Consider the following 115343-nt stretch of genomic DNA (forward strand, 5'->3'; position numbering starts at 1 on the left):
ATTGGACACGCCGCGCCGACAGAGGCCTCCCGCCCTCGCGGTCGCACCGCAAACCTGCCCGCGGCAGACAGGAAGAGTCAGCCGGACATCGTCCTCATCCTCGCGGGCGGCGTGGGGTACGCCGACCGCGCGTCTACGTCGACGACAATACGGATTTCGCCACGCATCAACGGCAACGAATCTGTTCGATGTGGCGACGGACCAGCGCGGGCGCGCCAACCCGGCACACCGTCATCCGGACGCGTTCAGCCGTCTGGAAAGGGAATGGGAAGCCTGGAGCGCGAGCATGCTGCCGATCACCCCGGACGTGCGCACGCACGGGGTCAACGGGAAGGTGCAAGCCGACCACTACCACGCGGACGGCACGGACTGAGGGAAGTCCGGCGCGCCGCGCTCACTCTTCCGGCGCGTCGTCCTTCTCGTCGCGGCCCAGCAGCTCGCTGGACCACTCCTGCCAGCTGCAGTTGGGGCAGCGGCGCCACAGCAGGATCAGGAAAAACGTCGCGCAGCCGCCCGCGAGCACGACGGCGTGCAAGGACAGATCCGGTTCGAGGCCGTAGAGGAAATCCAGCATGGGGCACCTACCTTCCCGGCGGCATCATTCATGGCGATACCGCATGATTCCACTGTAGACCAAGCCGGGGACGGTGTCCAGCGCACGGCCGGCACGTGTATCAGATCGGCTTTAGGAACAGCCCGACCGTCAACGCGATACCGATGCCGACGATCGCCACACGCAGCGCCTTCTCGTTGACGCGGTGCAGCGCCCACGCGCCCAGCAGCCCCCCGATAATGGCCCCGGCCGCCAGCACGGCGCATTGCAACCAGTGCAGCTGCGGCGACGTCAGGAACAGCACGACGGCCGACGCGTTCATCACGCCGGCCAGCACGTTTTTCGTCGCGCCCGCGTTGCGCGCGGCGAGACCGGCCATCGTCAGCGCGGCCAGCATCAGGATACCGATGCCACCGCCGAAATAGCCGCCATAGACGGCGATCAGGAATTGCGCGGCGCCCGTCGCGACAGGCCCCAGGTGCACGGCACCGGCCGCGCCGGGCTTGCGGAAGAAACTCCCCCACGTGAACACGGCCGTCGCGAACAGCACGAGCCACGGCACGAGCCGCGCGAACACGGCCGGCGACGTGTGCAGCAACAGCAGCCCGCCCGCCGCGCCGCCGGCGATGCTCAGCACGAACAACGCCCAGAACGGCAGCTCGCCTGCGCCGCTGACCAGCTTGCGCCCGGCGAACCCGGACGTGACCTGCGCGGGGAACAACGCGACGGTCGACGTGATGTTCGCGGCGAGCGGCGTCATGCCGGACAATATCAACGCGGGCAAGGTGACGAACGACCCCCCGCCCGCCAGCGCGTTCTGCACGCCGGCCCATAGCCCGGCCAGGAAGACGAGCAGCAGCATCATGGCGCTGCTCCGTATTGACGAACGATGGCGAAGACTGGGCGGTGGGGTGTCGGCATGGCGCGGCGGTGAGCAAGGGGATGCTCATCTTACACCGCCGCGCCGGGGGCCGGGTTCAGTGGCCGCCCGGCTCGCCGTGATTGTGGCCTTTATCGCCCCCCTTGTCCGCGCCGTGCGCCGGTGCCGGCGGGGCCGCATGCGGCTGCGGATGCGGCGGCTCGTGCGGTGCCGGAGGCGGTGGCGGATGCGGCGCGGGCGGAGGCGGTGCCTCGTGCGGCGCCGGTTGTGGATGCGGCGCGGGCGGGGGCGCGGCGTGCATCACCGGCTGCGGATGCGGCGCCTCGTGCGGCGCCATCTGCGGATGCGGCGCAGGCGGCGCGGCATGCATCACCGGCTGCGGATGGGGTGCCTCGTGCGGCGCCGGCTGCGGATGCGGTGCCTCGTGCGGCACCGGTTGCGGATGCGGTGCCGGCGGCGGCGCATTCATCGCTGGCTGCGGACGCGTTGCCTCGTGCATCGCCATCTGCGGACGCGGCGCAGGCGGCGGCGCGGCATGCATCGCCGGCTGCGGATGGAGTGCCTCGCGCGGCGCCGGTTGCGGATGCGGTACCGGCGGCGGCGCGGCATTCATCGCTGGCTGCGGACGCGTTGCCTCGTGCATCGCCATCTGCGGATGCGGCCCCGGCTGCGGCGCGGCGTGCACGCCCGGCTGCGGATGTGGCGCCGGCGCAGCCGGGTGCGGTTGCGGAAGCGGCGCGGGAGCGTGCGGCGCCGCGGCGGCGTTCCATTGCGGTGCCTGTGCGCGTACGGCGGCGTCATGCGCCAGCTGCGGTGCGGCGCTGGGATTGTCGCCCGGCCGCGGCGGCGCGCCCGATGCCTGCGCCTGCGTGTGCGCCATCCCGCCTTGCGCGGCGAAACGCGGACCTTGCTGGGGCTGGAATGCCGGCCCGCTCACGCCATGCGGCGCCGCGACGACGGGCGGCGACCCATGCTGCGCGAGGCTCTCCAGCTGACGGGCCGCCTGAGGACGCCCGCCCGGCTGCATCGCCATCGGCACGGCCGGTGCGCCCGGTTGCGACACGAGCGGCGCGGACATCTGCGGCGCGGAATGCGGTCCGCGCGCGCCCGGCGCCATCGCGGGCCCGGCGACTGCCTGCGGCGCCACAGCCGGAGGACCGGCCCGCAGGTCGCGCTGCCCGGGGAGCGGCATCGCACCGTGCACGGCACGCCCCGGCGGTGCAAGCGGCGGCATGACGGGCCGGCCAACTTGCACGACCTGGCGCCCGGCGGGATCGGCGCCCGGCATCGGTCCGCGCGCCGGTTGCGGCGTCACGGGTTTGCCGATGGCCGGCCGCAGCACGCGCAGCGGCGGCACCGGACCATGGGCGGCGAGTTGCGCACCGGGGCCCGCCGGCGCGGGCGTGCCGTGTAAGGCATGCGCGCCCGCGGCGGCACCCGCCAGCGCGAACGCGGCGGGTGGCAGCGCGCGCGTCACGGCCACGCGCTGCACGACGGGCGCCGGCGGCAGCCGGCCGGCGGGCGCCGTGCCGACACGGCTTTCCGGCAGCGGCCGGGCCTGCGGTGCGGCCAGCACGGGCACCGCGCGCGCCACGCCCGGCGGCAGCAACATCGCGGCGCGGCGCGTCGGCGCGGCTTGCGCGAACTGCTGCGCGGGCATCGCCACCATCGCGCCCGGCACGTTGCGGTTCACGTAGCGGATATTGGTGATGTTGTTGATGTTGTTGATGTTGTTGACGATGTTCGTCTGGTTGATCACCGTGTTGGTCACGTTGACCTTCGTGATGTACGTCGGGCTCGCCTGGTACGGCGGCCGGTAAGGCTCGTGCGGCGCGAGCGGGAACCATCCCACGCCCGGGTCCGACCGCCCGCCGAACGTCAGCACCGCGCCGACGAACGCCACCAGCGCGGGCGCGTAGACGGGCCGGGCCTCCACCGGCGCCGGCACCCAGGCCCAGGTGTCCGGCGTGCGCACCCAGCGTCCGTAGTGCGACACGGCGTAGCCGTACGGCTGGTCGTCGATCCAGGTCCAGCCCCACGGATCGACCCACGCCCAGTGTCCGTCGTGGTACGGCGCCCAGTCGCGCGGTGCGCGGTCGGGCACCCACACGGTGCCGTAGTCGGGCATGCTGCGCCAGCTGCCGTAATCGTCGAGGTCCTCCGCGCCGACGACGCCCTGCGGCACGTAGCGGCGCGCGACGGCGCGCTCGTAGCGCCGGTCGCGTCCCAGCGCCCAGCGGTCGAAGTCGTCCGGCGGCATCGGCTGCAACAGCACGTAATTGTTCAGGTCCTGGCCACCGAAGCGGTAGCCCTGCCCCGGCGCGAGCGCGAGCGACGTGCCGTCGCCATACACGTCGCCGGCGCCGCGCAGCACCGTGACATCCGTCGTGCCGCCGTCCGGCGCCACATTGATGCGGTAATCGCCCGGCTGGCGCGCGACGAAGGCGAGATTGGGCGTGTCCACCTCCACCGTTTCGCCGTCCGCGAGGCCGCGCACGTGGAGGTCGATGCGTCCCTGCGACACCTGCAGCTGGGTGGTGCGGTCGTCGGCGCCGAGCACCGTCAGCAAGGTGCCCGCATCCATGCGCGCGATGGCGGACCCGAACTGGGCCTCGTCGCGCGCGCCGGCGTCGGTCCAGAGGCGGTCGCCGGCGACGAGCGGACGGTTGAGCGGCGCCTGCGCCCAGTCGGCGGCGCCGGCGGGCGAAAAGCTGACGGGGCCCGCCAGATAGGCGATGCGGCCAACGCGCGCGGGCGGGTCCTGCGCGAGCGCGGGGAAACTGGCGACGGCCAGCGCGAGGCCGAGGCCCACCGGCCATGAGAAGGTGCGTGCGGTCATGATCGTCTATGAACCAGAAGATGATGACCGATCATAGTCCCGGCGCCTCGCGCGCACGGTACGGTGTCACACCGTGTTACAGAAGTTTCATGTCAGTGCGTCAGGGCCGGATAGGTGAACGCGATGAAGTGGGCCGCGTTCAGTGCGAAGTGGGTGAGGATCGCGCCCTCGATGCGTCCCGACCGCAGGTACGCCGCGGCATTCCCGAGGCCCGCCAAGGTGGCGAACACCACGAGCAGGGGTCCGCCGGGCCAGTGCACGAGGCCGAACAGCACGGTCGACACGACGACGGCGACGGCCGTGCCGTAGCGCCACCGTGCCATGCCGTGCGCCATCCCGCCGAGCAGGAAGCCGCGGAAGAACGCCTCCTCCGTCACGCACGTGATCAAGAGGTTGTTGGCGAGGAACCAGGGCGTCAGCGCCGTCCATTTGACATCCGGCCGCACGACGCCGAGCGCCATCCCCGCGCCGAGCACGACGACGAGCGTCGCCAGCAGCACCGGCAGCGCGCGGCGCAGCATGGGCAGCCAGTCGGCGCGCATGCGGATCGGCGCGCAGAACACGCCCATCAGCACGATGCCGGCGACGGCCTTGTCGAAGTTCGCGTACAGCGTGAACGGGATCGCGCCGGCCGACACCTGCACGTGGTCCGCCAGCACCGGGTTGTAAAAGCCGGGCAGACGGTGCAGCGCCAGCAGCAAGGCAAACACGCCCGTCAGCACGAGCAGCGGGATGCGCAGCCACGCCCGTTCGCTCGTCCCGGCGCCGAACGCCAGCGCGAGGTAGAAGAAGATGGCGGCGAGGCCGCGCCCGTCGAGCACATCGGACGCCTTGCCGACAGCGCAAGCGACGAGCAGCCCCGCCACCCATGCCCAGTCGCGGTTGCCGCGCACGGCCGGCGCGGGGCACCACAGCAGCAGGACGGCCAGCGCCAGCGCGCCGAACGCCGGCGCAACGTGCGGGTCGAGCAGCACGTTCAGTGTCCGCGCTTGTGCATCTGCTTGTGCATGCGGCGCAGGCCGAGCCACACGACGCCCGCCACCACGGGCACCAGCGCGCCCGTGAGCATGTCCGGATTGACCGGCAGGCCGATGCTTTTCAAGCCCTTGCCGGCATACCCGAGCAGGCCCACGACGTAGTACGAGATCGCCGCGACGGACAGGCCCTCCACGGCCTGCTGCAGCCGCAGCTGCTGGGCCGCGCGGCGGTCCATCGATTGCAGGATTTGCCGGTTCTGGTTTTCCTGGACGATGGAAACGCGCGTGCGCAGCAGGTCGTTGACGTTGGCGATGCGGCGCGCCAGCGCTTCCTGGCGCGCGGCCGTCGCGTCGCACGTGTTCATCGCGGGCGTGAGGCGGCGGTCCATGAATTCCTCGACGGTCGGCACGCCTTCGATGCGCGCCTCGCGCAATTCCTCGATGCGCGCCTTCACGAGGCGGTAATACGCTTTCGACGCGGAAAAGCGGTAGCCGTTGTCGAGCGAGAGCTTTTCCAGGCGCGCGGCCAGGCGCGTGATCTGCTCCAGCAGGTCCTGGTCGCCGGCCACCGCTTCGCCGTCGACCATGCGTTCGGCCAGCGTCGCCAGTTCGGCCTCGATGTCGTCCAGCGCGGCGGACACCGTGCGCGCGGCCGGCAGGCCGAGGAGCGCCATCATGCGGTACGTGTCGATCTCCAGCACCCGCTGCGCCAGGCGCCCCGCCTGCTGCGCGCGCATCTCGACGTCGCGCAGCACGAAGCGCGAGAAGCCGTCCGACTGGATCGCGAAATCCGTCCACACCTCCCCGCCCTGCATGACGCGCGAGCCGACCAGGTTGTTGCCTGTGAAGCTTTCCTGCAGCACGGCCGGGTCGGCGGCGCCACGCTCCAGCAGCACGTGGGCGGCGGACATCAGGCGGCCGTGCAGGCTCAGGATCCACGCCTGCGGCAGGTGCGCGAGCGGCATGCGCGCAAAAGCGTCCGCCAGCGACTGGCCGGGCGCGATCTTTTCCGTGAACGTGTAGGTCGCGAACTCCGTGTGGCACTCCCATTTGAGGCGGAAGCGGCCGAAGTCGTGGTAGAAGTGATTGGCCGTCACGTTGGGCGCGGCCACGCCGAAATGCCCGCACAGCGCGGCCAGCAGCGCGTGCTGGTTCGGACCGTGCGCGCTGCGCGAGCCGGACTCGCTGGCGCGGTACACGGCCAGATGGGTGATGGCTTCGGGCGCTTCCAGCCGGAGGAAGGGACGCGAATGGATTTCGGCGGCGAGCGGGATGCGCTGGGCATGGCTCAGGCTCGGATAGGCGGTCGTCATGGTTCGGTTCATCGGCTGTCGGGGTGGTGCCGCGCCCATAGTCGGCATGGCAATATTTCCATTGTACATGCGTATGCACGCGGGCGTGGGCATCGGGGGCCGACCTGGGCTGTTTTGCCACGACGCGATCAGCCCAAATGACCAATTTGGTCCGACCACTTGCAACAATATCGGGACCAAACTAAGATGCGACCTTGGCAATCGCCTCCACATTTTCCTGGACTGCACACAATGAGAAAAATGCCCGCGCCACCCGATGCGATTGCGACCGAACCGCGACTGTATCGCGTGGTGTCGAGCCGGATCGAAGCGCTGATCCGGGAAGAAAACATCAAGCCGGGCGAACGCCTGCCGGCGGAGCGCGACCTCGCGACGAAGCTGGGCGTGTCGCGCACGTCGCTGCGCGAAGCGCTGATCGCGCTCGAACTGGGCGGCGTCGTCGAAGTGCGCGGCGGGTCCGGCGTCTACGTCAGCGAACAGGCGGCGCCCAGATCGGCGCGGCCGGCGGCGGGCCCCGGCCCGTTCGAAGTACTGGCGGCGCGCCGGCTGATCGAGGTCGAAGTCGCGGCGCTGGCCGCGAAGAACGCGACGCCGGCGGCCGTGGACGCGATCCTCGTCGCGGTCGAACAGATGGAGCAGAACCAGGACAACCTGGGCGAGAACGAATCGGCCGACCGCAACTTCCACCTCGCGATCGCGCGCGCGGCCGGCAACAGCGCCCTCGAAGGCGTCATCGAATACCTGTGGAACCAGCGCGGCAGCCTGTGGCACAAGCTGACGGAGCACTTCCAGACCGAGGAACTGCGCCAGCTGACGCTCCTCGACCACCGCGCCATCCTGGCCGCCATCGCCTCGCACGACGTGGCCGGCGCGCGCCAGGCGATGCGCGCGCACCTGGACCGTGTCACGCGCACGTTCTCGCGCGGGTAACGTCATGGACATCTGGGTCGACGCCGACGCCTGCCCGGGCGTCATCAAGGACATCCTGTTCCGCGTGGCCGACCGCCTGCAGATCAACGTCACGTTGGTCGCCAACCAGTTGATCCGCGTGCCCGGCTCGCGCTTCATCCGCGCGCTGCAAGTGCCGGCCGGCGCGGACGCGGCCGACGCCGAAATCGTCGCGCGCGTGCAGGCCGGCGACATCGTCGTGACCGGCGACATTCCCCTCGCCGCCCTCGTGCTGGACAAAGGCGGATTGCCGCTCAATCCGCGCGGCGAGTGGTACACGAAGGACACCATCGCGCAGCAGCTCACGATGCGCGCGTTCATGGAAGAATTGCGCGGCAGCGGCGTCGATACGGGCGGGCCGGCGGCGTTCAGCCAGGCCGACCGGCAGCGGTTCGCGAATGCGCTGGATCGCGAACTGGCGCGCGCAAGGAATCGGCCTGGGCTTCGTTAGGGTCTCGTCAATTTGTTCGCCCTCCCCGCGCAGGCGGCGAGCCAGGTCAAGTTGCGCGCGCTGTCGCAGGGCCTGCCGAGATCGGGTTCCAGCCTTCGCGGGAACGATGGTCCGGAAACCGTCGCTCAAACCCGGCGCGACCGGTTGTAAGCCGTTGCCCGCAGAATGGGCCAGGCGAAAAGTGCGCGGATTTTCACCGGCGGGCATACCTGGGCGGCGTCGCGCGCAGGTTCGCGGTACGTCTCAGCACGGCTTTTCCGCTCACGCTACGACGTTTACCCCAACACTGTTACATTTCGATGCATTTCTTCTTGGAAATTAATTGCCGTACGGATATATTTAGGGTTCCCCGGCAGCGCGCTGCTGCCCAGCCACAGGAGAACCCATGAGCACCACCAACGATTCGACCGTCAACGCGTTTTACGTTGCCTTCTACGGCCGTCCGGCCGACCCTGCTGGCCTGGCGTACTGGTCGCAGCAGCTCGCCCAGGCGGGCGGCGACCTCAGCGCCATCAAGGAAGCGTTCGCCAACTCGCAGGAAGCCACCGTCCGCTTCAGCTCGACCACCGCGTCCGACCGCATTACCGAAATCTACCAGCAGCTGTTCAACCGCGCCCCGGATGCCGCCGGCCTGTCTTACTGGGTTGACGCCGTGAGCAAGGGCCACGCGAGCATGGCCGACGTGGCGATCAACGTACTGCAGGGTGCACTCGGCAGCGACGCGTCCCTGGTCGACCTGCGCCAGAAGGCGGCGGCGGAATTCACCGCGCATGTGGCCGCGACAGGCACCTCGTACGACGGCTATGAGGCCATCCAGGCCGGCCAGCTGCTGGTCAAGTCCGTCAACTCGACCACCACCGGCACGGACATCGACAACATGGTCGCCGCCGCCAGCAGCCTGGCAAGCACCGCCAAGGACGCGCCGAGCGTGATCGACTCGCTGGCCGGCAGCGGTACTTCGCTTGCCGACCTGGCCGACACGTCGCAGGGCAAGGCCGATCCGGTCACGCTGCTGCAGGCACTGGCCGAGGCGGCCAAGCACGGCGCAACCGACCCGGCCAGCATGGCGCAGCTGCTGCGTGGCGCCGGCATGGGCCAGGTGCTCAAGACCATGCCGCCGGGGACCAGCCTGCCTGACCTGATCAAGGCGCTGGACAGCGGCGGCATGCCGGCCGCCACCGACCTGGTTTACCGTGGCCATGCGCCGCAGGGTGGTGATACCACCGCGCCGACGGTCAAGTCGATTGCGTATGGCGACAACGACGGCAGCCTTGCCGTTGGCGACAAGGTGACCTTCAGCGTGAAGTTCAGCGAAGCGGTCCAGGTCAAGGGCGAGCCGCACCTGCTGTTGAATAACGAAGGCGTGGCGCATTACGTCAGCGGCAGCGGCACCGATACCCTGGTGTTCAGCTACACGGTGGGCGACGACGACCAGAACACCACCGACCTGGCAACCTCCGCCTCGCACGCGCTGGGCGGCTCGATCCGCGACCTGGCCGGCAACGCGCTGGTCGCCACCGGAGCCGATAACGTCAACCCGGACGGCAAGCTGGCCGTGGTGGCCCACCCGGCCACGACCGGCGGCAACACGTCGGGCAGCACGCTGACGATTGTCGCCGACGCTGCAGGTTTGCACATCTCCGGCGTGAACTCCGGCGACATCAGCCTGGTCGATCCGGTCACCAAGACCGCGACGCACGTCGGCACCATCAGCGCTGGTCAGGCGACGCTGGGCGAACAGGCCCAAGTGGTGAGCGGCACCGTGTCGGTGACCACCTCGGCCGCCTCGACCGGCACCGCCGGCACCACCGGCACCGGAACCACCGTGACCGACAGCAGCGGCACTGTCTACACGCTGGGCACGGCATCCGGCGATACCGTCAGCGGTACCCACGTCTGGGGCTTCGGCGGCAATGACACCATCACCGGCACCACCGGCGCCGACACGATCTCGGGCGGCGCGGGCGCGGACCACATCGACCTGGGCGTTGACAAAGTCGTCGACGTGCTCCTGTACGGCAAGGGCGACACGGATACGCATGTCTTCACCGACGGCGGTTCGATCTCGGCCATGGACGTGATCGTCAACGCGGGCCTGAACGACGTCATCCGGGTGGCCGCAGGCACCTTCACCGGCACCGCGGCCGGTCACACGACGTACCTCGCGAACGCGACCGCCAACAACTACGCCATCGTCCAGGGTTCGGACGCCGGCGGCGTGTTCAAGGCCGGCACGGCAACGACCAGCGACGACTACATGATCCAGTGGTCGGACGGCACCTCCGTCAACAGCATCGTGGTCGAGAATTTTGGCCCGACCGCCCCGACGCTGCATGTCGATCCGACCACCGGCACGATCACGCTGGCGGCGACCGCCGCCGTCGCCGTGGTGGGTACCGCTGCGCCGGTGCACGGTTAATCCTGAATGCGTGCCCGGCAGCCGCTGCCGGGTGACCCGAACCCCGGCGCCGCAATGGCCCGGGGCTTTGTTGCGCTCCAGCCTGCACAGCGCCAAGCATGACAGCAGCACGGCCTTGCGGATACCCGCGTAAGTCGCCCGCCACGTCTCGCCATGGTGGCCTGAGACGTTGACGTACAAGTATCGCGGCGTTCTGCTGAGACAAAAGCGGAGTTGAGCTGCTTGATAACGGCAGCAACTGATCTGTCGATATCGTCGTCCGAATATTTGAATTCCCGCAAATTGTCACAGCCGATGCCTGGGCCGGACGAGTGTGCCGCTTTCCCTGCCCGGAACGCGTAAAAACGACAAGACCGGCCACTTGCCCGCGTTTAACCTTGCGTGACGCTTGCAACGACAACAGCACACATGAAAAAGATCGCGATCATCGATTCCCATACAGGCGGCGAGCCGACCCGGCTCATCGTCGACGGTGGTCCGGACCTGGGCGACGGGCCCTTGTCCGGACGGCTGGCGCGCATGCGCGACGAGTACGACCACATCCGCACGGGCACCGTCTGCGAACCGCGCGGGTCAAGCGTCCTCGTGGGTGCGCTGCTGTGCGAACCCCATGCGCCAGGGTGCGTTGCGGGCGTTATCTTTTTCAACAACGTCGGCTATCTGGGCATGTGCGGACACGGCACCATCGGCCTGATCGTGTCGCTGGCCCATCTGGGACGCATCGCTGCCGGCCGGCACCGCATCGACACGCCCGTCGGCGTCGTGACGGCCGAACTGCATGCCGACGGTTCCGTCAGCATCGAGAACGTCGCGGCATACCGCGCGCACAAAGACGTCGCCGTCGCCGTCGACGGTTACGGCACCGTGCGGGGCGACGTCGCGTGGGGCGGCAACTGGTTCTTCCTCGTCGAGCGCCACGGCTTCGACGTCGACCCGTCCAATCTCCCCGCGCTGACGGCGTTCGCGGAAGCCGTCATGGCGGCCCTGCGCGCGCAGTGCATCACCGGGACGGGGGGCGCGGTCATCGATCACGTGGAGTTGTTTGCCGAGTCGGAGTCGGCGGACAGCCGGAACTTCGTGCTCTGCCCCGGCAAGGCGTACGACCGCTCGCCCTGCGGCACCGGAACCAGCGCGAAACTGGCTTGCCTCGCGGACGACGGCAAGCTGGCGGAAGGCGCCGTCTGGCGCCAGGAAAGCGTCATCGGCAGCGTGTTCGAAGGTAGCTACCGGCGCGACGGCGACGGCATCGTGCCCACGATCCGCGGCACCGCCTGGGTCAGCGGCGAGGCCACGCTGCTGTTCGACGACACCGATCCGTTCGCATGGGGCATCCCGGGCGGGGCCTAGCCTCATGCGCTTTTCTTGACGTGCAGGCCGTATTCGGTCGGGCTCATCCCCACGTACGATTTGAACTGGCGGCTGAAGGCGCTGTGGTCCGTGTAGCCGCATTCATACGCGATCTCCGCGATCTTCGCCGCCGGGTCCTGCTCGATGAGCGTGCGCGCGGCGGACAGCCGGCATTGCACGAGCAGCTGGCGCGGCGAGTGCTGGAACACTTTCTGGAACAGCCGCTCCACCCGCGACAATGACAAGCCCGCCTCGTCCGCCAGCGCCTTGAGCGAGATGTTTTCCCGATAATTCTCGCTGATGTGCTGCGCGATCCGCGCGATCTGGCGGTAGGCGGGATGCAGGTCGTCGAGCAGGCCGAGATCCTGCGACGTGCCGATCAGGCCGACCACCTCGCCGCCCTTGCCGAACAGCGGCATCTTCTTCGTGATGCACCACCCGCGGCTGCGGCCCGGATAGATGTGCAGTTCCAGCTGCTTGTCGATGGGCGTACCCTGGTCGATGACCAGCCGGTCCTGCGCCAGATAGGTTTCCGCCAGCGCGCGCGGGAAGAGTTCCAGCGCGGTTTTCCCCAGCACGTCCTTCTTGTGCCGAACTCCGCAGCGCCGCACCATCGTGCGATTGATGCTGAGATAGCGGCCGTCGCGGTCCTTGACGAAAAACGCGACGTCGTTCAGCGCGTCGAAGATCGCCTCGACGGCTTCCATGCCGATAGTGTCGAATGCCCGGACAGTTGATGCGTCAATCATGATTTCCTCCGGACGGAGAATATAGGCCTGTTCCGCCGGCATGGCAAACGGCGCCCCGGCATTGTGCCGATTTCGGCCTGCCGGCCGCCAGCTTCACGCAAGACCTCGTCCCCGATACGGCCTAGCATGGATGCTTTCAATCGCCGCGCGCAAAGGAGACAGACAATATGTGGCAAGGTGTTCTTCCCGCCGTCACCACCAAGTTCAAGGATGACGGTTCGCTGGACCATGACGAAATGCTCCGATGCTTCGAGCTCCAGATGGACGCCGGCGTCGACGGCCTCATCGCCTGCGGCTCGCTGGGCGAAGGCCCGATGTTGTCGCACGACGAACGCATCGAAGTCTTTAAACTGTGCAAGCAGGTGAGCGGCACCAAGCCGGCGCTGCTGACCGTGGCCGAAGCGGCGACGCGCGATGCGTGCGCGCTGGCCAAAAAGGCCGCGCAAGCCGGTGCCGACGGCCTGATGGTCGTGCCCAGCACGATCTATCACACGGACCCGCGCGAGACGGTGGCCACGCTGACAGCCATCGCGGAGGCGGCCGACCTGCCGATCATGATCTATTCGAACCGCCTCGCCTACCGTGTCGACGTGACGATCGAGATCATGGAAGAACTGGCCGGCGATGCGCGTTTCGTCGCCGTGAAGGAATCGTCGGACGACATCCGCCGCAGCATCGACATCATCAACCGTTTCGGCGACCGCTTCGACCTGCTGACGGGCGTGGACAACCTCGCGTTCGAAGCGCTCACCGTCGGCGCGGTCGGCTGGGTGGCCGGCGTGGGCCTCGCGTTCCCCAGGGAGACGGTCGCCATCTACCGCCTCGTGCAGGCCAAGCGCTACGACGAAGCACTGGCCATCTACCGCTGGTTCCGGCCGCTGCTCGATCTGGACGTGTCGACCTACCTGGTCCAGAACATCAAGCTGGCCGAGACGCTGGTCATCGGCTCGAACGAGCGCGTGCGCGCACCGCGCCTGCCGCTCGCCGGGGAGCGCCGCGCGGAAGTCGAACAGACGATCCGCACCGCCCTCGCCTGCCGTCCCGCGCTGCCCGCCCTCGCGTGAAACAGCCGGACGCGATCGTCGTCGGCGCCGGCATCGTCGGCGCCGCCTGTGCCGTGGAATTGCAGGCGCGCGGGCTGGCCGTGCTGCTCGTCGACGCGCGCCATCCCGGCGCGGGCGTCACGTCAGCCGGCATGGGGCACCTCGTCGCGCTCGACGAGACGGACGATGAACTCGACCTGTGCCTGCTGTCGCTCGGCCGCTGGGACCATTATCTGTCCACGCAGGCCGGCCTGGCGGAACACGTCCGCTGCGGCACGCTGTGGGTCGCGGAAGACGACGGGCAGATGGCCCACGCGCTGGCCCGCGCGGAACGCCTCAGCCGGCGCGGATGGCAGGCGGACGCGCTGTCCGGCGCGGACCTGGCCCGGGCGGAACCCGCGCTGCGCGCCGGGCTGGCGGGCGGCGTACGGGTCGCGCGGGACGGCGTGGTGTACCCGCCCGCCGTCGCGCGCGACCTGGCGGCACGCCTCGTCGGGCTCGGGGGGCAGGCGATGTTCGGCGCGGCGGTCGAGCGTATCGATGCCGGCACCGTCACGCTGGCATCCGGCGAGCGCCTCGCCGCCGGCGCCGTCGTCATCGCGGCGGGCAACGCCGTCCCGCATCTGCTGCCCGACGTCCCCGTGTTCCCGCGCAAGGGCCACCTCGCCATCACCGCCCGCTATCCGCGCCGCCTGTCGCACCAGGTGGTCAGCATGGGATACGGCCAGACGGAAGCGGGCAGCGATGCGCTGGCCGTGGCCGCGAACGTCCAGCCCCGCATCACGGGCCAATGGCTGATCGGGTCGTGTCGCCAGGACGGGATCCTTGATACGGACGTCGATCCGCGCGTGCTCGCGCACGTGCTGCGCTCGGCCATCGCGCTCTTGCCCTGCCTCGCCGACATGACGATCATCCGCAGCTGGACCGGCCTGCGTCCCGCCACGCGCGACGGACGTCCCGTCATCGGGCGCCATCCGGGGCTGGACCGCGTCTGGCTCGCCGCCGGCCACGAAGGCCTGGGCGTGACGACGGCGTTCGGCACCGCGCAACTGCTGGCCGACCTGATGCTGGAGCGCCCGCCCGCCATCGACGCCGGCCCTTATTCACCCTCGAGGTTCGCCTATGCTCACGCCTGACTCCATCCGCAATGTGACCGTCGACGGCGTCGCGGTCGCCGTTTCCGCAGGCAGCACGATGGTCGCGGCCATCGCGGCGTCCGGCTCGCTGTGCACGCGCCGGTCCGTCACGGGCCAGCGCCGGTTCGCGTTCTGCGGCATCGGCCAGTGCCAGGAATGCCGCGTGACGATCGACGGTGCCGTCCACCGGCTCGCCTGCCGGACCCTGTGCCGGGACGGCATGACCATCGTAACGGGAGACGAATCGTGAAGCCGGCCAAACTGCTGCACATCGTGGGAAGCGGCCCGGCTGGCCTGGCCGCCGCACAGACGGCGCTGGACGCCGGCGCCCGTGTCTGCCTCATCGACGACAACCCGGCGCCGGGCGGCCAGATCTGGCGCGGCGGGCCGGCCGCCTGGCTTGAGCCGCGCGCGGTCCGCATGTGGCGGACGCTGCACGGCCACCCGAATTTCACGCACATGCAGGGTGCCCAGGTCATCGGCTGCGTCGACGCGAACACGCTGTTGCTGGAGACCGGCTACCAGGGCAAGACCGTCGCCTTCGAGCGCCTCGTGATCTGCGCCGGCGCGCGCGAACTGAGTCTGCCGTTTCCCGGCTGGACGCTCCCCGGCGTCACGGGCGCGGGCGGCCTGCAGGCGCTGATCAAGGGCGGCATGCCGGTGCGGGACCGGGCCGTCGTCGTCGCCGGTACCGGCCCGCTGCTGCTGGCGGCGGCGCTGACGGCGCTGCAGGCGGGCGCGCACGTGTCCGCCATCGTCGAGTATCAGCGGTGGCCGCGGTTGTCGACATTCGGCCTCGGGCTGCTGGCGCGGCACAGGGCCAAGCTGTGGCAGGCCGTGTCGCTGTTCGCGGCGCTGCGCGCGATTCCCTACCGGACGGGCGCGCGGATCGTCGCCGCGCGGGGAGACGCGCAGGTGCACGCGCAGGGATACGCGCAGGGACACGATATACTGCGCGACGTCGTCGTCGCGACGTGCGCCGGCGAGACGACGTACCCCTGCGACTTCCTGGGCGCCGGTTTCGGCCTCGTCCCGAACACGGACCTCGCCCGCGCGCTGCGCTGCGAGACGGCCGACGGCGCGGTCGTCGTCGATGGCGCGCAAAGAACGAGCCGCGAGGACATCTGGGCCGCCGGCGAATGCACCGGCATCGGCGGCGTGGACAAGGCGGTGGCCGAGGGCAGGCTCGCGGCCCTCGCCGCGCTGGACCTGCGTCCGTCCGCGCGCGACCTGCCCAGGCTCCGCGCATCGCGGGCTTTCGCCGCGCTGCTCGACCGCACGTTCGCGCCCGACGACGCCCTGAAAGCGATGTGCCGGCCCGAGACGATCGTCTGCCGCTGCGAGGACGTCTCGGCGGCCAGCCTGCTGCCGCACCGCGACTGGCGCGAAGCGAAGCTGGCGACCCGCGTCGGCATGGGCGCCTGCCAGGGCAAGACCTGCGGCCCGGCGTGCGGCTTCCTGTTCGGCTGGACGCAGCCGGAGGCCCGGATACCGATTCAACCCGCCAGCGCGCGGGCCCTATCGCAGATCGAATGAACGAAGGAGAACCATGACTATCGGTGGAAAGACCAAACAGGCGGCGCTGGACGCGCTGTCCGACATGACGGCCGGCGCGCAGCCCATCCAGCTTCCCGAGCACCGCGCCCGCATCGAACGCGTCCGGGCCTTCATGGCGGAACAAGGCATCGCCGCCCTCTATCTGAATGCGGGCAGCAACCTGACGTACTTCACGGGCACGAAGTGGAACCCCAGCGAACGCATGGTGGGCGCCGTCCTGCCGGCGCGGGGCGACCTGGTGTACATCGCGCCCGCGTTCGAGGAAAACACGATCCGCAATTTCATGCTGGTCGAAGGCGACATCGCCTGCTGGGACGAGCACGAGCAGCCCGCCGTCCTGTTGCGCGCCGTGCTGGAGCGGCTCGGCGTCGACGCCGGCGCGACGCTCGCCATCGACGAGAGCACGCCGCTGTTCCTGTTCGACGCCATCCGCGCCGCGACGCCGGGCTATGTCTTGCAGAACGCGCATCCGGTTTGCTCCCATTGCCGCGCGCGCAAATCCGATGCGGAGATCGCGCTGATCCAGCGCGCGATGGACATGACGATGGCCGTGCACGTGGCGGCGGCGTCCATTCTGTACGAGGGCATCACGACGTCGGAGGTGGAGGAATTCATCCACCTCGCGCACCGCAAGGTCGGGGCGAGCGGCTCTTATTTCTGCATCGTGCTGTTCGGCGAGGCGTCGTCGTATCCGCATGGCGTCAACTACGTGCAGACGCTCAAACCGGGCGATACGGTGCTGATCGACACCGGCTGCAAGGTCCACAACTACATCTCGGACATCACCCGCACCTATGCGTTCGGCGAACTGTCCGAACGCCAGCGCGTCGTCTGGAACGCGGAAAAGGCGGCGCAGCGCGCGGCGTTCGAGGCCGCCCAGCTGGGCGTGCCGTGCGAAGACGTCGACAAGGCCGCGCGCCGTTCGCTCGAAGCCAACGGTTTCGGGCCGGGCTACAAGCTGCCCGGCCTCCCGCACCGGACGGGCCACGGCATCGGCCTCGACATCCACGAGGGCCCGTACCTGGTCGGTGGCGAACGCCGCCCGCTCGAACCGGGCATGTGCTTTTCGAACGAACCGATGATCGTCGTGCCGGGCGAATTCGGCATCCGCCTCGAAGACCATTTCTATATGACGACGACCGGGCCGAAGTGGTTCACGCAGCCGGCGGCGAGCCTGGAGAACCCGTTCGCGGCGGCATGACCGTCCGCAGGAAGGCGTCCGTAGCCTCCACCGTGGGGGCCAGCCACGGATCGAACAGCCAGAAGCTGTGCGGCGTGTCCGGCACGGGCACGACCCGGCTGGCCACGCCAAGGGCCCGCATCTTCGCGACCATCTCTTCCCGTCCCAGGCTGAAACGCCGCTGCGCGCTGACGATGAAAAGCGTCGGCGGCGTACTAGGCGCCACATGGAACAGCGGCGACGCGTCGCGCCACAGGGCGGGTTGCTGCGCATACCGGCCGCCGAACCAGGCGCCCGCCGCCGACGGCTGCTTGGCCGGGTCGTCCTCGTATTTGCGCGCCTCCTCCGACGTGAAATCGGACAGGCCGTCGATGTTCACGATCGCCTGCACCTTGGAGGGCACCGCGCCGGGCGCGCCGTCCGGATCGAAACGCGCCTCGTCGTTCGTCACACCCGTCAACGCCGCGATCTGGCCCCCGGCCGAGCCGCCCGCGATGGCGATGCGGTCCGGATCGATGCCGTAATCCGCCGCGTGCGCGCGCACCCAGCGCACGGCCGCCTTGGCGTCGTGGATGGCTGCCGGATACGGCGCTTCCGGCGACAGGCGGTAATCGATGGTGGCGGCCACATAATCCCTTTCGGCCATCCGGATGGCCATCGGCGCGAAATTGGCACGGACGCCCGTGCGCCAGCCACCGCCGTGCACGAACACGATGGCCGGGTGCGGCGGCGTACCGCGGTCCGCCGGCATATACAGATCGAGCTTGAGGTCATGCGCGCCGCGCCGTACGTACGCGATGTCCCTGACGGCGCGCACCGATGCGGGCACGGTGCTGCCGGCAATGCGGATGAACGGATACTTGGGCGCCAGCTTGGCATACGTGGTCGCCGCCGTGTAACTCTCGGGCGCCGGCCCCTTCGCCTGCTGCCCCGCGCATGCCGCGAGCGCCATCGCCGCGCCCGCCCACCACCACATCCTCGCCATCATCGCGCCCGCCTCCGTTTCGTCGGACCAGTATGGCACGGAACGCCACATCGCGGCTAGTCCACCTTGCAAAAGTGGCCAGACCAACCTAGAATGGTCCGACCAGATAAGAACGGCCCGGCCGCCAGGCACGTGGACCGTCCATCCGATAAGAACGACTGGAGACTACGTTGCAACCGCCAACCAGATTGCTTGCCATCCTGGCCGCCGTCGCGTGCCTGGCCGCGCCCGCGCACGCGGACGGGACCTACCGCAACCCCGACAACAAGAATCCCGGCGACCCCGGCGAGGGCACGTATCCGGTGCCGTACAAGAAGCCCGTCGCGGCGGAGATCGCGGCGTCGCTGCAGCGCATCCGCGGGTATATCGACAGCCAGACGCCGACCCGCATCGTGCACAAGGCCGGCGGCGCCCCCGTCGCCGACTTGCGCGAGCCGGTGGTCGACGCCGTGGTCGAGACGAAGGACGCGGACTTCGGCCTGCAGGCCTATGAGATGGGCGTCGTGCACGCGGGCCTGATCAAGGCCGCCGCCGTCACCGGTGACAAGAGCTACACCGCGCTCACCGAACGCCACTTCCGGTTCTTCGCCGACCGCCTGCCGTACTTCCGCGCCCAGGAGCAGCGCTTCCACCTGGAACGCGCCAACAGCTTCGCCCACTTCCTCGATCCGCGCGCGCTCGACGACGCCGGCGCCATGTGCGCCGCGATGATGCGCGCGCGCAGTCAAGGCATCGGTCCGGACCTCGCCGGCCCGATCCGCGTGTGTGGCGACTGGGTCGCCAGGCGCCAGTTCCGCCTGCCCGACGGCACCCTCGCGCGCCAGCGCCCGCAAGCCGTGTCTCTGTGGGCCGACGATATGTATATGGGGATTCCCGCGCTGGCGGAGCTGGGCCGCATGACGGGCAACCGTGCCTACTTCGACGACGCGGTGAGGAACGTCCTGCAGATGACCGGTTATCTGTTCGATCCGCAGACGAATCTGTACACACACGGCTGGAACGCGAACAACCCGGACGCGCCGCGCTTCTACTGGGCGCGCGCGAACGGGTGGGCGGTGCTGTCCATGTCCGACGTGCTCGACGTGCTGCCCAAGGACCATCCGGGCTATCCGAAAGTGCTGGCGCAATTGAAGAAGACCTTGCGCGGCATCGCCGAACGCCAGTCCGGCGCCGGCTTGTGGCACCAGATGATCGACCGCGACGATTCCTACCTCGAGACGTCCGCCAGCGCCATGTTCGTCTACGTGCTGGCGCACGCCGTCAACGAGGGGTGGATCAGCCCGACCACGTACGGCTCGATCGCGCAGGCCGGCTGGAACGCGCTGTCCGCCCGCATCGACGCGCAAGGCCGCGTGGAGGGCACCTGCGTGGGCACGACGTTCGCGAGCGACCAGGTCTATTACTACAACCGCCCCACGAGCACCGCCGCGCTGCACGGCTACGGTCCGATGCTGCTGGCCGGCGCCGAGATGATCCGCCTGTTGAACAACCCGGCGTTCGAGATCCAGTACCGCGTCCGCACCTACCACTACGTGCCCAAGGACGGCGGCCAGACCAGCTACCGCGAACATCCTTGAATCCTCCCACGATGGAAACGCCCACCATGCAAGCGAAAACCCTGTTATGCGCGGCTAGCGTCCTGCTGTGCGCGAACGCCGGCGCGTGCGACCGCCTCACCGTCACCGCGCGCCACGACCTCGACGCGGCGCGCCCGTCGGAAACGATCGCCGTCCCGTGGAAGGATGTCAACGCCGCGCTGCCCGGCGCGCTGATCCAGCATCTCGTCGTGAAGGACGCCGCCGGCCATGTGCTGCCCTACCAGGTGACGAACGTCGCGCCGCAGGCGAAGGATCCGGACGGGGTCGGCATCGCATACGGCGAACTGCTGTTCCAGCACGACTTCGCGCCCGGCGAAAAGACGGCGACGTTCGTCGTCGAAAAGAGCGACGCGCTCACGCCGCCGTTCGCGCCCAAGGCGTTCGCGCGCTACGTTCCCGAACGCCTCGACGATTTCGCGTGGGAGAACGACGTCATCGGCCACCGCACCTACGGCCCCGCCCTCGCCGCGCCGGCACCCGCGGGCAGCGGCAAGGAGGTGCTGGAGACGAGCGGCCTCGATATCTGGTTCAAGCGCGTGGATTATCCGATCGTCGACCGCTGGTACAACAAGGGCCACGACCACTACCACAAGGACGAGGGCGAAGGCATGGACATGTACAACGTCGGCCACTCGCGCGGGGCCGGCGGCACGGGCGTGTGGGATGGCGCGCGCCTGTACACGAGCGGGAATTACGCCGGCTGGAAGGTGCTGGCCAACGGCCCGGTGCGCGCCGTGTTCGAACTCACCTACGACGCCTGGGATGCCGCCGGCGTCAAAGTCACGGAAGTGAAGCGCTTCACCGTCGACGCCGGCCACCAGCTGGACCGGATCGACAGCACCTTCACCTTCGCCGGCCCGTCCGCGCTGACGGTGGCCGTGGGCCTGAACAAGACGCCGGCGGACAAGAAGCAGGAAGCGCGCATCGCGCTCGTGCGCGATGGCGCCGATCATGCGCTGCTGCAATGGGTCGAGCAGGCGACGAACGGCGCGTTCGGCGCGGCGATCATCGTGCCCACCGCCAGCGGCTATGCGGAGGACGCGCTGAACGACCTCGTCCTGGCCAAGGTGGAATCGGGCAAGCTGCTCCGCTACTGGGTCGGCGCCGCGTGGGACCGCGCGGGCCGCATCACGTCGAAATCGGCGTGGCAGGCCTATGTCGCGGCCGAAGCCCGGCGCATCGCACACCCGGTGCAGATCACCCTCGCCGCCGGCGCGAACTGATGCCCGTCCATCGGGCGTGTTGAATTCCCAACACATTATCCCGCAAATGTGGTCTGACCACATTGATATTGCGGTCAGACCACTTTAGAATGATCCCACCAACGGGCCCCACGCAAAGTACGTGCGGGTTCAACCTCGCCAGGCTTGGTTTTGCAAGAAGCACACATCGGCGCCACATCGCCCCGTGGATGCCGAAACGTCATCGATAAAAAACAGGAGACAGCTTCATGAAACACCCCCGCAGCATCCCGCCCCGTCCAACCTCCCGCCAATTCGTTCTGTCCTCGATCGCGCTCGCCGTGCTGAGCCTCGCCCAGCAGGCGCAGGCGCAGCAGGCGGACGCGCCGATGCAGCGCGTCGAGGTCACCGGCTCCAGCATCAAGCGCCTCGCCGCCGAGGAAGCCCTGCCCGTCACGACGATCAAGGCCGACGAACTGGTCAAGCAAGGCATGACCACGCTGGCCGACGTCATGATGGCGCTGCCCCAATCGGCATCGCTGCAGCCGTCGAACGCCGGCTCCGGCACGAACATCAACCTGCGCGGCCTCGGCGTGAACCGCACCCTCGTGCTGCTGAACGGCCGCCGCCTCGCCAACGAGGCCATCGCCGACGGCTACGCCAACCTCGACACCATCCCGATCAGCGCCCTGCAGCGCGTCGAGGTGCTGCGCGACGGCGCCTCGTCGATCTACGGCTCGGACGCCATCGGCGGCGTCGTCAACTTCATCACCAAGCGCGAAGTCGAGGGCGGCAACGTCACCGTGCAGCTGGTGCATCCGCAGCGCCGCGGCGGCGGCGACGAGCAGCGCATCCAGGCCACCTTCGGCAAGGGCAACCTGGAACGCGACAGCTGGAACGTCTACGGCACCGTCGACTTCCACCAGCGCAGCCGCCTGCTGCTGTCCGACCGCGCCGGCTTCGTCCCGGACGCGGCCGCGATGACGGCCATCGGCCTGCCGCCGGGCGCGGCCAGCGGCGGTTACGCGACGCCGGCCAACTTCACCAGCGCCGCCAACAAGAATGCCGCGAACCCGTACTATGCGAGCGGCTGCCTGAGCCCGTATTCGATCCAGGGCGCAAAGAACACCTGCGTGCTGAACAACGACACGTACGGCACGGCGCTGTACCCGAACAAGCAGCTGACGATGTACGCCAAGGTGACGAGGAAGATCGACGCCGACAACACGGTCACCGTGGAATACACGCGCGGCGACGAATCGATCTTCGCGTCCAAGACCCCGACGCAGGCGCTGGCCGTCGGCGCGCGCACCCCGATCCTGCCGTCGACCAGCAAGTGGTACCCGGGCAAGAGCGGCGGCGTGCCGGCCGTGCCGGGCATCACCAACCAGCCGCTGACCGTGAGCTGGGCCGTGGCCGACTTCGGCCCGGCCGTCACGCGCGACAACCAGATCAACCAGCGCCTGCTGCTGTCCGCGGACGGCCACCTGGGCAACTGGGATTACAAGGCCGGCATGAGCTATGGCCTGTCGCTGCGCAAGGGCTATTACAAGTCCGGCTATTTCTCGGGCATCGGCTTGATCAACGGCCTGGCGAACGGCGTGCTGAACCCGTTCGGCCTGCAGGACCAGGCCGGCCGCGACTACCTCGAATCGATCGCCGCCGACGGCATGCAGAACCGCAGTTCGAAGAGCGCCTACTACGGCTTCGACGGCACCGTCAGCCGCTCGCTCATGGCGCTGGCCGGCGGCGACCTCGCGTTCGCGCTCGGCGCCGACCTGCACCGCGACACCAACGAAGACACGAAGCTGGCGCAGGCCGCCGACATCACGTACGCCAAGAGCGTGCCCGCGCACGGCGAAAGCGCGCGCAACGTGGCCGGCATCTACACCGAGATCGACGCGCCCGTCACCAAGACCCTGGACCTGAACGGCGCCCTGCGCATCGACAAGTACAGCGACGTCGGCTCGACCGTCACGCCGAAGATCAGCTTCCGCTGGCAGCCGACCAAGACCATCATGTTCCGCGGCTCCGCCAACACCGGCTTCCGCGCGCCGACCTTGTTCGACCGCTACGGCTACCGCACCACCGTCGCCAACACGACGACGGCCGCGCGCTGGGACGACCCGGTCCTGTGCCCGGGGCCGACGCCGGCGATCCCCGGCACCGGCACGGCCGTCGCCGGCGCCAACGCGGCCGACGTCTGCAACGCGAAGCTGAACAAGCTGACGGGCTCCAACAACGCGCTGCAGCCGGAACGCTCGAAAGGCGGCACGCTGGGCGTCGTGTTCGAACCGAGCCGTTCGTTCACCGCGTCGTTCGACTACTGGCAGGTCAACATGAAGGACATGCTGGCCAACCCGCCGGAAAACGTCTACTTCACGAACTACGCCGACTACAAGAACCTGTTCGTGCGTAACCCCGACGGCTCGCTCGCCTACATCAACAACACGACGATGAACCTGGGCGGCCAGATCGCCGGCGGCGTCGACGTGTCGGCCAACTGGGAGATCGCGCGCAACACCTACGGCACGTTCGGCGCGGCCATCGACGGCACCTACCTGACGCACTTCGACAACCAGCTCGTGCCGAACGGCCCGTGGATGTCGAACGTCGGCCAGTTCGGCTGGGCCAGCAACGGCACCACGTCGAGCTTCCCGATCATCACCTTCCGCTGGAAGCACAACCTGCGCCTGACGTGGCAGAGCGGCGACTACTCGGCCCAGCTGACCAACAACTTCAACAGCCACTATCGCGACGCCAACACGGCCGTCACGTCGCAGTACTACCGCGATATCCCGTCGTACTCGACGTGGAACCTGACCGGGTCGGTCCGCGTGCAGAAGCAGGTCCGCATCACGGCCGGCGTGACGAACCTGTTCGACAAGGCCCCGCCGATCACCAACAACACGATCTACAGCAGCGGTTACCTGAGCAGCGTGGCGAATCCGACGGGCCGCACCTGGAACCTGCGCGTCAGCTACGATTTCGACTGATCGCCGCACGCGGCGCATCCGGTCCGCCGGATGCGCCCTTTCCAACGAGAGGAGAACGATGCTCATTCAACGTATCGCATTGGCCGCGCTCGTGCTGGCCGGCCACGCCAGCGCCGCCGAGGCGCCGATCCGCGTCATCCTCGTCGGCGATTCGACGATGGCCACGAAGAGCGGCTACGGCGACGCCCTGTGCGCGCGCTTCACACCCGACGTCACGTGCGTGAACCTCGCGCGCGGCGGCCGCAGCACCGGCAGCTTCCGGGCAGAGGGCCGCTGGGACGAGGTCGAGCGCATGCTCAAGAACGGCGCCGGTTTCAAGGCCACCTATGTCCTCGTGCAGTTCGGGCACAACGACCAGCCGGGCAAACCGGGACGCTCGACGGACCTCGTCACCCAGTTCCCCGCCAACATGGCGCGTTATGCGCAGGAGACGCGCGCACTCGGTGGTGTGCCGGTGCTGGTGACGCCGCTCGCGCGCCGCACGTTCAAGGGCACTTATCTCGCCAACGACCTCGCGCCCTGGGCCGAGGCCACGCGCCGCGCGGCCGCGCAGGAACACGCCGTGCTGCTCGACCTGAACAAGGACAGCGTGGCCGCCGTCCAGGCCATGGGCCAGGACGAAGCGGACACGCTGGCCGTCGTCCCGCGTCCGGCCGGCTACGGCCTCCCCGCCGATCCGAACAAGACCGAGCCGGCCGGCGCCGCCAGGTCGGCGTTCGACCGCACACACCTCGGCGCCAAGGGCGCCGAGTTCTTCGCGCGCATGGTCGAGCGGGAACTGGTGGCCGCGCGGCCCGAGACGGCGCCTTACTTCAAGGACGGGGGCAAGCCTTGAAGCGGATCGTCGTGCTCGCGTGCGCGCTCGCCGGCGCGGGCGCATACGCGCAGGACAGCCGCACCGTGCGCGAGCCCGTCGTGCCGCCCGCGTGCGCGGTGCTGATCGGAGACACCACCCTCGCCGGCCGCGACGACGCGGCGCGCATCCAGGCCGCCATCGACAAGTGCGCGCCCGGCCACGCCGTCGTCCTCGCGGCCAGCAACGACAGCCGCAGCTTCGTTTCCGGTCCGCTGCAGCTGCGCGACGGCGTGACCTTGCTCGTCGACCGCGGCGCGACACTCTACGCCAGCACCGACCCGCGCCTGTTCGACCGCGGCGCCGGCACCTGCGGCACGAACGACGCCTCGGGCCGGGGCTGCCGTCCGTTCATCGCGCTCGACCACGTGCGCGGCGCCGGCATCATGGGCTTTGGCACCATCGACGGCCAGGGCGGACAGCCCATCCTCGGCAAGAGCGAGACGTGGTGGCAGATCGCGCGCCGCGCGCAAAAGGAAAAGAGCCGGCAAAACGTGCCGCGCCTGATCCAGGCCGACCAGGCCCGTGACGTCACGCTGTACCGCATCCGGCTTACGAACTCGCCGAACTTCCACGTCACGCTGAACGACGTCGACGGTTTCACGGCGTGGGGCGTCGTCATCGACACACCGCACGACGCGCGCAACACGGACGGCATCGACCCGATTTCGTCGCGCAACGTGACCATTGCCCACAGCATCATCCGCACGGGTGACGACAACGTCGCCATCAAGGCCGGCAACCTCGGCCCGACGGAAAACGTGAGTATCCTGCACAACCGTTTCTACAGTGGCCACGGCATGTCGATCGGCAGCGAGACGAACGGCGGCGTGCACAAGGTACTCGTCGACGACCTCACGATGGACGGCACCACGTCGGGCTTGCGCATCAAGAGCAACGACATGCGCGGCGGCCGCGTCGACGGCATCGTCTACCGCGACGTCTGCCTGCGCGGCATCCGCTCGCCCATCGAGATCACGACGCACTACGAGCAACCCGCGCAGCCGGGCAAGCTCGTGCCCGACTATGCCGGCATCCGCATGGAACGGGTGCGCAGCACGACGCCGGGCCGGATCCTGCTGCAGGGCTACGACGACGCGCATCCGCTCGTGCTGGCATTGCAGGACGTGTCCGTCGCCGCCGGGTCGGACATCAGACAGGAATATGCACGCGTTGACGGTGCGTTCGGCACGGCCGCCGATTGCGCCGGCCGCTTCCCGCCGTTCCCCGAGCCGGCCATGCGCGATCCACGCCCGCGACTGACGGCCGAACAGGCCCGCGCGTACGATTACCGCGAGGTGCTCAAGTATGTGGGGCCGGTCGGCAATGAAAGGGTCGAGCCGTGGGATCCGCTGGCCGATCCGCTCGCGACGAAGGCCGACCTGCCAGCCGACTACACCGTCGCCACGGACGGCACGGCCACATTTGCCACCGTGCAGGCCGCCGTCGACCGTGCCGTGGCGGCGGGCGGCACGCGGCGCGTCGTCATCCGCATCGCGCCCGGCACCTACCGTGAACTGGTCTACGTGCTGCCCGGCGCGCCGCCGATCACGCTGGTCGGCGCCGGCAACGATCCGCAGGCCGTGCGCATCAGCGCGTCGCTGGACGCGTCGACGACGGGCGCCGCCTACCGCAGCCGCTACGCCGCCGAATTCGAGCACGCGGCGCCGGGCGTGCGCGCCATGTACGACGCGCTGAAGGACCTGCCCGCGCTGCAGACGACGGGTTCCGCGACCGTGTGGGTGCGTGCGGACGGCTTCCAGGCCCGCAACCTGACCATCGAGAACGCGTACAACCGCGACGGCGCCGTGACGCATCCCGAGTGCGGCGGCGACAACTGCCCCGACACGACAGGCGGCAGCCGCGTGCACCACCAGGCCGTCGCACTGCGCGTGGATGGCGCGGACAAGGTGCAATTCGAGCGCGTGCGGCTGCTCGGCCTGCAGGACACGCTGTTCCTCAGCTCGAAGGACGGCAGCGCGACGGTGCGGAGCTTCTTCCACGATACGCACATCGAGGGCGACGTCGACTTCATCTTCGGCGACACGATCGCCGTCTTCAAGGATTGCGACATCCACGCGGTCAAAGGGCGCTCGGCATCGTACGTGGCGGCGCCGGACACGAACCGCCGCGCGAAATATGGCTTCGTGTTCGACGGCTGCCGTTTCACGAGCGACGCGCCGGGCCAGGCACGCACCCGGTTCTACTTCGCCCGCCAATGGTTTCATAACGAGCGCTGCACGCCGTACGGTTTCATCCCGGTCGACGGCTACACGTGCAAACCGGGCGATGTCGATGTCTACAAGGCGCCGCAAGGCACGATCCGCAAGCGCACGCTGGAGACCGTCGGCAAGGCCGTGATCCTCCGTTCGCGCATCGGGCCCCATTTCGAGAAGACGACGCCGTGGTCGGAATGGAACCGCAACGGCACGCTGGCGCACCGCCCGGCGCAATTCAGTTCCGACGATTACTGGGACAACCTGGCCGGCACGGCCTTCGATCCGGCGACGACGCTGGGCGACGGTCCCCGCCCGGTCCCCGCCGACATCTATCTCGGCGAATACGACAACACCATTGAATGACGGAGTCACCATGAAGCAATCATCCGACCGCCGCGGCTTCTTGAAAACCGCTGCTGTCGCCGGCCTCGCGCTGTCCGGCCCCGCGCACGCGCTGGCCGCCGCCCGCCAAGCCGCGCGCGCCGGCGATCCGTGGCAGGAAGCCGCGCGCATCGCCCAGCGTCTCGCCAACCCCGTCACGTTCCGCAAGGCGGATTACCTCGTCGCGGACTTCGGTGCCGCGCCGTGCCGGCTCGTGCCGGTGCAAGCCTGGGTGTCGTTCGAGGACCAGGCCACGTTGCAGACGCCGGCGCCGGGGTCTCATGATTGCTACGCCGCGATCAAGGCCGCCATCGAGAAATGCCACGCCGAGGGCGGCGGCCGCGTCGTGATCCCGAAAGGCGACTGGTACTGCGCGGGACCCATCGTGCTGCTGTCGAACGTGAACGTGCACCTCGCGGGCGGCGCGCACGTCTACTTCAGCAACGACCCGGCCGACTACGCGAAATACGGCGACGTCGATTGCGGCCCGAACGGCAAGCTGGTCGTGTCGCGCTGGCAGAGCAACGACTGCCTGAATTTTTCGTCCATGATCTATGCCCGCAACCAGGACAATATCGCGCTGACCGGCGACGACTGGACCGCGATCCTCGACGGCCAGGGCGGCGTACCGTTCCCGGGGCGCCTTGACTGCTGGTGGACGTGGAAGGGCAAGAACGGGACGATCAATTCGGTCGCCCAGGACAAGTCGCCGAACTATGTGCCCGGCAAGCTGGCGCAGAACCAGGTCAACGCGCTGAATCCGAAGTCGCTGGCCGACGGCGCACCCAGCCTCTCCGAAGAGAAACGCCTGCTGATCCAGGGCGAAGGCGACAAGTGGCGCGCGGACGACGCGTACCTGCCGGCGCTGTCGGAAGCGGGCGTGCCGGTCGAGAAGCGCGTGTTCGGCCTGGGCCATTACCTGCGCCCGCCGATGATCCAGCTGATCGGGTGCACCAACGTGCTGCTGGAAGGCTACCAGGTGATGCACACCCCGTTCTGGCAGCATCACCCGGTCGCGTGCCGCAACCTCGCGATCCGCAGGGTGCATGCGAACAGCCTGGGGCCGAACAGCGACGGTTTCGATCCGGAAAGCTGTGACACGGTGCTCGTCGAAGGCTGCCAGTTCAACACGGGCGACGACTGCATCGCCATCAAGGCCGGCAAGAACCTCGACACGCAATACGGTCCGTCGCAGAACATCGTCATCCAGAAGTGCACGATGCAGAGCGGCCACGGCGCCGTCACCTTGGGCAGCGAGATGGCGGGCGGCATCCGGAACGTGTACGCGCAAGACCTCGTGTTCGAGAACATGAACTGGGCGACCAATCCGCTGAACACGGCGATCCGCCTGAAAACGAACATGAACCGCGGCGGCTACCTGCGCAATTTTTATGTGCGCAACGTGAGCATCCCGAATGGCGTGCAGACGAGTCCCTCGTTCTATGCGTCGCTGCCGGGGTCGCCGATCGCGTCGAAGACGGTCGCCACCGCCGCCGGCGCCGTCGTCACGTTCGACTGCGACTACACGCCGCGCGCGGACAATGTGCGCGTGCGCCTGCCGGAGGTGCGCAACGTGCACATTTCCAAGGTCAAGGTGGGCGATGTGAAGACGAAGAATGGCACGCAGGCGTCGTGCTTCCAGGCGTTCGTCATCCTGGGGCCCGTCGCTTCCGACTACAACGGCCCGGCCCCGGCGCCCGCCGTTTTGCCGGTGCGCGACGTGACGATCGCGGACTGCGACTTCGGCACGCCGGTCAACCGCGAGCAGCCGTGGTACACGTACAATGTGCGCGGGCTGAAGCTGGCCAATGTGACGATCGGCGGGAAGCGCTACGACACGACGTTGTCGGCGTAGGATGAACGTCGTTCCCGGCATTGCCGGGAACGGCTTCCCGCAAAGGCGGGAACCCATGCTGACTTTCCGAATTCGGATGCAGTGCGCCGAAAGCGCCGTGACAGGATTCCGAAGCGCAGTATGGATTCCCGCCTGCGCGGGGATGACGTAGCGAGCTTGCTCTACAATGCCGTCACCTCTGGTCTGCATGGGATGGATGATGGCGACACCGGCGTACAACTACGGCTCCGACGTCTCGGGGCTCGTCTGGGGCTTCATGATGGAAGGCGGTGCGCAAGCGGTGCCCGTCGATGCGCAGCTTGCCGCGGACTGGTTGCGCGCCCCCGTCCCCGGGCAGTTCCTCTGGCTGCACTTCAATCTCTCGAACGCGGCCAGCGAGCGCTGGCTGCGCGCCCACGCCGGCCTGCCCGACGAATTCTACGAGACCCTGCACCAGGGCTCGCGCTCCACCCGCATCGAGATCGCCGACGACGCCCTGATCGCCGTCGTCAACGACGTGCTGCATAATTTTTCCGTCGACGCGGCCGAGATCTCCACCTTGTGGGTCCACGCGACCCCGCGCGGCGTGATCACGGCCCGCCGCAAGCCGCTGGAATCCATCGAACGCCTGCGCCAGGACGTGTTGCAGGGTACGCCGCTGCGCTCCAGCGTCGAATTGCTCGTGCACCTGCTGCGCGACCAGGCCGACGTCCTCGTCAACATCGTACGCGACGCCGTGGCGCGGGTCGACGCCACCGAAGACCAGTTGCTGGCCGGCCGCCTGACGCGCCGGCGCGAAGACCTGGGCGCCCTGCGCCGCGTGCTCGTCCGCCTGCAACGGCTGCTGGCGCCGGAGCCGGCCGCCCTCTTCCGCCTGCTGCAACGGCCGCCGGCCTGGGTCGCCCCGGACGACCGCCAGGAGCTGCGCCAGTCGACCGAGGAATTCACGGTCGTCCTGTCCGACCTCGCCGCGGTGCAGGAGCGCATCAAGCTGCTGCAGGAAGAGATCGCGGCGCGGGTCAACGAGGACAACAACCGCAGCCTGTTCCTGTTGACCATCGTCACGGTGATGGCGCTCCCCATCAACCTGATCGCGGGCCTGCTGGGCATGAACGTGGGCGGCGTGCCCCTGTCCCAGCATCCGCACGGCTTCTGGGTCGTGCTGGGCTTTACCGCCCTCGTGACGGGCGCCATCGCCTGGTTGTTGCTGCGATTGCAACGCCCCCGCTGAGCCGTAACATGTCTTTACCATATGAAAACAAGATATATGCCCTTGCATTGGGCATAACTCGTTTTCCGGCGTCACGCTAAGCTTCTTGCCACAGGAAAAGTCCGCACGCCAGGCAGCCGTGCGCGGCGCCGCCGACGGTAGAATGGCCCCAAACACCGGCGCCAGCCTCTGCTTCCACCGGTACGCGCGCCGCGCCTCCCGCGGCTTTTCGTCCATCCGAATCGCAGAAGAAGACCATGTTCAATCCATCCGACCATCCGCACCGCCGTTACAACCCGCTTCAGGGAGACTGGGTCCTCGTGTCGCCGCACCGCGCCAAGCGTCCGTGGCAGGGGCAGCAGGAAGCCGTCGACCGCTCGGCCAAGCCCTCGCACGACCCGACCTGCTATCTGTGCCCGGGCAATACCCGCGTCAACGGCGAAAAAAACCCCGACTACACGGGCACGTACGTGTTCGAGAACGACTTCGCCGCGCTGATGCCGGACACCCCGGAAGCCGCGCCGGGCGCCGATCCGTTGTTCCAGACGATGAGCGCGCGCGGCACGAGCCGCGTGATCTGCTTCTCGCCCGACCATGCGAAATCCCTGCCGCAGCTGTCGGTGCCGGCCATCGAGGGCGTCATCGACACGTGGTGCGCGCAGGCCGCCGAACTGGGCGCCACATACCGCTGGGTGCAGGTATTCGAGAACAAGGGCGCCGTGATGGGCTGCTCGAACCCGCACCCGCACGGCCAGATCTGGGCCACGAGCTATGTCCCGAACCTGCCGGCCCTTGAACACCGCCAGCAGAACGCCTACCACGCGGAACACGGCCGCCGCCTGCTGCTGGACGTGGCCGAGCGCGAGATCGCCGCGGGCGAGCGCGTCGTCGTGCAAACCGAGCACTGGGTCGCCATCGTCCCGTACTGGGCCGCGTGGCCGTTCGAGACGCTGGTCCTGCCACGCTTCGCCGTGCGCCGCCTGGAAGACCTGCAGCCGGCGCAGCGCGCCGACCTGGCCGTGCTGCTGAAACGCCTCACGACCCGCTACGACAACCTGTTCCAGACGTCGTTCCCGTACTCGATGGGCTGGCACGGCGCGCCGTACCCGGTCCAGGGCGCGAGCACGGAAGACGGCGAAGGCTGGCAGCTGCACGCTCACTTCTACCCGCCGCTGCTGCGTTCCGCATCGGTGCGCAAGTTCATGGTCGGTTTCGAGATGCTGGCCGAAGCCCAGCGCGACCTGACCCCGGAACAGGCGGCCGACCGCCTGCGCGCGCAATCCGAAGTGCACTACCTCGAAACCGAATCTGATCAAACCACCTGACATGACCGACTCCCGTCTCTCCCGTACCGCCGCCGCGTTCGAAACCGCCTTCGGCGCCGCGCCCACGCTGTTCGTCCAGGCCCCGGGCCGCGTCAACCTGATCGGCGAGCACACCGATTACAACGACGGCCTCGTGCTCCCCTGCGCCATCGACTACCGCACCGCCATCGCGGCGAAACCGCGCAGCGACCGCAAGGTGCGCGTGGTGGCGGCCGATTACGCCGACGCGCTCGACGAGTACGACCTCGACGCCCCGATCGGCCGCGTGGACCAGCCGATGTGGGCCAACTACGTGCGCGGCGTCGTCGACCAGTTCGTGCAGCGCGGCCTGCCCGTGCAGGGCATGGACCTGGCCATCGCGGGCGACGTGCCGCAGGGCGCGGGCCTGTCGTCGTCGGCATCGCTGTCGGTGGCCGTCGGCCGCCTGTTCGCCACGCTGCCCGGCGTCGATGGGCTGTCGCCAGTCGACATCGCCCTGATCGCGCAGGCGTCGGAAAACGACTTCGTCGGCACCAAGTGCGGCAATATGGACCAGATCAGCTCCGCCTGCGGCGTCGCCGGCCACGCGCTGCTGATCGACTGCCGCTCGCTGGACGTCAAGCCGGTGCCGGTGCCGGACAACGCCGCCATCATGATCTTCAACTCCAACGTGACGCGCGGCCTCGTCGACAGCGCCTACAACGTGCGCCGCGAGCAGTGCGAGGCGGCCGCGCGCCACTTCGGCCTGCCCGCCCTGCGCGACCTCGACCTCGCCACGCTGGAAGAGCGCGCGGGTGAGCTCGACCCGGTCGTGCTGCGCCGCGCGCGCCACGTCGTGACGGAAGACGACCGCGTGCTGGCCGCCGCCGACGCGCTGGCGTCCGGCGACCTGGAACGCCTGGGCGGGCTGATGGCCGCGTCGCACGCGTCGATGCGCGACGATTTCGAAATCACCGTGCCCGCGATCGACAACCTCGTCGACATCGTCAAGGGCGTGATCGGGACGCAGGGCGGCGTGCGCATGACGGGCGGCGGTTTCGGCGGCTGCGTGGTGGCCGTCGTGCCGCACGCGCTGGTCGACGCGGCTAGAGCCGCCGTCGAGCGGGCGTACCGCTCGCCGGACGGCAAGACGGCCACCATTTACGTATGCAAGCCGGCGGCGGGCGCCGGGAAAGTGCATCCATGATGTGGGAGGCGGCGGCCGGACGCTATGGTTCGATGCCTTACCCGCATTGCGGCCGCAGCGGCCTGCGGCTGTCCGCCGTGTCGCTGGGGTTGTGGCACAACTTCGGCGGGCTGGATGACTTCGAACGCCAGCGCGAGATCGTGCACACGGCGTTCGACCACGGCATCACGTGCTTCGACCTCGCGAACAACTACGGCCCGCCGCCGGGGTCGGCCGAAACGAACTTCGGCCGCATCCTCGCGCACGACCTGAAACCGTACCGCGACGAGATCGTCGTGTGCACCAAGGCCGGCTACACGATGTGGCCCGGCCCCTACGGCGACTGGGGCAGCCGCAAATACCTCGTCGCGAGCCTGGACCAGAGCCTCAAGCGCATGGGGCTGGACTACGTCGACATCTTTTATCACCACCGCCCCGATCCCGACACGCCGCTCGAGGAAACGATGGCGGCGCTCGATTACATCGTGCGCAGCGGGCGCGCGCTGTATGCCGGCATCTCCAACTACGACGGCGAGCGCACCGCCGCCGCGGCGGCGGAACTGCGCCGCCTGGGCACGCCGTTCGTCATCCACCAGATGCGCTACAGCATGCTGGCGCGCCAGCCCGAGGCGGACCTGTTCCCGGTGCTCGAACGGGAAGGCATCGGCGGCATCGCGTTTTCTCCGCTGGCGCAGGGCCTGCTGACGGACCGCTATCTCGGCGGCGCGCTGCCGGCCGATTCGCGCGCGGCGGGCAAGGTCGGCTTCCTGAAGCCGGAGCACATCACGCCGGAGCGCCTCGCGATGATAGCGGCGCTGAACGAGGTCGCGCGCGCGGGCGGACGCACGCTCGCGCAGCTGGCGCTCGCGTGGGTGCGGCGGCAGCCGGCCATCGCGTCCGTGCTGATCGGCGCCAGCAGGCCGCAGCAGGTGCTGGATGCCGTGCAGGCCGTGCAGATGGCGCCGCTGGCGGGGGATGAGATCGCGGCGGTGGAGGCGATCCTGGCGGCGCAATAGCGCGTTTCAGCACCGGTCCTTGTCCGGCTTCATGTCGAGCCGGTGCGCCGCGTGCCGGCCGTGTCGTCCCTGCGCGCAAACCAGGTGGCCAGCGCGGAACCGGACAGGTTGTGCCACACGCTGAACAGCGCGCTCGGCACGGCCGCCAGCGGACTGAAATGCGCGGCGGCCAGCGCGGCGCCGAGTCCGGAATTCTGCATCCCCGTCTCGAACATCACCGCCTTGCGCTTGGCGAGGTTCATGCCGAACAGCCGCGCAAACACATAGCCCAGCGCGAAGCCGAGCAGGTTGTGGAGGATGACCGCGGCGAACATCAGCAGGCCGTTCGTCAGCAGTTTCGACTGGTTCAGCGCGACGATGATCGCGATGATCAGCACGATCGCCACCGTGGACACCAGCGGCAGCGCCTTGACGCTGGCCGCCGCCTGCTTGCGGAACAGCGTCTTGGCGACGATGCCGAGCGCGATCGGCAGGATCACGACCTGCACGATGTCCATGAACAGCGACGCCGTATTAATGTGCATCCACGCGCCCGCGAGCAGCGACACGAGGGCCGGCGTCGCGAACGGCGCGATCAGGGTCGACACCGATCCGATCGAGACCCCGAGCGCCACGTCGCCCCTGGACAGGAACGTCATGACGTTGGATGCGGTCCCGCTCGGGCAGCAGCCGACGAGGATCACGCCGACGGCGATCTCGGGCGGCAGGCGCAGCGCGACGGCCAGCACGTAGGCGATGCCGGGCATGATGAGGTAGTGCCCGACGACGCCGATGGCCACGTCCTTCGGCCGCCGGAAGACCTCGCGAAAATCCTCCGCCGACAGCGTGAGGCCCATGCCGAACATGACGATGCCGAGCAGCGGCGCGATCCAGGTCTTGTAGCCGGTGAACAGCGGCGGCGCGAAGAATCCCAGGGCGGCGAACAGGAGGACCCACACCGAAAAGGTTTTGCCGACGAAGGCGCTGGCTTTTTCTACTGCGTTCACGCGTGTGTTCTCCCTGGTCTCGATTTGCCTGCGTGCCACATTATAAGTCGGCAACCCCCAAGTTTTCGCGGATGCGGACCGGCGCAAACCGCGTTAGCATCTCGCCATCATGACCGATACCGTCTCCTCACCCGTCCGCCTGCCCATCGGCTCGATTGACGCCGTCGAGTTCGACGTCGTCGCCTGGGGCCCGGCCCACGCCGACGTCGACTTCAGCGTGGCCTGCATGTTCGAGCACGAGCTGGGCGCCGGCATGGCCGGCGGACTGCTGGCGCTGGACCAGGCGCTCGGCGGTGCATTGTCGCGCCTGCGCGCGGCGGGCGCGTTCCGCGCGCAGCCGATGGAAACGCTGCTCGTCACGACGCCGCCGCCGGGCGTGACGCCCCGTGCGGTGCTGGTGATCGGGATGGGCGATCCGGCGCTGCTCGACGGCGACGTGCTGCGGCGCGCGTGCCGCGTCGCGCTGCGCGAGGCGATCCGCTACGGCGCGGAATCGATGGCGTTCGCGCCCAGCGTGCTCGATGCCGGCCACACCGACAACGCGGCGCTGAACATGCAGGAGGTCATGCTGGACGGGATGATGGAAGCCTTGCGGGCCGAGCACATGGTGGCGGAGGCCGGCCTCGCGCGGGCGCCCGTGCTGCGGCATTGTACGTTCGATGTCGGGGCGCCGCGCCTGCAGGCGGCCGGGCGCGCGTTCGCGGAAGCGTTTGCGCGGCTCACGGCGGCGCAACAGGCGGCGTCTGGCGCCCGAGCATAAGCGTCAGCACCTGATCCGCGAGACGGCCGAACGGAGCATGCAACAGGCGCGGCAAGCTCCAGCGCCCCTGGACATACACGCCCTTGGCATGACTCATCGCCCGGAATCCCTCGATGCCGTGGTAGGCCCCCATCCCGCTCGGTCCGACGCCGCCGAACGGCAGGTCGTCCTGCGCCACGTGCATCAGCGTGTTATTGATGCCGACATTTCCCGATGTCGTACGCGCCAGCAGCAGCTCGCTGTCCGCGTCGCGCGGTCCGAAATAATAGAGCGCGAGCGGGCGGGGTCGCGCGTTCACGTACCCGATCACTTGCGCCATCGTGCGGTAGGTCCGGACCGGAAGGATCGGACCAAAAATCTCTTCCTGCATGATCGCCATCCCGTCGTCGACGTCGACCACCAGCGCCGGCGCGAGCGTGCGGACACGCCGCGTGGCGTTCGCGGGAGCATGTCCGACGTCGAGCACGCGCGCCCCTTTGCGCCTGGCATCGTCCAGCAGGCCGGTCAGCCGGTCGTAATGGCGCTCGCTGATGATGGACGCGTAGTCCGGATCGGTGGGACCGTTCGGATAGAACGCGCGGACGGTCTCCTGGTAGAGGGATATGAACTGCTCAAGGTCGTCTTCGTGCACCAATGCATAATCCGGCGCCACGCAGGTCTGGCCCGCATTGGACAGCTTGCCATACACGAGGCTTGTCATCGTGCGGGCATGGGCATGACCGCGCGCGACGATGGCCGGACTCTTGCCGCCGAGTTCCAGCGTGACCGGTACGAGGTTCTCGCTGGCGGCCTTCATCACCTTTCGTCCGACCTGGGTGCTGCCGATGAACAGGAGATGATCGAACGCCAGCGCACTGAATGCGGCACCGACGTCGGCCCCGCCCGTCACGACCGCGACTTCGTCCTCGGAGAACGCGCTCGCGAGCATGCGCTGGATCACCGCACTGGTGCGCGGCGTGAGCTCCGACGGCTTGATCATCGCCCGGTTGCCGGCGGCGAATGCCGTCGCCAGCGGGATCAGCGTCAGCGACAACGGGTAATTCCAGGGCGCCATGATGCCGATGACGCCCAGCGGCTGGTATTCCACGTACGCCCGTCCTGTGCGGTAAGCGAGACCGACGTGTCGCCGCTCGCGCCGCATGAAGCGGCGCAGTTTGCGGTCGAGATAGCCGATCGACTGGACGACGCCCATCAGTTCCATGAGATCTGTCTCGTACCGCGACCGGTTGCCGAAATCGGCGCAGACCGCGCCTTCCAGTTCCGTGCGATGGGCAAGTACCACCGTGCGCAGGCGCCGTAAGCGATTCCTGCGCACGCCCGCGGCCGGGAAACCGTCGTCGAGGAACGCCTGCCGCTGCCGGCGCAGCGTCGTACCCATCTGTTCTTCGTAAGGGATATCGAGCGAAACCGTCATCGGATACTCCTTGGTCAGGTTGCCTGCCGGCCCATCCAGCGCCGATAACGCCGCGTCTTGATCGTCGTGTCGAGCTGCTGCTCCAGGAACGCGCACAGCGGCGCGACGGCCGGATTCGGTCCCCTGCCCCGGCTCAGCCTCCGCAGCTGGTGCTTCACCATCGACATGTAGGCGATCGACGCCAGCACCTTGTTCTTCCACGTGATCGGACGCAGCATGGGCGCGCTCGCCGCACCCGCTTTCCACTCGCGCGGCAGATCGGGATTCAGCGCCAGGGCCGTGCCGATGCCGACCATGTCGATGCCGCTGCCCAGCACCTGCTCGGCGACCGGCAGGCGGCGGATGCCGCCGGTGACCATCATCGGCATCGCGGCGACGGACGCGATGTCCTGCGCGAATTCGAGAAAGTAGGCTTCGCGCGCCAGGGTCCGTCCGTCCCGCGCCTGTCCGTGCATCGCGGGCGCCTCGTAGCTGCCGCCGGACAGCTCAAGCAGGTCGATGTTCAACGGGTTCAGCATGGCCACCACCGCTTTCGCGTCGTCCGCGCTGAAGCCGCCGCGCTGGAAGTCGGCGGAGTTGAGCTTGACCGACACGCTGAACGTGGAACCGACGCGCGCCTGCACTTCTTTCACGACCTCGACCAGGAGGCGCGCCCGGTTTTCGATCGGACCGCCCCAGCGATCCGTCCGCTTGTTCGTCAGCGGCGACAGGAATTGGCTGATCAGGTAGCCGTGCGCGGCGTGGATCTGGACGCCGTTGAAACGGAAGGTTTCCGCCAGCACGGCGGTCTCGACGAAGCGGCGCTTGACCTCCAGGATCTCGGCCTCGGTCATTTCCTTCGGCGGCGTGAATTGCTTGGAAAACTTCCCCATGTCCATCGCCACGGCCGACGGCGCGATGGTTTCCTGGCCCAGCGCTGCGGGCATCTGGCGGCCGGGATGGTTAACCTGCATCCAGACCTGCGCCCCGCGGCTGCGGGCGGCCGCGGCCCATTGTTCGAAGCGCGCACGATGCTGTCCGGATTCGAGGACGACGCCGCCCGGCCCCGTCATCGCGCGGCGGTCGACCATGACGTTCCCCGTGATCATCAATCCGACGTCACCCTCCGCCCAGGTCCGGTACAGGCGGATCAGCTCGTCGGAGGGGGCATGGTCGGCATCCGCCAGGTTTTCTTCCATGGCGGCCTTGGCGAAGCGGTTGGGAAGCAGCGTGCCATTCGGCAGGGTCAGCGGGGTGAACGGGTTCATCTGGGACTCCTTGGTGTCGATGGATGGCATCGTAACCTTCAAGTCAACTTGAAGGTCAATAGGCTTTTTGCGATTTTTTCGCGCCGTTGACATTCAAGTTGACTTTAACGTTAGAGTAAGCATCCACGTTACCCGCGAGCGACATATGAAAATTGGCGAACTTGCAAAGCGCACCGGACTCACCGCGTCCGCCATCCGGTTTTATGAATCGAAAGGACTCCTGAAATCGGTCGACCGTCTAGCGAACGGTTACCGCGAATATCCGCCGGAAGCGGCCGCGATCCTGGCCATCATCATCAACGCGCAGCAGACCGGATTCACGCTCGACGAAATCAAAGGCGTCCTGCCCACCAATGCCGCCGGCTGGCACCATGCCGAATTGATGGCGACGCTGCGCAACAAGCTGGCCGACATCGAAGCGATGGAACGTCGGCTGGCGAACAACAAGGCGCATCTGTTGTCGCTGATCGAACTGATCGAGTCGAAGCCGGAAGGCATGGCCTGCGAGGACAACGCGGTCCGCGTGATGGACCAGGTGGGACTGCAGCCCGGGAAAAAAAACCGCGGATGAGTGCTTGACCTTCAAGCCGGCTTGAAACTTAGCATGCCATGCATTCATCACAATCCGGTATCAGAATCCATGGAAATCAAGAACATCACGGCAATGCTCCTGAGTGCGATGGCGCTGGACGCCACTGCCGCAACGACGATCGAGATCGCGGGCCATCCGGTGCCCGTCGTCGCCGGCGGCCTGTACGACCGCTACCGCTCCAATCCGCCCCTGGAGGTCATCCACGCCGAGGCGCCCGACGTCGACCTGAGCTGGTTCCGCACGCTGGGCAAAACGAAGACGGACATCGGCTTCGACACGTATTCGCCGAACTTCTATTACAAGAACAGCAGAATCACCGCCATCTTCACGGCCGACATCGGGACGCTCCGCGCACTGATTCCGCCGGAAGTCGCCAAGCAGGTGCAGCCGTTGCAGGTCTGGCCGGGCCGGGGCGTCGTCGCATTGACCGCGTACGCCTATCACTACTGCGACAACGACAGTTACAACGAGGTCTCGCTGTCCGTCGTGACCAATCAGCCGGGCGCGCCGTCTTTCGGTCCGCTGACCTTGTTCGGCCAGTCGCGCGCGAAGTCGTTCTGGGGTTATGTGCTGAAACTGCCGGTGAATACCGAGCTGGCCAGGGTCAGGGGCGTGGTCGGCTACAATCTGCCGAAATGGCTGACCGGTATCCGGTTCAAGGAAAACGGCGAGGCGGTCACCGTCGAAATCGACGACGAGGTAACCGGCAAGCCCGACGTCGTATTCGAAGGCAGGAAGCTGACCGGCCTTTCACATGACGTCGACCTCGTGACGAACAGTTTCACCAATGTCGATCGTGGCGGGCAGCTCACCTATGGCTACGCGGTCTCGCGCCAGCTCGGCCATGCGTCCAGCACGGACGGCGACGCGGTCAAACTGACGCTCGGGGACGGCAGCTTTGCCAGCTACATCAAGGCCCTGAAACTCGGAAAAATGCTGAAATACGAATACGTCCCGGACTTCCAGAGCGCCTTGTATGCGCCGCGGCCGTTGGCGTCGCTCGGCGGGCGCTAGCGCCGCAACGCCAGATCGGCCACCAGCGCCAGCACCAGAGCGAACGACATCGCCTTCCAGAACAGCAGCGGACTCCTTTCGATCAGCGGCGCCCGCGTCCGTTCGAGGAAGGCACTGTTCGGATGGTGCAGGTCGTACACGAATTCGGACACGTCCTCGTAGCGGCGGCGCGGATCGATCTGCAACGCCTTGCGCAGCGCACTGTCGACCCAGGCGGGTATCGCGGGATCGTGGTCGCGCGCCGGCGTGTACGCGAGCTTGCGCTGCGCCGCGCGCCCGCTGGCGCCGGGAATCCCGACGCCGTACGGCAGTTCGCCCGTCAGCATGAAGTACGTGAGCACGCCCAGCGCGAACACGTCCGAGCGCACCGTCCCTCGCTCGCCCAGGAAATATTCGGGCGCGGCGTACAGGGCGGCGCCCTGCAAGGTCCAGCCGGGCGCGTGCGACGTCATCTCGATCACGCCGGCCACGCTCACGGAACCCAGGTCGATGATCCGGGCCGTGCCGTCGGCGTCGATCATGACGTTTTCCGGACGGACGTCCTGGTGCAGCATGTCGAGCCGGTGCAAGGCGCGCAGGCCTTTCGCCACCTGGTCGACGATGCGCCGCACCGCGTCCAGCCCGGGACGCGGATGGTCGCGCAGCCATTGCGCGAGCGTGACGCCGTCGATGTATTCGGTGGCCAGGTAGACGCAGCTGCGCCGGCGCGCGGGCGCGGCCGGTTTCACGACGTGGGGGCTGCGCACGCGCCCCATGATCCACTCCTCCATCACGAAGCGTTCCATGTAGGCGCGGTCGCCGGCGAGGTCGATGGATGGGGTCTTGAGGATCACGTGCGCGCCGGTGTCCGGGTCGAGCGCCAGGTAGACGTGGCTGCGGCTGCTGCCGTGCACTTCGCGCACGATGCGGTAGCCGTCGATCTCCGCGCGCGGCTCCAGCAGCGGCGGCAGCGGCAGCCCCGCCATCTGGCGCAGCAGCTCGGACGCTTCGCGCGCCTGCAGCGACTCGATGCGGACGATCTGCACGGTGAGGTTGTCCGCGCTGCCGTTGTCGAGCGCGCGCGCCACGAGGCGCCGCGCCGCCTCGTCCAGATCGGACGCGCCCTGCAGCGCGGCGTGCACGTCGGCGCCGCTCACGTGCTCGTACACGCCGTCCGTCGCCAGCATGAACAGATCGCCCGCTTCCAGCGCCACGGCGCGGTAATCGATCTCGATCCTGCCCTCCACGCCCAGCGCGCGGCTCAGGTAGCTGCGCTCGGGCGACACCCAGACGCGGTGGTCGGTCGTGATCTGTTCCAGGCTGGCGCCCTGGCCGCCGAGGTGGATGCGGTAGATGCGCGCGTCGCCGACGTGGAACACGTGGGCCGTGTTCGACTTGATGACCATCGCGGAAAACGTGCAGACATGGCCGCGGTCCTGGTCGTACCGGTCCTGGCTTTGGCGCGTCTGGGCATACAGCCAGGCGTTGACGGCGCCCAGCACGCGTTCGGCGGACGTCCTGACCGACCAGGCGTCCGACGTCGCATAGTAATCCTCGAGAAAGGACGCGACGGCGGTGCTGCTCGCGACCTGGCTCACGGCGCTGCTGCTGATGCCGTCGGCCAGCGCGAGCGCCGCGCCCTTGGTCGAGCGCAGCGGTTCGCGCGGCACGACCATGCCGTGGCTGTCCTGGTTGATGCCCTTGCGGCCCCGGTCCGTATGCTGGCCGACGGACAGCGTCAATGGTGTCGACATGAAGACGCCGGGCCGCGCGTGGTGCCTGAGCCTTAGTTGAAGGAACGCTTCGGCGCGGTCTTCACGTGCGTGGAGTACAGCGTCAGTCCCGTGAACGCGAGGCCGCCGACGAGGTTGCCCAGCACGGTCGGGATCTCGTTCCAGAGCAGGTAGTCGATGAAGGTGAAGTGCGCGCCCGTCAGGATCCCGAACGGGAACAGGAACATATTGACCACGGAGTGCTCGAAGGCCATCGCGAAGATCAGCATCACGGGCATCCACATGGCGATGACCTTGCCGCCGACCGTCGTCGAGATCATGGCGCCGACGACGCCCGTCGACACCATCCAGTTGCACAGCATGCCGCGGATGAACAGCGTGACCATGCCGGCGAAGCCGTACTCCGCATAGCCCAGCGTGCGCTTTTCGCCGATCGTGCCGATGGTCTTGGCCAGCGCGCCGCCGTCGGTGTGGAAGCCGAACGTGAAGATATACGACATCAGCACGGCCACCGTGAACGCGCCGAGGAAGTTACCCGCGAAGACGACGCCCCAGTGCTTGATCACGCGCGGCAGCGTGACGCCGGGGCGCTTGTCGATCAATGCCAGCGGCGTCAGGACGAACACGCCGGTCAGCAGATCGAAGCCGAGCAGGTACAGCATGCAGAAGCCCACCGGGAACAGGAGCGCGCCGATCAGCGGCACGCCGGTGGCCACGGAGCAGCTCACGGCGAACACCGCGGACAGCGCCAGGATCGCACCCGCCATGTAGGCGCGGATCAGCGCGTCGCGCGTGGACATATAGATTTTGGACTCGCCCGCGTCGACCATCTTGGTCACGAATTCTGAAGGCACCAGGTACGCCATGAAACTTCTCCCTCGGGGCCGCGCACGCGCGGCGTGGATTGAACGATGATCCGGCGTCGGTTGCGCCGTCGAAGGGAGTCATGCAAGAAGCGGGCCTGCCCTGGAAGCGTGCATGCGCGGGCGAATCGCCGGCGGCCCGCCGTCCGGTGCACCGCTTCCGTGCCGGCGCCGCCTCGTGGTGCAAGAACGCACCAGATCGGAAGCTTCGATCACGCGCGCGCCCGCAAACGAGGCATGGCGGATCGGGCGATGCACCATGCCGGCCGGCGCGGTCGACGTCACGACCCGGGCGGCGCGGGCGCTCGTGCGGCAGGCGTTGGCGGAGGCCGGCGCGGACGATCGGGGCCGACTCAAGCGCCGAACCAGGCGCCGAGCGCTTCGGCCAAGCCCGCGGCGCCTGCGTCTCCGGCCCACGCCACGTGGCCGTCCGGCCGGATCAGCACCGCGGCCGGCATCGGCACCGCGCCGATGACGGGCAGTTCGCAAACGCCGGCGAACGTCGCATCGACCCGCTTGACGCGGCGTACACCGGCGAAGGCGCCGGGCTGCCCCAGGTTGAGCAGCACGGGCCGCGCCTCGTGCAGCAGCGCGTAGACGCGGGTCGGGCCAATGGCGGTCACGATGTCCAGGTCGGGCATGCGGCGGCCGAGCAGCGGATGGCCGTCGCCAAGGCCGTGGCGGATGTCGAGGCCGGAGATCATCGCGCCGAAGCGCTTGCGCGGCTCGTCCATCGCGAGCATCTCGGCGACGAATTCGCCCAACACCGCGGTGCGCGCGTCCGGTCGCCTCAGCACGCCTTGCGCGATCGTGTTGCGCAGGACGCGCGCCGCGGCGGGGTGGCGCTCGGATTGATAGGTATCGAGCAGCGTGTCGGGCGAGACGCCTTTGACGACCTGCGCCAGCTTCCACCCGAGATTGACCGCGTCCTGGACGCCGAGATTGAGCCCCTGCCCGCCCAGCGGCGGATGGATGTGCGCGGCGTCGCCCGCGAGCAGGATGCGGCCCTCGCGATACGTGTCCGCCTGGCGCGTGGCGTCGGAAAAGCGCGACAGCCACGTGGGCGAGTGAACGCCGAAATCGGTGCCGTAGGCGGCCTTCAGTCCGGCGGCAAGTTCGTCCAGCGTCGGCTCGCCGGCCGCATGCGGGTCGCGTCCCGCGAGGACGACGCCAACCGTCTCGCCGTCCTCCATCACGGACATCGCATGGCGGCCGGACGCATCCTCGCGGAACCCCGGCACCGGCTTCTCCGTCATCCTGACCTCGGCGATGATCCAGCTCGTGGAGGCGTCCCAGCCCGGGAAGCCGATGCCGGCCAGCTTGCGCACCGTGCTGCGTCCACCGTCGCAGCCCACGAGCCACCGGGCGCGCATCGCCCCGCCCTGCGTCGTCGTGACGTCGACGCCGTTCTCGTCGCATGCGATACCGCGTACGTCCCGGCCGCGGTAAATCGGCACGTGCAACTCGTCGGCCCACGCCGCGAGCAGGCGTTCGGTCCGTTCCTGGGGCAGCGCGAGCAGGTAGTTGTGCCGGGTCGGGAAATCGCCGATGTCGAGGGGCACGTGAAAACCGACGCGCGGATGCGTCTTGCCCTGGGCGAGGAACCGGTCGACGATCCCGCGCTGATCGAGCAGTTCGAGCGTGCGCGCATGCAGGCCGCCCGCGCGCGCGCCCACGCGGTCCTGCATCGGCTTGCGCTCGACGATGGCGGCGTCCACGCCGGCGAGTGCCAATTCGGCGGCGAGCATCAGGCCCGTGGGGCCGGCGCCGGCGATGATGACGTCATGTTCGCTGGTGTGCATACGGTCCTCCCGATCGGACGCCTATGCTACATCAGCGGGCTCGAAAACAAAAAAACGGCGCGCCGCCCCAAGGCAAGCGCGCCGGTGGTAACGACTGGACGGCACCGCCGTGCCGCCCCGTCCTACTCGGAAATCAGAAGTGGTATTCGGCTTTCACCATCGGGGTGCTGGCCGACGCGCCCGGGACGCGCTTGCTGTCGTTGCCGAACTTGTTGTGCCAGTACTGGTATTCGAAACCGGCGCGGAAGGTCTTCGGCTTGGCGCCCAGCAGCGGGCCCACGTCGTACAGCAGTTGCATGTCGATGTTCGTTTCCGGCGCCGTCTGGTTGCCGAATTCGTCCTTGCCCTTCGACGCGATCCAGTTCGCGTAGCCTTCCCACGACCAGCCCGTGCCGCCGACCGGGAACGCCCACACGGCGCCCAGCATCGGGTGCGTGTCGTAGCGGTAGCGCGGGGTGGAGACGCCCGTGAACTGGTTGGTCGGCGCGTTGCTCTCCCACAGGCCGTAGATGCCCACGTTCAGCAGGCCCGGGGCCTTGAACGAGAACGTCGGGCCGAGGACCAGCATGCGCTTTTTCGAGTTGTAGCCGGCGTCGTCCTTCGTATTGACGTCGAAGCCGAAGGTCATGCCCACGTCGCTCACGGGACCGTAGGCGAATGCCTTGCCGCTCACCTTGGCCAGCGACACCGTGTTGCGGTACAGGAGGTAGAACTCCTGCGCGCCCGAGCTTGCGCCCGGCGCCGACGGGTCGGTCTTGTTCGACAGCAGGACGTCGAGGTTGAAGAAGTTCGTACCGTACGAATAACCGCTCACGTGGTTGAGGTCGAGGATATCCTTGTGGATGTTCTCGCCGTTGAACGGCTCACGGAAACGGCTGCCGGTACGGTAGCCGATCGAGGTGTCGCTCCACTCTGCGGCTTGGACGGACGTTGCCGCGCACGCGCACAGCGCCATGGTCAGGACGGTTTTTTTCATGCTTTGCTCCCTTGGACGATTGGTTGGTGGTTGTTGGTGGCGCCCGCGTCGCCGTGGCTTTCGGCCGGGACGTCGCGGGTTCCGTTGAAGAAGAGGTTCAGTGCGACCGCGGCGACGGCGGTCAGCAGAATGCCCGACTCCAGCAACGGATGCAGGCTATGGGCCATCTGTTGGGCCCAGCGTGGCGCCACCAGCGGGATCAGGCCGAAGCCGATCGACAGGGCCACAATATACAGGTTGAAGCGGTTGTTCCGGAAGTCCACGCGCGTCAGGATGCGGATGCCCGCTGCGGCAACCATGCCGAACATGACCAGGCCGGCACCGCCCAGCACGAATTGCGGGATCGCTTCCACGAGCGCGGCCATTTTCGGCAGCATGCCCAGCACGATCATGATACAACCGCCGGCCACGCACACCCAGCGGCTCTTCACGCCCGTGACGGCCACCAGGCCCACGTTCTGCGAAAAGCTGGTGTGCGGAAAGGTGTTCAGCAGGCCGCCGATCAGGGTGCCCAGGCCGTCCGTGCGTAGGCCGGCCGCGAGCTGCTTGCGGTCGAGGTCCTTGCCCGTCAGTTCGGACAGCGCGAGGAACATGCCGGCCGATTCGATCATCACGACGATCATGACGACGGAGAACGTGACGATCATGACGAGGTCGAACGTGGGCGCGCCGAACGCCAGCGGCGTCACGAGCTGGAACCAGGCGGCCTTGCCGACCTTGGCGAAGCTCATCTCGCCGAACGCGAACGTCACGACGCAGCCGGCGACGATGCCCAGCAGGACGGAGATATTGGCCAGGAAGCCACGGCAGAACCGGACGAGGCACAGCACGACGGCGAGCACGAAGGCGGCGATGCCCAGGTGGTCCAGCGCGCCGTAGTTCGGGTTCGGCGTCATCGGCACGGGGCCGGCCAGCTTCAGCTCGGGCGCGCCGCTCGCGCGCGCCGCGTCGACCATCGCGGCCAGCTTGACGGTGTCCACGCTCTGCGCCGTGTTCTCCGGGCCGCCCATGGCCCAGCCCACGCCGACGCGCATCAGGGTCACGCCGATGATCAGGATGATCGTGCCCGTGACGACGGGCGGGAAGAAGCGCAGCAGGCGGCTCATCAGGGGCGCGATGAGCAGCGCGACGACACCGGCGCCGATGCCGGCGCCGAAGATCGCGCGCGCCCCGTCGACGCCCGGCACCGCGTTCGCGATGGCCACCATCGGGCCGACGGCCGCGAAAGTCACGCCCATCATCACCGGCAGGCGGATGCCGAACCAGGATGTCAGGCCGAGGGATTGGATCAGGGTCACGATCCCGCAGCAGAACAGGTCTGCCGAGATCAGCATGCTGACCTGTTCGGGCGGGAGTTTGAGGGCACGTCCGACGATCAGCGGCACGGCGATGGCGCCGGCGTACATGACGAGGACGTGCTGCAGGCCGAGCGCGGTGAGGCGCCCGAGGGGCAATCGCTCATCCACCGGGTGGCGAGAGGGTTGGGTCATGCTTGTCTCCTGTACGGGGGTGGTCCCCCTTGGTTTTTGAACTGCCGTACTGCGTACTACGTTCGAAACAAAGGATGCATGCTGCCTCGGGCGCCGGCCGCGCTCGTGACGCGGCCGGCCGGGACGCGGGGCCCTGGGCGATCAGTTGACCGGGGCGCCCTCCTCGTACCAGCGCTTGATCAGGTTGCGCTCGTCGGGGGTGATCTGGGTGGCATTATTCAGCGGCATCAGCTTGAGCACGACGGCCTGCTGGTACATCTGCTGGGCGTGGCGCTTGATCGAATCGGGCGAGTCGAACGAGATGCCCTTGGACGCCATGGCGGCCGAGTGGCACATCGCGCAGCGCTGGGCAACGACGCCCTTCACCTGGTCGAAGCTGACGTTGTGCGCGGTGGCGCCGGCGGCGGCCGCGCTGCCCGCCGGGGCGTTCACCGGTGCCGCCGAAGCGATGGCGGGCAGCTCCGCCTCGGGTTTCGGGGTCAGGTAGACCACGAGGCCCAGCAGCGCGGCGACGCCGAAGCCGGCATATTCCCAAGGCACGCGCTTGCCGTGCACCAGCGCCTTGTGGCGGGCGACGAAGCTCTGGCGGATCAGGGCGCCGGTCAGCATCATGAGGACCAGCACGACCCAGTTGTTCTCGCCCGAATACAGCCAGCCGTAGTGGTTGGATAACATCGCGAACAGCACCGGCAGCGTGAAATACGTGTTGTGGACGCTGCGCTGCTTGGCGCGCCAGCCGTAGATCGGGTCGACCGGCTGGCCGGCCTTGAGTTGCGCGACGACCTTGCGCTGGCCCGGGATGATCCAGAAGAAGACGTTGGCGCTCATCGACGTGGCCAGCATGGCGCCCACCAGCAGGAAGGCGGCGCGGCCCGCGTACAGCTGGCATGCGAGCCAGGCGGCGAACACGACGAACACGAAGACGATCCCGCCGACGATGGCGTCGCCGTTCTTCTTGCGGCCGAACGTGCGGCAGATCGTGTCGTACACGAGCCAGAACGCGACGAGGAAGCCCAGCGCGGTGCCGACGGCGGCGCCAGGGGTCCAGTCGTGCACCTGCTTGTCGACCATGAAGGTGCCGGCATTGAACAGGTACAGCACCGTGAACAGGCCGAAGCCGGACAGCCACGTGGCGTAGCTCTCCCAATAGAACCAGTGCAGGCCTTCGGGCATGGATTTCGGCGCCACGAGGTATTTTTGCGGGTGATAGAAGCCGCCGCCGTGCACGGCCCACAGCTCGCCGTCGACGCCCTTCTCGACGAGGTCGGGCGACGTCGGCTTGGTCAGCGAGTTATCGAGGAAGACGAAGTAGAACGATGCGCCGATCCAGGCGATCGCCGTGATGACGTGGGTCCAGCGCAACAGCAGATTCACCCAGTCGAGCAGATAGGATTCCATAGAGCTTCTCACTAAAGGAAGTACGGCCAAACGTCTGTACGTACTGTCCCATCACCACAGCGGGCTCTGTGAGGGGCAAATCATCGCAACCATCGGCGAAGGGCCAAGCCCTGGAAACCGATGTGCTCCGCGGCGACATCTACAACTGTATACGATCTTGTCGAAAATGGGTAAGGGTTTTTATGACAAGAACAAGCAATGATGCTTAAGAACCACGGTAGGTCGAATACGACCACGGGCTGACGAGCAGCGGCACGTGATAGTGGCCGTTCGCATCGGAAATACCGAACTCGAGCGGCACCGAGTCGAGGAAGGCCGGCTCCGGCAGGCTGACGCCCTTCTCGCGGAAGTAGGCGCCGACCGCGAACGTCAGGCGGTAGCGGCCGACGGCCATCGTTTCCGCGTTCAGCAGCGGACCGCCGTCGTTGCGGCCGTCGCTATTCAGCGTGAGCGTCTTGATCGTGCGCGCGGCGCCGTTGACGTCGAGCGCTTCCAGGGTGACGCGCATGCCGGCGGCCGGGCAGCCGTTCATGGTGTCGAGCACGTGGGTGCTGAGGTGTCCCATCTGTTTTCCTTTCTTGGTTGACTGAAAAATTGCATACACTTTCTGTTTTCTTTTTTTTGAAAAGTGTATACACTTCAAGCACGATGTCAATCCCTTATTGTTTTGAGCGACCATGAGCCGAGCCCGAACGCCCCTGAAGATCGTCACGCCGACAAGCGATGCCCCGGCCGCCCTCGGCGCCGGCGCAAACCATGATACGCCCGCGGGGCTGCCTGCCGGCAGCGCCACGCAGCGCATCGTCGACTCCATCACCCAGGCCATCGCCGAGCGCCGCCTGATGCCGGGCACCAAACTGTCCGAGCAGAAGATCGGCGACATCTTCAAGGTGTCGCGCACCGTCGTGCGCCAGGCGTTCAACCAGCTGTCGCGCGACCGCCTCGTCGTGCTGGAACCGGCGCGCGGCGCCTTCGTCGCCACCCCCACGGCCGAGGAAGCGAACGACGTGTTCGAAGTGCGCGCCATCCTCGAGACGGCCGTGACGAAGCAGCTGTGCGCGACGATCACCGACACGCAGGTCAAGCAGCTGCGCGAACACCTGCAGCTGGAACGCGAGGCCGTCGCCAACGCCGAAGTCCCGGGCCGCACCCGCCTGCTGGGCGACTTCCACCTCGTGCTGGCGCAGATGCTCGGCAACCAGGTGCTCGTGCAGATGCTCTCCGAACTGCTGACGCGCTCCTCGCTGATCGCGCTGATGCGCCAGTCGTCGCAGTCGGCGGAAGAATCGCTGGACGAGCACGTGGCCATCGTCGACGCCTTCGAGAAGCGCGACGTCAAGGCGGCCGTGCGCCTCGTCTCCAAACACCTGGCCAACGTGCAGCACAACCTGCACCTCGATCCGCAGCGCGTCGACCTGGCCGACATCCTTCACCCGTGACCCAAGAAACCATCATGACCCGACACTATCCACGTGACCTCGCCGGCTACGGCCGCGAGCAACCGTACGCCGACTGGCCGGGCCGCGCCCGCGTCGCCGTGCAGTTCGTCCTGAACTATGAAGAAGGCGGCGAGAACAGCGTGCTGCACGGCGACGCCGGCAGCGAGCAATTCCTGTCCGAGATGTTCAACCCCGCGTCGTTCCCGACGCGCCACCTGTCGATGGAAAGCATCTACGAATACGGCTCGCGCGTCGGCGTCTGGCGCATCCTGCGCGAATTCGAGAAGCGCGGCCTGCCGTTGACGATCTTCGGCGTCGGCATGGCGCTGGAACGCTCGCCCGACGTGACGGCCGCGTTCAAGGAACTGGGCCACGAGATCGCCTGCCACGGCTGGCGCTGGATCAGCTACCAGAACGTCGACGAAGCGACCGAACGCGCCGACATGGCGCGCGGCATGGAAGCCATCGAACGCCTGACGGGCGAACGGGCGCTGGGCTGGTACACCGGCCGCGACAGCCCGAACACGCGCCGCCTCGTCGCCGACTACGGCGGCTTCGAATACGACAGCGATTACTACGGCGACGACCTGCCGTTCTGGCTCAAGGTGCGCAAGACGGACGGCACGCAGGCGCCGCAGCTCGTCGTGCCTTACACCTTGGACGCGAACGACATGCGCTTCGCCCTGCCGCAAGGCTTCTCGCACGGCGACCCGTTCCTCGCGTATCTGCGCGACGCCTTCGACGTGCACTACCAGGAAGGCGGCGAACGCCCATCGATCCTGTCCATCGGCATGCACTGCCGCCTGCTGGGCCGTCCGGGACGCTTCCGCGCGCTGCAGCGCTTCCTCGACTACATCGAACAACATGACCGCGTCTGGGTCGCGCGCCGCATCGACATCGCACGCCACTGGAAGAGCGTGCATCCCTACAACCCCGATACCGCATTCGCGTGGGAGTAACAACAATGTTGACTTTGGAGACACTCAACGCCGCCGACCAGGCGCAATTCACGGCCCTGCTGGACGGCGTCTACGAACACTCGCCGTGGATCGCGGGCCGCGCCTGGGCCAAGCGTCCGTTCGCGACCTTGGCGCAACTGAAGCGCGGCCTCGTGGAAGCCGTGCGGGACGCCTCGCACGACGAAAAACTGGCCCTGATCCGCGCCCACCCGGAGCTCGCGGGCAAGGCGATGGTCAGCAAATCGCTGACGGCGGAATCGACCAATGAACAGAACAAGGCCGGCCTGACGAATTGCACGCCGGAGGAATTCGCCACCATCCAGAAGCTGAACGCCGATTACAACGCCAAGTTCGGCTTCCCATTCATCCTGGCCGTGCGCGGCCCGCGCGGCGCCGGTTTGCCGAAGGCGGAGATTATCGCCACGTTCGCGCGCCGCCTGGCAAACGGCCCGGACTTCGAGTTCGACGAAGCACTGCGCAACATCCACCGCATCGCCGAGATCCGCCTGGACGACAAGTTCGACCAGCACCCGGTCCTGGGCAACCTCGTATGGGACTGGCACGAGGAACTGGCGGTCCACTCCGAGCCGGGATACGCCGAGCGTGGCGAGCTGTGCGTGACATATCTGACCGACGCGCACCGCGCCACCGCTGCCCAGCTGGCGAAGTGGATGCGCGAGGACTGCGGCTTCGACGATGTCTCGATCGACGCCGTCGGCAACGTGGTCGGCATCTATCACGGCGCCGATCCGGCCGCGAAGCGCCTGCTGACCGGTTCCCACTACGACACCGTGCGCAACGGCGGCAAGTACGACGGGCGCCTGGGCATCCTCGTGCCGATGGCCTGCGTGCGCGAGCTGCACCGCCAGGGCAAGCGTCTCGCCTACGGCATCGAAGTCGTCGGCTTCGCGGAAGAGGAAGGCCAGCGTTATAAAGCCGTGTTCCTGGGCTCGGGCGCCCTGTGCGGCGCATTCGACATGAGCTGGCTCGACCAGAAGGACGCGGACGGCATCACGATGCGCGACGCGATCCGCAACGCGGGCCTCGACGTTGACGCCATCGCCGCCTTGAAACGCGATCCCGCCGACTACCTTGGCTTCGTCGAGACGCACATCGAGCAGGGTCCGGTGCTGAACGACCTCGACCTGCCGCTGGGTGTCGTCACGTCGATCAACGGCAGCGTGCGTTTCGTCGGCGAGATCGTCGGCGTCGCCAGCCATGCCGGCACCACGCCGATGACGATGCGCCGCGATGCCGCCGCGGCTTGCGCCGAACTGGTGCTGTTCGCGGAAAAGCGCGGCGGCGCGGTCCCCGACCTCGTCGCCACGGTCGGCATGCTGGACGTGCCGAACGGTTCCATCAACGTCGTGCCGGGCCGCTGCCGCTTTTCGCTGGACGTGCGCGCCACGACCAACGAGGTGCGCGACGCGGCGGCCGCCGACATCCAGGCGGAACTCGCCGCGATCTGCCGGCGCCGCGGCCTGCAGTACACGCTCGAAGAAACGATGCGCGCCGCCGCCGCGCCGTGCGCCCCGGCATGGCGCCGGCGCTGGGAACAAGCCGTCGAGACGCTCGGCCTGCCCGTGTTCCGCATGCCCAGCGGCGCCGGCCACGACGCGATGAAACTGCACGACATCATGCCGCAAGCCATGCTGTTCCTGCGCGGCCTGAACGCCGGCATCAGCCACAACCCGCTCGAATCCATCACCAACGACGACGCCGAACTGTGCGTCCAGGCTTTCAAAACTCTTCTCGACCAACTCGCCACGGACTTCTAACATGACCACGACCTCGAACAACAACGCCAACTCCACGCCGTACGAAGCGCTGGACGCCTGGATCGACGCCCATTTCGACGAGGAAGTGCGCTTCCTGCAGGAGCTCGTGCGCGTGCCGACCGACACCCCGCCTGGCAACAACGCGCCGCACGCGGAGCGCGCCGCCGACCTGCTGAAGGGGTTCGGCTTCGACGCCGAGAAGCACGCCGTGCCGGCGCCTGCCGTCAAGGCCGCCGGCCTGGAGACGATCACGAACCTGGTCGTGCGCCGCAAATACGGCCCGGGCCGCACCGTCGCGATGAACGCGCACGGCGACGTCGTGCCGCCGGGCGACGGCTGGACCCATGACCCCTACGGCGGCGAAGTCGTCGACGGCCAGCTGTTCGGCCGCGCCGCCGCCGTCAGCAAGTGCGATTTCGCGACCTTCACGTTCGCCACGCGCGCCCTCGAAGCGCTGGGCGCCCCGCTCAAGGGCGGCGTCGAGCTGTACTTCACCTACGACGAGGAATTCGGCGGCGAACTGGGTCCGGGCTGGCTGCTGCAGCAAGGCCTCGTGAAGCCGGACCTGTTGATCGCCGCGGGCTTCAGCTACCAGGTCGTCACCGCGCACAACGGCTGCCTGCAGATGGAAGTGACCGTCAACGGCAAGATGGGTCACGCCGCCGTGCCGGAGACCGGCGTCGACGCGCTGCAGGCCGCAACGCGCATCCTCGTCGCGCTGTACGACCAGAACACGCAGTACAAGAAGGTGAAGAGCCAGGTCAAGGGCATCAACCACCCGTACCTGAACGTGGGCCTGATCGAAGGCGGCACCAACACGAACGTCGTGCCGGGCAAGGTCGTGCTGAAGCTGGACCGCCGCATGATCCCGGAAGAGAATCCGCTCGACGTCGAAGCGACGCTGCACCAGGTCATCAGGAACGCCGTCGCCGACTGCCCGGGCATCACCGTCGAGATCAAGCGCATGCTGCTGGCGAACGCGCTGAAACCGCTGGACGGCAACCAGCCGCTGGTCGACGCCCTGTCGCGCCACGCCACCAGCGTGTTCGGCGAAGAGATCGGCGCGGCCGGCACGCCGCTGTACACGGATGCGCGCCTGTTCGGCGAGGCGGGCGTTCCGGCCGTGCTGTACGGCTGCGGCCCGCGCACGGTCGGCGAGAGCAACGCCAAGCGCGCCGACGAGCACATCGACCTGGAAGACCTGCGCCGCGCCACCAAGGTCGTCGCGCGCACGCTGTTCGACCTGCTCGATTGAGTGTCCCGCGGCGCCCGTCTTCCGTTCGGGCGTCGCGATGCCGGAACCGCAGGGTGGGCACGCCGTGCCCACGCGCGACACGTGCGGTTTGTTGGCGTTACGCGTGGGCGGAGGACCGCCCGACCTACGCACGCCGGGCCGCAAAAGTCTGCAGATAGTTGGCGGGTATCTCGACCGGATACAGTGAGCCCATCAGCGCGGCCACGATCAGGCCCGCGACGACGATGCCGGCCGCGGACGCCAACGCGACGACCGCCCTGCCCCGCCGCAGCGCGCAGCCCAGGTGCACGAACAACGCCACCACCGCGAGAAAATAATAGGGCGTGAAGAACAGCACGAACGGCCACACGTGCAGCCCGGCCGCCGCGAAATAGAAATTCGTATCGAGCCCGCCCGCGATGCGCGCCACCAGCACGGCCCCCACGTGGATGGCGAGGAACAGCGCCAGATACGCACCCGATCCCGCCTGCAGCCACGCCAGGACCGTCCTGCGCCGCCGCCGCCCCGTCCACAGCATGCGCAGGCCGCTCGCCGCCTGCAGCACGACGCACAGCAGCAACACGGCTTCCACGACCGGCTGCCGGTACACGAGGCGCGCCCGCTCCATGAAGCGCACATGCGCCTCGACGGCGGCCAGCGCCGCCAGGTGGTTCGCGATGTGCGCCGTCACGAACACGGCAAGCACCGTACCAATGGCCCGGTGCAGCATGCGCGGGGCGATCATCGGCGTCTGGCCGTCAGCCGCAGGGTCAGCGGCGTCTCCGGCCTCAAGGTGATGTTGAAGACGGGCCGCGGGGCCGCCATCCCGCTCGGCACCGCGACCTCGTAACGCTGCAGGAACAGCGCCGCGAGCAGCGTCATTTCCGCCAGCGCGAGATGCTGGCCCAGGCACACGCGCGGCCCTGTCCCGAACGGCATGAACGCGCCGCGCGGGATCGAAGGCGCGCCGTCGGTAAAGCGCTCGGGGCGGAACGCCTGCGGTTCCGGGAACCAGCGCGCATCGTGGTGCATCAGTTGCAGCGGCACCGAGAAGATCGTCCGCGCCGGCAGCTGCCAGCCGCCCAGCGTGACGGGACGCAGCGCACGGCGCATGATCAGCACCGGCGCGGCCGGATACAGGCGCAGGGTCTCCCGCAGGGTGCGGCCGAGATAATCGAGCACAGGCAAGTCAGCGGCCGTGGGCGCCCGGCCCTGCAGCACCGCATCGACCTCCGCGCGCGCGGCCGCCTGCGCGTCCGGATGCGCGGCCATGCACCACGACCACCACGTCAGCGTCGCGGCCGTCGTCTCGTGCCCGGCCAGGAACGCCGTCATGCATTCGTCGCGCATGGCCTCGAGCGGCCACGTCGCCGGGTCCTCGACGTGCAACGTCAACAGGCGGGTGAGCAGGTCCTGAGGCCACTCCGCCCGCTCCATCCGCATGCGCGCCCGCACGTGGCCGTCGATCAGGCGGTCGAGCGTGGCGAGGGCACGGCGCTTGTTTCTCTTCCACGGCATCCAGTCCGGCCAGCTGGCGGGCCAATACATCTCGGCATTCCCGGCGACGGAGCAGACGTGCACGGCCTGCTCGGCCTCGCGCGCATCGGCCGCGATCCCGCTGGAGAACATCATGCGCACGATCACATCCATGCCCAGCGACGTGAAGGCGCTCTCGATCGGCCACGCATCGTCCGCTTGCGGCCACTGCGCGAACGCGGCGCCGGCCGCCGAGGCGATGGCGGGCGCGAAGGCCTGCACGGCTCTGGGTGTGAACGCGCCCTGCAGCGCCTGGCGCTTCGTGCGCCATGCGGCGCCTTCCGACGTCAGCGTGCTATGCCCGTGCAGCTGCGCAAACACGTCGATGCCGCGCTCCCAGCGGACCAGCGCATCGTGCCGGTCGACGAGCAGCTCGCGCACCAGTTGCGGATCGGTGACCATGACCTGGTGCTCGGGCCAGATCCGCAGGTGCACCATGTCGCCGTATTCGCGCCGCCAACGGGACAAGGTGCCGAGCAGGTCGTCCGACATCTGGCGCAGGAAACGCCAGCCCGTCAGGCCGGCCGGCGGACCCGGGGGCCAGGTGCCGGGTGGATGGGATGCCGGCGGGCTGCTCGCCGCGCCGGCGTGGAAGGGGCAGGATGGGGGCGTGGTCGTTTTCATGCCACGCATTGTCGATCCAGAGCTGGGCGCAGTATTGAACCGAAACGACATAGTTCCATACGGCAACTATGTTTGATAACATGGCATTCCGATCATTTGGCCAAAACACCACATGCGTCATTGGATTGCCATTGCTGCCGCTGCCCTGCTCACGGGGTTCGCCCGGGCGGACGAACCCGCCGCCTGCTACGTCTACAAGGATCCCACCGGCGATTTCGTGCCGCGTAACGTGCAGGCGCTCGGTGCCGATCCGGCGCTCGCCGGACAGATCACGCACCTGATCAACGAGAACAACCGCGCGACCGGCAAATGCATGCAAAGGTTTATCAAACGCGAAGGCGCGTGGCCGAACGGCGCCGGCGTCCTGTACGGCGCGCGTGTCTCACCGGCCGGCAAGGTTACGCAGGTGTCGGTCCTGGCGGTCAACAATCTCAACGACAACATGCTGATGGCCTGCATCGCACGGACGATCTGCGAATGGGAGCTGGAACCGGACGCGGATGGCCGCGAACGCCTGGTCGAGCTGCCGCCCTACGTGCTGGCAGATTACGGGGGGCGGCGTTAAAGGCGGGCGCCGCGATCCGTTCGTCGCGCCGCGTCAGCCGCCAGGCGCCAGAAACCGCAGCGCGATCGCTTCGTATTCCCGCGGCATCTCCACATTCGGCAGGTGCACGGCAGGCAGCATCGCCAGCGCCGCGCCGCGAACCGCCGCCGCAATCTGCCGGCTGTGCTCCGGCAGCGTGACCGTGTCGAAATCGCCGCCGATGACGAGTGTCGGACGGTCGATCAGCGCGATCGTCCGGCGCTGGTCGGCGTCACGCACCGCGGCGAAGGCGCCGGCCAAGCCGTGCGGCGGCGTGCGCAGGATCATCGCGCGGAAACGCCGGATCGTCGGGCCATCTTCTTCCCGCAACGCGGCCGGAAACCAGTTCGCGAGGAAGGTGTCCGCCATCGCGTCCATCGCCGCGTGCTCGCGCAAACCGGCGATCTGCGCGTCGAAATAGCGGGCCGGGCCCAGATGCGGCGCCGTGTTGCTGAGGACGAGCCGGTCGATGCGTTCCGGTGCGTGCACGCCGAGCCACTGGCCGACGAAGCCGCCCAGCGACAGCCCGAGGAAATGCGCGCGCCCGATCCCGAGGTGGTCCATCAATTCCAGCACGTCGCGGCCGAGACGGTCGATCGAATACGCGCCGGCCGGTGCGCCCGAGCCGCCGTGGCCGCGCATGTCGTAGCGCAGCACGCGGAAGTGCCGGGCGAAGGCGTCGACGTTGTCGTCCCACATCGTGTGGTCCGTCGCGATCGAGTTGGACAAAATGAGTACCGGATCGGCCGCACCGCCGTCCAGGCGGTAGGCGAGGGGCGTGCCGTCGCCGAGGGTCATCGTTTGCAGCATGTCGTTCTCCTTGTGGTTGCATCGACATCATCGTAGGGCGACGCGGCATCAAAAGACATTACAATGTTTTGTCAATCTTTGTAGACAGAGTGGACATGCACGACTTCACGCTGCAGAATTGCAAAGCTTCGATGCCGTCGTCGCGCACGGCGGCTTCGAGGCGGCGGCACGCGCCCTGCACCGCTCGCATCCCGCCGTGTTCGCGGCCGTGGCCAAGCTGGAACGCCAGCTGGGCATCGCCCTGCTCGACCGGTCCGCCTACCGCGTGCGGTTGACCGACGCCGGCCGCGCGTTCCACCATAAGGCGCGCACGATCCTGCACGAGATGCAGGGCTTGCGCCGCTATGCCGCCCAACTGGCGATGGGCCAGGAGAGCGAATTGCGCATCGTGCTCGGCGATTTCTGTCCGCCCGCGCCGCTGCTGGCACGCCTCAGCCGATTCTTTGCCGGACATGCCGGCACGCGTCTGCACCTCGCGCTGGAAGCGGTGGGCGGCCCGGTGGAACGGCTGCTCGATGGCGACGCCGACCTGATCGTGCATGGCGTCGACCGGCACGACCCGCGCATCGAGTCCATCGCTCTCGGCAAGGTGGCGTTCGTGCCCGTGATGGCGCCCGGCTTCGTGTCCCCGACGCGCAAGAATCTGCGGCCGGACGACCTGCGCGCGAGCACGCAGGCCATCATCCGCGACACGGCACGCCACACGCCCGCCAAGGATCACTTCATGATCGCGGGCGCCCACCAGTGCACGGTGCCGGACCACGCGACGAAGAAGGAGGTGATCCTGCACGGGCTCGCGTGGGGCCACCTGCCCCGCTTCCTGGTCGAGAAGGAGCTGCGGAGCGGAAAACTGGTGTCGATCGCGGGGCGGCATTTGCCGGGCAGCGTGGAGACGCTCGTGGCGGCGCGCCGGGCCGACGTGCCGCATGGTCCCGTGGCGCAGGCGCTGTGGGAGCACATCGCGGCACAGTGGAAGGCCCTGTGAACAGAATGGCATCGTTGCTATACTTGCACGCCATGATCCCCACCCAGCCCCCGCCCTGTCCCGATCCGCTCGCGCGCGCGCCGCGTGCCGGCGCGCCGACCGACTGGCTGCGCCTGCCCCCGGCTTCGCTGCAGGGTGCGCTCGTCGCCGTGGCCGGACGGGACACGCGCGGCCTGGCGCTGGACGACGTGCAGCGTCTGTCGCATTTCCCGTCGTCGCCGCTCGTCACCCTGTCGTGGTACCGCGATGTCGACATGGGCCAGGTCAGGCAAGGCGCGCGCGGCGTCGAATGGCAACCGTTCGGCGCGTCCTGCGTCGTCTCCGGCACGCAGGCGCATCCCAGCACGACGTGGGCGCCGACGACGGGACACGGCTGCATGGCGTTATTCCGTGCCGACGCCGCGCAAGCCTTGTTCGGGCTGGATCTCGGCGCCATCCAGGACCGGTTCGTGTGCGCCGCCGACGTCATGGGCGCCGAATGGGCGCCGCTCTGGGACGCGCTGCGCGCCAGCGCCGACGCAGATCTGATCGACGTGCTTGAGCTCCACCTCGCGCGCCGCTGGCAGACGCTGCGCGGCCGCGATTCGGACCAGCCCTCGCTGCGCCAGCTCGGACGGCACTGGGTCGAGCGCCTCGCGTGGCAGGCGCACGAGTGGCGGCGCGAGCACAGTCCGCGCCACGTCGAGCGCCGCATCAAGTCGTTCAGCGGACGCTCGCTGCGCGAATGGCAGGCCATCGTGCGCACGGAAGGCCTGTTCTTCGCCGCGCGCGACCGCCACGACGCCGGCCAGCCGTTCGACTGGGCCACCATGGCGCTGGACGAAGGCTTCGCGGACCAGGCCCACATGACGCGCACCGTGCGCCGCATCACGGGTTTCACGCCGGGCGAATTCGCCCGCCGATTCGCCGAGGACGAGTCGTTCTGGATGTACCGGCTGTGGGTGTGAACCTCAGTCGAACGTGTAGCGCAGCCCGACGCGGATCGTGCGCGGTGCGCCCGGCGCGTAAAAGGTCGAATGCATGGGGCGCGCCATGAACGTGCCGTCCGCCGTGAATCCGGCGGCGCCCAGCTGCGCCGCCGTCGCATAGCGGCGGTCGAGCAGATTGTCGACCTGGGCGAACCAGCGCAGGCGCGGCGTCGCCCGCAACGCCGTCCCGAAGTCGAACACCGCGTGGCCCGCGGTCTTGCCGCTGCCGTCCGGGCGATGCAGGCCGTTTTCGTTGCCGCGCGCCGTCGCATCGGACACCGCGAGCATGCCCAGGTCCGCCGACCACGCCGGCGTGATCCGCCACTCGGCGCGCGCCTTGAACACGTGGTGCGGCGTCAAGGGCAGGCGGTCGCCGGGCCGGATCGCGATATTGCCGTCGGCGTCCGCGCTGCTGTTGGCCGGGCTGTTGATGGTCTCGCCGCTTGCGAACGTCGCGTCCAGGTAAGTGTAATGCGCGGACAGCGCGACGGCACCGGCGCGGCCGTCGGCACCCAGCTCGATGCCCTGGCGCCGCGTCCTGCCGAAATTGCGGAAGTAGCCGAAGCCCGCCGCGTTGTCCGCGACGAACAGGATGTCGTGGCCGTTCGTCGCGCGGAACACGCCCGCGTTCCAGTGCACGCCGCCGACCGTCCAGCGCACGCCCGCTTCCCACGTGCGCGTGACGACCTGCTTCAACGGCGGATCGCCCGCCATCGCGTTCGGCAGCTTGCACGGCGTGGCCGGGTCGGCGCAGCCCAGCTCCACGGCCGTCGGCGTGCGGCTGCCTTCGTTGTAGCCGGCATAAGCGTTGATCTGCCGCGACGGTGACCACGTGATGCCGATCGCCGGGTTGAAACGGCCATAGCGATGATCGCCGTCGAGCGAGCCGCGGCCGCCGCCGGGGTCGATGTGGTCGCGGTTGCGGACCGCCGTGCGGTTGTAGCGGCCGGACAGCGTCATGTGCAGGTCGTCGCGCACGGCCACGGTGTCCGTCGCATAGACGCTCCACGTGCGCGCGCGGCCCGTCAGGTCGACCGCCCTGTCGCCGTCGAACGCGTCGGCCGGCGCGATGCGGCGCTCCGGATCGACGTCGCCGAATTGCACGCTCTGGCGGAAATCCGCGCGGTTGGCATCGAACGCCGCGCCGGCGGTCACTCCGAAGACGGACGCTTGTGCGCTCAACCCGGCATTCGTCTGCGTGCTCGCCGAGCGGTTGATGAGGCCTTTTTTCACGTCCTCGTCGAACGCATCGCCGTTCAAGTCGCCGTTGAGGGTCGACGTGCGGATGCGGCGGTAGTACGCGTTCCCCGACAGCAGAAGGTCGTCCGAGACCCGATGGCTGGCCGTGAGATTGAGCAGCACGGCGCGGTTCTTCGTCACGTCGGGCTTCGTATAGACGCTGGCGTAGTCCCGCGCCAGCAGCCGCTGCTCCTGCAAGCCGTTGCCGGCGAGGCTGGCGGACGACAGGGCGGCGCTCAGCGCGACATCGTTCGCCCCGTCGCGCCAACCGGCCTTGCCGAACAGCTGGCCGAGACGCGTGGGCGAATCGTCGCGCCAGCCGCCATCGCGAAAGCCCGTGCCCGTGACGTACCAGTGCAGGCCGCGGCCGTCGTGCCCGCCGTGTTCGAATCCGATCTCCGCGCGGGCGTAGCTGCCGCCCTGGGCCGACACGATGGTGCCCGGGTCATGCTCGCCATCCTTCGTGCGCACGGCCAGCGCACCGCCCAGCGTGTTCAGTCCGAACAGCGGATTCGAGCCCGGCATCAACGTCAGGGACGCGATGGCGGCGCGCGGGATCAAGTCCCAGCTGACGACGTCGCCGAACGGTTGATTCATGCGCACGCCGTCCACGTAGACGGACAAGCCTTGCGGCGTGCCGAGCAAGGGCGACGCCGTGAAGCCGCGGTAATTGACGTCCGGCTGGAATGGATTGCCCTGGATCTCGTTGACGACGACGCTGCCCAGGCGGCGGTTCAACGCGTCCGGCAAGGTGGCGCCGTCCGGCGCGTTGACGGCGGCCTCGTTCAAGGTCTGTACGTTCGCCGGAATCATTTCGCGCGCGACGCCGACGCCCGGCAGCGGCATCGTGCCGACGATTTCGACGATGGCGGGCGGTAAGTTCGTGTAGGGTGCCATGATGGCTATCACTGCACGAACCGTTCCAGGACGCGGTGCCACGACAACCGCGAGGCGCACGCACGACACTGCGCCATTCCGGATCAGACGGGTGTTCCGTTCCGGTACAACTCAGGTCGGCGCGAAGATCCGGTTCAGCTCCGCCGCCGGCGGCGCCTCGTCCGCATACCCGAATGTCCCCTGCCCGAGCACCTCGCGCGCGCCGCGCATGAGCGCCCCGTACGCGGCCCGCGCGAGCGAGGCGCCCAGGCTCACGCGCGCGACGCCGAGCCGCGCCAGTTCGGGCACCGTGAGCTGCATGCCGGGCATGCCCATCATGATGTTGACCGGCCGGTCGACGGACCGCACAACCTCCGCGATGTCCTCCGGCGTGCGCAGGCCGGGCGCGAACAGGACGTCCGCACCCGCTTCCTGGTAAGCCTGCAGGCGGCGGATGGTGTCGCCGAGATTCGGCCTGCCGACGCGGAAGTTTTCGGCGCGGCCCGTGAGCACGAACTTGAAGTCGAGCGAACGCGCCGCCTCGGCCGCCGCGCAGATGCGGTCGGCGGCCAGGCCGATGTCGAACAGGGGATGGTCCGGATCGTCGGTCGCATCCTCGATGGAACCGCCCACGATACCCGTCGCCGCCGCCTCGATGATCGTCCGTGCCGCGTCGTCGGCGGAGGGTCCGAAACCCGATTGCAGGTCGGCCGAGAGCGGCAGGTCCGTCGCCGCCGCCAATTCGGCCAGGTGCGGCAGCATCTCCGCCACGGTGATGGTCGGATCGGTCTTCGCCTTCGAGAACGCGAAGCCGGCACTGGTCCCGGCCAGCGCCTGGAAACCCAGGTGCTGCAGCAGCTTCGCCGATCCCGCATCCCACGGGTTCGGAATGACGAAGCAGTTGCCGTGCCTGTGCAGTTCGGCGAACGCCTGCGATTTTTCCAGCTGGGTCTTCATGCGCATCTCCTGTCGATGTGAGAACGCTACGTTACCAGAGCGGCGCGATCGGAAGATGCGCACAAAGTCACATCGCGGGTTCCTCGCCCACGCGCACGACGTGCAACAGATTCGTGCGGCCCGGGCGGCCGGAGGGGAAGCCGGCCACCACGACGACGTCGTCCCCGACATCGGCCAGACCGCAGCGTTGCGCGGCCGCGACACCGTCCGCCACCATGCGGTCGAAGCCTTCCGCTTCCTCGAACGGCACCGGATGCACGCCCCACACGAGCGCGAGGCGGCGCGCGATGGCGGGCCTCGGCGTCAGCGCGAGGATCGGTGCCGACGGACGCTCGCGGCTCGCGCGCAGGCACGTCGCGCCGCTGGCCGTGTAGGTGACCGTCGCGGCGGGCGCCAGCAGGTTCGTCACGCGGCGCAGCGAACAGCAGATGGCGTCCGCCGTCGTCTTGTCGGCCGGCTTGTGGCTCGCATCGAGGCCCTCGCGCCAGCGCGGGTCCTGCTCCACTTCGCGGATCACGCTGTCCATCACGGTCACCGATTGCACCGGGTACTGGCCCGAGGCCGATTCCGCCGACAGCATCACGGCGTCGGCGCCTTCGTAGATGGCGGTGGCGACGTCGGATACCTCCGCGCGCGTCGGCACGGGTGCCGTCGTCATCGACTCGAGCATCTGCGTGGCGACGACGACCGGGCGGCCGGCCGCGCGGGCCGCGTGCACGATCCGGCGCTGCAGCACGGGCACCTGCTGCGGCGGCAATTCCACGCCGAGGTCGCCGCGCGCGACCATGATGCCGTCGGCGAGCGCCACGATCCCGTCCAGCGCGTCGATCGCGGCCGGCTTTTCCAGCTTGGCCATGATCCAGGCGCGGTCGCCGATGAGGGCACGCGCCTCGACGATGTCTTCCGGCCGCTGCACGAACGACAGCGCGACCCAGTCCACGCCCAGCTCCAGGCCGAACGCGAGGTCGGCGCGGTCCTTCGCCGTCAGCGGCGAGATCGGCAGCACGACGCCGGGCACGTTGACGCCCTTGCGATCGGACAGCGGCCCGCCGGCCATCACGGTCGTCTCGGCGAAGTCGGGGCCGCACGCATCCACGCGCAGGCGCAGCTTGCCGTCGTCCAGCAACAGGTCGGTGCCGGGGCGCAGCGCCGCGAAGATTTCCGGATGCGGCATGCCGGCGCGCGTGGCATCGCCTTCGCTCGGGTCCAGGTCGAGGCGGAAGCGGTTGCCGGTTTCGAGCATCGCGCGGCCGCCGGCCATGCGGCCCACGCGCAGCTTGGGTCCCTGCAGGTCCATCAGGATGCCGATGGGACGGCCGATGTCGCGCTCGACGCTGCGGATGGTGTTGTAGCGCGCGGCGTGGTCGTCGTGGCTGCCGTGGCTGAAATTCAGGCGGAAGACGTCGGCGCCGGCCAATGCCAGCGCATAGATTTGATCGGAGGTGGAACTGGAGGGGCCGAGGGTGGCGAGAATACGGGCACGGCGTTGGCGTAGCATGGATCAATCCTCAATATTCGGAGTCAGCAATATTCGGGGTCGGAGCCCGGTTTTCCGGGTGGGCTCTGACCCCGACTGACTAAGGGGGAATAAAAAAACGGGTACGCCGCCGCCGCAGCGCACCCGCTAAAGGGAAGTCTTTCTCTTTTCTCGGGGTCGGAGCCCGGCGTTCACGGGTGGGCTCTGACCCCGGGTGCTTAGCGGGTCACGTAGATCGCGCGGAAATCGTTCACATTGGTCAGCGTGGGACCGGTGATGAGGGAATCGCCCAACGCACGGAAGAACGTGTGCGCATCGTTGTTGTCGAGGCTCGCGCGCGGCGGCAAGCCGTGTTCCCAGCCGCGGGCCAGCGTGTCGGGCGCGACGAACGCGCCGGCGATTTCCTCGGCGCCGTCGACGCCGTCGGTATCGCCGGCCAGCGCGTGGATGCCGGGCGCGCCGTCCAGCGCGACGGCGAGCGCCAGCAGGAATTCGACGTTGCGGCCGCCACGGCCGTTGCCGCGGATCGTCACCGTCGTTTCGCCGCCGGACAGCAGCACGCACGGTCCCGCCACCGGCTGGCCGTGGCGGCGCGCCTGCAGGGCGATGCCGGCCATGACCTTGGCCACGTCGCGCGCCTCGCCTTCGATGCTGTCGCCCAGGATCAGCGGCGTGACGCCGGCCTTGCGGGCGACGTCGGCGGCCGCCTCCAACGCCATCTGAGGCGAGGCGACGATGTGCGTCGTGACGTTTTCCAGGCGGCGGTTGCCCGGCTTGACGGTCTCGCCGGCGCCCGATTCCAGCAGGCGCCGGCTGCCTTCGGGCAGGTCGATACCGTAGCGGCGCACGACTTCCAGCGCATCCGCGCAGGTCGTCGGGTCGGCCACGGTGGGACCGGAGGCGATGTCCATCGGATTGTCGCCCGGGACGTCGGAAATCAGGAGGTTGACCACGCGCGCCGGATGGCAGGCCGCGGCCAGCCGCCCGCCCTTGATGGCGGACAGGTGCCGGCGCACGCAGTTCATTTCGGTGATGCTGGCGCCGGAAGCGAGCAAGGCGCGGTTGATCGCCTGCTTGTCTTCCAGGGTGACGCCCTCGCCCGGCAGCGGCAGCAGCGAGGAGCCGCCGCCGGAAATCAGGCAGATCACGAGGTCGTCCGCCGACAGGCCGCGCACCGTGCGCAGCATGCGCTGGGCGGCTTCGCGGCCGGCGGCGTCGGGGACCGGGTGGGCGGCTTCGACGATTTCGATGCGTTCGCACGGCACGGCATAGCCGTAGCGCGTGACGACGAGGCCCGACAGCGGACCGGGCCAGCTGCGTTCCAACGCCTGGGCCATCGCGGCCGACGCCTTGCCGGCGCCGATCACCACCGTGCGGCCTTTCGGCGGCGCCGGCAGGTTGCGCGGAATGCACAGCGACGGCTGGGCCGCGTCGACGGCGGCGGTGAACATGCGGGCGAGCAGTTCGCGTGGGGTCATCGTAGTCATCAAAGTCTCCTGGTCGGTTCCCTGTGCCGCCTCGTGCGGGCGGCTTTCGCATGGCGGGCATTTGAGGCCCCCGCCTCAAATGCCCGCCCTACGGCTGTGCGGCTTACGCCTGCTTCTGGCCGATCTCGAAATTCGACATGATCTCCAGCGCGCGCACCATGGCCGAGTGATCCCAGCCGCCGCCTTCGTGCGCGGCGCAAGTGTTGAACAGTTCCTGCGCGGTGGCGGTGTTCGGCAGCGCCACGCCCAGCTGGCGGCCGGTGGTCAGCGCCAGGTTCAGGTCCTTGCGGTGCAGGTCGATGCGGAAGCCCGGCGCGAACGTGCGCTTGACCATCCGGTCGCCATGCACTTCGAGGATCCGCGACGCGGCGAAACCGCCCATCAGCGCTTCGCGGACGCGGGCCGGATCGGCGCCGGCCTTGGCGGCCAGCAGCAGCGCCTCGCCCACGGCTTCGATGGTCAGCGCCACGATGATCTGGTTGGCGACCTTGGTGATCTGGCCGTCGCCGTTGCCGCCGACGAGCGTGATGTTCCTGCCCATCTTCTCGAACAGCGGCTTGACCTTGGCGAACGCCGCTTCGCTGCCGCCGACCATGATGGTCAGGCTGGCGGCCTTGGCGCCCACCTCGCCGCCCGACACCGGCGCATCCAGGTATTCGCAGCCCAGCGCATTGATGCGGCGGGCGAAGTTCTTGGTGGCGACCGGGGAGATCGAGCTCATGTCGACGACGATCTTGCCGGCCTTCAGAGCCGAGGCCACGCCGTTCTCGCCGAACAGGACCTCGTCCACCTGCGGGGTGTCCGGGACCATGATGAAGATGATGTCCGCCTGCGACGCCACTTCGGCGCCGTTCAGGCACACGCGCGCACCCGCTTCGACGAGGGCCGACGGGGTCGGGCCGACGGTATTCGTGAACAGCGTGTGGCCGTCGTTGATGAGGTGACCCGCCATCGGGGCACCCATGATGCCCAGGCCGATGAATCCGATGTTTGCCATGATGTTTCTCCTTACGTGTTTTTCTGATTAACCGGCCAGCTTGGCGATCCAGTCCAGGCCCGCGCGGGTGTCGGCGGCGGGCTTGTATTCGCAGCCGATCCAGCCGTCGTAGCCGATGCGGTCCAGGTGCTTGAACAGCCACGGGTAGTTGATTTCGCCCGTGCCCGGCTCGTTGCGGCCCGGGTTGTCGGCCACCTGGATATGCGCGATGCTGGTCAGGTTGCGTTCGATCGTCTTCGCCAGTTCGCCTTCCGTGCGCTGGGCGTGGTAGACGTCGTACTGAACGAACAGGTTGTCCGCGCCGACCGACTCGATCAGGTCCAGCGCCTGCTTTGTCGTGTTCAGGTAGAAGCCCGGGATGTCGTACGTGTTGATCGGCTCGATCAGCAGGCGGATGCCGGCCTGCTTCAATTGGGTCGCCGCGTAGCGCAGGTTTTCGACGACGGTGCGGCGCAAGGTGCCCGCATCGACGCCCGCCGGGGCGATGCCGACCAGGCAGTTCACCTGGCGGCAGTTCAATGCTTTCGCATACTCGATGGCGCGGGCCACGCCCTCGCGGAACTCGGCCTCGCGGCCGGGCAGCACGGCGATGCCGCGCTCACCCTTGTCCCAGTCGCCGGCCGGCAGGTTGTGCAGGACCTGGGTGAGGCCATACTCCTGCAGGCGTTCCGCCAGCGCTTCCTTTTCGAAGGCGTACGGGAACAGGTACTCGACGCCCTTGAACCCCGCGTCGCGCGCCGCTTCGAAGCGGTCGAGGAACGGCAGTTCATTGAACAGCATCGTCAGGTTGGCTGCAAATCTTGGCATGGTTGTCTCCTGCTATGTATTCACGCGCGAATCGCGGTCGGCGCGTCGCCCGGGTGTTCGGCCAGCGCTTCGAATTCGTTGATCGCGTCGATCTCCGTGCCCATCGAGATGTTGGTCACGCGTTCCAGGATGATCTCGACGACCACCGGCACGCGGTGCTGGGCCATCAGGGCCTTCGCCTCGGCGAACGCCGGCTGGATGTCGTCGACGTTGCGCACCCGGAGCGCCTTGCAGCCCAGGCCTTCGGCGACCGCCACGTGGTCCACGCCGTACGCGCCGAGCTGCGGGGCGTTGATGTTCTCGAACGACAGCTGGACGCAGTAATCCATGTCGAAGCCGCGCTGCGACTGGCGGATCAGGCCGAGGTAGGCGTTGTTCACGACCACGTGCAGGTAAGGCAGCTTGAATTGCGCGCCGACGGCCAGTTCCTCGATCATGAACTGGAAGTCGTAGTCGCCCGAGATCGCGACGACGTCCGTCTTGGCGCCGGATGCGACGACACCCAGTGCCGCCGGCACGGTCCAGCCCAGCGGGCCGGCCTGGCCGCAGTTGATCCAGTTGCGCGGCTTGTACACGTGCAGGAACTGCGCGGCGGCGATCTGCGACAGGCCGATCGTGCTGACGTAGGTCGTGTCCTTGCCGAAGGCGCGGTTCATCTCTTCGTACACGCGCTGCGGCTTGATCGGCGAGTTCTCGAAGTGCGTCTTGCGCAGCATGGTGCGCTTGCGTTCTTGGCATTGCGCGGCCCAGGCGCTGCGGTCCGGCAGGCCGCCGATCGATTTCATGCCGCGGGCGACGTCGATCAAGAGGTCCAGCGCGGCGCCGGCGTCGGAGACGATGCCGTAGTCCGGACCGAACACGCGGCCGATCTGGGTCGGTTCGATGTCGATGTGGACGAACTTGCGGCCTTTCTTGTACACGTCCACGGAGCCGGTGTGGCGGTTGGCCCAGCGGTTGCCGATGCCGATGACGAAGTCCGATTCCAGCATCGTCGCGTTGCCGTAGCGGTGCGACGTCTGCAGGCCGACCATGCCGGCCATCAGCGGGTGGTCGTCGGGGATCGCGCCCCAGCCCATCAAGGTCGGGATCACGGGCACGCCGACGATCTCGGCGAATTCCTGCAGGCGGGCCGCGGCATCCGCGTTGATCACGCCGCCGCCGCAGACGATCAGCGGGCGCTCGGCCGCGTTCAGCATGGCCAGGGCCTTTTCGGCCTGGGCGCGGGTCGCCGCGGGTTTGTAGACCGGCAGCGGTTCGTAGGTGTCGATGTCGAATTCGATCTCGGCCACCTGCACGTCGAACGGCAGGTCGATCAGCACCGGACCCGGACGGCTTGACCGCATCAGGTGGAACGCCTGCTGGACGACGCGCGGCAGCTGGTCCGGCTCGCGCACGGTGACCGCCCACTTGGTGACCGGCTTGGCGATGGTCTCGATGTCGACGGCCTGGAAGTCTTCCTTGTACAGGCGGGCACGCGGTGCCTGACCCGTAATGCATAGGATAGGTATCGAATCGGCCCAGGCGGAATACAGGCCCGTGATCATGTCGGTGCCGGCCGGGCCCGACGTGCCGATGCAGACGCCGATGTTGCCGGCCTTGGCGCGGGTATAGCCCTCGGCCATGTGCGAGGCGCCTTCCACGTGGCGGGCGAGCACGTGCTCGAAGCCGCCGTTCTTCTTCATCGCCGAGTAAAACGGGTTGATCGCGGCGCCGGGCACGCCGAACACCGTGGTCACACCTTCCTTGCGCAGCACTTCCGCCGCAGCGTCGATCGCTCTCATTCGGGCCATGTTCTCCTCCGTTGGTATGGTTGGTTTTGGACTGATGACCCAGCATAACGACAACCCACCGCGAGAAGAATTGCTGCTATTATCGGCTCTGTCGATACTTTAAGTATTGAATGGAAAAGGAAGCATGGATCGGTACACGGAAATACGCAGCTTTGTCCTCATCACGGAGAAAGGCAGTTTCGCCGGCGCGGCCTTGGCCGAAGGCGTGACGCCCGTCGTCATGGGCCGACGCCTGGACGCCCTGGAACAACGCCTCGGCGTGCGCCTGATGCACCGCTCGACGCGGGGCCTGACGCTGACGGCGCTGGGCGAACAATTCATCGAACCGTGCCGCCAGCTGCTGCGCGATTTCGACATCACGGAAAACAGCATCAGCGCGGGCCGCAGCACGGTGCGCGGGCACCTGGTCGTCTCCGCGCCGGCGGCGTTCGGCCGCAAGCACGTGGCGCCGCATGCGCCGGCTTTTCGCGCGATCCACACGGAACTCAAGATGTCGTTCAACTTCACGGACAGCGTCGTCGACCTCGTGCGCGAGGGATACGACATGTCGATCCGCATCGGCGAAGTGACGGACCCGAACTACGTCGCGATTCCGCTGTTCCCGAACCGGCGCGTTGTGTGCGGCACGCCCGACTACTTCGACCGCAACGGCGTGCCGCGCACGCCGGAAGATCTCGCGCGCCATAACTGCCTGGCGTTCAATCTGCAGGGCGGGCAGCAGCGCGGCTGGACGTTCCAGCGCGACGGCAAGCTGTTCGCCGTGCGCGTGGACGGCGACCTCGCCTGCAACGACGGCGAGCTGCTGTTCGACTGGGTGAAACAGGGCCTCGGCATCGGCTGGCGCTCGACGTGGGAAATCCAGGCCCAGCTGAAACGGGGGGAACTGGTGACGGTGCTGGACGAATACGCGGTCGGGAATTACCCGATCCAGGCCGTGTTCCCGCAGCAGCGCTTTCTGCCTGCGAAGATCCGGCACTTCATCGATCACCTCAAGGCGGTCTACAACACGCCGGGGTACTGGGAGCGGCAGCTGGGCGCGGGCTGAGTGTCGGGTTTCCTTACAGCATGCGCCGTAAACACGCGCTGTAACCGGTTAGCGCTTTGAAATCATGACGTTTTTTCCCATTGGCACGGGTTTTGCTGAGGCATGGCTCCAAAACAATCCAAAGGGAAATCGATGAAACTCACGCAAAAACTCGCAGCCGCAGTCGCTCTCGCCGCAGCGTCGTGCGCCGCGCAGGCCACGACGGTCTACACGGACGAAGCCTCGTTCCTCGCAGCCGCCGGCGGCTCGCTGGCGTTCGAAAGTTTCGAGACGGTCCAGTCCAGCACGGCCACGCAGTACAACTTCAACGACGTGTCCTTCTCCTGCGCGGGCACGACCTGGTGCCCCGGCTTCTTCGGCACGTCGCAGCTGTTTGCCCACGATGGCCTGCAGACGGTGTTCTTCGCCTCGCCCGACACGTCGACCTTCACGTTCGCGCATGCCGTCAACGCCTTCGGCATCTGGATCGGCGACGCCGGCACCACGGGGCCGCTCACGCTGAACGTGACACTGGACGGTGCCGGATCGGTGCCGGCGCTCACGAATTACACCGGCCCGTCCCTTGGCTGGCAGTACTTCGGCCTCGTCTCCGATACGCCGTTCACCGCCCTGACCTTCGCCCCGTCGAACACCAACGACGGCATCTACTTCGATGCGCTGCATTATGGCCCGGCCGGCGCAAACGCCGTCCCCGAACCGGGCAGCGTCCTGCTGCTGGGCATCGCCGGCGCCGGCCTGCTGGTCTCGCGCCGCAAGCGCCGCTGACACGACGTGCCGATTCAGCCGCGGACGATCCCCGCGAGCACACGGAACAGCGGATCGATGCGCTCCTCCGGCACCGCCGCATACCCCAGCATCAGCCCGCGCCGCGTATTCGGCGCGTGCGCGTCCGCGTAGTAGGCGGACAGCGGCCGCGTGAGGATTCCCGCCTCGCGCGCGGCCGCGCTGATCGCCACGTCGTCCGCATCGTCCGGCAGCGCCAGCACGAGGTGCAGGCCGGCGTCGCTGCCGAGGATCTCGGCCCCCGTACCGAGATGCGTGCGGATCGCCATCTGCAGCGCTTTCAGGCGCGCCCCGTACAGCTGGCGCATGCGCCGCACGTGCGACGAAAAATGGCCTTCACCGATGAAGTCCGCCAGCACGGCGTGCAGGAAACCCTGGCCGTCGCGGTACATCTCCGCGTTCGCGCGCGCGAAGCTCGCGGCGAGCGGCGGCGGCACCACCATGAAACCGATGCGCAGGCCGGGGAACAGCGTCTTGCTGAACGTGCCGAGATAGATCGTGCGCGCATGCTGGTCCAGGCCCTGCAGCGACGCGAGCGGCGGCCCGCCGTAGCGGAACTCGCTGTCGTAGTCATCCTCCACGATCCAGGCATCGTTCTGCGCCGCGTATTCCAGCAGTAGCCGCCGGCGCGCGAGACTCATCACGGGGCCCAGCGGATACTGGTGCGACGGCGTGACGAAGATGAAGCGCGGCGGCGCGCGCATCGCGTCGTCCGTCACGCACATGCCCTCGCCATCGACGGGAATCGCGACGGGATCGAGGCCGCTCGACCGGATCACGTTGCGCGTGCCCCAATAGCACGGGTCTTCGACCCAGGCGCGGTCGCCGCCCTCCCCCAGCAAGGTCGACACGAGCTGGATCGCCTGGTGCGTCCCCGACGTCATGATCACCTGCTCCGCCGTGCAGTCGACCGAGCGCGCCGTGCGCAGGTGGCTCGCGATCGCCTCGCGCAGCGCCGGGTGACCGGCGCCGTCGCCATACGTCAGCAGCCGCGGTTCCGCATGGCGCCAGTGGCGCTGCTGCAGCTTGTTCCACACATCGTGCGGAAAGCGCGTGACGTCCGGGATGCCCGGCATGAACGCGCCCCATTGCGCGCTGCCTGCACCAATGCCCGACAACAGGCGCCGTCCGCGCGCACTCAGCACATCGCCGCCCGGCTGCGCCGGTGCGGCCACGCGCGTGCGCGCGGGCGCGAGGCGCGCCATGTCCGGTTCCGTGTCCGCCACCCAGGTGCCGTCGCCGACGCGCGCTTCCAGATAGCCCTCGGCCGTCAGCTGGTCGTAGGCGTACGTGATCGTGTTGCGCGACACCCCCAGGTCGGCCGCCAGCGCGCGCGACGGCGGCACGCGCTGGCCCGGTGCGACGGCCCTGGAAAGGATACCGTCGCGCAGCAGCCGGTACAGCTGGCGGTTCATCGGCTGGCGTGATGTCGCGCTTCGGTCCAGGTGGGTCTGCAGGTAGTCGGAAATGGAGACTTCGCTCATCTAAAATTGGCACTATTAGATAGTGCCGAATGGCTCTATTTGATGAGGCCATCATAACCTACGATGCTTCCATTGAGAACTTTTCCCTGGGAGACATCATGAAAAACACCGATCTGCAAGCCCGCAAGAACGCCGCCACCCCGCGCGGCGTGGGCGTCATGTGCGACTTCTACGCCGCCCGCGCACAAAACGCGGAATTGTGGGACGTCGAAGGCCGCCGTTTCATCGACTTCGCCAGCGGCATCGCCGTGCTGAACACGGGACACCGTCATCCAAAGCTCGTCAGCGCGATCCAGGCGCAGCTCGAACAATTCACGCACACGGCGTACCAGATCGTCCCGTACGAAAGCTATGTGGCGCTGGCCGAGCGCATCAACGCGCTGGCGCCGGGCGACTTCCCGAAGAAGACCGCACTGTTCTCGACGGGCGCGGAAGCCGTGGAAAACGCCGTCAAGATCGCCCGCGCCTACACGGGCCGTCCGGGCGTGATCGCTTTCACTGGCGGGTTCCACGGCCGCACGATGATGAGCATGGCGTTGACGGGCAAGGTCGTGCCGTACAAGGTCGGCTTCGGTCCGTTCCCCGGCGAGACTTATCACGCGCCGTTCCCCGTCGAGCTGCACGGCGTGTCGGTGGACGACGCGATCGAGGGCATCCGCAACCTGTTCCGCGCCGACATCGATCCGAAGCGCGTCGCCGCGATCATCCTCGAACCCGTGCAGGGCGAAGGCGGATTCCATGTCGCGCCGCCCGCGCTGATGCGCTACTTACGCGACATCTGCGACGAACACGGCATCCTCCTGATCGCCGACGAGGTGCAGACCGGCTTCGCCCGCACCGGCAAGATCTTCGCGATGGAGCACTACGACGTCGCGCCGGACCTGACGACGATGGCCAAGAGCCTCGCGGGCGGCATGCCGCTGTCCGCCGTGTGCGGCCGCGCCGACGTGATGGACGCGCCGGCCCCGGGCGGCCTGGGCGGCACCTACGCCGGCAACCCGCTGGCCGTCGCGTCGGCCCATGCGGTGCTGGACGTGATCGAGGCGGAAGGCCTCAACGGGCGCGCCATGCAGCTGGGCGAGCGCCTGAAGACGACGCTGAACGGCCTGCGCGCGACGGTGCCGCAGATCGCCGACGTGCGCGGCCTGGGTGCGATGGTCGCCGTCGAATTCAACACGGCAGATGGCAAGAAACCGGATGCGGACTTCGCGAAGAAGGTGCAGCGCGTGGCGCTGGAAAACGGTCTGCTGCTGCTCACCTGCGGGGTGCACGGCAACGTGATCCGCTTCCTGTTCCCGCTGACGATCCAGGACGCCGTGCTGGACGAAGCGCTGGACATCCTCGCCGCCGCCATCAAAGCCTGATAGGACACCGACATGATTCTCATGAAAGACCCGAGCCTGTTCCAGCAGCAGGCCTTTATCGACGGCGTGTTCTGCGACGCCGACGACGGCGGCACGGTCACCGTCACGAATCCCGCCAGCGGCGCCGTCCTGGGCACGGTGCCGGACATGGGCGCGGCCGAAACGGCCCGCGCCATCGCCGCCGCCGACGCCGCCTGGGCCGGCTGGAAGGCGAAGCCCGCCAAGGCGCGCGCCGCCGTGCTGCGCGCCTGGTACGACCTGATCCTCGCGAACGCCGACGATCTCGCGCTGCTGATGACGCTCGAACAGGGCAAGCCGCTAAAGGAAGCCCAGGGCGAGATCGCGTACGCCGCGTCGTTCGTCGAGTGGTTCGCGGAAGAAGCCAAGCGCATCGACGGCGACGTGCTGCAATCGCCGTGGACCGACCGCCGCATCGTCGTCACGAAGGAGCCGGTGGGTGTGTGCGCCGCGATCACGCCGTGGAACTTCCCGGCCGCGATGATCACCCGCAAGGTCGGCCCGGCACTGGCCGCCGGCTGCCCCGTCGTGCTGAAACCGGCCGAGGCGACGCCCTATTCCGCGCTGGCGCTGGCGCTGCTCGCGAAGCGCGCGGGGCTGCCCGCGGGCCTGTTCAACGTCGTCACCGGCAATGCGCGCGCCATCGGCGGCGAGCTGTGTGCGAATCCGATCGTCCGCAAGCTGAGCTTCACGGGATCGACGGAAATCGGCCGGCTGCTGATGCAGCAGTGCGCGCCGACCGTCAAAAAACTGTCGCTGGAACTGGGCGGGAACGCGCCGTTCATCGTGTTCGACGATGCCGATCTCGACGCGGCCGTCGACGGCGCGCTCGCCTCGAAATTCCGCAACGCCGGCCAGACCTGCGTGTGCGCCAACAGGATTTATGTGCAGGACGGCGTGTACGACGCCTTCGCGGCGAAGCTGACGGTCGCCGTCGAGCGCTTCAAGGTCGGCCACGGCGTGGAACCCGGTGTCGACATCGGCCCGCTGATCGACGGCGACGCGGTCGCGAAAGCGCAGCAGCACGTGGCGGACGCCGTGGCGAAAGGCGCGCGCGTGCTGACGGGTGGAGAGCGCCATGCGCTGGGCGGCACGTTCTTCCGGCCGACCGTGCTGGCGGACGTCGACGCGACCATGCTCGTCGCGCGCGAGGAAACGTTCGGCCCCGTGGCGCCGCTGTTCCGCTTCCATGACGAGGCCGAGGTGCTGGCGCTCGCGAACGACACGGAATTCGGCCTCGCGAGCTACTTCTACGCGCGCGACATCGGCCGTGTATGGAGGGTGGCCGAAGGCCTAGAGTCCGGCATGGTCGGCGTGAACACGGGCCTGATCTCGAACGAGGTGGCGCCGTTCGGCGGCGTCAAGCAGTCGGGTCTGGGGCGCGAAGGGTCGAAATACGGCATCGACGACTACCTGGCCGTCAAGTACGTGTGCCTCGGCATCGCCTGAACGCCTTAAACCCCGTCCGCCGCCGATGTAAAGTTCGACAACCCGTTATTTTTCGGGCGCGTCGGCGGCGCTAGACTGGACGTATCCGAATGCAAGCAGGAGTCTGAATTGACGGACGCAATCAAGAAGAGTTTTGAAGACGTGAAGCTGTTCCCGTTCTGGCTGGACAACCCGGCCGCGCCGCAGGTGGAGCGCGAGCTGATCGGCCAGACGACGGCGGACCTCGTGATCGTCGGCGGCGGCTTCACGGGCCTGTGGGCCGCCGTGCAGGCCAAGGAACTGATGCCTTACCTGGACGTCGTCGTGATCGAGGCGGGCAAGGTCGCGTATGGCGCCTCCGGCCGCGCGGGAGGCATCATCTCGACCTCGGTCATGCACGGCCTGCCCAACGCCACCCGCGTGTTTCCGAAGGACCTCGACATCCTCGAGGGCTTTGGCCACGACAACCTGGACGGCTTCAAGGCGACCGTCGCCCGCTACGGCATCGACGCCGACCTCGAATGGAACGGCGAGATGACGGTGGCCGTGGACGAACGCCACCTGGACCATTTGCGCGAAGACTTCGAACTGCACAAGCGCCACGGCCACAACGTCGTGCTGCTCGACCGCGCGGAGGCGCAGGCGCAGCTCGCCTCGCCCTTGTACGCCGGCGCCATGTGGTCGCGCGACCGCAGCGGCATCGTCCATCCGGCCAAGATGGCGTGGGGCCTGAAGGCCGCGGCGCTGAAGCTGGGCGTGCGCCTGTACGAGATGTCGCCGCTCACCCGGCTGGAAGACTGCGGCAAGACGATGCTCGTCCACACGCAGGCCGGCAAGGTACGCACGCCGCGCATCCTGCTCGGCACGGGCACCGCGAACGTCGGCATCAAGGACATCAAGCGGCGCGTGATGCAGGTGCGCGACCATGTGCTCGCGACGCATCCGCTCACGCCGGAGCAGATGGACCGCATCGGCTGGAGGAACCGCCAGGGCGTGTACGACACGCGCACGCAACTGAATTACTATCGCCTGACGAAGGACAACCGCATCATCTTCGGGGGCCTCGTCAGCTATCACTTCGACGGCAACGACAACCCGGCCGCGGACCGCATCGAGGCCACGTACTACAAGCTGGGCGCGGTGTTCCATAAAACGTTCCCGCAGCTCTCCGACGTCGGCTTCTCGCACGCCTGGGGCGGCCCGATCGACTATTGTTCGCGCGGCGCCGTGTTCGCGCGCCGCTACTTCGACGAAAAGGTCGTGTACGTCGCAGGCTACACGGGCTTCGGCGTGGCGGGCAGCCGCTTCGGCGCGCTGATGGGCCTGAACATCCTGTTCGACCGCGACACGCCCGAACGCAAGCTGGACATCTCCACGCAGGGCCCGTCGTGGATCCCGCCCGAGCCGCTGCGCTGGGCCGGCGCCAAGATCACCTTCCACGCCTTCGACGGCGCCGACGAGCAAGGCGGCTGGAAGCGCATGTGGATCGACGGGATCAAGCGACTCGGCTTCCCGATGTGATGCCTCAGCATCGGCACAGCCGATGTGAACATCCCCACTTCACTATTTTTCGATGCGTACCGGCGCGGTAACGTAGCCATACCCGGTACGGGAAGAACGAATACAGGACAACCACGACATGCATAACGAGACGACCTTCAACCAACCCCTGGGCGGCAATGCCATGCCGCGCAGCGGCGGCATCGCGACGATGATGCGCCTGCCGCACGCCCGGTCCGCAGCCGGCCTGGACGCCTGCTTCGTCGGCGTACCGTTCGACCTGGGCACGTCGAACCGCAGCGGCGCACGCCTCGGCCCGCGCCACGTGCGCGCCGAATCCGTGCTGCTGCGCCCCTACAATATGGCGACCCGCGCCGCGCCCTTCGATTCGCTGCAGGTCGCGGACATCGGCGACGTCGCCATCAATCCGTACAACCTCCTGGATTCGATCCGCCGCATCGAAGAGGCGTACGACGGCATCCTCGCCCACGACTGCGTGCCGATCTCGCTGGGCGGCGACCACACGGTCACCCTGCCGATCCTGCGTGCCATCGCCCGCAAGCATGGCCCCGTGGCGCTGGTGCACGTGGACGCCCACGCGGACGTCAACGACACCATGTTCGGCGAAAAGATCGCGCACGGCACGCCGTTCCGCCGCGCCGTCGAGGAAGGCCTGCTGCAGTGCGAGTACGTCACGCAGATCGGCTTGCGCGGCACCGGCTACGAGGCCGAGGACTTCGACTGGTGCCGCCGCCAGGGCTTCACCGTCGTGCAGGTCGAGGAATGCTGGAACCGCTCGCTGGCGCCGCTGGCCGCGCAGATCCGCGAGCGCGTCGGCGACCGCCCCGTCTACGTCAGCTTCGACGTCGACGGCATCGATCCCGCGTTCGCGCCGGGCACCGGCACGCCGGAGATCGGCGGCCTCACCGTCGCCCAGGGCCTGGAAATCGTGCGCGGCCTGCGCGGCCTGAACATCGTCGGGGCCGACGTCGTCGAAGTGGCGCCCGCCTACGACAACGCCGGCGTGACGTCGCTGCTGGCGGCGAACCTCGCCTTCGAGATGCTGTGCGTGCTTCCCGGCGTGAACTACCGATGATCGCCATGGCCACCACCCCAACCGAACTGGCTGCCGCACTGGATAGCGGCGCGGCGCTGGCCCTGCCGGGCGCGCTGATCGACGGCGCCTGCGAGGCCGGCAACGGCGCCCAGCACCTCGTGTTCGATCCGTCGACCGGCACCGCGGTCGGCGAATTCGGCGCCGCCGACGCCTCCCAGGTCGCGCGCGCCGTGGCCGCCGCCCAGGCCGCGCTGCCGGCCTGGCGCGCCCGCAACCGGCTGGAGCGCGCACGCGTGCTGCGCGCCATCGCCGATCGCGTCGAACAAGCGCACGACCTGCTGGCCCGCATCCAGGTCCACAACAACGGCAAGCCCGCGGGCGAGGCCGAGGTCGACGTCCTCGACGTCATCAACACCTTCCGCTATTACGGCGACTTGTGCGCGACGATGAAGACGCTGCAGGTCGAGGACCTCGACGTCGGCGCCGGCGTGGGCGGGTTCGCGGCGCAGATGCATTACGAGCCGTGCGGCGTCGTCGGCCTCGTCACGCCATGGAACTTCCCGATGGTGACGACCGCGTGGAAGCTGGCCGCCGCGCTGGCCGCCGGCTGCGCCGTCGTCCTGAAGCCCAGCGAACTGACTCCGGTCGCCGAGCTGGCGCTGGCCACGCTCGTGCACGAGGCGGGCCTGCCGCCGGGCGTGCTGAATCTCGTGTTCGGCGGCGCCGACACGGGCCGCGCCCTGGTCGACCATCCGATTGTGGCCAAGATCTCGTTCACGGGCAGCACCGCCGTGGGCAGCGCCGTCATGGCCGCCTGCGCAAAGCGGATCGCCCGCGTCAGCCTGGAACTGGGCGGCAAGTCGGCACTGATCGTGTGCGCCGACGCGAACCTGGCGCTGGCCGTGGACCTGGCCGTCGGCGGCGCGTTCTGCAACGCCGGCCAGATGTGCTCCGCCACGTCGCGCATCCTCGTGCACGACGGCGTCCACGCCGAATTCACGGCCCGCCTGCGCGCGGCCGTCGACGCGATCAAGGTCGGCGGCCGCCAGCATCCCGACGCGAACATGGGGCCCGTGATCAGCCGCCGGCAGCAGGAACGCGTGCTGGACTACGTCGCCCGTGCCGAGGCGGACCGCATTCCGCTGGCCGCGCAAGGCAGCGTGCCGCTGGATGCGAACGGCTTCTTCGTCGCGCCGCGCGTGTACACCGACGTCCCGCCCGCGCATCCGCTGTGGACGGAAGAGATCTTCGGCCCCGTCGCCTGCCTGCGCCGTTTCGCGACGAACGAGGAGGCCGTGCGCATCGCGAACGACAGCGATTTCGGCCTCGTCGCCACGATCGTCAGCGAGGACGCGGCGGCGGCGCAATCGATGTCGCAGGGCCTGCAGGCGGGCCTCGTGTGGGTCAATGCGCCGCAGGTCATCTTTCCCGGCACGTCGTGGGGCGGATTCAAGCGCAGCAGCATCGGGCGCGAACTGGGCGTCGCGGGCCTGCGGGCGTACCAGGAAATGAAACAGGTGCTGCGCACCGCCTGAACATAACAACCATCACATCAAGGAGACATCATGACGAAAACCGTCGCAGACATCGTTGCAATCGAGGCCGGCATCGCCGAGTTCCAGCAACTGAACTACGGCATGGACGAAAGCGACTGGCGCGCCGCGGAAGGCCGCAACGGCATCTACGCCGTCGGGCTGTGGGAGGGCAAGGTCGGCGCGCTCGACTTCCCCGCCATGCCGTATGACGAGGCGTGCTGGATCACGCAAGGTCGCATCGCCCTCGTGGACGGCGCGGGCGGCCGCCGCGAATTCGGCGCAGGCCAGGGCTATGTGCTGCCGCGCGGATTCGCCGGCCGCTGGGAGACGCTCGAAGACGCAAAGAAGTTCTACGTCGTGCTCGAGTAAGCACCCGCCAGCCCTTCCCGGGGCAGGACAATCATCCTCCACCATAAGGGGCGCCGTGCGCCCGGGGGATCGTCTTGCCCGCGTTTTGGTTGCATTCACATCGACGAAAGTTTGACATGAAACCCAATACACGATTCCTCGCCGGCGCAATCCTCCTCCTTGCCTGCGGCGCTGCCTCCGCCCAGGAAGAAAAGGTCCTGAACATCTACAACTGGGCCGAATACATTGCCCCGGACACGGTCGCCAACTTCGAAAAGGAAACCGGCATCAAGGTCCGCTACGACATCTACGACACGAACGAAATCCTGCACGCCAAACTGGTCGGCGGCCGCACGGGCTACGATATCGTCGTGCCGTCCTCGATCTGGGCCAAGATGCAGATCGAGGCGGGCCTGATGCAGAAGGTGAACAAGGCCCTGCTCCCCAACCTGGCCAACCTCGACCCGGCCATCCAGGCGCAGATGGCCAAGGTCGATCCGGGCAACCAGTACCTCGTGCCCTGGCTGTGGGGCTATACGACGGTCGGCATCAACGTCGACAAGGTCAAGACGGCGCTGGGCGGCACGCCGATGCCGGCCAACCTCTGGGACCTGATCTACAAGCCGGAATACGTGAGCAAGCTGAAGTCCTGCGGCGTGTCGCTGCTGGACGCCGCGTCCGAGGTGCTGCCGTCCGCGCTGCACGCGATGGGCAAGAACCCGTACAGCAAGAGCCCGGCCGACTACCAGGAAGCGTTCAACATGCTGGAAAAGATCCGGCCGTACGTGACGCTGTTCTCGACGACCGGTTATATCAACGACCTCGCCAACGGTTCCATCTGCGTGGCGCTGGGCTGGTCGGGCGACTTCAACGTGGCCCGCCAGCGCGCCATCGACAACAAGACCGGCCAGAAGATCGAGGCGCTGATCCCCGCGAACGGCGGCCTGCTGACGTTCGAATCGATGGCGATTCCGGCCGACGCGCCCCATCCGCACAACGCCCATCTGTGGATGAACTACATCCTGCGGCCGGAAGTGCATGCGTCGATCACGAACAAGGTCCTGTACGCGAACGCGAACAAGGAATCGCTCAAGTTCATCAAGCCGGCCGTCGCGCAGAACAAGACGCTGTTCCTGTCACCCGAGGACATGAAGAAGATGGTCCCCCCGGAAGCCGTCGGCGCGGACACGCGCCGCCTCATGACGCGCCTGTACACGCGCTTCAAGACGGGACTCTGATGCCCGGTCCCGGCGCGCGCTTCTGCCTGAAGCGCGCGCCGGGGGCACACGCAATCCACGAAGGAGAATCACATGGCCGCACAGAGCCAGGGCAGCCCCTTGCCCAACCAGGAGACATTCCTTTCCATCGAAGGCGTCAGCAAGGTCTTCGACAACGCCGTCACTGCCGTCGACGACATCCACCTCGCCGTCGGCAGGGGCGAGATCTTCGCCCTGCTCGGCAGTTCCGGCTGCGGCAAGTCCACGCTGCTGCGCATGCTCGCCGGTTTCGAGACCCCGAGCAGCGGCCGCATCCGTCTCGCGGGCCGCGACATCACGCCGCTGCCGCCGTACGAGCGTCCCATCAACATGATGTTCCAGTCCTACGCGCTGTTCCCGCACATGACGGTTTGGGACAACATCGCGTTCGGCCTGCGCCGCGACGGCCTGCCGAAGCACCAGGTGCGGGAACGCGTCGAGCAGAACCTGCGCCTCGTCCAGCTGGAAAAATACGCGCGCCGCAAGCCGCATCAACTGTCCGGCGGCCAGCAGCAGCGCGTCGCCCTCGCCCGCTCGCTCGCCAAGCGCCCGCAACTGCTGCTGCTCGACGAGCCGCTCGGGGCGCTGGACAAGAAGCTGCGCGAACAGACCCAGCTCGAACTGGTCGACATCATCCAGCGCGTGGGCGTGACCTGCGTGATGGTCACGCACGACCAGGAAGAAGCGATGACCATGGCGTCGCGTATCGCGATCATGAGCGAAGGCCGCTTCCTGCAGGTCGGCTCGCCCGAGGACATCTATGAATCGCCGAACTGCCGGTTCGTCGCGGATTTCATCGGCAGCGTCAACCTGTTCGAAGGCAGCTTCGCCGAGGTTCACGCCGACCACGCCGTCATCCGCACGCCCAACTGCCCGATCCATGTCGGGCGCGGCGTCGGCGGCGTGCGCGGCAAACCGGCCGGCGTGGCGCTGCGTCCGGAAAAGATCTCGATCTCGCGCACGCCGACCGGCCAGCCGTACAACCAGGTGCAGGGCGCCATCGAAGAGCTGTCGTACACCGGCAACCTGACCGCGTTCCACGTGCGCCTGGCGGACGGCCAGCGCGTGAAGGTCACGCACCTCAACCAGTACCGTCACGACGATCTCGGATTCGACGCGGGCGACCAGGTCTACCTGCACTGGAGCGAGGACGCGATGGTCGTCCTCGCGGAATAGGAGCCACGTCATGTCCACCCTCCGAACCCGGGCCGGCCGCCGCCTGATCATCGGCGTGCCCATGCTGTGGCTCGTCACCTTGACGGCGATCCCGGCCCTCATCATCCTGCAGTTCAGCGTGTCGCAGATGGACGTCGCCACGCTCGTGCGGCCCTGGAAGCTCGCGGACGGCGTCCTGAGCGTGAAGCTCGACTTCAACAAGTTCGTCTTCCTGTTCACCGACCCGCTATACCTGCAGACCTATCTCTCGTCGATCAAGTACGCCGCCGTCAACACGGCGCTGTGCCTCGCGATCGGCTACCCGTTCGCGTGGTTCATGGCCCGCTCGCGCGAGGCCGCGCGTCCGGCGCTGCTGATGGCCGTGATGCTGCCGTTCTGGACCTCCTTCCTGATCCGCATCTACTCGTGGAAGGCCCTTCTCGCGAACAACGGCCTGTTCAACAACGTGATGCTGCACTTCGGCCTGATCCACGAACCGCTGCACATGCTGAACACGCAGTTCTCGCTGTGCCTCGGCATGGTCTACACCTACCTGCCGTTCATGATCCTGCCGTTGTACGCGAACCTGCAGAAGTTCGACGTGCGCCTGCTGGAAGCGGCGGCCGACCTGGGCGCCACGCCGTGGCAGGCGTTCTGGCGCATCACGGTGCCGCTGTCGAAGAACGGCATCGTCGCCGGCAGCATGCTGGTGTTCATCCCGTCCTTGGGCGAATACGTGATCCCGGAACTGCTGGGCGGGCCGGAGACGCTGATGATCGGCCGCGTGCTGTGGGACGAATTCTTCGGCAATAACGACTGGGCGATGGCCTCCGCCGTCGCCGTCGTGATGATCCTCTTGATCCTGGTGCCGATGGCCGTCTTCAACAAGTTCCAGAACGGCGCGGCCGAAGGAGAGAAACGATGATCAAGCTGTTTTCCCGCGCGTGGATGGCCGCGGTGTATGCCTTCCTGTACCTCCCGATCGTGTCGCTCGTCGTCTTTTCGTTCAACGAATCGACGCTCGTGACGGTGTGGTCGCGCTTTTCGCTCAAGTGGTACGAGGCGCTGCTGCGCGACGAGGAACTGCTGGCCGGCTTCACCCTGTCGATCAAGACGGCGTTCCTGTGCGGCCTGCTGTCCGTCGTCCTCGGCACCTTCGGCGGCTATGCGCTCGTGCGCTTCACGCGCTTTCGCGGCCGCATCCTGTTCGGCAGCATGCTGAACCTGCCGCTCGTGATGCCGGAAGTGATCGTCGGCCTGTCGATCATGCTGCTGCTCGTGATGGCGCAGGACCTGCTTGGCTTCGGCCAGCGCGACATGCTGACGATCCTGATCGGCCACACGCAGCTCGGGATGGCGTACGCCGCCGTCGTGATCATGTCGCGGCTGCGCGAACTGAATCCCGCGCTGGAGGAAGCGGCGCAGGACCTGGGCGCCCGTCCGCTGCAGGTGTTCTTTCTGGTCACCCTGCCTCTGATCGCGCCGGCGCTGCTGTCGGCGTTCCTGCTGACCTTCACCCTGTCGTTCGACGACGTCGTGATCTCCGCCTTCCTCGCCGGCCCGGGTGCGACGACGCTCCCCGTCGTGATCTTCTCACGCGCCAAGTTCGGCTTGAACCCCACGGTCAACGCGGTCGCCTCCGTGACGATCCTGGTCGTCACCGTGGGCGTCGTGCTGTCCGCGCTGTACGAAGCCCGGCTGCGCCGGCGGCGTGAGCGCGAGCGGCGCGCCGACTGGGAAGAGCCCAGCAAGCTGTCCAAACCCACAACAACAAACCACGAATGGAAACTCACGGAGGAGACACGATGAACATCACCAGAAAACTCACCCTGGCCGCCTGCCTGCTCGCGGCAGGCGCCGCGACCGCACAGGAGACCGATGTCGAACAGCTCCGCGCCGACGTGCGCAAGCTGCAGCTGAAGCTCGACGCGCTCGAGGATGCACGCGAAGAATCGGGCTTCGAAGGATTAAAAATCAGCGGCATGATGGACCCGACGTATATCGCGAGCAGCAACCGGCGCAGCGCGGGTTTCAACTTCCTGAACAACTTCGACGCCGTCGACCGCGGCGCGGCCGGTCAGGATTCCGCCTATGCCTTCGACAACTCGTTCTTCGGCATGGTGCTGCTGCAGTTCGACAAGGAGCTGCAGAACGGGACGAAATTCCACCTGCAGCTCGTCCCGCACAAGAGTTCCAGCTCCACGTTCAACCTCGGCTCCATCGTGCACGAAGCGACCGTCACGATTCCGCTGGAAGACCAGAACACGCGCCTCGTCGCCGGCCAGTTCGCCGACTTCACGGGCTACGAGTTCTTCCTCGCGCACCAGACGAAACTCGTCACGCACAACCTGCTGTTCGACTTCACCCAGGCCAGCTACTACGCCGGCGCCGGCGTAGAATTCGTGCGCGACGCGTGGACGACCAAGGTCCTTGTCGCCAACATGAACAAGTCGAGCTTCAAGGACCACGAGCACAATCCGATCCTCGTGTTCCGCACGGATTTCGCCAACGGCGAGTACAGCGGCATCGGCGTGACGGGCCAGTTCGGCAAGTATCTCGGCCAGCGCATCGCCATGCTGTCCTCGGACGCGTTCTTCACGCGCGGCACGCTGAACGTGAATGCGCAGGTCAACGCGGGACGCTGGCGCGGCATGGCGTTCAACGGCGGCGACGCGCAGTGGATCGGCGCCTCGCTGCTCGGCACGTACAAGGTCACGCCCCGGCTGGAACTGATCGCCCGCGCCGACCGCCTCGTCAACGACAAGAACGGCGGCGGCACCATCGCGACCCTCTTCACCGGCTGCGCGGATGCCGCGGGCGAAGCGGTCGGCTGCTCGGATGCGGCCGTGGCCGATCCCGGCGCCGGCGACTACCGCAACGGCTTCGGCCCGACGGCCGACGCCCTCGCGCAGGCGCTGGCGCGCGGCACGCCGGGCGCGGTGTCGGGCACGAACCGGTCGGAGCTGACCCTGGGCGGGAATTACACGATCAAGTCGAACGCGATCCTGAAGTTCGAGGCGCGGCGCGACTGGGCCAGCCAGGCCGCGTTCCTGGACGAGTCCACGAACCGCTACCGCAAGCACAACGACCTGCTCGCGACTTCGCTCGTCGTCACGTTCTGACGCATCTGCGACAGCGTCCGTTCCGCGGAATTGACGCTGTCGCCGCCGCTGATGGACAATGCACCCATGCTGACGAACCTTTCCGATCTCGACCTCCGCCTGATCCGCGTCTTCCTGGCGGTCGTCGACGCCGGCGGCCTGTCGCTCGCGCAGGCCATGCTGAACGTGAACCAGTCCACGATCAGCACCCAACTCTCCACGCTGGAGGCCCGCCTGGGCTTCCGCCTGTGCGACCGCGGCCGCAGCGGCTTCCGCCTCACGCCCAAGGGCGAGCGCTTCGCCCAGGCGGCGCGACGCATGCTCGACGTCGTCAACGACTTCTGCGAAGAGGCGCGCAACATCGAAAAGAAGTTGAGCGGCTCGCTGCGCATCGGTCTGATCGGCCACACGGACCCCGTGCAGAACGCCAAGCTGGGACTCGCCATCGCCACGTTCCGCAAGCGCGACGAGGCCGTGCGCTTCCACATCTTCAACCGTTCACCGAACGAGATCGAGGAACAGATGCTGGCCGGCGAACTCGATCTCGGCATCGGCTATTTCTGGCACCAGCTACCCGAGCTGGAATATGTGCCGCTGTACGTGGAGACGCAGATCGCCTACTGCGGCCGCGGCCACTCGCTGTTCGGCACCGCGGACCGCATCGGCACCGTCGATGTGGGCAATTACGAATGGATCGGCCGTAGCTATCCCGTGCCGGAATTCGAGAGCCAGTTCGGCCAGCAAAACTATGGCGCGCGCGCCGACAATATGGAAGCCGTGGCCGTGCTGATCATGTCGGGCCGTTACTGCGGCTTCCTGCCCGCGCACTTCGCCAAGCCGTACGTGAAACTCGGCCTGCTGCAGCCGCTGAACACGGACGAACTGGCGTACCGCGTCACGATCCACACGTGCGTGCGCAAGGCGAGCCGGCGCAGCGACGTCATTGAAGCCTTCATGAGCGACCTGCGCGCGGCGATCGAGCTGCTGTAATCAGGCGGCGCGGGCGAGCGTCGCGTCGGGACCTCGCACGCTCATCAATCCCAGCACGCCGTCGGCGGCCGCCCGTCTTGGCCGCGTACAGGCACAGGTCGGCGAGGTGGACCAACTGCTCCCAATCCGGATCGATCGCGCCCGGGGTCAGGGACTTGGGGCAGAAGCCGATGGAAATCGTCGCGGTGAGTTCGCGGTCGTCGAGCGCGATCGGCGTGCCGCCCACGGCCGCCAGCACGCGCGCGCAGACCTGCCGCGCCTCCTCCGTGCCGATGCCCGGCAGGTAGGCCAGGAATTCCTCGCCGCCCCAGCGGATCAGCACATCCTGTTCGCGCAACGTGGCGCCAAGGCGCGCCGCGACGTTTTTCAGCACGACGTCGCCGGCGCCATGGCCCAGCGTGTCGTTGATCGACTTGAAGCGGTCCACGTCCATCAACAGGAACACGCCGCCCGTGCGGCCCTCCGCGCCGGCGCGCCGGTCGGACGCCGGGCCGGCCTTGCGGTGATGGCGCGGCACGACCTGCTCGTAAAAGTAATGCCGGTTGAAGAGCCCCGTCAGCGAATCGCGCGTGCTTTGCAGGTACAGCTGCTCGTTCTTTTGCTGCAGCGCCTTGTTGGCCTTCGCCACGCGGCGGTACAGCAGTGCGATCAGGACGACGCCGATGCAGGTCGTCGCGCTGAGCGCCACCCACAGGCTGCGCTGGCGCCGGGCGTTCTTCAATTCGGCCGCTTTCAGCACGCTCTCGTGGTGGAGCGCGGCGAGCTCGGTCTGCTTCTTCTGGTTGTCCCAGGCGCGCTGCAGCGCCTCGTAGGACAGCTGCTTTTCCTTGCGCCACGCGGCCAGCGACACGGAACCGGCTTTTTCGTAGATCGTCAGCGCCGCTTCGCCGAAACCGACCTGGCCCAGCGCATGCCCGTAATTGAGCAGCATGCGCACGTACTGGTCGTCGCTGCTCAAGGCGTCGAGCGCCTTGTCCGCCATCGCCCTGCCCTCGGCGATATTGCGGAAGTAGATCTGCGTCAGACCGAGTTCGAACGAGGCGAGCTGGATGCCGTAGTCGTCGCCGACCGCGCGCGAGATGCGCAGCGCCGCCACGGCCGCCCGCTCCGCTTCACCGAAGCGCCGGCTTTGCATGTAGAGCTCCGCCAGATGCGCCAGCGGCACCGCCAGCCGCTCTTGCGCATGGAGTTTCTCGAGGAGCTCCACCGCGGACCGCAGCGCGCTTTCCGCCCGCTTCGGATTGCCCGCGCGCGCGGCCGTCGCGTACTCCGACAGGCGCGCATGCGCGAGTTGGCCGGCGATCCCGCGCGCCCGCGCGACGGCGATCATTTCATCGGTGCGCGCCAGCGCCTCCGTGTATTTGCCGACGCCGGCCAGCAGGCGCGCCTGTTCGCGCAACGCCATTTGCAGGGCGTCCGGATCGTTGCCGGCCCGCGCGGCGTCCGCCGCGCGCGTCACGAGATCGATGCCGCCCGCCGTGTCGCCATCCTCCTCCGCCAGCAGTCCCTGCGTGACGAGTGCCTGCGTTTTCAGATACGGGTCGGACGTCTCGTCCGCGAGCCGGGCGGCACCCTGGATCAGGCGGCGCGCCGCTTCCTGGTCGTGCACGAACTTGGACAACGCATACGCATGGCTCAGCATCGCCTTGGCCAGCAAGTCGTCGTCATGCAGGTCGCGGCCGAGCCGTTCCGCGCCAAGGGCGGCGTCGACGGCCCGGTTCTTGTCCTTGAGCCACCAATAGGCGCGACTCGTCACGACGAGCACCTGGCCCAGTTCGCGGCCCGTGTGCCCCTGCTTCAGCGCCTCGAGCCGGCGCAGCGCCTCGTGCGGCATGACGTAGGATTCTTCCCTGACGATGGTCAGGTCGCGGGTGAAGTCTTCATGCGGGTCGCCGGACCGGGCCACGGCCGCCTGGCAGACGAGTAGCAGGCCCAACAATATCCGGCGTACAACCATGCTTCCTCCAAACGTAGTCCTGAATAGTAACATCAGGAAACGTTAGATTCCACAAATCAAGTTGTAACGTATCAATTGCCCCACGGAAACGTGTCAATCGAGCATCTTTTCCCCGGCCCGCAACGTCAGCACGCGTACACCGTTGCCCGTGACGGCCACGGTATGCTCGAACTGCGCGGACAGCGCGCCGTCGCACGTGACGACCGTCCAGCCGTCGTCTTCCGTGCGCACGGCGTTGCGGCCCGCATTGAGCATCGGCTCGATCGTGAACACCATCCCTTCGCGCAGCACGAGGCCCGTGCGCGGACGGCCCCAGTGCAGCACCTGCGGCGGCTCGTGCATCTCGCGCCCGATGCCGTGGCCGCAGTATTCGCGCACGACGGCGTATCCGTGGCGCCGCGCATGCCGTTCGATGGCATGTCCGACGTCGCCCAGCCGCGCGCCGGGACGCACGGCGCGGATGCCCTTCCACATCGCCTCGTACGTCACCTGCACGAGTCGCTTCGCGGGCGCCGCCACCTCGCCGACGAGATAGGTCTTGCTGGAGTCGGCGATGTAGCCGTTCTTTTCCAGCGTGATGTCGAAATTGACGATGTCGCCGTCCCGCAGGAACTCGGTCGCGGACGGCACCCCGTGGCAGACGACATCGTTGCGCGACGTGTTCATGGCGTAGGCGAAGCCGTATTGCCCCTTGCTGGCCGGGCGCGCGTCCAGCGTGTGCACGATGAAGTCGTCGACCAGGTCGTTCACCTGCAGGGTCGACATGCCGGTCAGGTCCAGCTTGTCCAGGTGCCCGAACACATCGGCCAGCAGCTTGCCGGCCGCCGCCATCAACGCGACTTCCTCCGGCCGCTTCGTCACAACGCCACCTTGAGGGCCTGCGGCACGACGCCCGCCGCCCGCAGTTCGCGCGCCATGATCTCGTTGAAGCTTTGCGTCGGATTCAGCTCGCACAGCATGCCGATGCGGACCCAGAACGCGGCCTGCGCGTTGATCGAGCGGCACGACACGGTGCTCGCCTTGCGGATCTGGTCGTGCAGCTCGTCTTCGATGTTAACGATACCCATCATATACTCCATATACAATCCATATACGAAGTATATATTAACATTCTATTTCCAGGCGATGCTTTCCAGCTCGTCCGAAATGACCTGCTGCCCGTGCTCCACCATGAATTCGTGGAACGACGCGGCCACGGTCGGAATCGCGCGCGCCGCCTTGTGCATCACGTGCCACTCGCCCTGCACGACGACGCCCGGCACCGGCAGCACGCTCAATAAGCGGTTGCGCACTTCCAGCGTGCAGGCGTGGACGGATAAAAAGGCGACGCCGAGGCCCGCCGCCGTCATCTGCTTGATCGCCTCGTTGCTGGACAGCTCGGACCCGATCGCGAGCGCCACGCCCTCTTCCTCGAAGCGGCGCTCGATCGCCGCGCGCGTGCCCGACCCGCGCTCGCGCACGAGCAGGTTGTGCGCGGCGATGTCGGCCAGCGTCACCGGCGCCAAGGCCAGCAGCGGGTGACCGGGCGCGACGAAGAACGCCATCGGGTGGCGCGCGAAGCGGCTGGCGCTCGTCGGGAATTCGCGTGGCGGCGTGCCCATGATGGCGAGGTCGATCTCGTCGCGCGACAGCATGCCGATCACTTCCGGCCGCGAGCCCACCTGCAGCTTGATGCGCACGTGCGGCCGGCCCGTCGTGAAGCGCACGAGCATCGGCGGCAACAGGTGCTCCGCCGTCATCACGGCGCCGATGCGCAGCGTACCGGACGTCACGCCCTTCAATGCCGCGATCTCGTCGCCCGCCTCTTCCCACAGGCCGAGGATGCGCTCCGCATAGCCCACCAGCAGCTCGCCCGCCGCCGTCATCTGGATGTTGCGGCCCTGGCGGCGCGTGAGCGGCACGCCGGCCGCTTCTTCCAGCAGTTTGAGGTGCAGCGACACGGCGGGCTGCGTCACGTGCATCGCTTCCGCCGCGCGCGACACGCTCTGGTGGCGCGCCACCAGCATCAAGGCCTGCAGCTGTTTGAAGCTGGCTGGATACATAAGTTATACCTTATCGAATTTTAAAAATTATTTATTTTTATTTTATCCCGCCCAGCCGTATAGTAAAGATAATTCAAGCGACAACGGCTCACAAAAGGAGATCATCATGACGGCACAAGCGTTCATCTTCGACTTATCCTCTTTCCCTGCGACGGATGCCCCGGCCGACGCCGTGCGCCTGCTCGACCAGGCGATCGAGAACGGCCTGCCGTGCGCCCTGATCTCCGAACTGCCGCACGACCAGGCCGGCGAACAGCTGCGCCGCCGCTTCGGCGACACCGCCCACCACATCTTTTCCGTCGTGCTGACGGGCGCCGATTTCGAAGCGCGCGGCCACAAGGCCCCGTATTCGGTCGTCCTCGGCCAGCTGGGCGTACCGCCGGACGAAGCGCTGGCCGTGACGACGTCGCCGCGCGCCATCGCCGCGGCCCGCACCGCGCAGATCGGCGTACAGGCGCCCAAAGCCGCAGTCGTACCCACCGTCATGCGCAAGGACATGCGCAAGGTAATGATGCAGACCACCACGCACTGAGCAGTCTTCCCGGCATCCGCGGGCGCTGCTCCCGGCGGATGCGCGAATGCAGCGCGGCGCCGGGAGTCCCCCGGTGTCCCATCGATTCGAAAAGAAGGGAGCACACCATGCAGTCCATCGTCATCGTCGGAGGCGGCGTCGCCGGCCTCGAACTCGCCACCCGGCTGGGCCGCCGCCTCGGCGCCCGCCACAAGGATCGCGTGATCCTCATCGACAGCGCGCCCACCCACTTCTGGAAACCCCTGCTGCACGCCGTCGCCGCCGGCACCATCGACCCGGCCGACCACATGATCGATTACGCCCGCCAGGCCATCGACAACCACTTCACGTTCGTGTGCGGCGAAGTCATCGACGTCGACCGCGTCCGCCGCACGCTGACCGTGCGCAGCCGGTTCGACGACGCGCCCGACGCGCACACGCTCATCGACTACGACCGCGTCGTGCTGGCCTACGGCTCCGTGACGAATTTCTTCGGCATCCCCGGCGCGCAGGAACACTGCCTCGCGCTCGACAGCGTCAAGGGCGCCGAAGCGTTCCGCCAGCGCTTCCTGGGCCTGTGCGCCCAGGCGGGACGGCGCCGCAACGCCCGCACGGACGCCGGCGCGCCCTTGCTCGACATCGTCATCGTCGGTGCCGGACCGACCGGCATCGAGCTGGCGGCCGACCTGCGCCACACGGTCGACACGCTGGCCCACTACGGCCTGGCCGGACTGGAATCGCCGCACCAGGTGCACATCCGCATCGTCGAGCGCGGCCCGCAAGTGCTGCCGTCGCTGGATGCGGAGGCGTCGAACCTCGCCGTGCGCAAGCTGCGCGCGATGGGCATCGAGATCTGCACCGACACGGCGATCGCCGAGGTGCGGGAGGACGAAGTCGCGACCACGGACGGCCGCGTGTTCCCCGCTGCGATCACCGTGTGGGCTGCCGGCGTGAAGGGCCCGCGGTTCAGCACGGGCCTGAACGTGGCGCTGAACCGCAACGACCAGGTCGTGGTCGACGGGCGCCTGCGCAGCGTGACCGACCCGGACATCCACGCGATGGGCGATTGCTGCACCTTGCTCAATCCGGACAAGACGGCGATGGCGCCGCCCAGCGCCCAGGCCGCGCGCCAGCAGGCGATCTATCTGGCCAAGCTGCTGACGCACAAGGCGCCGGACACGCTGCCGGGCTTCCAGTACCGCGACTACGGCACGCTCGTGTCGCTGGGCCGCGCGGGCGCCGTCGGCATCCTGCGCCGCGCCATCGGCAACCGCCACCTGCACGTCAAGGGTCCGTTCGCGCTCGCGATGTACGGCCTGACGTACCAGCGCCACGTGATGGGCCACCTCGGCCCGGTGCGGATGTGCGGCAACCTGCTGGCGCGCTGGTTCCGCTCGAAGATGCTGATGCCCGTTCGTTGGCACTGACTCTGTTCGGGCATTCGCGTGGGCCCGTTTCGCGCGGCTACAGGCGCGCCAGCCGCGCGCCGTCGACCCGCAGCGACGTGCCGTCGACGAAGCGTGCCTCGTCCGCGAGCAGGAAGGCGATGGCGGCGGCGATGTCTTCGGGCGCGCCGACGTCGGTCTTGTCGATCACTTCGACGCCCGACTTCACGTTCGGGTTATCCCACAGCATGGGCGTGTCGACGGCGCCCGGCAGCACGGCGTTGACGCGGATGCCTTTCGCCTTCCCTTCCAGCGCCGCCGAGCGCGTGAGCGACAGCAGCGCCGCCTTCGCGGCCGCATACGGTGCGACCAGCGGCTCCGTCTCGACGGCGTGCACGCTGGAGACGTTGACGATGGCCCCGCCGCGGCGCATGCGCAGGAACGCCTGCTTGGTGTAGAAGAAGGCGCCCATCAGGTCGACGTCGAGGATGCCGCGCCAGTCCTGCTCCGTCTGCGCTTCGATCGGCTTGAACAGCATCGTGCCCGCGTTGTTGACGACGAAGTCCCAGGCGCCGAACTGCTTGATGGTCGCGTCCACGGCGGCGATCACCTGGTCTTCGCGCGACACGTCGCACGTGACGACGGCGGTGCGCGCCGGATCGAAGTCCCGATCCAGGTCGGCGCGGAGCGCGTCGAGGCGGTCCTGGCGCAGGTCGGCCAGCATGACGTTGGCGCCGCCCTGCAGCAGGCGCCGCGCGGTGGCCTGGCCGATGCCGCCGGACGCGCCGGTGACGATGGCGATGCGCTGGTCGAACCCCATATTCCCTCCTGTGCGTATCCATGACCCGGCACGACGATACCACGGGCGGCCAGGAGCCCGGCGCATCGGTCATAATCGCGGTCGTCGCCACCGGTTCGTCACAGGAAAACCACCATGTTCGAGATCAGCCAGCTCCGCTGCTTCGTGGCCGTCGCCGAGGAATTGCATTTTAGCCGGGCGGCGGAGCGCCTGAACATGACGCAGCCGCCGCTGAGCCGGCAGATCCGCCTGCTCGAACACCACGTCGGCGCCCAGCTGCTGGAACGCAACAGCCGCACGGTCCGGCTGACGGCCGCCGGCAAGGCGTTCTTTCCGGAAGCGGCGCGCATTCTCCGCATCGCCGAGGAAGCGGCCTTCGTCGCCCGGCGCGCCGCGAAGGGAGAACAAGGCACGCTGGCCATCGGCTTCACGTCGGCGTCCGGCTACAGCCTGTTGCCGGAAGTCGTGCGCCGGCTGCGCGAGCGCGCGCCCGGGATCTCGCTGACGCTCAAGGAACTCGTCAGCACGGCGCAGGTGGAAGCGTTGAATGCGGGCGAACTGGACCTGGGCCTGATGCGCCCGCACCCCGTGAACGGCGAGCTCGACAGTCAGCTGATCGCGACGGAAGCGCTGATGCTGGCCATCCACGAGAACGACGCCGACCAGTGGCCGGAAGCGCCCACGCTGGCCGACCTGCACGGCCGCCCGTTCGTCATGTATTCGCCGTACGAGGCGCGTCCCTTCTACCAGATGCTGAGCGAGCGCTTCGCCCGCACCGGTGTCGTGCCGGACGTCGTGGAGCACGTCGGGCAAGTGCACACGATGCTGGCGCTGGTGCGCGCCGGCGTCGGCGCCGCCCTCATCGCGGAAGGCGCGGGCAGGCTCAAAATCGACGGCATCGTCATGCGCAGGATGGCCACGGAGCCCGTCGAGATGGTCTGCACCTACCGCCGCGACAACGAGAATCCCGTTCTGCACCTATTCCTGCGCGATGTCTTGCCGTCCTTTCACGCAACGGCGTGATTGATTCAATTCCTGAATACTTGGCGTCAGAGTTTGGTTTGATCCTGAATTGATCAAGACATATGATCGTTTCCAGAACAAGAGCTACCCGGTCGGCCGACACGGGTGGGATGAGAAACGACGACAGGAGACTACCGTGGAACAAACACAAGCCGTCAAGGCCGCAAGCAGCGCCGCCGTCCGGACCCGGACGCGCTGGACGATCCTCGCGATGCTGTTCGCGATCACCACGATCAATTACGCGGACCGGGCGACCATCTCGATCGCCGGCCCGGACATCAAGAAGGAACTGGGGCTGTCCGCCGTCCAGATGGGATTCATCTTCTCGGCCTTCGCCTGGTCGTATGTCGTGGCGCAGCTGCCCGGCGGCTGGCTGCTGGACCGCTACGGCTCGAAGATCACCTATTTCTTCAGCATCTTCCTGTGGTCGACATTCACGCTGTTCACGGGCGCGGCCGGCTTCGTGACGGGCGGCGCGGCCGTGGCCCTGCTGTTCGCGCTGCGGCTCCTGGTGGGCGCGGCGGAGGCGCCCTCGTTCCCGGGCAACAGCCGCATCGCGTCGGCCTGGTTCCCCACGCACGAACGGGGCCTGGCGGCCGCCGTGTTCAACTCCGCGCAGTATTTCGCGACCGTGCTGTTCGCGCCGATCATGGGCTGGCTCGTGCACGGCTTCGGCTGGCACAGCGTGTTCTATGTGATGGGCGGCCTGGGCATCCTGATGGCCTTCCTGTGGCTCAAGACGATCCATGGCCCGAAAGACCACCCCTCCGTCAGCAGCAGCGAACTGAAATACATCCAGGAAGGCGGCGCCCTCGTCGATCTCGAAAGCGGCAACCGTGCCGCGCAGCCGCGCCAGGTGAACACGCTCGCCTGCATCAAGGAATTGCTGGGCAACCGCATGCTGCTGGGCGTCTACATCGGCCAGTACTGCATCACGACGCTGACCTATTTCTTCCTCACGTGGTTCCCCGTCTACCTCGTGCAGGAACGCCATATGACGATCCTGAAAGCCGGCTTCGTGGCCTCCCTGCCCGCCATCGCCGGTTTCCTCGGCGGCATCACGGGCGGCTGGATTTCCGACCGCCTCGCGAAGGCCGGCTGCTCGCTGTCCGTGTCGCGCAAGGTGCCGATCGTCGCCGGCATGCTGATGTCGATGAGCATGATCGCCTGCAATTACATCGAGGCGGATACCCTCGTCGTCGCCGTGATGTCGCTCGCGTTCTTCGGCAAGGGCGTCGGCGCGCTGGGCTGGGCCGTCGTGTCCGACACGTCGCCGAAGGAAGCCGGCGGCCTGTCCGGCGCCCTGTTCAACACGTTCGGCAACACGGCGGGCATCACGACGCCGATCGCCATCGGGTATATCGTCCAGGCCACCGGCTCGTTCGCCGGGGCCTTGACCTTCGTCGGCGCCAACGCGGCGCTGGCCATCGCCTGCTACTTGTTCGTCGTCGGCGACATCAAGCGCGTCAAGCTCTCGGCGTCGCTCGTACAAGCATGATCCGTTCAACTCAAACTTACGAAGCCACCATGAACACCAACGTCTCCCGTGCCCCCGTCGTCACCGAACTGCGCGTCGTGCCCGTCGCCGGCCAGGACAGCATGCTGCTGAACCTGTCCGGCGCCCACGGCCCCTGGTTCACCCGCAACATCGTCATCCTCAAGGACAGCGCCGGCAACACGGGTCTGGGCGAAGCGCCGGGTGGCGAGAAGATCCGCCAGACCATCGAGGATGCCAAGCCCCTCGTCGTCGGCAAGACGCTGGGCGAGTACAACAATATCCTGAACGCGATGCGCACCGCCTTCGCCGACCGCGATGCGGGCGGCCGCGGCCAGCAGACGTTCGACCTGCGCACGACCATCCACGCCGTCACGGCCGTGGAATCGGCGCTGCTCGACCTGCTGGGCCAGTTCATGAACGTCCCGGTCGCCGCGCTGCTGGGCGAAGGCATGCAGCGCAATGCCGTCGAGATGCTGGGCTATCTGTTCTACGTGGGCGACCGCACCAAGACGAACCTCGCCTACCGCAGCGAGCCGGATGCCGGCGACGCCTGGCTACGCCTGCGTAACGAGGAAGCGTTGACGCCGGAAGCCGTCGTGCGCCTGTGCGAGGCCGCGCGCGAACGTTACGGCTTCAACGATTTCAAGCTGAAGGGCGGCGTGCTGTCGGCCGATGAGGAAATGGCGGCGATCGTCGCGATGCACGAGCGCTTCCCGGACGCGCGCATCACGCTCGACCCGAACGGCGCGTGGTCGCTGCAGGAAGCGATCCGCGTATGCCGCGACAAGCACGGCATCCTCGCCTATGCCGAAGACCCGTGCGGCGCGGAGAATGGCTTTTCCGGGCGCGAAGTGATGGCGGAATTCCGCCGCGCCACCGGCCTGCCGACGGCGACCAACATGATCGCCACCGACTGGCGCCAGATGGCGCACTCGATCCAGCTGCAGTCCGTCGACATCCCGCTCGCGGACCCGCACTTCTGGACGATGCAGGGTTCCGTGCGCGTCGCGCAGCTGTGCCAGATGTTCGGCCTGACGTGGGGTTCGCACTCGAACAACCACTTCGACATCTCGCTCGCCATGTTCACGCATGTGGGCGCGGCGGCGCCGGGCAAGGTCACCGCGATCGACACGCACTGGATCTGGCAGGACGGCCAGCGCCTGACGAAGGAACCGCTCAAGATCGAGGGTGGCCTGGTGCACATCCCGGCGAAACCGGGTCTGGGCATCGAGCTGGATGAAGCGGAACTGGAAAAGGCCCACCAGGCCTACAAGAACATGGGCCTGGGCGCGCGCGACGACGCCGCCGCCATGCAGTTCCTCGTGCCGAACTGGAAGTTCGACAACAAGCGCCCCTGCCTCGTGCGCTGATGCCGGTGAGCGGACGAGCGGCTCAGCCCTGCGCGCCCGCCGCGTAGGGCTTGCCGTTGACGACAACGTTCTCCAGCACCGGCATGGCCGCGTCCTTCACCTGTAACCGCACGTCGGTTAGTTGCACATCGATGTTCTTCAGCGTCAGGGCCCCGATGTCGGTCTGGCCCGGATTCGGCGCGATCATGCCGAATGCACCGAAGCGCCCGCGGATGCCCTCCAGCGTCACGCCGCGCACGACGGAATGCGGCGGCGCCTCGCCTTTCAGGTCGAAATACTGGCTCCACGGCCGGATCGACACGATCTCACCCTTGCTGGAATCGAGTGTCAGGTCGCGGAAATGGATGTCCTCGTAGCGCTGCGGCGTGTCCGGCCGCAGTTTCAGGTGGGCGACACTGCCCACGTTCTCCACCCTGCAGTGTTCGACGACGACGTCGCGCACGACGGTCGCCTCGCTTCCGCACGTGAACATCGCGTGGCCGCGCCGGAACACGCAGTTGCGCACGCGGATCCGTTCCGTCGGCGGGCTGTCCTTGTCCTCGAGCGCATGCGGGCCCTTCGTGCCCTTGGCCGCGATGCAGTCGTCCGTCACGGAAAAGCGGCAGCCGTCGACGAGGACGTCCTGGCAGCTGTCGATGTCGATGCCGTCCGTGCTCGGGGCCTGCACGTAATCGTCCGGCACCTGGAAGCTGCTGTTCCGCACGGCCACGTCGCGGCAGCGGTACAGGTGCAGGTTCCAGAATTGCGAATCCTTGAACGTGATGCCGTCTATCGTCACGCCGCGCGACGCCTCGATGACGGCCAGGCGCGCGCGCGCCACGTCCAGGTTGCGGAAGTCGCCCTTCTCCTTCGACGCATTGCGCAGCTGCCAGAACCGGTCCCAGATCGGGCGGCCGGCACCGTCCAGCGTGCCGGCGCCCGTGATCTTCAGACCATCGCAGCCCGCCGCGTTGATCAGGCCCGGATTGAACCGCTCCTCGACGTGGCCCTCGATGCGCGTGCGCTGGACGGGGAAATGCCGCATGTCCGTCGAGCAGCGCAGGACGGCGCCCTTGTCGAGGTGGAGATCGACACCGGGCTTGAGGAACAGCGCGCCGCTGACGAACACGCCGGCCGGCACGACGGCCGTGCCGCCGCCCTGCCCGGCCAGCCGGTCGATGGCGGCCTGAATGGCGCGCGTATTGACCGTGCCGCCGTCGGCGACGGCGCCGGTGTCGAGGATGGACAGGTATTTGCCGTCAGGCACCGTGGCCTGCGCCGCGCGGTGCCAGAACGGGAGTGACAGCAGGGACAGTGTGAAACGGCGGCGCGTCGAAAAGGGTACAGGCATGATGTTCCGGATCGAAAGTCGAGATCCGGTTCATGCTAAAGCACCCGCGCGCCCGGCGCGGATCAATCCGCTGATCGATTCACCCGAACAACGATTTGAATGCCCACACGATGGTCTTGGCGACGAATTGCGCGAACGGCAGAGCGAGGAGGATCAGCAGGATGACCTGGCAGACGCGCAGCACGGGTTCGAACGCATGCCAGTCGCGGTGGACGTGGGGCCTGTGGAAATGCGGCCGGTGAATATGCGACAGGTGCAGGTGAGCCTTCATGCGGGCGGGCGCGATTCCGAATTTCATCGTTGTCTCCGTATATGTATATACGATTCCAGCATATGCCTCTGCAACGCGCTCTGCCGATGATTTTTTAGATCGCGCGGCGGTACGATATTGGCAGAATCAATTTGCGATTCCACCGGTCTGAACTAAACTAAAAGGTTCCCCGACGGGCGTTTACAACCGATACGCGGCGTTCGACGGTTTTATTTTCATTTCATCTGACGCCAATCAAACGAATTCCTGATGTTCGCGCTGGCCCGGCATACAGTCATCACTTACGTGCCGGAGCGAACGCCATGATCAAGACCATCCTCGTGCATGTGGACGGCAGCGACGCGCAGGACAGCCGCCTGCGCGCCGCCTGTTTCCTCGCCAATGCCTGCGACGCCCACCTCGTCGGCGGCGCGGACACCGGCATCGGCTGGCTCGACTACGCCCTGCTGACGGGTGCGGTGGCGGCGACGACCGCCGGCCCCGATTTCGAGGTCCTGCGCGCCACCGCCCGCGCGCGCCTGGCCGTCTTCGAAGACGCGGTGCGGCGTGCCGGCGTCGCGTCGTTCGAATCGCGCCTGATCGAGGACGAGGCCCGCTACGCGCTGCTGCTGCAATCGCGCTATGCCGACCTCGTCGTGCTGAGCCGCGGCGCACAGGCCGATCCCGCCCAGCCCATGCGGGCGCGCGCCCTCCCGGACCATCTGGCGCTGCACGGCGCCCGTCCCGTGCTGGTGGTGCCGCCCGATTACGCCGACCAGCCGCTGCCCGGCACCGCCGTCGTCGGGTGGGACGGCAGCATGCAGGCCATCGCCGCCATCGCCGCCGCGCTGCCGCTGCTGGCGCGCGCGGACATCGTGCGGCTGGCCCTCGTCAATCCCGAGGCGCCGGGCGAACTCCACGGCGAGCAGCCCGGCGCCGACATGGCGCTGTACCTGGCCCGCCACGGCGCGCGCGTGGACGTCGTCGTCGAGCGCACGCGCGCCACGGTCGGCGAGGCCTTGATGGGAATGGCGCGCGACTACGGCGCCGGCCTGATGGTGACGGGCGCGTACGGCCACGGCCGCTACCGCGAATGGATGCTCGGCGGGGTCACCCGCGAACTGCTGGAACGGGCCCGCGTCCCCTTATTGATTGCGCATTGACAGTCTGAATCCGCTGCGTTTGAGGTAGATCAAACAACAAACCGCGCGTGGCAAAGACACTCTCGTCACCATCGACGAGATTGAGGCAAATCATGCACTTCCACCATTCAGACGCGGATCCACTCACGGCATGCGCCGCCGTGCGCAACAGCCGCGAACGCCTGTGCGCCCGCATCGCCGCCTTGCAGGCGCAACCGGACGCTGTCTTCGTACAAGATTTTCCCGCCGTCGTGGCGGCGGTCGAAGCGGACTTCCGCCGCGAGGAGGCGCTGCTCGAGCGCCTCGGCGACGCCTGCCTGCATCCGCGCCGCGCCGATTACGCCGTCGTGCTGTGCGCGCTGCACCGCACGCTGCCGCAGATCGAGAGCGGCGACGCCGCGCTGGGCCGCCAGGTCGCGGACGCGCTGGGCGCCGTGCTGTCGGTGCCGTGGGAGGCCGGGGCAGGCCTCGATGCGGCCGTGCCGCGGAACGCAGCCGCGCGCACGCCGCGGGCGCGCCCAGCGCGCGCCGCGGAACCCCTGCACTGAGGGAAGCGGGCCCGGGGGATCAGCGCAGGTTGCCCGTGTGCCCGAGCGAATAGCGGCCCGGCTGCGGCCACACGGTCAGGCCGTGCGGCTCGCCGCCGACCTTCACCTGCTGCATGGCGCCGGTCTTCGTGTCGATGCGATAGACGACGTCGTCATAGCGGCCCGACAGCCACAACCACTTGCCGTCCGCGCTGACGTTGCCCATGTCCGGGCTGCCGCCGCCCGGCACGGGCCAGTTGGCGACGATCTTCCCGGTGGCGAAGTCGAGCACGGCCACGCTGCCCGGTCCCTTGCGCTTGCCGTGGATGCGGTGCGTGCCGCGGCTCGCGATGTACAGGTACTTGCCGTCGCGGCTCGGATACAGGCCGTGCGTGCCGATGCCGACGGGCACGAAGCCGATTTCCTTCAGGTTGTCGCCGTCGACGACGTGCACGCCGTCCGCATCCATGTCCGCGATGTAGAAGCGCTTGCCGTCGGGCGAGATGCGCACGTCCTGCGGCATGCCCTTCTTCGCCGTGCAGATTTCGCTGGCGCCGGGCGCCGTCGGGTCGACGCCTTCGCGGAAGCGCGTCGACGGCATCGACAGTTTCAGGTAGCCCAGCACCTTGCGGCCCACCAGGTCGATCTTCGCGAGGCTGCCGTCGAACTCGCACGTGAACAGCGCGTAGCGGCCGTCGATCGAGAATTCCGCGTGGTTGATGCCGCCGCATTGCGGCACCTCGATCGCGTACTGCATCGCCATCGTGTGCGGATCGCGGAAGTCGAGACGGTGGCGCGCCTCGGCCACGACGATCGCCGACTTGCCGTCCGGCGTGAAGTACATATTGTACGGATCGTCGACGACGACGTTGGGACCCGGCTTGCCCGTGCGCGGATCGATCGGCGTCAGGCTGCCGTCGCCGTGCCGCTCGGCATTATTCGCCACCCACAGGGTACGCAGGTCCCACGACGGGATCACGTGCTGCGGGCTGCGGCCCACCTTGAAACGGTCGACGACCTTCATCGTCGCCGGATCGATGACGCTGACGTCGTTCGAGCGCAGGTTCGGCACGTACACGCGCTCCAGGTCGCCTTTCACGGCCGGACTCAGGTGCGTGGGGCCGATTTCGCTGTACACATTGCCCGGATCGACGACGGGCGGCATGCCGGCCACGGTCGCGACCGTGGCCGGCTTCGCGGCGGGTGCCGGCGCGGACGCATCGACCACGCGCGTGGCGACGACGCCCCCGGCCAGGACGGAGAGTGCCAATACGGCACCGACGGTAGTTTTGAATGACACGATGTCTCTACTTTCGATGGGAAGAATTCGGATGTTGATCGGTCGCCGGCTGGCGGGCGGCGCGGATCGCGGCGACGGAAGCATCGACGATGCGCTCCACGCCGATGCGGCCCAGCTCGGCCGTCGCGCGGGTCGGGTCGCCGTGCACCCCGGCACGCACGCCCCCCTGCGCGCCGGCCGCCACCAGGGCAGGCCGCACGAGCGCGGGATCGACGGCCAGCGACAGCGCCGTGTCGGCCAGGCCCGCGTGCGTGCCGATCTCGGCGTCGGCAAAGCCGCGCTGCTTCAGGTCGGCGTTGAACGTGGACGTGGCGGCATCGTAGTACGCGGCCAACGCGTGGGCACGGCAGCCGGCGGAACGGTTCACCTTCGCGGCGGCGCGTTCCTCGTTCTTCTGGTAACCGCCGTGGTCGCCCAGGAAGAACACGTCGCGGATGCCGTGCCGGCACAGGCTCAGCGCGGTGGCTTCGAGCACCGATTCGAACGCGGCGTCGGGAATCGACAGCGTGCCCGCGAACCGCATGTGCGCGGCCGGCGGGTCGATCGCCCCTTCCGGCACGTAGGCGACCACGGGCGCGACGACGGCGTCGCCCAGCCGGCCGGCGATCCGTCCCGCCAGCACGCGGGCGCGTACATTGTGCTTGCCGAGGACGATGTGCGGACCGCTCTGCTCGGTGCCGCCGATGGGCACGAGGGCCGTCGTGGTGCCGGCCGCGATGCGATCGCGCAGTTCCGGCGACGTCATGTCTTCGAGATACACGCCGGCGGCCGGGGCCGCCCATGCGTGAAGGGGTGCGACGAGGGCCAGGCAGGCGATCCACGGCGCCTTGCGGCGCCACGCATTGTGCAGGTGAAGCATTGATTCGTGTTCCTGATGCTTGCGCGCGCATGGGCACGAACGCCGTCCGCCGCGACCGAGACCCTATTGTAGAGCATAGATGCGCACCGGGCCGGCAGCCGGCCCGGATTTTTTTGCAGTGCGGTGCCCGGTGTCGCGCATCGGCAATGGTCCCGGGCAGTACAATATCATGGGATTACAGCAAGACGGAGACGATATGGCGCGCAGCGGACTTACGAAATCACAGGTCAGGGAGGCCCGCGACCGCCTGCTGGCGGAAGGCCGCCATCCGTCCGTCGACGCCGTGCGCCATGCCCTGGGCGATTCCGGCTCCAAATCGACCATCCACAAACACCTCAAGGAACTGCGCGGCGAAGACGGCGACGGCGACGGCGCGAGCGGCATCCGGCGCGAAGACACCGGCCGCGCCCTGCACGCCCTCGTCGACGCGCTGGCCGACCGCCTGCACGCCGACTTCGACGAGCGGGTGCGCCTGCTCCGCGCCGCCCACGACGAAGCGCTGCGCGCACGCGACCGCGAACTGGCCGCGTTGCAGAGCACCGTCGCCACGCTGACGGCCCGCGTGAAGCAACTGGAGACGGAAGCGCAGTTCGGCGCCGACGACGCGCCCCTGCGCCACTGGCAGGACAGTCCCGGGGGGCCGCGCGGCTTTGGCCACTTCGACAACAGCCTGTTGAATTCACGCTCGTTCGTCGCCGACAGCTCCCCGTTCGACCTGATCCGGGCCGCCGCGCGCTCGTGACCGGCAGCGCCGCATCCACTCTCCTGTCCGCGCGCGGCCTGCGGTCGCCGTTCGGCGGGCCGTTCACCTTCGACGTGCACGCGGGCGAATGCATCGCCATCCAGGGCCCGTCCGGCGCGGGCAAGAGCGTCCTGCTGCGCATGCTGGCCGACCTCGACCCGCACGACGGCGACGCCCTGCTGGACGGCCGCCCCGCCGCGTCGATGCCGGCGCCGGATTGGCGCGCCGCCGTCGTCTACCAGGCCGCCGAACCGGCGTGGTGGGAAGCGACGGCCCGCGCGCACTTCGCGGCCGCGGACCAGGACGTCATCGACGGTACGCTGGCGGCACTGGGCCTGTCGACGAAGCTGCTGGACACGGAAATCGAACGCCTGTCGACGGGCGAGCGGCAGCGGCTCGCCCTCGTCCGCTCGCTGGCCCGGCGCCCGCGCGTGCTGCTGCTCGACGAACCGACGGCCGCGCTCGACCCGGACGCCGTCGCGCGCGTGGAAACCCTGCTGCGCGACTGCCTCGCGCGTGGCATGGCGATTCTGATCGTGACGCATTCGGGCGAGCAGGCGCGCCGCCTCGCGCACCGGACGTTCCGCCTCGAACAGGGCATCTTGACCACGCCATGAATGCGATCCACCTCGGCACCTGGGACCTGCTCGCGGCCGCGCTCCTGATCGTGCTGGAGGCCGCGCTGTCGCTGGCGCTGCGCCTCGGCCTGCACCGCCAAATCCTGGTCGCGGCCGTGCGCATGGTCGTGCAGCTGACGATCGTCGGCCTCGTCCTGCGCCACGTGTTCGCGACGGCGTCCGCGCCGGCCACGCTGGCCGTCGTCCTGTTCATGATCGCGGCGGCCGCGCGCGAAGTCGCGACGCGGCCGAAGCAACGCCTCAAGCGCCACATGAACTACCAGATCAGCGCCGCCGTCGTCTCCTGCGCCGGCTTCGCGACCGTCCTGCTGGCCCTGGCGACGGCCGTGCGCCCGGCGCCCTGGTACGAACCGCGCTACGCGATTCCGCTGATGGGCATCGTGCTCGGCAGCGTGCTGAACGCCGCCAGCCTCGCGCTCGACGGCATCCTCGACGGCGTCGTGCGCGAGCGCGCCCGCATCGAAGCGCGCCTCGCCCTCGGCACCCCGTTCCGCGACGCCATCGCACCGCTGGTCCGCAACGCGACGCGGCGCGGCATGATCCCCGTGGCCAACCAGATGTCGGCCGCCGGCATCATCACGCTGCCCGGCATCATGACGGGCCAGCTGCTGGCCGGCATGGACCCGATGGAAGCGGTGAAATACCAGATCCTGCTGATGTTCCTGCTGGCGGGCGCCAGCGGCCTGGCGGCGGTCGGCGCGGCGATGCTGGCGGTGCGGGCGCTGAGCGACGATCGGCAGCGCTTGCGGGTCGACCGGCTGAACGGCTAGATCGGGCGGGCGGCGATCAGCATGGTGTCGACGGTGAAGCTGCCGTCGTCCCCGATGACGAAGTAATCCTTGACCTCGGCCGATGCGCGCCGCTGCAGCGAACGGATCGCCGCGACGTGGACTTCCGGCGTTTGCATCCGCTCGATCCACGGGCCGAACTCGAGGCGCAGCTTGTACGTCGCGACCTCCGCGATCGCAAAGCCGAGGGATGCCAGCGCCGTTTTCCACTCCTCCAGCGAGGCATTGCGCACGTGGGAGGGATCGCGCAGCAGTTCCAGCGTCTGCAGCCAGGTGTCCAGCAACGGGACGCCGGGCGACACGACGTCCATGAACAGCGCGAGGCCGCCGGGTTTGACGACGCGCCGCATCTGCGCCAGCCCGTCCGTAAAAGCCCCCCAGTGATGCGCGCTGTAGCGGGTGGCCGCGATATCGAACGACGCGTCCGGGCATGACAGCGCCTCGGCCGCGCCCTGCTTCGTGACGAGATTGTCCAGGCCCCTCCGGTGCGCTTCCGCGGCGACCGTCTCCAGCATCGCGGCCGACAGATCGCAGGCGACCACCTTCTTGACCAGAGGCGCCAGGCGGAACGCCACGTGGCCGCCGCCGCACCCCATGTCCAGCGCGACGGCGTCCGGACGGCTGCCGATCAAGGCGGCCATCCGCTCCAGGTCGGCGCCGGCCGCGTGCACGGCACTCGACAGATAGGCCTGGGCGCGGGAATCGTATTGTTCGAGGACGGTTGCGTCGTGGGTGGCGGTATCCATGTTGGCTCCATGTTGAATGTGAGAGCCCATTGTCGAGCATGCATTTTCCTGCTACAAGGAGCCTGTTTATACTGGTATTACGAACACCATGACCGATTCCAACCGGCGCCAGATGCTCGGCGCCTTCATCCGCGCCCACCGCGCACGCCTGACGCCCGCCCGGCCCGGCGCCCGCCGCCGCACCCCCGGCCTGCGCCGCGAGGAGCTGGCCGACGCGGCCGGGCTGGGCGTCACGTGGATCACGTGGCTGGAACAGGGCCGGGACGTCCAGCCGTCCGCCGCCGCGCTGGCGCGCCTGTCCGACGCGCTGCAACTGTCCGCGGCGGAACGCGCATCGCTGTTCGACCTTGCCGGCAAAAAAGACCCGCGCGCGGGTGCCGCGGATGTCGACGCGATGTCTCCCGCCCTGCTGGCGCTGCCGGGACTGATGGCCGCGCCGGCCTACCTGCTCGACCACACATGGACGGCCCGCGCCTGGAACGGCGCCGCGGCCGCGTTGTTCGTCGGCTGGCTGGACCCGGATGCCGCCGACCGCAACCTGCTCCGTTACGTTTTTCTCCGTCCGGCGGCGCGGGAACTGATCGTGGATTGGGAGACGCGGGCACGGCGGTTGGCGGCCGAGTTCCGGGCCGACTTCCACCGGCGGCCGGCGGACGCGGACATGCAAACCCTTGTTGAACAATTGCGCCAGGAAAGCGTGCTATTCGCGCAGTGCTGGGACAAGCAGGATGTGCTGCATCGGGAAGGCGGGGAGCGGCAGTTCAGGCATCCGGTCCGCGGGGAGCTCAGGTTTGTTCAGACGACCTTGCTGGTGGCGTTGCAGATGGAAATCAAGCTGGTATGTCTGGCGGGCGAGCAGTGTGGTCCCGGTCAATCGGACGGATTCGGAAGTGAACCTTGTGCGGAGAGATCGGTCGAGAGGTAAACGAAACGAACTACGAGCACTGCGCACAGGGAGCATGGACAAGGACGCCACGGACCCGTTCGACGTCGCCAGCCTGGTGCCGGACTTCCGGCCGCCGCCGGTAGCGACGCACGCCGGCGGCGCGCAGCTGGCCTTTGCTGACGCGCGCATGCGGCATTGGCGCTACCCGGTCGACGGCCCGCTCGTGCCCGGCTCGGACCGCCATGGCGACGCGACCTGCCGCATGTTCCACGATACCTTCAATCCCTATCGTCCCGCCGTGCTGGACTGGCCCGAGCTGGCACCTGCGACACGCGATCGCATCGTCGCGCTGCCGATCTGGGACATCGCCGTGCAGACGGAAGGCAAGGCGCGCCTGCGCATGGCCGCCTATGCCGGCACCCTGCAAGAGCCCGGCATGCGCCACGCGCTCGCGCTGAACGCGTGGGAGGAACAGCGCCACAAGGAAGTCCTGACGCGCATGGTGGCGGCCTATGGCATCGAACTGGCGCCCGAGCCGCCGCCGCCCCTGCCCCGGGACGCGGAATGGGCATACCTCGTCACCGGCTACAGCGAATGCATCGACAGCTTCTTCGCATTCGGCCTGTTCGAACTGGCGCGGCGTTCCGGCTTGTTTCCGCCGGCCCTCGTCGACACGTTCGAACCCGTGATGCAGGAAGAGTGCCGCCACATCCTGCTGTTCGCCAACTGGGCCGCCTGGCACCGCGCCCGCCTTCCGCTGTGGCGCCGCGCGCGTTTCGAGGCCAAGGTCGCGGCCGTCTGGTGCTTCCTCGCATGGGAGCGGATCGGCCTCGCGCGCGCCGTCGACGCGCATGACACCCCGCACGCGCAGGACAACAATTTCACGCTGCACGGCGCGCAATCGGTGGCGGACAACGGCGTCGGCCTGTGCGACCTGCTCGCGCTCTGCCTTGCCGAAAACGACCGGCGTTTTGCCGGCTACGACGCACGGCTGCTGCGCCCGACGACCGTGCCCCGGCTGGCCGGGCTCGTGCTGCGCCTGGCCGGGGTGTTCGGACGGCGGCGCTGAACCGGCCGGCACCGGATATCGCCGCATCAAGCCGCATCGCGCCACATCGCGCCACATCGCGCCATCAGTCGAGATAGCCCTCGCGTCCGAACCACGCCACCGCCGCCCGGACGCCGTCCATGTACGGCCCGGGCCGGTAGCCGAGCTCCCGCTCCGCCTTGGCCGACGAAAAAAACATCCGGTTACGCGACATCTTCAAACCGTCCACCGTCAGGAACGGCTCCCGGCCGCGCAGGCGCGCCAGTGCCTCGGCCGCGTGCGCCAGCGGCACCAGCGGCGCGGCCGGCAATCGCAGGCGCGGCGGCGGCCGGCCGACGAGTTCCGCGATCCCGCCCAGCAGATCCCGCAGCATCACGTTCTGCCCGCCGAGGATGTAGCGCTCGCCCACGCGCCCATGCGCCAGCGCGAGCATATGCCCATGCGCCACGTCCTCGACGTCGACGACGTTCAACCCCGTCTCCACGTAGGCCGGCATCCGTCCGCGCGCCGCCTCGACGATGATGCGGCCGGTCGGCGTCGGCCGCACGTCGCGCGCGCCGACCGGCGTCGACGGGTTGACGATCACGGCCGGCAAGCCATCGTGCGCGACCATACGCTCGACCAGCCGTTCGGCCGCCACCTTGCTGCGCTTGTACGCGCCGATGGCTTCATTCTCCGCCAGCGGCGCGTCTTCCGTGGCCGCCACGGTCGACGGCCCCACCCGCAGCGTGGCCACGCTGCTGGTCACGACGATGCGCTCGACCCCGGTCGCCAGTGCGGCCCGCATCACGGCCTGCGTGCCGGCGAGGTTGTTGCGCATGATCTCGCCAGGGTCCGGCGCCCACAGCCGGTAATCCGCTGCGACATGCAGCAGGAAGCGTGCACCGTCCAGCGCGCGCCCGATGGCGGCCGGGTCGCGCATGTCGCCTTCGATGAGCTCGGCGTCGAGCCCCACCAGGTTGCGCCGCGGGCTGCCGGCGCGCACCAGAACACGGACGGCATAACCCTGCGCCAGTGCCGCGCGCGCCACGGCGGCCCCGACGAATCCGGCCGCGCCCGTGACCAGCACGAGGTTTCCGCCCATCACCACTCTCACTTTCCCGATCCATCAGCGGCGCATTTTAGGCCCGGCATGCGATCGGCATAAAGCATCCAGATCAAACATATCGGCTGAACTTGTGCGCCCGCGCCCACTCCAATCTGCACGACCGGAAAGCACGGGGAACCGTCATGCATGTGATCCTTGCCCAGCCGCGCGGGTTTTGCGCGGGCGTCGTCCGAGCCATCGAGATCGTCGAGCGCGCACTCGAACGGCACGGCGCGCCTGTGTACGTGCGCCACGAAATCGTCCACAACAAGGCCGTCGTGAACGGGCTGCGCGCCAAGGGCGCCGTGTTCGTCGAAGAGCTCGGCGAGGTGCCGCGGCAGGCCGTGACGATCTTCAGCGCGCACGGCGTGGCCCGCACGGTCGAGGCCGACGCGGAGACGCGCGCCCTGCACGTGCTGGACGCGACCTGTCCGCTCGTCGCCAAGGTCCACATCCAGGGCCGCCAGTACGCGGCCAGCGGGCGCACGGTGATCCTGATCGGCCATCCGGGCCACCCCGAGGTCGAGGGGACCATGGGCCAGATCGACGGCCGCGTCCTGCTCGTGAGTGACGAGCGCGAAGCGGAGGCGCTCGACCTGCCGGCCGACACGCCGGTGGCGTACGTGACGCAGACGACGCTCAGCGTGGACGACACGCGCAACGTCATCGCGGCGCTGCGGCGGCGCTTCACCGACATCGTCGGCCCCGACGTGCGCGACATCTGCTACGCCACGCAAAACCGCCAGCGCGCCGTGCGCGACCTGTGCCGCCGGGTCGACGTGCTGCTCGTCGTCGGCGCGCCGAACAGCTCGAACTCGAACCGGTTGCGCGAGATCGGCGCCGAGACCGGCACCCCGACGTGGCTGCTGGCCGACGGCAGCGAGCTCGATCCCGCCTGGGTCGCGGGCGCGGCCGTGGTCGGCATCACGGCCGGCGCCTCCGCGCCCGAGGCCATGGTCGAGCACGTGATCGACGCCCTGCGCGCGCTCGGGCCCGTCGACGTCTCGACGATGGACGGCATCGAGGAACACATCGAATTCCGGTTGCCGCGCGCGCTCGCGGGCTCCGGCCGAACGGACAAGTAACGAGGAAATGCGGAGGAGACGCGCATGGCGATTCCGTTCCTGCAAAAAGCCCTGGTCGGCGCCTACGTGCTGCGCAAGCACCTGGCCGGCGAGCGCCGCTACCCGCTCGCGCTGATGCTCGAGCCCCTGTTCCGCTGCAACCTGGCCTGCGCGGGATGCGGCAAGATCGATTATCCGGGCGAGATCCTGGACCAGCGCCTGTCGGTGGACGAATGCCTGGACGCCGTCGACGAATGCGGCGCGCCCGTCGTCTCCATCGCGGGCGGCGAGCCGCTGCTGCACAAGGACATGCCCGCGATCGTCGCCGGCATCGTCGCCCGGCATAAATTCGTCTACCTGTGCACCAATGCCCTGCTGATGGACCGACAGCTCGACAAATTCCGTCCGGGCCCGTTCTTCACGTGGTCCGTGCACCTCGACGGCGACGAGGACATGCACGACCGCTCCGTCTGCCGGCCGGGCGTCTACCGGCGCGCGGTCGCCGCGATCGCGCACGCCAAGGCGCTGGGTTTCCGCGTCAACGTCAACTGCACGCTGTTCAACGACGCCCAGCCCGACCGCGTGGCCCGCTTCTTCGACACGTTGAAGGCGATGGAGGTCGACGGCATCACCGTATCGCCCGGCTATGCGTACGAGCGCGCCCCGGAGCAACAGCATTTCCTCGCACGCAGTCGAACCAGGCAATTGTTCCGGGACATATTCGCGCGCGGCGAAGGCGGGCGCCGCTGGGCGTTCAGCCAGTCCAGCCTGTTCCTTGACTTCCTCGCCGGGAACCAGACCTATCACTGCACGCCCTGGGGCAATCCCACCCGTACGGTATTCGGCTGGCAACGCCCCTGCTACCTGCTCGGCGAGGGATATGCCCGCACGTTCCGCGAACTCATGGACGAGACCGACTGGGATGCCTACGGCACGGGTCGCTACGAAAAATGCGCCGACTGCATGGTGCACAGCGGCTACGAGGCAAGCGCCGTCACGGACACCCTCGCCCGTCCCATTGCCGCCGCGAAGGTCGCGCTGCGGGGCGTGACGACGCGCGGACCGATGGCGCCCGACATCCCGCTGGCCGATCAGCGCCCCGCGCAGCACGTGCATGCGCATCAGGTCGCCATCCGGCTGGAAGAGATCCGGGGCCGCAAGGCCGGGATGAACGGGGGCGCGCCGTGATGGCGCCGGCGCTGCCGTCGTTCGCGGCCATTGCCGGCACGGCGCTGACGCTGCTGGCGGCACTGTACGCGCTGGCCGCCCTGCTCTGCCGCGGACGCCCCGCGCGCGGTCCGGAGAACACGCGGGCCCCGACACCCGTCACGGTGCTCAAGCCCCTGTGCGGCGCCGAGCCGCGCCTGGAAGACAACCTCGCCGGCTTGTGCACGCAAACCCATCCGTGTTACCAGCTCGTGTTCGGCGTCCGCGCGCCGGACGACCCGGCCATCGCCGTCGTCGCGCGACTCGCGCACCGTTTCCCCAACGTCGACATGCGCCTCGTCGTCGATCCGCGGGTTCACGGCAGCAATCGCAAGGTGAGCAACCTGATCAACATGATCGGTGCCGCGCGCCATCCGTGGCTGGTACTGGCCGACAGCGACATTGCCGTCGAGCCCGACTACCTCGCGCGCGTGACGGCGCCGCTCGCCTTGCCGGACGTCGGCATCGTCACCTGTCTCTACCACGGACGCCCGGCGGACGGGTTCTGGTCCCGCATCGGCGCGCTCTTCATCGACACGTGGTTCGCACCGTCCGTGCGTGTCGCGAGCAGCGGCGGCGGCAGTGCCTTCGCCTTCGGCGCGACGATCGCCGTGCGGGCGTCGACGCTGCGCGCCATCGGCGGTGTCGAGGTCTTGAAGAACCGCCTGGCCGACGACTACCGACTCGGCGAACTCACCCGCGGCCTGGGCCTCAGGACGGTCCTGTCCGACGTCTGCGTCGCCACCGACGTGACCGAAGACAGCCTGCGCGCGCTGTGGGCACGCGAGCGGCGCTGGATGCAGACCATCCGCTCCCTCAATCCGCTCGGCTATGCCTGCACCTTCATCACCTTCACCCTGCCGATGCTGGCGCTCGGTGTGTCCCTGGCACCGACCGCGTGGAATGCGGCGCTGGCGCTGGCCGGCGGCGCCGCGCGTCTCGGCCTGCATTGGCGGCAGCCGGCGCCCGGCGTGCCGGCACCCGGCCATGCCCGCCATGCCCTGCTGCGCGATTGCCTGCTGTTGGCGGCGTGGCTGAGCGGCTTCACGGGCACGACGGCGCGCTGGCGCGGGCACCGCCTGCCCATCGATACAGGCCGCGCGCCGGCGGACGCCACAACGGAATCGCCATCCAGGCGACAACGCTCATGGACACCACGACGATGACCACGACCCTACTCAAGACCCTGTTTCTGCAGGCGCCCTCGTTCGACGGCTTCGACGGCGGTGCCGGCTCGCGCTACCAGGCGAAGCGTGAGATCCGATCGTTCTGGTATCCGACGTGGCTGGCCCAGCCGGCGGCCCTCGTGCCCGGCAGCCGGCTGCTCGACGCCCCCGCGGACGGCCTCACCGTCGCGCAGACGCTCGACATCGCACGGGATTACGAGCTCGTGATCATCCACACGAGCACACCGTCGTTTCCCGGCGACGTGCGCTTCGCCGGGTTGCTGAAGGAGACGCATCCCCGGATACGCATCGGCATGGTGGGTGCGAAGGTCGCGGTCGATCCGGACGGGTCGCTGCAGGCCTCCGCCGCCATCGATTTCGTCGCGCGCGAAGAATTCGACTACACCTGCCGCGACATCGCGGAAGGCCGGCCGCTGGCGGACATCGACGGCGTCAGCTGGCGCGACCATGGCGGTGCCATCCGCCACAATCCGCCGCGCGCCATCATCGAAGACATGGACGCGCTGCCGTTCGTGGCGCCCGTCTACCGGCGCGACCTGAACATCCGCAACTACTTCATCGGCTACCTGAATTATCCGTACGTCTCGCTGTACACGGGGCGCGGGTGCCGCTCGCGCTGCACGTTCTGCCTGTGGCCGCAGACGGTCGGCGGCCACCGCTACCGCACCCGCTCGGCGGAAAACGTGCTGGCCGAGGTCAGCTGGATCAAGGAAAACATGCCGGAAGTGAAGGAAATCATGTTCGACGACGACACGTTCACGGACTTCCGCCCCCGCGCCGAAGAGATCGCGCGGGGCCTGGGCAAGCTGGGCGTGACGTGGTCGTGCAATGCCAAGGCGAACGTGCCCTACTCGACGCTCAAAGTGATGAAGGAAAACGGTCTGCGACTGCTGCTCGTCGGGTATGAGTCCGGCGACGACCAGATCCTCCTGAACATCAAGAAGGGCTTGCGGACGGACATCGCGCGCCGCTTCGCCGCCGACTGCCGCGCGCTCGGCATCACGGTGCACGGCACCTTCATCCTCGGCCTGCCCGGCGAAACGCGCGAGACGATCGCGAAATCCATAGAATTCGCCAAGGAAATCAATCCGCACACGATCCAGGTCTCGCTGGCCGCCCCGTATCCAGGCACCCGGCTGTACGAACAGGCGCTGGAAAACGACTGGATCCCGCCGCACAAGACCATCCACCTCGTCGACGGGAGCGGCATGCAACTGGCGGCCCTCAGCTATCCGCACCTGTCGCGCGACGAGATCTACCATGGCGTGGAACAGTTTTATCGGAGCTTTTACTTCCGCCCATCGAAGATCTGGGAAATCGTCAGCGAGATGCTGCGCAGCTGGGACATGACCCGCCGCCGCCTGCGCGAAGGTGTCGAATTCTTCCACTTCCTGCGCGCCCACGGCGCGTCGCATTCATGAATCCCGGTACGGCCGGCCTGATCGTGACCGCCGACGACTTCGGCCTGCACCCCAGTGTGAACGAGGCCGTCGAGCGCGCGCATGCGAAAGGCATCCTGACGGCCGCCAGCCTGATGGTGGGCGCGTCCGCGGCCGGGGACGCGATCGCCCGCGCACGCGCCTTGCCGGGGCTGCGCGTCGGGCTGCATCTCGTGCTGGCCGACGGACCATCCGTGTTGCCGCCGCGGGCCATTCCCGATCTCGTCGACGGGAGCGGCCAGTTCGGCGCCCGCATGGTACGCGACGGCATGCGTTATTTCTGCCTGCCGCGCGTGCGCCGCCAGCTCGCAGCGGAGATCCGCGCCCAGTTCGAAGCGTACGCCGCCAGCGGCCTGGCGCTCGACCACGTCAATGCGCACAAGCATTTCCACCTGCATCCGACGATCCTGTCGCTCATCCTCGGTATCGGCCGCGAATTCGGCCTGCGCGCCGTGCGGCTGCCGCGCGAGACGGGACCGCCGCCGTGGCTGCGTCCATGGCTGGCGCTGCTGGCAGCAAGACTGGACGCGGCGGGCATCGCCCACAACGACTACGTGATCGGCATCCGCGAGTCGGGCCGCTTCGACGAGCAGGCCCTGCTGGCCGCGCTGGACCGCCTGCCGGCAGCGGGCATCGTCGACATCTACCTGCATCCGGCGCTCGACCAGGGTGCGGCGATCGCGCCGTCGATGCGCGGCTACCGTCACGCGGACGAATTCGCCGCCCTCGTCTCGCCGCGCGTGCGCGCCAGATGCGACGCGTTGCGCGCGGGAGGCTGGCGTGTCGGCGGGTATGCCGACCTCGTCATCACGGGCCCGTCCGTCGACGCCGCAGACGCCCACGCCGCCGTGCACGGCCGCGCCGGCCCATGAACGGCGCCCGCAGGCTGGGCTGGCTGGCAGCGGCCGCCGGACTCGCGCTGCTTGCCGCGCTCATCGACACCGAAGGCTGGGCGGGCATCGCGGCTGCCGTCGAGCGTGCCGGGTGGGCGCTGCTGCTGATCGTGCCGGCGCGCGTCGTCACGCAGGCGCTCGACACCCGCGCGTGGCGGCTGCTGCTCGATCCGTTCGACCCCGGCCGCGCGGCCGGCCCCGTGTTCCTGCTGTGGGTCGCGTTCGTGCGCGAGGGCGTCAACCGCCTGCTGCCGGTGGCGAACATCGGTGGCGAGGTGGTCGGGGTGCGGCTCGCGCGGCGCCGGATTCCGGACGCGGCGGGCGTGGCGGGCGTGGCGGCCAGCGTCGTCGTCGAAGTGCTGTTGACGATCGTCGTGCTGTACGTGTTCTGCGGTCTCGGCGCCGTGCTGATGTTGCGGCTTGCCGCGGGCCCGGGCCAGGTCGGGATCGTTGTGGCCGCGTTGCTGCTCTCCCTGCCGCTGCCGCTCCTCGCGTGGTGGTGGCTGGCGCGGGGCACGCCGTTCGCACGGGTCGAACGGTGGACGCGGCGCCTGCCCGGCGCGCAACACCTCCCCGACGGCGCGCGGATCGATGCCGCGATCCGGTGTCTGTTCGCACAACCCGGTCTTCTCGCACGCGCGGCGCTGTGGTCGCTGCTGTCGTACGTGCTGGGCACGTTCGAGACGTGGTATGTGCTGGCCCTGCTCGGCCATCCGGTCGGCGTGCAGGCCGCGCTCGCCATCGAGGCGTTGACCCAGGCCGTGCGCCACGCCGGCTTCATGGTGCCCGCCGGCCTGGGCGTGCAGGAAGCGGCCGTGCTGCTGTTCGGCCAGCTGGCCGGCGTCGGCGGCGACGTGGCGCTGGCGCTGGCGCTCGTCAAGCGGATGCGCGAGATCGTCACCGGCGTGCCGGCCCTCGTCTCGTGGCAATGGGCCGAACTGCGCCGCCCGCGGCCTCCGCTCAAGGTCCGCGATTATGAGCCGCCAGGTATTTGATCAAACCGTCGATGCCCCCGGACGCCAGCCGAGGCGCGAACTGCTGGCGGTACACCTGGATCATCCACGCGCCCATCATGTTGATGTCGTAGATCTTCCATCCCGTGGCCGTCCGGTGCATCCGGTAGTCGATCGGCATCGCGTCGCCGCCTGTGATCACGGTCGTCCTGACGACGGCGTCGTTGGCGTTTGCCGCGGGGCGGGCGGCAGGCGCGTAGCGGAATTGCGTGTTCTCCTGCTGGAGCTGCGTCAGCTGGATGGCGTAAGTGCGGGCCAGCAGGGTCTGGAATTCCTGGAACAAGGCGTCACGCTGGGCCGGCGTCGCCTGCGCCCACGCGCTGCCGACGGCGTACTGCGTCGTCAGCATGAAGTCCGTGGCGGGCAGGAAATCGCTGCGGACGATCTGGAGCGTCCGCTCGGGGTCGCCGGCCCGCGCGGCGGGGTCGTTGCGGATGGCGCCCATGACCTTGTCGATGGTGTCCTTGAGCATTTGTTCCGGCCGACGGATGTCCACCTGCTGGGCATAGGCGGCCGGGATGGACAGGACCAGCGTCAGCAAACAGGTTGTCGGCTTCATGGGATCTCCGTTCGACACATGCATAAGACCGTCGGCCTGCCCCAAGTGTTCCCGCC

General features: G+C 68.1%; 102 protein-coding genes. 62 read left to right on the forward strand and 40 right to left on the reverse strand.

All coding sequences use genetic code 11. From position 1 onward, the window contains the following. Positions 1 to 190: 190 nt before the first annotated feature. Complete coding sequence (locus BVG12_RS06650) at positions 191 to 373, forward strand: hypothetical protein (protein WP_075791742.1); 183 nt, start codon at positions 191 to 193, stop codon at positions 371 to 373. Between the two features lie 21 nt (positions 374 to 394). Here the strand turns inward: BVG12_RS06650 and BVG12_RS06655 are convergent, their stop codons facing one another. The 5 genes from BVG12_RS06655 to BVG12_RS06675 form a co-directional block, all read right to left on the reverse strand. Further along, positions 395 to 574 (reverse strand): hypothetical protein, encoded by a 180-nt coding sequence (locus tag BVG12_RS06655; protein ID WP_075791743.1) that lies wholly within the window; start codon positions 572 to 574, stop codon positions 395 to 397. 100 nt (positions 575 to 674) lie between these two features. Continuing rightward, positions 675 to 1415, reverse strand: coding sequence for a sulfite exporter TauE/SafE family protein (locus tag BVG12_RS06660; RefSeq protein WP_075796235.1), 741 nt, complete (start codon positions 1413 to 1415; stop codon positions 675 to 677). Positions 1416 to 1530: 115 nt separating this feature from the next. Next, positions 1531 to 4272: a FecR family protein gene (locus BVG12_RS06665; protein WP_075791744.1), complete on the reverse strand. Its 2742-nt coding sequence runs from the start codon at positions 4270 to 4272 to the stop codon at positions 1531 to 1533. 92 nt (positions 4273 to 4364) lie between these two features. Further along, the gene (locus BVG12_RS06670) at positions 4365 to 5246 is read right to left on the reverse strand and encodes a CPBP family intramembrane glutamic endopeptidase (RefSeq protein WP_083684684.1); all 882 of its coding nucleotides are present in this window, start codon (positions 5244 to 5246) and stop codon (positions 4365 to 4367) included. A gap of 2 nt (positions 5247 to 5248) precedes the next feature. Then, positions 5249 to 6562 (reverse strand): DUF3422 family protein, encoded by a 1314-nt coding sequence (locus BVG12_RS06675; protein WP_075791745.1) that lies wholly within the window; start codon positions 6560 to 6562, stop codon positions 5249 to 5251. Positions 6563 to 6793: 231 nt separating this feature from the next. Here BVG12_RS06675 and BVG12_RS06680 point away from each other — a divergent pair, with 231 nt between their 5' ends. The 4 genes from BVG12_RS06680 to BVG12_RS06695 all read left to right on the forward strand — a co-directional run bounded on the left by BVG12_RS06680 (position 6794) and on the right by BVG12_RS06695 (position 11727). Beyond that, complete coding sequence (locus BVG12_RS06680) at positions 6794 to 7492, forward strand: FadR/GntR family transcriptional regulator (protein ID WP_075791746.1); 699 nt, start codon at positions 6794 to 6796, stop codon at positions 7490 to 7492. A 4-nt stretch (positions 7493 to 7496) separates the two neighbouring features. Further along, entirely contained in the window at positions 7497 to 7961 is a 465-nt protein-coding gene (locus BVG12_RS06685; protein ID WP_075791747.1) for a YaiI/YqxD family protein, read from the forward strand. Between the two features lie 385 nt (positions 7962 to 8346). After that, entirely contained in the window at positions 8347 to 10380 is a 2034-nt protein-coding gene (locus tag BVG12_RS06690) for a DUF4214 domain-containing protein (RefSeq protein WP_075791748.1), read from the forward strand. 408 nt (positions 10381 to 10788) lie between these two features. Next, on the forward strand, positions 10789 to 11727 hold the full coding sequence (locus tag BVG12_RS06695) for a 4-hydroxyproline epimerase (protein WP_075791749.1): 939 nt from the start codon (positions 10789 to 10791) through the stop codon (positions 11725 to 11727). A gap of 2 nt (positions 11728 to 11729) precedes the next feature. On the opposite strand, the gene BVG12_RS06700 is transcribed toward BVG12_RS06695, so the two are convergent. After that, a complete protein-coding gene (locus BVG12_RS06700) occupies positions 11730 to 12476 on the reverse strand; it encodes an AraC family transcriptional regulator (protein ID WP_075796237.1) in 747 nt (248 codons plus the stop codon). 167 nt (positions 12477 to 12643) lie between these two features. Here BVG12_RS06700 and BVG12_RS06705 point away from each other — a divergent pair, with 167 nt between their 5' ends. Genes BVG12_RS06705 through BVG12_RS06725 form a run of 5 tightly spaced genes read left to right on the forward strand, consistent with a single transcriptional unit; the run spans position 12644 to position 17413 of the window. Next, positions 12644 to 13540 (forward strand): dihydrodipicolinate synthase family protein, encoded by an 897-nt coding sequence (locus tag BVG12_RS06705; RefSeq protein WP_075791750.1) that lies wholly within the window; start codon positions 12644 to 12646, stop codon positions 13538 to 13540. Next, positions 13537 to 14655 (forward strand): NAD(P)/FAD-dependent oxidoreductase, encoded by a 1119-nt coding sequence (locus BVG12_RS06710; protein WP_075791751.1) that lies wholly within the window; start codon positions 13537 to 13539, stop codon positions 14653 to 14655. Before BVG12_RS06705 ends, BVG12_RS06710 begins: the two co-directional genes overlap by 4 nt. Further along, on the forward strand, positions 14642 to 14905 hold the full coding sequence (locus tag BVG12_RS06715) for a 2Fe-2S iron-sulfur cluster-binding protein (RefSeq protein WP_179966255.1): 264 nt from the start codon (positions 14642 to 14644) through the stop codon (positions 14903 to 14905). The genes BVG12_RS06710 and BVG12_RS06715 overlap by 14 nt, the downstream gene beginning before the upstream one ends. Further along, positions 14902 to 16191 (forward strand): FAD-dependent oxidoreductase, encoded by a 1290-nt coding sequence (locus BVG12_RS06720; protein WP_075791752.1) that lies wholly within the window; start codon positions 14902 to 14904, stop codon positions 16189 to 16191. The genes BVG12_RS06715 and BVG12_RS06720 overlap by 4 nt, the downstream gene beginning before the upstream one ends. Before the next feature lie 13 nt (positions 16192 to 16204). Then, entirely contained in the window at positions 16205 to 17413 is a 1209-nt protein-coding gene (locus BVG12_RS06725; RefSeq protein ID WP_075791753.1) for a M24 family metallopeptidase, read from the forward strand. Here the strand turns inward: BVG12_RS06725 and BVG12_RS06730 are convergent. Continuing rightward, positions 17367 to 18428 (reverse strand): alpha/beta hydrolase, encoded by a 1062-nt coding sequence (locus tag BVG12_RS06730; protein ID WP_229503825.1) that lies wholly within the window; start codon positions 18426 to 18428, stop codon positions 17367 to 17369. The two genes, BVG12_RS06725 and BVG12_RS06730, sit on opposite strands and share 47 nt — an antisense overlap. A 119-nt stretch (positions 18429 to 18547) precedes the next feature. On the opposite strand from BVG12_RS06730, the gene BVG12_RS06735 reads away from it, so the two are divergent. The 10 genes from BVG12_RS06735 to BVG12_RS06780 all read left to right on the forward strand — a co-directional run bounded on the left by BVG12_RS06735 (position 18548) and on the right by BVG12_RS06780 (position 34134). Beyond that, the gene (locus BVG12_RS06735) at positions 18548 to 19954 is read left to right on the forward strand and encodes a glycoside hydrolase family 88/105 protein (RefSeq protein WP_075791754.1); all 1407 of its coding nucleotides are present in this window, start codon (positions 18548 to 18550) and stop codon (positions 19952 to 19954) included. Positions 19955 to 19980: 26 nt separating this feature from the next. After that, complete coding sequence (locus tag BVG12_RS06740; protein WP_075791755.1) at positions 19981 to 21198, forward strand: BT3233 family polysaccharide utilization protein; 1218 nt, start codon at positions 19981 to 19983, stop codon at positions 21196 to 21198. A gap of 227 nt (positions 21199 to 21425) precedes the next feature. Next, the gene (locus BVG12_RS06745; protein WP_075791756.1) at positions 21426 to 24152 is read left to right on the forward strand and encodes a TonB-dependent receptor; all 2727 of its coding nucleotides are present in this window, start codon (positions 21426 to 21428) and stop codon (positions 24150 to 24152) included. Between the two features lie 58 nt (positions 24153 to 24210). Next, complete coding sequence (locus BVG12_RS06750; RefSeq protein WP_075791757.1) at positions 24211 to 24987, forward strand: rhamnogalacturonan acetylesterase; 777 nt, start codon at positions 24211 to 24213, stop codon at positions 24985 to 24987. After that, complete coding sequence (locus BVG12_RS06755) at positions 24984 to 27587, forward strand: pectinesterase family protein (RefSeq protein ID WP_075791758.1); 2604 nt, start codon at positions 24984 to 24986, stop codon at positions 27585 to 27587. The genes BVG12_RS06750 and BVG12_RS06755 overlap by 4 nt, the downstream gene beginning before the upstream one ends. A gap of 10 nt (positions 27588 to 27597) precedes the next feature. After that, on the forward strand, positions 27598 to 29460 hold the full coding sequence (locus BVG12_RS06760) for a glycoside hydrolase family 28 protein (protein ID WP_075791759.1): 1863 nt from the start codon (positions 27598 to 27600) through the stop codon (positions 29458 to 29460). Positions 29461 to 29659: 199 nt separating this feature from the next. Continuing rightward, a complete protein-coding gene (locus tag BVG12_RS06765; RefSeq protein ID WP_075791760.1) occupies positions 29660 to 30670 on the forward strand; it encodes a transporter in 1011 nt (336 codons plus the stop codon). A 236-nt stretch (positions 30671 to 30906) separates the two neighbouring features. Further along, positions 30907 to 31974, forward strand: a complete 1068-nt coding sequence (locus BVG12_RS06770) for a UDP-glucose--hexose-1-phosphate uridylyltransferase (RefSeq protein ID WP_075791761.1) — start codon at positions 30907 to 30909, stop codon at positions 31972 to 31974. Position 31975: 1 nt separating this feature from the next. Beyond that, entirely contained in the window at positions 31976 to 33139 is a 1164-nt protein-coding gene (gene galK, locus BVG12_RS06775; RefSeq protein ID WP_075791762.1) for a galactokinase, read from the forward strand. After that, positions 33136 to 34134 carry an aldo/keto reductase gene (locus tag BVG12_RS06780; protein WP_075791763.1) on the forward strand — a complete coding sequence of 333 codons (999 nt, stop codon included), beginning with the start codon at positions 33136 to 33138 and terminating at the stop codon, positions 34132 to 34134. Before galK ends, BVG12_RS06780 begins: the two co-directional genes overlap by 4 nt. 29 nt (positions 34135 to 34163) lie before the next feature. On the opposite strand, the gene BVG12_RS06785 is transcribed toward BVG12_RS06780, so the two are convergent. Further along, positions 34164 to 35120: a bile acid:sodium symporter family protein gene (locus BVG12_RS06785; protein WP_075791764.1), complete on the reverse strand. Its 957-nt coding sequence runs from the start codon at positions 35118 to 35120 to the stop codon at positions 34164 to 34166. Positions 35121 to 35229: 109 nt separating this feature from the next. Between BVG12_RS06785 and BVG12_RS06790 the strand changes: the two genes are divergently transcribed. After that, entirely contained in the window at positions 35230 to 35880 is a 651-nt protein-coding gene (locus tag BVG12_RS06790; RefSeq protein ID WP_075791765.1) for a M17 family peptidase N-terminal domain-containing protein, read from the forward strand. Here the strand turns inward: BVG12_RS06790 and BVG12_RS06795 are convergent. Continuing rightward, complete coding sequence (locus BVG12_RS06795) at positions 35840 to 37294, reverse strand: coniferyl aldehyde dehydrogenase (RefSeq protein ID WP_075791766.1); 1455 nt, start codon at positions 37292 to 37294, stop codon at positions 35840 to 35842. The genes BVG12_RS06790 and BVG12_RS06795 overlap by 41 nt on opposite strands. A 14-nt stretch (positions 37295 to 37308) precedes the next feature. Further along, positions 37309 to 38541, reverse strand: a complete 1233-nt coding sequence (locus BVG12_RS06800; protein ID WP_075791767.1) for an NADH:flavin oxidoreductase/NADH oxidase family protein — start codon at positions 38539 to 38541, stop codon at positions 37309 to 37311. A gap of 145 nt (positions 38542 to 38686) precedes the next feature. Between BVG12_RS06800 and BVG12_RS06805 the strand changes: the two genes are divergently transcribed. Further along, a complete protein-coding gene (locus BVG12_RS06805; RefSeq protein ID WP_075791768.1) occupies positions 38687 to 39112 on the forward strand; it encodes a MerR family transcriptional regulator in 426 nt (141 codons plus the stop codon). A gap of 69 nt (positions 39113 to 39181) precedes the next feature. Beyond that, positions 39182 to 40147, forward strand: coding sequence for an acetoacetate decarboxylase (ADC) (locus BVG12_RS06810; protein WP_218921049.1), 966 nt, complete (start codon positions 39182 to 39184; stop codon positions 40145 to 40147). On the opposite strand, the gene BVG12_RS06815 is transcribed toward BVG12_RS06810, so the two are convergent. From BVG12_RS06815 to uraH, 7 genes are all read right to left on the reverse strand, one after another. Beyond that, positions 40144 to 41880 carry a bifunctional protein-serine/threonine kinase/phosphatase gene (locus BVG12_RS06815; protein ID WP_075791769.1) on the reverse strand — a complete coding sequence of 579 codons (1737 nt, stop codon included), beginning with the start codon at positions 41878 to 41880 and terminating at the stop codon, positions 40144 to 40146. The two genes, BVG12_RS06810 and BVG12_RS06815, sit on opposite strands and share 4 nt — an antisense overlap. Before the next feature lie 32 nt (positions 41881 to 41912). Beyond that, entirely contained in the window at positions 41913 to 42725 is an 813-nt protein-coding gene (locus BVG12_RS06820) for a formate/nitrite transporter family protein (RefSeq protein WP_075791770.1), read from the reverse strand. Positions 42726 to 43075: 350 nt separating this feature from the next. After that, positions 43076 to 44524, reverse strand: a complete 1449-nt coding sequence (locus tag BVG12_RS06825; RefSeq protein WP_075791771.1) for an FAD-dependent monooxygenase — start codon at positions 44522 to 44524, stop codon at positions 43076 to 43078. A 133-nt stretch (positions 44525 to 44657) separates the two neighbouring features. Then, a complete protein-coding gene (locus BVG12_RS06830) occupies positions 44658 to 45500 on the reverse strand; it encodes an outer envelope protein (RefSeq protein ID WP_075791772.1) in 843 nt (280 codons plus the stop codon). Continuing rightward, on the reverse strand, positions 45497 to 46990 hold the full coding sequence (locus BVG12_RS06835) for a nucleobase:cation symporter-2 family protein (protein ID WP_075791773.1): 1494 nt from the start codon (positions 46988 to 46990) through the stop codon (positions 45497 to 45499). The genes BVG12_RS06830 and BVG12_RS06835 overlap by 4 nt, the downstream gene beginning before the upstream one ends. Before the next feature lie 141 nt (positions 46991 to 47131). Beyond that, the gene (locus BVG12_RS06840) at positions 47132 to 48388 is read right to left on the reverse strand and encodes a urate hydroxylase PuuD (RefSeq protein WP_075791774.1); all 1257 of its coding nucleotides are present in this window, start codon (positions 48386 to 48388) and stop codon (positions 47132 to 47134) included. A 205-nt stretch (positions 48389 to 48593) separates the two neighbouring features. After that, positions 48594 to 48953 carry a hydroxyisourate hydrolase gene (gene uraH, locus BVG12_RS06845; RefSeq protein WP_075791775.1) on the reverse strand — a complete coding sequence of 120 codons (360 nt, stop codon included), beginning with the start codon at positions 48951 to 48953 and terminating at the stop codon, positions 48594 to 48596. A 112-nt stretch (positions 48954 to 49065) separates the two neighbouring features. Between uraH and BVG12_RS06850 the strand changes: the two genes are divergently transcribed. The 4 genes from BVG12_RS06850 to BVG12_RS06865 are packed head-to-tail and all read left to right on the forward strand — an operon-like array spanning position 49066 to position 53819. Further along, positions 49066 to 49827 (forward strand): GntR family transcriptional regulator, encoded by a 762-nt coding sequence (locus BVG12_RS06850; protein WP_083684690.1) that lies wholly within the window; start codon positions 49066 to 49068, stop codon positions 49825 to 49827. 14 nt (positions 49828 to 49841) lie between these two features. Then, positions 49842 to 50786 (forward strand): allantoinase PuuE, encoded by a 945-nt coding sequence (gene puuE, locus BVG12_RS06855; RefSeq protein ID WP_075791776.1) that lies wholly within the window; start codon positions 49842 to 49844, stop codon positions 50784 to 50786. Between the two features lie 5 nt (positions 50787 to 50791). Further along, the gene (gene uraD, locus BVG12_RS06860) at positions 50792 to 52564 is read left to right on the forward strand and encodes a 2-oxo-4-hydroxy-4-carboxy-5-ureidoimidazoline decarboxylase (protein ID WP_075791777.1); all 1773 of its coding nucleotides are present in this window, start codon (positions 50792 to 50794) and stop codon (positions 52562 to 52564) included. A gap of 1 nt (position 52565) precedes the next feature. Further along, positions 52566 to 53819: an ArgE/DapE family deacylase gene (locus tag BVG12_RS06865; protein ID WP_075791778.1), complete on the forward strand. Its 1254-nt coding sequence runs from the start codon at positions 52566 to 52568 to the stop codon at positions 53817 to 53819. 124 nt (positions 53820 to 53943) lie between these two features. On the opposite strand, the gene BVG12_RS06870 is transcribed toward BVG12_RS06865, so the two are convergent. Both BVG12_RS06870 and BVG12_RS06875 read right to left on the reverse strand, forming a co-directional pair. Next, positions 53944 to 54543 (reverse strand): hypothetical protein, encoded by a 600-nt coding sequence (locus tag BVG12_RS06870; protein ID WP_075791779.1) that lies wholly within the window; start codon positions 54541 to 54543, stop codon positions 53944 to 53946. Further along, complete coding sequence (locus BVG12_RS06875; RefSeq protein WP_075796242.1) at positions 54540 to 55958, reverse strand: cytochrome P450; 1419 nt, start codon at positions 55956 to 55958, stop codon at positions 54540 to 54542. Before BVG12_RS06875 ends, BVG12_RS06870 begins: the two co-directional genes overlap by 4 nt. A 112-nt stretch (positions 55959 to 56070) precedes the next feature. Between BVG12_RS06875 and BVG12_RS06880 the strand changes: the two genes are divergently transcribed. After that, positions 56071 to 56523: a hypothetical protein gene (locus tag BVG12_RS06880; protein WP_075791780.1), complete on the forward strand. Its 453-nt coding sequence runs from the start codon at positions 56071 to 56073 to the stop codon at positions 56521 to 56523. A gap of 33 nt (positions 56524 to 56556) precedes the next feature. On the opposite strand, the gene BVG12_RS06885 is transcribed toward BVG12_RS06880, so the two are convergent. After that, complete coding sequence (locus BVG12_RS06885) at positions 56557 to 57351, reverse strand: alpha/beta fold hydrolase (protein WP_075791781.1); 795 nt, start codon at positions 57349 to 57351, stop codon at positions 56557 to 56559. A gap of 118 nt (positions 57352 to 57469) precedes the next feature. Between BVG12_RS06885 and BVG12_RS06890 the strand changes: the two genes are divergently transcribed. Together BVG12_RS06890 and BVG12_RS06895 are read left to right on the forward strand one after the other, a co-directional pair. Then, positions 57470 to 58336, forward strand: coding sequence for a LysR family transcriptional regulator (locus tag BVG12_RS06890; protein WP_075791782.1), 867 nt, complete (start codon positions 57470 to 57472; stop codon positions 58334 to 58336). A gap of 5 nt (positions 58337 to 58341) precedes the next feature. After that, positions 58342 to 59283 (forward strand): helix-turn-helix transcriptional regulator, encoded by a 942-nt coding sequence (locus BVG12_RS06895; protein ID WP_229503827.1) that lies wholly within the window; start codon positions 58342 to 58344, stop codon positions 59281 to 59283. A 3-nt stretch (positions 59284 to 59286) separates the two neighbouring features. Here BVG12_RS06895 and BVG12_RS06900 read toward each other — a convergent pair whose 3' ends face one another. From BVG12_RS06900 to gcl, 7 genes are all read right to left on the reverse strand, one after another. After that, the gene (locus BVG12_RS06900; protein WP_075791784.1) at positions 59287 to 61440 is read right to left on the reverse strand and encodes a TonB-dependent receptor; all 2154 of its coding nucleotides are present in this window, start codon (positions 61438 to 61440) and stop codon (positions 59287 to 59289) included. A 111-nt stretch (positions 61441 to 61551) separates the two neighbouring features. Then, positions 61552 to 62376, reverse strand: a complete 825-nt coding sequence (locus tag BVG12_RS06905; protein ID WP_075791785.1) for an isocitrate lyase/PEP mutase family protein — start codon at positions 62374 to 62376, stop codon at positions 61552 to 61554. A 67-nt stretch (positions 62377 to 62443) separates the two neighbouring features. Continuing rightward, positions 62444 to 63874, reverse strand: a complete 1431-nt coding sequence (gene pyk / locus BVG12_RS06910) for a pyruvate kinase (RefSeq protein ID WP_075791786.1) — start codon at positions 63872 to 63874, stop codon at positions 62444 to 62446. A 197-nt stretch (positions 63875 to 64071) separates the two neighbouring features. Next, entirely contained in the window at positions 64072 to 65340 is a 1269-nt protein-coding gene (locus BVG12_RS06915; RefSeq protein WP_075791787.1) for a glycerate kinase type-2 family protein, read from the reverse strand. Positions 65341 to 65443: 103 nt separating this feature from the next. Continuing rightward, positions 65444 to 66337 (reverse strand): 2-hydroxy-3-oxopropionate reductase, encoded by an 894-nt coding sequence (locus BVG12_RS06920; protein WP_075791788.1) that lies wholly within the window; start codon positions 66335 to 66337, stop codon positions 65444 to 65446. A 27-nt stretch (positions 66338 to 66364) separates the two neighbouring features. Next, the gene (gene hyi, locus BVG12_RS06925) at positions 66365 to 67144 is read right to left on the reverse strand and encodes a hydroxypyruvate isomerase (protein ID WP_075791789.1); all 780 of its coding nucleotides are present in this window, start codon (positions 67142 to 67144) and stop codon (positions 66365 to 66367) included. A 20-nt stretch (positions 67145 to 67164) separates the two neighbouring features. Further along, a complete protein-coding gene (gene gcl / locus BVG12_RS06930; protein WP_075791790.1) occupies positions 67165 to 68934 on the reverse strand; it encodes a glyoxylate carboligase in 1770 nt (589 codons plus the stop codon). A 124-nt stretch (positions 68935 to 69058) separates the two neighbouring features. Here gcl and BVG12_RS06935 point away from each other — a divergent pair, with 124 nt between their 5' ends. Beyond that, the gene (locus BVG12_RS06935; RefSeq protein ID WP_075791791.1) at positions 69059 to 69979 is read left to right on the forward strand and encodes a LysR family transcriptional regulator; all 921 of its coding nucleotides are present in this window, start codon (positions 69059 to 69061) and stop codon (positions 69977 to 69979) included. Positions 69980 to 70111: 132 nt separating this feature from the next. Further along, positions 70112 to 70744 carry a PEP-CTERM sorting domain-containing protein gene (locus BVG12_RS06940; RefSeq protein WP_075791792.1) on the forward strand — a complete coding sequence of 211 codons (633 nt, stop codon included), beginning with the start codon at positions 70112 to 70114 and terminating at the stop codon, positions 70742 to 70744. 14 nt (positions 70745 to 70758) lie between these two features. Here the strand turns inward: BVG12_RS06940 and pdxR are convergent, their stop codons facing one another. Further along, positions 70759 to 72246 carry a MocR-like pyridoxine biosynthesis transcription factor PdxR gene (gene pdxR / locus BVG12_RS06945; RefSeq protein ID WP_075791793.1) on the reverse strand — a complete coding sequence of 496 codons (1488 nt, stop codon included), beginning with the start codon at positions 72244 to 72246 and terminating at the stop codon, positions 70759 to 70761. A gap of 98 nt (positions 72247 to 72344) precedes the next feature. On the opposite strand from pdxR, the gene BVG12_RS06950 reads away from it, so the two are divergent. The 12 genes from BVG12_RS06950 (at position 72345) to BVG12_RS07005 (ending at position 85998) form a co-directional block, all read left to right on the forward strand. Then, complete coding sequence (locus BVG12_RS06950) at positions 72345 to 73610, forward strand: 4-aminobutyrate--2-oxoglutarate transaminase (protein ID WP_075791794.1); 1266 nt, start codon at positions 72345 to 72347, stop codon at positions 73608 to 73610. A 12-nt stretch (positions 73611 to 73622) separates the two neighbouring features. Then, the gene (locus BVG12_RS06955) at positions 73623 to 75077 is read left to right on the forward strand and encodes an NAD-dependent succinate-semialdehyde dehydrogenase (RefSeq protein WP_075791795.1); all 1455 of its coding nucleotides are present in this window, start codon (positions 73623 to 73625) and stop codon (positions 75075 to 75077) included. A gap of 108 nt (positions 75078 to 75185) precedes the next feature. After that, positions 75186 to 76577, forward strand: a complete 1392-nt coding sequence (locus BVG12_RS06960) for an NAD(P)/FAD-dependent oxidoreductase (RefSeq protein ID WP_083684699.1) — start codon at positions 75186 to 75188, stop codon at positions 76575 to 76577. Positions 76578 to 76695: 118 nt separating this feature from the next. Further along, positions 76696 to 77652 carry an agmatinase gene (gene speB, locus BVG12_RS06965; protein WP_075791797.1) on the forward strand — a complete coding sequence of 319 codons (957 nt, stop codon included), beginning with the start codon at positions 76696 to 76698 and terminating at the stop codon, positions 77650 to 77652. Between the two features lie 5 nt (positions 77653 to 77657). Next, positions 77658 to 79148 (forward strand): aldehyde dehydrogenase family protein, encoded by a 1491-nt coding sequence (locus BVG12_RS06970; protein WP_075796243.1) that lies wholly within the window; start codon positions 77658 to 77660, stop codon positions 79146 to 79148. A 30-nt stretch (positions 79149 to 79178) separates the two neighbouring features. Beyond that, positions 79179 to 79517, forward strand: coding sequence for a cupin domain-containing protein (locus BVG12_RS06975; RefSeq protein ID WP_075791798.1), 339 nt, complete (start codon positions 79179 to 79181; stop codon positions 79515 to 79517). A gap of 116 nt (positions 79518 to 79633) precedes the next feature. Beyond that, positions 79634 to 80734, forward strand: a complete 1101-nt coding sequence (locus BVG12_RS06980; RefSeq protein WP_075791799.1) for a polyamine ABC transporter substrate-binding protein — start codon at positions 79634 to 79636, stop codon at positions 80732 to 80734. 72 nt (positions 80735 to 80806) lie between these two features. Continuing rightward, a complete protein-coding gene (locus BVG12_RS06985) occupies positions 80807 to 81928 on the forward strand; it encodes an ABC transporter ATP-binding protein (RefSeq protein ID WP_075791800.1) in 1122 nt (373 codons plus the stop codon). Positions 81929 to 81938: 10 nt separating this feature from the next. Then, a complete protein-coding gene (locus BVG12_RS06990) occupies positions 81939 to 82832 on the forward strand; it encodes an ABC transporter permease (RefSeq protein WP_075791801.1) in 894 nt (297 codons plus the stop codon). Then, positions 82829 to 83716, forward strand: coding sequence for an ABC transporter permease (locus tag BVG12_RS06995; protein ID WP_075791802.1), 888 nt, complete (start codon positions 82829 to 82831; stop codon positions 83714 to 83716). Before BVG12_RS06990 ends, BVG12_RS06995 begins: the two co-directional genes overlap by 4 nt. Continuing rightward, positions 83713 to 85029: a DUF3138 family protein gene (locus tag BVG12_RS07000; RefSeq protein ID WP_075791803.1), complete on the forward strand. Its 1317-nt coding sequence runs from the start codon at positions 83713 to 83715 to the stop codon at positions 85027 to 85029. The genes BVG12_RS06995 and BVG12_RS07000 overlap by 4 nt, the downstream gene beginning before the upstream one ends. A gap of 66 nt (positions 85030 to 85095) precedes the next feature. Beyond that, positions 85096 to 85998, forward strand: a complete 903-nt coding sequence (locus tag BVG12_RS07005; RefSeq protein WP_075796244.1) for a LysR family transcriptional regulator — start codon at positions 85096 to 85098, stop codon at positions 85996 to 85998. On the opposite strand, the gene BVG12_RS07010 is transcribed toward BVG12_RS07005, so the two are convergent. The 4 genes from BVG12_RS07010 to BVG12_RS07025 all read right to left on the reverse strand — a co-directional run bounded on the left by BVG12_RS07010 (position 85961) and on the right by BVG12_RS07025 (position 89997). Beyond that, positions 85961 to 87934 carry a tetratricopeptide repeat-containing diguanylate cyclase gene (locus BVG12_RS07010; RefSeq protein WP_075791804.1) on the reverse strand — a complete coding sequence of 658 codons (1974 nt, stop codon included), beginning with the start codon at positions 87932 to 87934 and terminating at the stop codon, positions 85961 to 85963. The two genes, BVG12_RS07005 and BVG12_RS07010, sit on opposite strands and share 38 nt — an antisense overlap. 114 nt (positions 87935 to 88048) lie before the next feature. Further along, positions 88049 to 88816 carry a type I methionyl aminopeptidase gene (gene map, locus BVG12_RS07015; protein ID WP_075791805.1) on the reverse strand — a complete coding sequence of 256 codons (768 nt, stop codon included), beginning with the start codon at positions 88814 to 88816 and terminating at the stop codon, positions 88049 to 88051. Continuing rightward, complete coding sequence (locus tag BVG12_RS07020) at positions 88813 to 89022, reverse strand: ParD-like family protein (protein WP_075796245.1); 210 nt, start codon at positions 89020 to 89022, stop codon at positions 88813 to 88815. The genes map and BVG12_RS07020 overlap by 4 nt, the downstream gene beginning before the upstream one ends. 45 nt (positions 89023 to 89067) lie before the next feature. After that, complete coding sequence (locus BVG12_RS07025) at positions 89068 to 89997, reverse strand: LysR family transcriptional regulator (protein ID WP_075791806.1); 930 nt, start codon at positions 89995 to 89997, stop codon at positions 89068 to 89070. A gap of 106 nt (positions 89998 to 90103) precedes the next feature. On the opposite strand from BVG12_RS07025, the gene BVG12_RS07030 reads away from it, so the two are divergent. Together BVG12_RS07030 and BVG12_RS07035 are read left to right on the forward strand one after the other, a co-directional pair. Next, on the forward strand, positions 90104 to 90529 hold the full coding sequence (locus BVG12_RS07030) for an HAD family hydrolase (protein ID WP_075791807.1): 426 nt from the start codon (positions 90104 to 90106) through the stop codon (positions 90527 to 90529). 107 nt (positions 90530 to 90636) lie between these two features. Next, entirely contained in the window at positions 90637 to 91935 is a 1299-nt protein-coding gene (locus BVG12_RS07035; protein ID WP_075791808.1) for an NAD(P)/FAD-dependent oxidoreductase, read from the forward strand. A 37-nt stretch (positions 91936 to 91972) separates the two neighbouring features. Here BVG12_RS07035 and BVG12_RS07040 read toward each other — a convergent pair whose 3' ends face one another. Further along, positions 91973 to 92713, reverse strand: coding sequence for an SDR family NAD(P)-dependent oxidoreductase (locus BVG12_RS07040; RefSeq protein ID WP_075791809.1), 741 nt, complete (start codon positions 92711 to 92713; stop codon positions 91973 to 91975). Between the two features lie 114 nt (positions 92714 to 92827). Here BVG12_RS07040 and BVG12_RS07045 point away from each other — a divergent pair, with 114 nt between their 5' ends. The 3 genes from BVG12_RS07045 to gudD all read left to right on the forward strand — a co-directional run bounded on the left by BVG12_RS07045 (position 92828) and on the right by gudD (position 96583). After that, positions 92828 to 93715, forward strand: coding sequence for a LysR family transcriptional regulator (locus tag BVG12_RS07045; protein ID WP_075791810.1), 888 nt, complete (start codon positions 92828 to 92830; stop codon positions 93713 to 93715). Positions 93716 to 93926: 211 nt separating this feature from the next. Further along, positions 93927 to 95213 carry an MFS transporter gene (locus BVG12_RS07050; RefSeq protein ID WP_083685669.1) on the forward strand — a complete coding sequence of 429 codons (1287 nt, stop codon included), beginning with the start codon at positions 93927 to 93929 and terminating at the stop codon, positions 95211 to 95213. 29 nt (positions 95214 to 95242) lie between these two features. Beyond that, positions 95243 to 96583 carry a glucarate dehydratase gene (gene gudD, locus BVG12_RS07055; RefSeq protein WP_075791812.1) on the forward strand — a complete coding sequence of 447 codons (1341 nt, stop codon included), beginning with the start codon at positions 95243 to 95245 and terminating at the stop codon, positions 96581 to 96583. A gap of 22 nt (positions 96584 to 96605) precedes the next feature. Here gudD and BVG12_RS07060 read toward each other — a convergent pair whose 3' ends face one another. Beyond that, complete coding sequence (locus tag BVG12_RS07060; protein WP_075791813.1) at positions 96606 to 97913, reverse strand: glycoside hydrolase family 28 protein; 1308 nt, start codon at positions 97911 to 97913, stop codon at positions 96606 to 96608. A 79-nt stretch (positions 97914 to 97992) separates the two neighbouring features. After that, positions 97993 to 98211 carry a hypothetical protein gene (locus BVG12_RS07065; RefSeq protein WP_075791814.1) on the reverse strand — a complete coding sequence of 73 codons (219 nt, stop codon included), beginning with the start codon at positions 98209 to 98211 and terminating at the stop codon, positions 97993 to 97995. Between the two features lie 275 nt (positions 98212 to 98486). Between BVG12_RS07065 and BVG12_RS07070 the strand changes: the two genes are divergently transcribed. Beyond that, on the forward strand, positions 98487 to 99326 hold the full coding sequence (locus BVG12_RS07070) for a universal stress protein (RefSeq protein ID WP_075791815.1): 840 nt from the start codon (positions 98487 to 98489) through the stop codon (positions 99324 to 99326). 92 nt (positions 99327 to 99418) lie between these two features. Further along, positions 99419 to 99853, forward strand: a complete 435-nt coding sequence (locus BVG12_RS07075) for a hypothetical protein (RefSeq protein ID WP_075791816.1) — start codon at positions 99419 to 99421, stop codon at positions 99851 to 99853. Between the two features lie 19 nt (positions 99854 to 99872). On the opposite strand, the gene BVG12_RS07080 is transcribed toward BVG12_RS07075, so the two are convergent. Together BVG12_RS07080 and BVG12_RS07085 are read right to left on the reverse strand one after the other, a co-directional pair. After that, positions 99873 to 101132, reverse strand: coding sequence for a YVTN family beta-propeller repeat protein (locus BVG12_RS07080; RefSeq protein WP_075791817.1), 1260 nt, complete (start codon positions 101130 to 101132; stop codon positions 99873 to 99875). Positions 101133 to 101139: 7 nt separating this feature from the next. Continuing rightward, the gene (locus BVG12_RS07085) at positions 101140 to 101991 is read right to left on the reverse strand and encodes a creatininase family protein (RefSeq protein WP_075791818.1); all 852 of its coding nucleotides are present in this window, start codon (positions 101989 to 101991) and stop codon (positions 101140 to 101142) included. 169 nt (positions 101992 to 102160) lie between these two features. Here BVG12_RS07085 and BVG12_RS07090 point away from each other — a divergent pair, with 169 nt between their 5' ends. From BVG12_RS07090 to BVG12_RS07100, 3 genes are read left to right on the forward strand one after another with little or no spacing between them, the layout of a single operon-like run. Beyond that, complete coding sequence (locus BVG12_RS07090; protein ID WP_156895562.1) at positions 102161 to 102733, forward strand: DNA-binding protein; 573 nt, start codon at positions 102161 to 102163, stop codon at positions 102731 to 102733. Beyond that, positions 102730 to 103350 (forward strand): ABC transporter ATP-binding protein, encoded by a 621-nt coding sequence (locus tag BVG12_RS07095; protein ID WP_075791820.1) that lies wholly within the window; start codon positions 102730 to 102732, stop codon positions 103348 to 103350. Before BVG12_RS07090 ends, BVG12_RS07095 begins: the two co-directional genes overlap by 4 nt. Beyond that, a complete protein-coding gene (locus tag BVG12_RS07100; RefSeq protein ID WP_075791821.1) occupies positions 103347 to 104141 on the forward strand; it encodes an ABC transporter permease in 795 nt (264 codons plus the stop codon). The genes BVG12_RS07095 and BVG12_RS07100 overlap by 4 nt, the downstream gene beginning before the upstream one ends. Here the strand turns inward: BVG12_RS07100 and BVG12_RS07105 are convergent. After that, positions 104138 to 104905, reverse strand: a complete 768-nt coding sequence (locus tag BVG12_RS07105) for a class I SAM-dependent methyltransferase (protein WP_075791822.1) — start codon at positions 104903 to 104905, stop codon at positions 104138 to 104140. The genes BVG12_RS07100 and BVG12_RS07105 overlap by 4 nt on opposite strands. An 88-nt stretch (positions 104906 to 104993) precedes the next feature. Here BVG12_RS07105 and BVG12_RS07110 point away from each other — a divergent pair, with 88 nt between their 5' ends. Beyond that, positions 104994 to 105830, forward strand: a complete 837-nt coding sequence (locus BVG12_RS07110; protein WP_075791823.1) for a helix-turn-helix transcriptional regulator — start codon at positions 104994 to 104996, stop codon at positions 105828 to 105830. 34 nt (positions 105831 to 105864) lie between these two features. Further along, positions 105865 to 106860: a hypothetical protein gene (locus tag BVG12_RS07115; RefSeq protein WP_075791824.1), complete on the forward strand. Its 996-nt coding sequence runs from the start codon at positions 105865 to 105867 to the stop codon at positions 106858 to 106860. Between the two features lie 64 nt (positions 106861 to 106924). Here the strand turns inward: BVG12_RS07115 and hpnA are convergent, their stop codons facing one another. Next, positions 106925 to 107923, reverse strand: a complete 999-nt coding sequence (gene hpnA, locus BVG12_RS07120) for a hopanoid-associated sugar epimerase (RefSeq protein WP_075791825.1) — start codon at positions 107921 to 107923, stop codon at positions 106925 to 106927. A 146-nt stretch (positions 107924 to 108069) separates the two neighbouring features. Here hpnA and ispH point away from each other — a divergent pair, with 146 nt between their 5' ends. From ispH to BVG12_RS07150, 6 genes are read left to right on the forward strand one after another with little or no spacing between them, the layout of a single operon-like run. Beyond that, on the forward strand, positions 108070 to 109011 hold the full coding sequence (gene ispH, locus BVG12_RS07125) for a 4-hydroxy-3-methylbut-2-enyl diphosphate reductase (RefSeq protein ID WP_075791826.1): 942 nt from the start codon (positions 108070 to 108072) through the stop codon (positions 109009 to 109011). Between the two features lie 24 nt (positions 109012 to 109035). After that, on the forward strand, positions 109036 to 110178 hold the full coding sequence (gene hpnH / locus BVG12_RS07130; protein ID WP_075791827.1) for an adenosyl-hopene transferase HpnH: 1143 nt from the start codon (positions 109036 to 109038) through the stop codon (positions 110176 to 110178). Beyond that, positions 110178 to 111362 carry a bacteriohopanetetrol glucosamine biosynthesis glycosyltransferase HpnI gene (gene hpnI / locus BVG12_RS07135; protein ID WP_075791828.1) on the forward strand — a complete coding sequence of 395 codons (1185 nt, stop codon included), beginning with the start codon at positions 110178 to 110180 and terminating at the stop codon, positions 111360 to 111362. The genes hpnH and hpnI overlap by 1 nt, the downstream gene beginning before the upstream one ends. Further along, positions 111359 to 112804 (forward strand): hopanoid biosynthesis associated radical SAM protein HpnJ, encoded by a 1446-nt coding sequence (gene hpnJ / locus BVG12_RS07140; protein ID WP_075796246.1) that lies wholly within the window; start codon positions 111359 to 111361, stop codon positions 112802 to 112804. The genes hpnI and hpnJ overlap by 4 nt, the downstream gene beginning before the upstream one ends. Further along, the gene (gene hpnK / locus BVG12_RS07145; RefSeq protein WP_075791829.1) at positions 112801 to 113694 is read left to right on the forward strand and encodes a hopanoid biosynthesis-associated protein HpnK; all 894 of its coding nucleotides are present in this window, start codon (positions 112801 to 112803) and stop codon (positions 113692 to 113694) included. Before hpnJ ends, hpnK begins: the two co-directional genes overlap by 4 nt. After that, a complete protein-coding gene (locus BVG12_RS07150; RefSeq protein WP_075791830.1) occupies positions 113691 to 114710 on the forward strand; it encodes a lysylphosphatidylglycerol synthase domain-containing protein in 1020 nt (339 codons plus the stop codon). Before hpnK ends, BVG12_RS07150 begins: the two co-directional genes overlap by 4 nt. Here BVG12_RS07150 and BVG12_RS07155 read toward each other — a convergent pair. Beyond that, entirely contained in the window at positions 114676 to 115287 is a 612-nt protein-coding gene (locus BVG12_RS07155; protein ID WP_075791831.1) for an MlaC/ttg2D family ABC transporter substrate-binding protein, read from the reverse strand. The two genes, BVG12_RS07150 and BVG12_RS07155, sit on opposite strands and share 35 nt — an antisense overlap. Positions 115288 to 115343 lie beyond the last annotated feature (56 nt).

The organism is Massilia putida (assembly GCF_001941825.1).
Taxonomy (GTDB): Bacteria; Pseudomonadota; Gammaproteobacteria; order Burkholderiales; family Burkholderiaceae_D; genus Telluria; species Telluria putida.

Coding starts and splice junctions, on each gene's coding strand:
- hpnI (WP_075791828.1), top strand. CDS start 110,178: ATGGCGCCGGCGCTGCCGTCGTTCGCGGCCATTGCCGGCACGGCGCTG.
- gcl (WP_075791790.1), bottom strand. CDS start 68,934: ATGGCCCGAATGAGAGCGATCGACGCTGCGGCGGAAGTGCTGCGCAAG.
- speB (WP_075791797.1), top strand. CDS start 76,696: ATGCATAACGAGACGACCTTCAACCAACCCCTGGGCGGCAATGCCATG.
- BVG12_RS06745 (WP_075791756.1), top strand. CDS start 21,426: ATGAAACACCCCCGCAGCATCCCGCCCCGTCCAACCTCCCGCCAATTC.
- BVG12_RS07085 (WP_075791818.1), bottom strand. CDS start 101,991: ATGCTTCACCTGCACAATGCGTGGCGCCGCAAGGCGCCGTGGATCGCC.
- BVG12_RS06870 (WP_075791779.1), bottom strand. CDS start 54,543: ATGATCGCCCCGCGCATGCTGCACCGGGCCATTGGTACGGTGCTTGCC.
- BVG12_RS06880 (WP_075791780.1), top strand. CDS start 56,071: ATGCGTCATTGGATTGCCATTGCTGCCGCTGCCCTGCTCACGGGGTTC.
- BVG12_RS07045 (WP_075791810.1), top strand. CDS start 92,828: ATGTTCGAGATCAGCCAGCTCCGCTGCTTCGTGGCCGTCGCCGAGGAA.
- BVG12_RS07150 (WP_075791830.1), top strand. CDS start 113,691: ATGAACGGCGCCCGCAGGCTGGGCTGGCTGGCAGCGGCCGCCGGACTC.
- hyi (WP_075791789.1), bottom strand. CDS start 67,144: ATGCCAAGATTTGCAGCCAACCTGACGATGCTGTTCAATGAACTGCCG.
- gudD (WP_075791812.1), top strand. CDS start 95,243: ATGAACACCAACGTCTCCCGTGCCCCCGTCGTCACCGAACTGCGCGTC.
- BVG12_RS06865 (WP_075791778.1), top strand. CDS start 52,566: ATGACCACGACCTCGAACAACAACGCCAACTCCACGCCGTACGAAGCG.
- BVG12_RS06790 (WP_075791765.1), top strand. CDS start 35,230: ATGACCGATACCGTCTCCTCACCCGTCCGCCTGCCCATCGGCTCGATT.
- BVG12_RS06810 (WP_218921049.1), top strand. CDS start 39,182: ATGGAAATCAAGAACATCACGGCAATGCTCCTGAGTGCGATGGCGCTG.
- BVG12_RS06900 (WP_075791784.1), bottom strand. CDS start 61,440: ATGGCACCCTACACGAACTTACCGCCCGCCATCGTCGAAATCGTCGGC.
- BVG12_RS06770 (WP_075791761.1), top strand. CDS start 30,907: ATGTTCAATCCATCCGACCATCCGCACCGCCGTTACAACCCGCTTCAG.
- uraD (WP_075791777.1), top strand. CDS start 50,792: ATGTTGACTTTGGAGACACTCAACGCCGCCGACCAGGCGCAATTCACG.
- BVG12_RS06940 (WP_075791792.1), top strand. CDS start 70,112: ATGAAACTCACGCAAAAACTCGCAGCCGCAGTCGCTCTCGCCGCAGCG.
- BVG12_RS07005 (WP_075796244.1), top strand. CDS start 85,096: ATGCTGACGAACCTTTCCGATCTCGACCTCCGCCTGATCCGCGTCTTC.
- BVG12_RS06895 (WP_229503827.1), top strand. CDS start 58,342: ATGGCATCGTTGCTATACTTGCACGCCATGATCCCCACCCAGCCCCCG.
- BVG12_RS06815 (WP_075791769.1), bottom strand. CDS start 41,880: ATGTCGACACCATTGACGCTGTCCGTCGGCCAGCATACGGACCGGGGC.
- BVG12_RS06675 (WP_075791745.1), bottom strand. CDS start 6,562: ATGACGACCGCCTATCCGAGCCTGAGCCATGCCCAGCGCATCCCGCTC.
- BVG12_RS07030 (WP_075791807.1), top strand. CDS start 90,104: ATGACGGCACAAGCGTTCATCTTCGACTTATCCTCTTTCCCTGCGACG.
- BVG12_RS07155 (WP_075791831.1), bottom strand. CDS start 115,287: ATGAAGCCGACAACCTGTTTGCTGACGCTGGTCCTGTCCATCCCGGCC.
- BVG12_RS06955 (WP_075791795.1), top strand. CDS start 73,623: ATGATTCTCATGAAAGACCCGAGCCTGTTCCAGCAGCAGGCCTTTATC.
- BVG12_RS06690 (WP_075791748.1), top strand. CDS start 8,347: ATGAGCACCACCAACGATTCGACCGTCAACGCGTTTTACGTTGCCTTC.
- BVG12_RS06750 (WP_075791757.1), top strand. CDS start 24,211: ATGCTCATTCAACGTATCGCATTGGCCGCGCTCGTGCTGGCCGGCCAC.
- BVG12_RS07025 (WP_075791806.1), bottom strand. CDS start 89,997: ATGTATCCAGCCAGCTTCAAACAGCTGCAGGCCTTGATGCTGGTGGCG.
- BVG12_RS06935 (WP_075791791.1), top strand. CDS start 69,059: ATGGATCGGTACACGGAAATACGCAGCTTTGTCCTCATCACGGAGAAA.
- BVG12_RS06820 (WP_075791770.1), bottom strand. CDS start 42,725: ATGGCGTACCTGGTGCCTTCAGAATTCGTGACCAAGATGGTCGACGCG.
- galK (WP_075791762.1), top strand. CDS start 31,976: ATGACCGACTCCCGTCTCTCCCGTACCGCCGCCGCGTTCGAAACCGCC.
- BVG12_RS06795 (WP_075791766.1), bottom strand. CDS start 37,294: ATGACGGTTTCGCTCGATATCCCTTACGAAGAACAGATGGGTACGACG.
- pyk (WP_075791786.1), bottom strand. CDS start 63,874: ATGCTACGCCAACGCCGTGCCCGTATTCTCGCCACCCTCGGCCCCTCC.
- BVG12_RS07065 (WP_075791814.1), bottom strand. CDS start 98,211: ATGAAATTCGGAATCGCGCCCGCCCGCATGAAGGCTCACCTGCACCTG.
- BVG12_RS07035 (WP_075791808.1), top strand. CDS start 90,637: ATGCAGTCCATCGTCATCGTCGGAGGCGGCGTCGCCGGCCTCGAACTC.
- hpnH (WP_075791827.1), top strand. CDS start 109,036: ATGGCGATTCCGTTCCTGCAAAAAGCCCTGGTCGGCGCCTACGTGCTG.
- ispH (WP_075791826.1), top strand. CDS start 108,070: ATGCATGTGATCCTTGCCCAGCCGCGCGGGTTTTGCGCGGGCGTCGTC.
- BVG12_RS07060 (WP_075791813.1), bottom strand. CDS start 97,913: ATGCCTGTACCCTTTTCGACGCGCCGCCGTTTCACACTGTCCCTGCTG.
- BVG12_RS06920 (WP_075791788.1), bottom strand. CDS start 66,337: ATGGCAAACATCGGATTCATCGGCCTGGGCATCATGGGTGCCCCGATG.
- puuE (WP_075791776.1), top strand. CDS start 49,842: ATGACCCGACACTATCCACGTGACCTCGCCGGCTACGGCCGCGAGCAA.
- BVG12_RS06715 (WP_179966255.1), top strand. CDS start 14,642: ATGCTCACGCCTGACTCCATCCGCAATGTGACCGTCGACGGCGTCGCG.
- BVG12_RS07090 (WP_156895562.1), top strand. CDS start 102,161: ATGGGATTACAGCAAGACGGAGACGATATGGCGCGCAGCGGACTTACG.
- BVG12_RS07115 (WP_075791824.1), top strand. CDS start 105,865: ATGGACAAGGACGCCACGGACCCGTTCGACGTCGCCAGCCTGGTGCCG.
- BVG12_RS06685 (WP_075791747.1), top strand. CDS start 7,497: ATGGACATCTGGGTCGACGCCGACGCCTGCCCGGGCGTCATCAAGGAC.
- BVG12_RS06725 (WP_075791753.1), top strand. CDS start 16,205: ATGACTATCGGTGGAAAGACCAAACAGGCGGCGCTGGACGCGCTGTCC.
- BVG12_RS06875 (WP_075796242.1), bottom strand. CDS start 55,958: ATGAAAACGACCACGCCCCCATCCTGCCCCTTCCACGCCGGCGCGGCG.
- BVG12_RS06885 (WP_075791781.1), bottom strand. CDS start 57,351: ATGCTGCAAACGATGACCCTCGGCGACGGCACGCCCCTCGCCTACCGC.
- BVG12_RS06985 (WP_075791800.1), top strand. CDS start 80,807: ATGGCCGCACAGAGCCAGGGCAGCCCCTTGCCCAACCAGGAGACATTC.
- BVG12_RS07070 (WP_075791815.1), top strand. CDS start 98,487: ATGATCAAGACCATCCTCGTGCATGTGGACGGCAGCGACGCGCAGGAC.
- hpnK (WP_075791829.1), top strand. CDS start 112,801: ATGAATCCCGGTACGGCCGGCCTGATCGTGACCGCCGACGACTTCGGC.
- BVG12_RS06805 (WP_075791768.1), top strand. CDS start 38,687: ATGAAAATTGGCGAACTTGCAAAGCGCACCGGACTCACCGCGTCCGCC.
- BVG12_RS07100 (WP_075791821.1), top strand. CDS start 103,347: ATGAATGCGATCCACCTCGGCACCTGGGACCTGCTCGCGGCCGCGCTC.
- BVG12_RS06665 (WP_075791744.1), bottom strand. CDS start 4,272: ATGACCGCACGCACCTTCTCATGGCCGGTGGGCCTCGGCCTCGCGCTG.
- BVG12_RS06660 (WP_075796235.1), bottom strand. CDS start 1,415: ATGCTGCTGCTCGTCTTCCTGGCCGGGCTATGGGCCGGCGTGCAGAAC.
- BVG12_RS06840 (WP_075791774.1), bottom strand. CDS start 48,388: ATGGAATCCTATCTGCTCGACTGGGTGAATCTGCTGTTGCGCTGGACC.
- BVG12_RS06765 (WP_075791760.1), top strand. CDS start 29,660: ATGGCGACACCGGCGTACAACTACGGCTCCGACGTCTCGGGGCTCGTC.
- BVG12_RS07075 (WP_075791816.1), top strand. CDS start 99,419: ATGCACTTCCACCATTCAGACGCGGATCCACTCACGGCATGCGCCGCC.
- BVG12_RS06830 (WP_075791772.1), bottom strand. CDS start 45,500: ATGAAAAAAACCGTCCTGACCATGGCGCTGTGCGCGTGCGCGGCAACG.
- BVG12_RS06970 (WP_075796243.1), top strand. CDS start 77,658: ATGGCCACCACCCCAACCGAACTGGCTGCCGCACTGGATAGCGGCGCG.
- BVG12_RS06695 (WP_075791749.1), top strand. CDS start 10,789: ATGAAAAAGATCGCGATCATCGATTCCCATACAGGCGGCGAGCCGACC.
- BVG12_RS06700 (WP_075796237.1), bottom strand. CDS start 12,476: ATGATTGACGCATCAACTGTCCGGGCATTCGACACTATCGGCATGGAA.
- BVG12_RS06850 (WP_083684690.1), top strand. CDS start 49,066: ATGAGCCGAGCCCGAACGCCCCTGAAGATCGTCACGCCGACAAGCGAT.
- BVG12_RS06905 (WP_075791785.1), bottom strand. CDS start 62,376: ATGAAGACCCAGCTGGAAAAATCGCAGGCGTTCGCCGAACTGCACAGG.
- BVG12_RS06825 (WP_075791771.1), bottom strand. CDS start 44,524: ATGCACACCAGCGAACATGACGTCATCATCGCCGGCGCCGGCCCCACG.
- BVG12_RS06705 (WP_075791750.1), top strand. CDS start 12,644: ATGTGGCAAGGTGTTCTTCCCGCCGTCACCACCAAGTTCAAGGATGAC.
- BVG12_RS06835 (WP_075791773.1), bottom strand. CDS start 46,990: ATGACCCAACCCTCTCGCCACCCGGTGGATGAGCGATTGCCCCTCGGG.
- BVG12_RS06995 (WP_075791802.1), top strand. CDS start 82,829: ATGATCAAGCTGTTTTCCCGCGCGTGGATGGCCGCGGTGTATGCCTTC.
- BVG12_RS06780 (WP_075791763.1), top strand. CDS start 33,136: ATGATGTGGGAGGCGGCGGCCGGACGCTATGGTTCGATGCCTTACCCG.
- BVG12_RS06760 (WP_075791759.1), top strand. CDS start 27,598: ATGAAGCAATCATCCGACCGCCGCGGCTTCTTGAAAACCGCTGCTGTC.
- BVG12_RS06915 (WP_075791787.1), bottom strand. CDS start 65,340: ATGACTACGATGACCCCACGCGAACTGCTCGCCCGCATGTTCACCGCC.
- BVG12_RS06800 (WP_075791767.1), bottom strand. CDS start 38,541: ATGAACCCGTTCACCCCGCTGACCCTGCCGAATGGCACGCTGCTTCCC.
- BVG12_RS06950 (WP_075791794.1), top strand. CDS start 72,345: ATGAAAAACACCGATCTGCAAGCCCGCAAGAACGCCGCCACCCCGCGC.
- BVG12_RS06680 (WP_075791746.1), top strand. CDS start 6,794: ATGAGAAAAATGCCCGCGCCACCCGATGCGATTGCGACCGAACCGCGA.
- BVG12_RS07000 (WP_075791803.1), top strand. CDS start 83,713: ATGAACATCACCAGAAAACTCACCCTGGCCGCCTGCCTGCTCGCGGCA.
- BVG12_RS07040 (WP_075791809.1), bottom strand. CDS start 92,713: ATGGGGTTCGACCAGCGCATCGCCATCGTCACCGGCGCGTCCGGCGGC.
- BVG12_RS07050 (WP_083685669.1), top strand. CDS start 93,927: ATGCTGTTCGCGATCACCACGATCAATTACGCGGACCGGGCGACCATC.
- pdxR (WP_075791793.1), bottom strand. CDS start 72,246: ATGAGCGAAGTCTCCATTTCCGACTACCTGCAGACCCACCTGGACCGA.
- BVG12_RS07020 (WP_075796245.1), bottom strand. CDS start 89,022: ATGGGTATCGTTAACATCGAAGACGAGCTGCACGACCAGATCCGCAAG.
- BVG12_RS06980 (WP_075791799.1), top strand. CDS start 79,634: ATGAAACCCAATACACGATTCCTCGCCGGCGCAATCCTCCTCCTTGCC.
- BVG12_RS07105 (WP_075791822.1), bottom strand. CDS start 104,905: ATGGATACCGCCACCCACGACGCAACCGTCCTCGAACAATACGATTCC.
- BVG12_RS06990 (WP_075791801.1), top strand. CDS start 81,939: ATGTCCACCCTCCGAACCCGGGCCGGCCGCCGCCTGATCATCGGCGTG.
- hpnA (WP_075791825.1), bottom strand. CDS start 107,923: ATGGGCGGAAACCTCGTGCTGGTCACGGGCGCGGCCGGATTCGTCGGG.
- BVG12_RS06730 (WP_229503825.1), bottom strand. CDS start 18,428: ATGTGGCGTTCCGTGCCATACTGGTCCGACGAAACGGAGGCGGGCGCG.
- BVG12_RS07110 (WP_075791823.1), top strand. CDS start 104,994: ATGACCGATTCCAACCGGCGCCAGATGCTCGGCGCCTTCATCCGCGCC.
- BVG12_RS06740 (WP_075791755.1), top strand. CDS start 19,981: ATGCAAGCGAAAACCCTGTTATGCGCGGCTAGCGTCCTGCTGTGCGCG.
- hpnJ (WP_075796246.1), top strand. CDS start 111,359: ATGACCACGACCCTACTCAAGACCCTGTTTCTGCAGGCGCCCTCGTTC.
- BVG12_RS06975 (WP_075791798.1), top strand. CDS start 79,179: ATGACGAAAACCGTCGCAGACATCGTTGCAATCGAGGCCGGCATCGCC.
- BVG12_RS06655 (WP_075791743.1), bottom strand. CDS start 574: ATGCTGGATTTCCTCTACGGCCTCGAACCGGATCTGTCCTTGCACGCC.
- uraH (WP_075791775.1), bottom strand. CDS start 48,953: ATGGGACACCTCAGCACCCACGTGCTCGACACCATGAACGGCTGCCCG.